102 protein-coding genes (1 of these 102 cut by a window edge) are annotated in these 115343 nt (G+C 40.9%); 48 read left to right on the top strand and 54 right to left on the bottom strand.

Going from position 1 to position 115343, the window contains the following annotated elements; translation table 11 throughout:
* Positions 1 to 97 precede the first annotated feature (97 nt).
* Positions 98 to 820 (top strand): serine O-acetyltransferase, encoded by a 723-nt coding sequence (cysE, locus tag AACU33_RS02995; RefSeq protein WP_096586975.1) that lies wholly within the window; start codon positions 98 to 100, stop codon positions 818 to 820.
* Positions 821 to 905: 85 nt separating this feature from the next.
* Here cysE and AACU33_RS02990 read toward each other — a convergent pair whose 3' ends face one another.
* The 5 genes from AACU33_RS02990 to ssuD form a co-directional block, all read right to left on the bottom strand.
* Positions 906 to 1919, bottom strand: a complete 1014-nt coding sequence (locus AACU33_RS02990) for a sulfate/molybdate ABC transporter ATP-binding protein (RefSeq protein ID WP_096586974.1) — start codon at positions 1917 to 1919, stop codon at positions 906 to 908.
* 342 nt (positions 1920 to 2261) lie between these two features.
* On the bottom strand, positions 2262 to 2888 hold the full coding sequence (locus AACU33_RS02985) for an NIL domain-containing protein (RefSeq protein WP_096586973.1): 627 nt from the start codon (positions 2886 to 2888) through the stop codon (positions 2262 to 2264).
* A gap of 27 nt (positions 2889 to 2915) precedes the next feature.
* Positions 2916 to 3182 (bottom strand): NIL domain-containing protein, encoded by a 267-nt coding sequence (locus tag AACU33_RS02980; RefSeq protein WP_096586972.1) that lies wholly within the window; start codon positions 3180 to 3182, stop codon positions 2916 to 2918.
* A gap of 201 nt (positions 3183 to 3383) precedes the next feature.
* Positions 3384 to 3950 (bottom strand): NADPH-dependent FMN reductase, encoded by a 567-nt coding sequence (ssuE, locus tag AACU33_RS02975; protein WP_096586971.1) that lies wholly within the window; start codon positions 3948 to 3950, stop codon positions 3384 to 3386.
* Between the two features lie 166 nt (positions 3951 to 4116).
* Complete coding sequence (gene ssuD / locus AACU33_RS02970; RefSeq protein WP_096586970.1) at positions 4117 to 5277, bottom strand: FMNH2-dependent alkanesulfonate monooxygenase; 1161 nt, start codon at positions 5275 to 5277, stop codon at positions 4117 to 4119.
* Positions 5278 to 5555: 278 nt separating this feature from the next.
* On the opposite strand from ssuD, the gene AACU33_RS02965 reads away from it, so the two are divergent.
* Positions 5556 to 6806 (top strand): tetratricopeptide repeat protein, encoded by a 1251-nt coding sequence (locus tag AACU33_RS02965; protein ID WP_096586969.1) that lies wholly within the window; start codon positions 5556 to 5558, stop codon positions 6804 to 6806.
* A 285-nt stretch (positions 6807 to 7091) separates the two neighbouring features.
* On the opposite strand, the gene AACU33_RS02960 is transcribed toward AACU33_RS02965, so the two are convergent.
* The 3 genes from AACU33_RS02960 to AACU33_RS02950 form a co-directional block, all read right to left on the bottom strand.
* Entirely contained in the window at positions 7092 to 7895 is an 804-nt protein-coding gene (locus tag AACU33_RS02960) for a phosphate/phosphite/phosphonate ABC transporter substrate-binding protein (protein WP_096586968.1), read from the bottom strand.
* A complete protein-coding gene (locus AACU33_RS02955) occupies positions 7882 to 8142 on the bottom strand; it encodes a hypothetical protein (protein WP_096586967.1) in 261 nt (86 codons plus the stop codon). The genes AACU33_RS02960 and AACU33_RS02955 overlap by 14 nt, the downstream gene beginning before the upstream one ends.
* Before the next feature lie 246 nt (positions 8143 to 8388).
* Positions 8389 to 9576 carry an acyl-CoA dehydrogenase family protein gene (locus AACU33_RS02950; RefSeq protein ID WP_096586966.1) on the bottom strand — a complete coding sequence of 396 codons (1188 nt, stop codon included), beginning with the start codon at positions 9574 to 9576 and terminating at the stop codon, positions 8389 to 8391.
* A 764-nt stretch (positions 9577 to 10340) separates the two neighbouring features.
* Between AACU33_RS02950 and AACU33_RS02945 the strand changes: the two genes are divergently transcribed.
* Together AACU33_RS02945 and AACU33_RS02940 are read left to right on the top strand one after the other, a co-directional pair.
* Positions 10341 to 10610, top strand: a complete 270-nt coding sequence (locus AACU33_RS02945) for a GlsB/YeaQ/YmgE family stress response membrane protein (protein ID WP_096586965.1) — start codon at positions 10341 to 10343, stop codon at positions 10608 to 10610.
* A gap of 437 nt (positions 10611 to 11047) precedes the next feature.
* Positions 11048 to 11854, top strand: a complete 807-nt coding sequence (locus AACU33_RS02940) for an aldo/keto reductase (RefSeq protein WP_096586964.1) — start codon at positions 11048 to 11050, stop codon at positions 11852 to 11854.
* Between the two features lie 18 nt (positions 11855 to 11872).
* Here AACU33_RS02940 and AACU33_RS02935 read toward each other — a convergent pair whose 3' ends face one another.
* Positions 11873 to 14149: an AAA family ATPase gene (locus tag AACU33_RS02935; protein WP_339375723.1), complete on the bottom strand. Its 2277-nt coding sequence runs from the start codon at positions 14147 to 14149 to the stop codon at positions 11873 to 11875.
* 39 nt (positions 14150 to 14188) lie between these two features.
* On the opposite strand from AACU33_RS02935, the gene AACU33_RS02930 reads away from it, so the two are divergent.
* Positions 14189 to 15670: a CoA-acylating methylmalonate-semialdehyde dehydrogenase gene (locus AACU33_RS02930; RefSeq protein WP_096586963.1), complete on the top strand. Its 1482-nt coding sequence runs from the start codon at positions 14189 to 14191 to the stop codon at positions 15668 to 15670.
* Positions 15671 to 15821: 151 nt separating this feature from the next.
* Here AACU33_RS02930 and AACU33_RS02925 read toward each other — a convergent pair whose 3' ends face one another.
* The 5 genes from AACU33_RS02925 to hisC all read right to left on the bottom strand — a co-directional run bounded on the left by AACU33_RS02925 (position 15822) and on the right by hisC (position 21150).
* On the bottom strand, positions 15822 to 16160 hold the full coding sequence (locus tag AACU33_RS02925; RefSeq protein WP_096586962.1) for an NIL domain-containing protein: 339 nt from the start codon (positions 16158 to 16160) through the stop codon (positions 15822 to 15824).
* A gap of 30 nt (positions 16161 to 16190) precedes the next feature.
* A complete protein-coding gene (locus AACU33_RS02920) occupies positions 16191 to 16844 on the bottom strand; it encodes an NIL domain-containing protein (RefSeq protein WP_096595105.1) in 654 nt (217 codons plus the stop codon).
* Between the two features lie 466 nt (positions 16845 to 17310).
* On the bottom strand, positions 17311 to 19203 hold the full coding sequence (locus tag AACU33_RS02915) for a WG repeat-containing protein (protein WP_096586961.1): 1893 nt from the start codon (positions 19201 to 19203) through the stop codon (positions 17311 to 17313).
* 3 nt (positions 19204 to 19206) lie between these two features.
* Complete coding sequence (locus tag AACU33_RS02910) at positions 19207 to 19992, bottom strand: S-layer homology domain-containing protein (RefSeq protein ID WP_096586960.1); 786 nt, start codon at positions 19990 to 19992, stop codon at positions 19207 to 19209.
* A 108-nt stretch (positions 19993 to 20100) separates the two neighbouring features.
* Positions 20101 to 21150: a histidinol-phosphate transaminase gene (hisC, locus tag AACU33_RS02905; protein WP_096586959.1), complete on the bottom strand. Its 1050-nt coding sequence runs from the start codon at positions 21148 to 21150 to the stop codon at positions 20101 to 20103.
* Between the two features lie 167 nt (positions 21151 to 21317).
* On the opposite strand from hisC, the gene AACU33_RS02900 reads away from it, so the two are divergent.
* On the top strand, positions 21318 to 22949 hold the full coding sequence (locus AACU33_RS02900) for a CocE/NonD family hydrolase (RefSeq protein WP_096586958.1): 1632 nt from the start codon (positions 21318 to 21320) through the stop codon (positions 22947 to 22949).
* 87 nt (positions 22950 to 23036) lie between these two features.
* The gene (locus tag AACU33_RS02895; RefSeq protein ID WP_096586957.1) at positions 23037 to 23522 is read left to right on the top strand and encodes a YcxB family protein; all 486 of its coding nucleotides are present in this window, start codon (positions 23037 to 23039) and stop codon (positions 23520 to 23522) included.
* A 120-nt stretch (positions 23523 to 23642) separates the two neighbouring features.
* Here AACU33_RS02895 and AACU33_RS02890 read toward each other — a convergent pair whose 3' ends face one another.
* Positions 23643 to 27089, bottom strand: a complete 3447-nt coding sequence (locus AACU33_RS02890) for a COR domain-containing protein (RefSeq protein WP_096586956.1) — start codon at positions 27087 to 27089, stop codon at positions 23643 to 23645.
* Between the two features lie 500 nt (positions 27090 to 27589).
* On the opposite strand from AACU33_RS02890, the gene AACU33_RS02885 reads away from it, so the two are divergent.
* Positions 27590 to 27883, top strand: coding sequence for a hypothetical protein (locus AACU33_RS02885; RefSeq protein WP_339375722.1), 294 nt, complete (start codon positions 27590 to 27592; stop codon positions 27881 to 27883).
* Positions 27884 to 27910: 27 nt separating this feature from the next.
* On the opposite strand, the gene AACU33_RS02880 is transcribed toward AACU33_RS02885, so the two are convergent.
* The 3 genes from AACU33_RS02880 to AACU33_RS02870 all read right to left on the bottom strand — a co-directional run bounded on the left by AACU33_RS02880 (position 27911) and on the right by AACU33_RS02870 (position 32584).
* Entirely contained in the window at positions 27911 to 29227 is a 1317-nt protein-coding gene (locus AACU33_RS02880; protein ID WP_096586954.1) for an agenet domain-containing protein, read from the bottom strand.
* A gap of 138 nt (positions 29228 to 29365) precedes the next feature.
* Complete coding sequence (locus tag AACU33_RS02875) at positions 29366 to 30721, bottom strand: serine/threonine-protein kinase (protein ID WP_096586953.1); 1356 nt, start codon at positions 30719 to 30721, stop codon at positions 29366 to 29368.
* A gap of 351 nt (positions 30722 to 31072) precedes the next feature.
* Entirely contained in the window at positions 31073 to 32584 is a 1512-nt protein-coding gene (locus AACU33_RS02870) for a phytoene desaturase family protein (RefSeq protein ID WP_096586952.1), read from the bottom strand.
* 133 nt (positions 32585 to 32717) lie between these two features.
* Between AACU33_RS02870 and AACU33_RS02865 the strand changes: the two genes are divergently transcribed.
* The 6 genes from AACU33_RS02865 (at position 32718) to AACU33_RS02840 (ending at position 40685) form a co-directional block, all read left to right on the top strand.
* Positions 32718 to 33503 (top strand): ABC transporter ATP-binding protein, encoded by a 786-nt coding sequence (locus AACU33_RS02865; RefSeq protein WP_096586951.1) that lies wholly within the window; start codon positions 32718 to 32720, stop codon positions 33501 to 33503.
* A gap of 16 nt (positions 33504 to 33519) precedes the next feature.
* Positions 33520 to 34956, top strand: a complete 1437-nt coding sequence (locus AACU33_RS02860) for an MlaD family protein (protein ID WP_096586950.1) — start codon at positions 33520 to 33522, stop codon at positions 34954 to 34956.
* 58 nt (positions 34957 to 35014) lie between these two features.
* On the top strand, positions 35015 to 36076 hold the full coding sequence (locus tag AACU33_RS02855; protein ID WP_096586949.1) for an aromatic ring-hydroxylating oxygenase subunit alpha: 1062 nt from the start codon (positions 35015 to 35017) through the stop codon (positions 36074 to 36076).
* 691 nt (positions 36077 to 36767) lie between these two features.
* A complete protein-coding gene (locus tag AACU33_RS02850) occupies positions 36768 to 38117 on the top strand; it encodes a P-loop NTPase fold protein (RefSeq protein WP_096586947.1) in 1350 nt (449 codons plus the stop codon).
* The gene (locus AACU33_RS02845) at positions 38068 to 40005 is read left to right on the top strand and encodes a tetratricopeptide repeat protein (RefSeq protein ID WP_096586946.1); all 1938 of its coding nucleotides are present in this window, start codon (positions 38068 to 38070) and stop codon (positions 40003 to 40005) included. Before AACU33_RS02850 ends, AACU33_RS02845 begins: the two co-directional genes overlap by 50 nt.
* Before the next feature lie 17 nt (positions 40006 to 40022).
* Positions 40023 to 40685, top strand: a complete 663-nt coding sequence (locus tag AACU33_RS02840; RefSeq protein WP_096586945.1) for a Uma2 family endonuclease — start codon at positions 40023 to 40025, stop codon at positions 40683 to 40685.
* 205 nt (positions 40686 to 40890) lie between these two features.
* On the opposite strand, the gene AACU33_RS02835 is transcribed toward AACU33_RS02840, so the two are convergent.
* Entirely contained in the window at positions 40891 to 41646 is a 756-nt protein-coding gene (locus AACU33_RS02835; RefSeq protein WP_096586944.1) for a lipoate--protein ligase family protein, read from the bottom strand.
* Between the two features lie 30 nt (positions 41647 to 41676).
* Entirely contained in the window at positions 41677 to 42156 is a 480-nt protein-coding gene (locus tag AACU33_RS02830) for a YbjN domain-containing protein (protein WP_096586943.1), read from the bottom strand.
* 144 nt (positions 42157 to 42300) lie between these two features.
* Between AACU33_RS02830 and AACU33_RS02825 the strand changes: the two genes are divergently transcribed.
* Together AACU33_RS02825 and AACU33_RS02820 are read left to right on the top strand one after the other, a co-directional pair.
* The gene (locus tag AACU33_RS02825; RefSeq protein WP_096586942.1) at positions 42301 to 43353 is read left to right on the top strand and encodes an aromatic ring-hydroxylating dioxygenase subunit alpha; all 1053 of its coding nucleotides are present in this window, start codon (positions 42301 to 42303) and stop codon (positions 43351 to 43353) included.
* Between the two features lie 125 nt (positions 43354 to 43478).
* Positions 43479 to 43850 (top strand): hypothetical protein, encoded by a 372-nt coding sequence (locus AACU33_RS02820; RefSeq protein ID WP_096586941.1) that lies wholly within the window; start codon positions 43479 to 43481, stop codon positions 43848 to 43850.
* A 162-nt stretch (positions 43851 to 44012) separates the two neighbouring features.
* On the opposite strand, the gene AACU33_RS02815 is transcribed toward AACU33_RS02820, so the two are convergent.
* The gene (locus AACU33_RS02815; RefSeq protein WP_339375721.1) at positions 44013 to 44222 is read right to left on the bottom strand and encodes a hypothetical protein; all 210 of its coding nucleotides are present in this window, start codon (positions 44220 to 44222) and stop codon (positions 44013 to 44015) included.
* A gap of 325 nt (positions 44223 to 44547) precedes the next feature.
* Here AACU33_RS02815 and AACU33_RS02810 point away from each other — a divergent pair, with 325 nt between their 5' ends.
* Positions 44548 to 44751, top strand: coding sequence for a hypothetical protein (locus tag AACU33_RS02810; RefSeq protein ID WP_096595104.1), 204 nt, complete (start codon positions 44548 to 44550; stop codon positions 44749 to 44751).
* A 120-nt stretch (positions 44752 to 44871) separates the two neighbouring features.
* On the opposite strand, the gene AACU33_RS02805 is transcribed toward AACU33_RS02810, so the two are convergent.
* From AACU33_RS02805 to hemE, 3 genes are all read right to left on the bottom strand, one after another.
* Positions 44872 to 46461 carry a B12-binding domain-containing radical SAM protein gene (locus AACU33_RS02805; protein ID WP_096586940.1) on the bottom strand — a complete coding sequence of 530 codons (1590 nt, stop codon included), beginning with the start codon at positions 46459 to 46461 and terminating at the stop codon, positions 44872 to 44874.
* A 174-nt stretch (positions 46462 to 46635) separates the two neighbouring features.
* The gene (locus tag AACU33_RS02800) at positions 46636 to 47619 is read right to left on the bottom strand and encodes an NAD-dependent epimerase/dehydratase family protein (RefSeq protein WP_096586939.1); all 984 of its coding nucleotides are present in this window, start codon (positions 47617 to 47619) and stop codon (positions 46636 to 46638) included.
* A 184-nt stretch (positions 47620 to 47803) separates the two neighbouring features.
* Positions 47804 to 48856, bottom strand: coding sequence for a uroporphyrinogen decarboxylase (gene hemE / locus AACU33_RS02795; protein WP_096586938.1), 1053 nt, complete (start codon positions 48854 to 48856; stop codon positions 47804 to 47806).
* A 112-nt stretch (positions 48857 to 48968) separates the two neighbouring features.
* Here hemE and AACU33_RS02790 point away from each other — a divergent pair, with 112 nt between their 5' ends.
* From AACU33_RS02790 to AACU33_RS02780, 3 genes are all read left to right on the top strand, one after another.
* On the top strand, positions 48969 to 49724 hold the full coding sequence (locus tag AACU33_RS02790) for a hypothetical protein (protein ID WP_096586937.1): 756 nt from the start codon (positions 48969 to 48971) through the stop codon (positions 49722 to 49724).
* A 37-nt stretch (positions 49725 to 49761) separates the two neighbouring features.
* The gene (locus AACU33_RS02785) at positions 49762 to 51825 is read left to right on the top strand and encodes a prolyl oligopeptidase family serine peptidase (RefSeq protein WP_096586936.1); all 2064 of its coding nucleotides are present in this window, start codon (positions 49762 to 49764) and stop codon (positions 51823 to 51825) included.
* A gap of 105 nt (positions 51826 to 51930) precedes the next feature.
* Positions 51931 to 53286, top strand: a complete 1356-nt coding sequence (locus AACU33_RS02780; protein WP_096586935.1) for a UDP-N-acetylmuramoyl-tripeptide--D-alanyl-D-alanine ligase — start codon at positions 51931 to 51933, stop codon at positions 53284 to 53286.
* Between the two features lie 103 nt (positions 53287 to 53389).
* On the opposite strand, the gene AACU33_RS02775 is transcribed toward AACU33_RS02780, so the two are convergent.
* Together AACU33_RS02775 and AACU33_RS02770 are read right to left on the bottom strand one after the other, a co-directional pair.
* Positions 53390 to 54034, bottom strand: coding sequence for a hypothetical protein (locus AACU33_RS02775; RefSeq protein ID WP_096586934.1), 645 nt, complete (start codon positions 54032 to 54034; stop codon positions 53390 to 53392).
* Between the two features lie 286 nt (positions 54035 to 54320).
* A complete protein-coding gene (locus AACU33_RS02770; protein ID WP_096586933.1) occupies positions 54321 to 54698 on the bottom strand; it encodes a hypothetical protein in 378 nt (125 codons plus the stop codon).
* Positions 54699 to 55177: 479 nt separating this feature from the next.
* On the opposite strand from AACU33_RS02770, the gene AACU33_RS02765 reads away from it, so the two are divergent.
* Positions 55178 to 57082, top strand: a complete 1905-nt coding sequence (locus AACU33_RS02765; protein WP_096586931.1) for a chloride channel protein — start codon at positions 55178 to 55180, stop codon at positions 57080 to 57082.
* Between the two features lie 98 nt (positions 57083 to 57180).
* Here the strand turns inward: AACU33_RS02765 and AACU33_RS02760 are convergent, their stop codons facing one another.
* Positions 57181 to 57594 (bottom strand): AbrB family transcriptional regulator, encoded by a 414-nt coding sequence (locus AACU33_RS02760; RefSeq protein ID WP_096586930.1) that lies wholly within the window; start codon positions 57592 to 57594, stop codon positions 57181 to 57183.
* 401 nt (positions 57595 to 57995) lie between these two features.
* Here AACU33_RS02760 and AACU33_RS02755 point away from each other — a divergent pair, with 401 nt between their 5' ends.
* From AACU33_RS02755 to AACU33_RS02740, 4 genes are all read left to right on the top strand, one after another.
* Entirely contained in the window at positions 57996 to 58439 is a 444-nt protein-coding gene (locus AACU33_RS02755) for an Rrf2 family transcriptional regulator (RefSeq protein WP_086760837.1), read from the top strand.
* A 47-nt stretch (positions 58440 to 58486) separates the two neighbouring features.
* Positions 58487 to 59455, top strand: coding sequence for an adenosylcobinamide-phosphate synthase CbiB (gene cbiB / locus AACU33_RS02750; RefSeq protein WP_096586929.1), 969 nt, complete (start codon positions 58487 to 58489; stop codon positions 59453 to 59455).
* Positions 59456 to 59572: 117 nt separating this feature from the next.
* Positions 59573 to 60115 (top strand): bifunctional pyr operon transcriptional regulator/uracil phosphoribosyltransferase PyrR, encoded by a 543-nt coding sequence (pyrR, locus tag AACU33_RS02745; protein WP_339375720.1) that lies wholly within the window; start codon positions 59573 to 59575, stop codon positions 60113 to 60115.
* Positions 60105 to 62876 (top strand): tetratricopeptide repeat protein, encoded by a 2772-nt coding sequence (locus AACU33_RS02740; RefSeq protein ID WP_339375719.1) that lies wholly within the window; start codon positions 60105 to 60107, stop codon positions 62874 to 62876. The genes pyrR and AACU33_RS02740 overlap by 11 nt, the downstream gene beginning before the upstream one ends.
* Here AACU33_RS02740 and AACU33_RS02735 read toward each other — a convergent pair.
* From AACU33_RS02735 to petB, 6 genes are all read right to left on the bottom strand, one after another.
* Positions 62862 to 63233, bottom strand: coding sequence for a hypothetical protein (locus tag AACU33_RS02735; RefSeq protein WP_096586928.1), 372 nt, complete (start codon positions 63231 to 63233; stop codon positions 62862 to 62864). The genes AACU33_RS02740 and AACU33_RS02735 overlap by 15 nt on opposite strands.
* A gap of 134 nt (positions 63234 to 63367) precedes the next feature.
* Entirely contained in the window at positions 63368 to 64519 is a 1152-nt protein-coding gene (locus AACU33_RS02730; RefSeq protein WP_096595101.1) for a glycosyltransferase, read from the bottom strand.
* The gene (locus tag AACU33_RS02725; protein WP_096595100.1) at positions 64512 to 65537 is read right to left on the bottom strand and encodes a GDP-mannose 4,6-dehydratase; all 1026 of its coding nucleotides are present in this window, start codon (positions 65535 to 65537) and stop codon (positions 64512 to 64514) included. The genes AACU33_RS02730 and AACU33_RS02725 overlap by 8 nt, the downstream gene beginning before the upstream one ends.
* Positions 65538 to 66265: 728 nt before the next feature.
* Positions 66266 to 66709, bottom strand: a complete 444-nt coding sequence (locus AACU33_RS02720) for an ATP-binding protein (RefSeq protein ID WP_096586927.1) — start codon at positions 66707 to 66709, stop codon at positions 66266 to 66268.
* Between the two features lie 379 nt (positions 66710 to 67088).
* Positions 67089 to 67571 carry a cytochrome b6-f complex subunit IV gene (gene petD, locus AACU33_RS02715; protein WP_045867443.1) on the bottom strand — a complete coding sequence of 161 codons (483 nt, stop codon included), beginning with the start codon at positions 67569 to 67571 and terminating at the stop codon, positions 67089 to 67091.
* Positions 67572 to 67785: 214 nt separating this feature from the next.
* Complete coding sequence (petB, locus tag AACU33_RS02710) at positions 67786 to 68433, bottom strand: cytochrome b6 (protein ID WP_045867444.1); 648 nt, start codon at positions 68431 to 68433, stop codon at positions 67786 to 67788.
* A gap of 369 nt (positions 68434 to 68802) precedes the next feature.
* Between petB and ctpA the strand changes: the two genes are divergently transcribed.
* Complete coding sequence (ctpA, locus tag AACU33_RS02705; RefSeq protein WP_096586926.1) at positions 68803 to 70059, top strand: carboxyl-terminal processing protease CtpA; 1257 nt, start codon at positions 68803 to 68805, stop codon at positions 70057 to 70059.
* A 9-nt stretch (positions 70060 to 70068) separates the two neighbouring features.
* On the opposite strand, the gene AACU33_RS02700 is transcribed toward ctpA, so the two are convergent.
* Positions 70069 to 70248, bottom strand: coding sequence for a hypothetical protein (locus tag AACU33_RS02700; RefSeq protein ID WP_339375718.1), 180 nt, complete (start codon positions 70246 to 70248; stop codon positions 70069 to 70071).
* 54 nt (positions 70249 to 70302) lie between these two features.
* On the opposite strand from AACU33_RS02700, the gene AACU33_RS02695 reads away from it, so the two are divergent.
* Positions 70303 to 70554: a hypothetical protein gene (locus tag AACU33_RS02695; protein ID WP_096586924.1), complete on the top strand. Its 252-nt coding sequence runs from the start codon at positions 70303 to 70305 to the stop codon at positions 70552 to 70554.
* Positions 70555 to 70591: 37 nt separating this feature from the next.
* Here AACU33_RS02695 and AACU33_RS02690 read toward each other — a convergent pair whose 3' ends face one another.
* Complete coding sequence (locus AACU33_RS02690; RefSeq protein ID WP_096586923.1) at positions 70592 to 71278, bottom strand: MBL fold metallo-hydrolase; 687 nt, start codon at positions 71276 to 71278, stop codon at positions 70592 to 70594.
* A 160-nt stretch (positions 71279 to 71438) separates the two neighbouring features.
* Between AACU33_RS02690 and AACU33_RS02685 the strand changes: the two genes are divergently transcribed.
* Entirely contained in the window at positions 71439 to 72917 is a 1479-nt protein-coding gene (locus AACU33_RS02685) for a site-2 protease family protein (RefSeq protein ID WP_096595099.1), read from the top strand.
* Positions 72918 to 73077: 160 nt separating this feature from the next.
* Here AACU33_RS02685 and crtO read toward each other — a convergent pair whose 3' ends face one another.
* The 3 genes from crtO to AACU33_RS02670 all read right to left on the bottom strand — a co-directional run bounded on the left by crtO (position 73078) and on the right by AACU33_RS02670 (position 77490).
* Entirely contained in the window at positions 73078 to 74772 is a 1695-nt protein-coding gene (gene crtO / locus AACU33_RS02680) for a beta-carotene ketolase CrtO (RefSeq protein WP_096586922.1), read from the bottom strand.
* A gap of 78 nt (positions 74773 to 74850) precedes the next feature.
* Positions 74851 to 75612 (bottom strand): LmeA family phospholipid-binding protein, encoded by a 762-nt coding sequence (locus AACU33_RS02675; RefSeq protein ID WP_096586921.1) that lies wholly within the window; start codon positions 75610 to 75612, stop codon positions 74851 to 74853.
* Between the two features lie 507 nt (positions 75613 to 76119).
* Positions 76120 to 77490, bottom strand: a complete 1371-nt coding sequence (locus AACU33_RS02670; protein ID WP_096586920.1) for a cytochrome P450 — start codon at positions 77488 to 77490, stop codon at positions 76120 to 76122.
* 197 nt (positions 77491 to 77687) lie between these two features.
* On the opposite strand from AACU33_RS02670, the gene AACU33_RS02665 reads away from it, so the two are divergent.
* On the top strand, positions 77688 to 79901 hold the full coding sequence (locus AACU33_RS02665) for a transketolase (RefSeq protein WP_096586919.1): 2214 nt from the start codon (positions 77688 to 77690) through the stop codon (positions 79899 to 79901).
* Positions 79902 to 80131: 230 nt separating this feature from the next.
* On the opposite strand, the gene AACU33_RS02660 is transcribed toward AACU33_RS02665, so the two are convergent.
* Together AACU33_RS02660 and AACU33_RS02655 are read right to left on the bottom strand one after the other, a co-directional pair.
* Positions 80132 to 81031, bottom strand: a complete 900-nt coding sequence (locus tag AACU33_RS02660; RefSeq protein ID WP_096586918.1) for a DUF4435 domain-containing protein — start codon at positions 81029 to 81031, stop codon at positions 80132 to 80134.
* The gene (locus tag AACU33_RS02655; protein WP_096586917.1) at positions 81032 to 82387 is read right to left on the bottom strand and encodes an AAA family ATPase; all 1356 of its coding nucleotides are present in this window, start codon (positions 82385 to 82387) and stop codon (positions 81032 to 81034) included. It abuts the gene before it with no gap.
* Positions 82388 to 82837: 450 nt separating this feature from the next.
* Between AACU33_RS02655 and AACU33_RS02650 the strand changes: the two genes are divergently transcribed.
* Positions 82838 to 83020 carry a type II toxin-antitoxin system RelE family toxin gene (locus AACU33_RS02650; RefSeq protein WP_339375717.1) on the top strand — a complete coding sequence of 61 codons (183 nt, stop codon included), beginning with the start codon at positions 82838 to 82840 and terminating at the stop codon, positions 83018 to 83020.
* A 24-nt stretch (positions 83021 to 83044) separates the two neighbouring features.
* Positions 83045 to 83170 (top strand): hypothetical protein, encoded by a 126-nt coding sequence (locus AACU33_RS02645; protein ID WP_339375716.1) that lies wholly within the window; start codon positions 83045 to 83047, stop codon positions 83168 to 83170.
* Between the two features lie 15 nt (positions 83171 to 83185).
* Here AACU33_RS02645 and AACU33_RS02640 read toward each other — a convergent pair whose 3' ends face one another.
* Positions 83186 to 83614, bottom strand: a complete 429-nt coding sequence (locus AACU33_RS02640; RefSeq protein ID WP_096586915.1) for a hypothetical protein — start codon at positions 83612 to 83614, stop codon at positions 83186 to 83188.
* A 61-nt stretch (positions 83615 to 83675) separates the two neighbouring features.
* Between AACU33_RS02640 and AACU33_RS02635 the strand changes: the two genes are divergently transcribed.
* From AACU33_RS02635 to mltA, 6 genes are all read left to right on the top strand, one after another.
* Positions 83676 to 84077: a hypothetical protein gene (locus AACU33_RS02635; protein ID WP_096586914.1), complete on the top strand. Its 402-nt coding sequence runs from the start codon at positions 83676 to 83678 to the stop codon at positions 84075 to 84077.
* Positions 84078 to 84175: 98 nt separating this feature from the next.
* Positions 84176 to 84568, top strand: coding sequence for a hypothetical protein (locus AACU33_RS02630; RefSeq protein WP_339375715.1), 393 nt, complete (start codon positions 84176 to 84178; stop codon positions 84566 to 84568).
* A gap of 423 nt (positions 84569 to 84991) precedes the next feature.
* Positions 84992 to 85582, top strand: a complete 591-nt coding sequence (locus AACU33_RS02625) for a LemA family protein (protein WP_096586913.1) — start codon at positions 84992 to 84994, stop codon at positions 85580 to 85582.
* A gap of 6 nt (positions 85583 to 85588) precedes the next feature.
* Positions 85589 to 87505 carry a M48 family metallopeptidase gene (locus AACU33_RS02620; RefSeq protein ID WP_096586912.1) on the top strand — a complete coding sequence of 639 codons (1917 nt, stop codon included), beginning with the start codon at positions 85589 to 85591 and terminating at the stop codon, positions 87503 to 87505.
* 291 nt (positions 87506 to 87796) lie between these two features.
* A complete protein-coding gene (locus AACU33_RS02615; RefSeq protein WP_096586911.1) occupies positions 87797 to 88051 on the top strand; it encodes a hypothetical protein in 255 nt (84 codons plus the stop codon).
* A 3-nt stretch (positions 88052 to 88054) separates the two neighbouring features.
* Positions 88055 to 89308, top strand: a complete 1254-nt coding sequence (gene mltA, locus AACU33_RS02610; protein WP_096595097.1) for a murein transglycosylase A — start codon at positions 88055 to 88057, stop codon at positions 89306 to 89308.
* A gap of 92 nt (positions 89309 to 89400) precedes the next feature.
* On the opposite strand, the gene AACU33_RS02605 is transcribed toward mltA, so the two are convergent.
* From AACU33_RS02605 to AACU33_RS02595, 3 genes are all read right to left on the bottom strand, one after another.
* Entirely contained in the window at positions 89401 to 90270 is an 870-nt protein-coding gene (locus AACU33_RS02605) for a DUF5895 domain-containing protein (RefSeq protein WP_096586910.1), read from the bottom strand.
* Between the two features lie 670 nt (positions 90271 to 90940).
* Entirely contained in the window at positions 90941 to 92020 is a 1080-nt protein-coding gene (locus tag AACU33_RS02600) for an ATP-dependent 6-phosphofructokinase (RefSeq protein ID WP_096586909.1), read from the bottom strand.
* A gap of 888 nt (positions 92021 to 92908) precedes the next feature.
* Positions 92909 to 93811 (bottom strand): DMT family transporter, encoded by a 903-nt coding sequence (locus AACU33_RS02595; RefSeq protein WP_339375714.1) that lies wholly within the window; start codon positions 93809 to 93811, stop codon positions 92909 to 92911.
* A gap of 257 nt (positions 93812 to 94068) precedes the next feature.
* Here AACU33_RS02595 and AACU33_RS02590 point away from each other — a divergent pair, with 257 nt between their 5' ends.
* Positions 94069 to 94416 carry a hypothetical protein gene (locus AACU33_RS02590; RefSeq protein ID WP_096586907.1) on the top strand — a complete coding sequence of 116 codons (348 nt, stop codon included), beginning with the start codon at positions 94069 to 94071 and terminating at the stop codon, positions 94414 to 94416.
* Positions 94417 to 94708: 292 nt separating this feature from the next.
* On the opposite strand, the gene AACU33_RS02585 is transcribed toward AACU33_RS02590, so the two are convergent.
* The 3 genes from AACU33_RS02585 to ptsP all read right to left on the bottom strand — a co-directional run bounded on the left by AACU33_RS02585 (position 94709) and on the right by ptsP (position 98803).
* Positions 94709 to 96088, bottom strand: a complete 1380-nt coding sequence (locus AACU33_RS02585; protein ID WP_096586906.1) for a sensor histidine kinase — start codon at positions 96086 to 96088, stop codon at positions 94709 to 94711.
* A gap of 15 nt (positions 96089 to 96103) precedes the next feature.
* On the bottom strand, positions 96104 to 96247 hold the full coding sequence (locus AACU33_RS02580) for a hypothetical protein (protein ID WP_339375713.1): 144 nt from the start codon (positions 96245 to 96247) through the stop codon (positions 96104 to 96106).
* Positions 96248 to 96319: 72 nt separating this feature from the next.
* Positions 96320 to 98803: a phosphoenolpyruvate--protein phosphotransferase gene (gene ptsP, locus AACU33_RS02575; RefSeq protein WP_096586905.1), complete on the bottom strand. Its 2484-nt coding sequence runs from the start codon at positions 98801 to 98803 to the stop codon at positions 96320 to 96322.
* A gap of 108 nt (positions 98804 to 98911) precedes the next feature.
* Between ptsP and AACU33_RS02570 the strand changes: the two genes are divergently transcribed.
* Together AACU33_RS02570 and mnmH are read left to right on the top strand one after the other, a co-directional pair.
* Positions 98912 to 99103 carry a hypothetical protein gene (locus tag AACU33_RS02570; RefSeq protein ID WP_096586904.1) on the top strand — a complete coding sequence of 64 codons (192 nt, stop codon included), beginning with the start codon at positions 98912 to 98914 and terminating at the stop codon, positions 99101 to 99103.
* Positions 99104 to 99498: 395 nt separating this feature from the next.
* Complete coding sequence (mnmH, locus tag AACU33_RS02565) at positions 99499 to 100572, top strand: tRNA 2-selenouridine(34) synthase MnmH (RefSeq protein WP_096586902.1); 1074 nt, start codon at positions 99499 to 99501, stop codon at positions 100570 to 100572.
* Between the two features lie 209 nt (positions 100573 to 100781).
* Here mnmH and AACU33_RS02560 read toward each other — a convergent pair whose 3' ends face one another.
* Positions 100782 to 101420 carry a histidine phosphatase family protein gene (locus AACU33_RS02560; protein WP_096586901.1) on the bottom strand — a complete coding sequence of 213 codons (639 nt, stop codon included), beginning with the start codon at positions 101418 to 101420 and terminating at the stop codon, positions 100782 to 100784.
* 226 nt (positions 101421 to 101646) lie between these two features.
* Between AACU33_RS02560 and nfi the strand changes: the two genes are divergently transcribed.
* The 8 genes from nfi (at position 101647) to AACU33_RS02520 (ending at position 109947) form a co-directional block, all read left to right on the top strand.
* Complete coding sequence (nfi, locus tag AACU33_RS02555) at positions 101647 to 102312, top strand: deoxyribonuclease V (protein WP_096586900.1); 666 nt, start codon at positions 101647 to 101649, stop codon at positions 102310 to 102312.
* 126 nt (positions 102313 to 102438) lie between these two features.
* Positions 102439 to 103035 (top strand): FHA domain-containing protein, encoded by a 597-nt coding sequence (locus AACU33_RS02550; protein ID WP_096586899.1) that lies wholly within the window; start codon positions 102439 to 102441, stop codon positions 103033 to 103035.
* Between the two features lie 65 nt (positions 103036 to 103100).
* Positions 103101 to 105059, top strand: coding sequence for an FHA domain-containing protein (locus tag AACU33_RS02545; RefSeq protein WP_096586898.1), 1959 nt, complete (start codon positions 103101 to 103103; stop codon positions 105057 to 105059).
* A 42-nt stretch (positions 105060 to 105101) separates the two neighbouring features.
* Complete coding sequence (locus AACU33_RS02540) at positions 105102 to 105989, top strand: CPBP family intramembrane glutamic endopeptidase (RefSeq protein WP_096586897.1); 888 nt, start codon at positions 105102 to 105104, stop codon at positions 105987 to 105989.
* 69 nt (positions 105990 to 106058) lie between these two features.
* Complete coding sequence (locus tag AACU33_RS02535; RefSeq protein ID WP_339375712.1) at positions 106059 to 106769, top strand: GDSL-type esterase/lipase family protein; 711 nt, start codon at positions 106059 to 106061, stop codon at positions 106767 to 106769.
* A 97-nt stretch (positions 106770 to 106866) separates the two neighbouring features.
* Positions 106867 to 107301: a hypothetical protein gene (locus AACU33_RS02530; protein ID WP_096586896.1), complete on the top strand. Its 435-nt coding sequence runs from the start codon at positions 106867 to 106869 to the stop codon at positions 107299 to 107301.
* Between the two features lie 494 nt (positions 107302 to 107795).
* Positions 107796 to 109520, top strand: coding sequence for an ABC1 kinase family protein (locus AACU33_RS02525; RefSeq protein WP_096586895.1), 1725 nt, complete (start codon positions 107796 to 107798; stop codon positions 109518 to 109520).
* Positions 109521 to 109572: 52 nt separating this feature from the next.
* A complete protein-coding gene (locus tag AACU33_RS02520; protein WP_096586894.1) occupies positions 109573 to 109947 on the top strand; it encodes a hypothetical protein in 375 nt (124 codons plus the stop codon).
* Between the two features lie 112 nt (positions 109948 to 110059).
* Here the strand turns inward: AACU33_RS02520 and AACU33_RS02515 are convergent, their stop codons facing one another.
* The 6 genes in view from AACU33_RS02515 to AACU33_RS02490 are tightly spaced (at most 20 nt apart) and all read right to left on the bottom strand, a layout consistent with a single transcriptional unit that may run on beyond the window.
* Complete coding sequence (locus AACU33_RS02515; RefSeq protein WP_096586893.1) at positions 110060 to 111100, bottom strand: Npun_R2821/Npun_R2822 family protein; 1041 nt, start codon at positions 111098 to 111100, stop codon at positions 110060 to 110062.
* Positions 111101 to 111116: 16 nt separating this feature from the next.
* A complete protein-coding gene (locus AACU33_RS02510; RefSeq protein ID WP_096586892.1) occupies positions 111117 to 112007 on the bottom strand; it encodes an Npun_R2821/Npun_R2822 family protein in 891 nt (296 codons plus the stop codon).
* A gap of 3 nt (positions 112008 to 112010) precedes the next feature.
* Positions 112011 to 112985 carry an Npun_R2821/Npun_R2822 family protein gene (locus AACU33_RS02505; RefSeq protein ID WP_096586891.1) on the bottom strand — a complete coding sequence of 325 codons (975 nt, stop codon included), beginning with the start codon at positions 112983 to 112985 and terminating at the stop codon, positions 112011 to 112013.
* A gap of 3 nt (positions 112986 to 112988) precedes the next feature.
* The gene (locus tag AACU33_RS02500; protein ID WP_096586890.1) at positions 112989 to 113948 is read right to left on the bottom strand and encodes a glycosyltransferase family 10 domain-containing protein; all 960 of its coding nucleotides are present in this window, start codon (positions 113946 to 113948) and stop codon (positions 112989 to 112991) included.
* 20 nt (positions 113949 to 113968) lie between these two features.
* Entirely contained in the window at positions 113969 to 115177 is a 1209-nt protein-coding gene (locus AACU33_RS02495) for a glycosyltransferase family 4 protein (RefSeq protein WP_096586889.1), read from the bottom strand.
* Between the two features lie 4 nt (positions 115178 to 115181).
* On the bottom strand, positions 115182 to 115343 hold the 3' portion of the coding sequence (locus tag AACU33_RS02490) for an ATP-binding cassette domain-containing protein (RefSeq protein ID WP_096586888.1). It continues 2091 nt past the right edge of the window; 162 of the gene's 2253 nt are visible here — the last part of the coding sequence; its start codon lies off the right edge, out of view; the stop codon is at positions 115182 to 115184.

Raw genomic sequence — 115343 nt, 5'->3', positions numbered from 1 at the left:
TTTAGGTAAACTTTGTTGGTTCAAGCCGAGCTAATTTCAGGTGGTAATAAATATCACCACATATTTAAACCACGTCTTCGTTTCTAAATGTAAAATTATGCTGCTAACTGACTTACGCACAATTTCTGAACGCGATCCCGCAGCCCGCAATTGGCTAGAGATTCTATTTTGTTATCCTGGCGTTCAAGCCTTGATGTTTCATCGCCTTACCCATTGGTTGTACAAAATTGGGATTCCCTTTGTGCCAAGATTTATTTCTACTATCAGTCGGTTTTTGACAGGAATTGAAATTCACCCAGGTGCAAAAATTGGTAAAGGCGTATTTATCGACCACGGTATGGGTGTAGTCATTGGCGAAACTGCGATCGTGGGCGATTATGCATTAATTTATCAAGGTGTCACCCTTGGCGGTACGGGAAAAGAAACTGGTAAACGCCATCCTACCTTGGGTGAAAATGTCGTTGTCGGAGCAGGTGCAAAAGTATTAGGTAACATTCAAATTGGTAATAATGTTCGTATTGGTGCAGGTTCAGTAGTTTTGCGCGATGTCCCTAGTAACACGACTGTGGTAGGAATTCCTGGGCGCTTGATTCGTGCAGAAAATACTGGTGTTTTGGAGCATGGAAAAATCCGAGATGTAGAAGCAGAGGCGATTCGCGCCCTCTTTGAACGTGTGAAAAATTTAGAACAGCAGGTAGAAAAGTTAGATGTCAATAACGTTTATCTATCCAACAACCTAGAGAACAAAGAACACCTTGACGAGGCTATAGCTGAGAGTGACTTAGTGATTGAAGAGTTTTTGGATGGCGCAGGAATTTAGGATATTTCGTAATTGCATCCACACTTAAACCTCCTCGTTCAACTCTTTAATGATGAGTGAGGAGGTCTAAACAAAATCACTATCTTCAGCTATTAGCAGTAGCAAACACCTTTGTTTGTTTTGGTTTGATGTGAACGCGTTGACCTTTTTCTAGCTGAAGTTGATAGAACTGTTCTCGGCTAAGATGAGCATTGAGTATTTCACCAGACCGCAATCCTAACTCCACACGAATTTCCCAACCGAGGTGAGAAATCCTCTCAACGATCGCAACAGTACTATTTTCCTCAGCATTCTTTCCAATCAAGATATCGTGGGGACGCAAAAACACTTTTTCATCAGGAGACAATGTAGTTTTGTGAGGAATGATATCGACATGGCTGGATAGAACATTTACAGGGCCAATAAAACTCATCACAAATGGTGTCGCTGGGTTATCGTAAATCTCCTCTGGTTTACCGACTTGTTCGACCCTTCCTTTATTCATCACCACAATTTCGTCAGCCACTTCCATTGCTTCTTCTTGGTCGTGGGTGACAAAGACAGTCGTAACATGAACCTCTGAATGCAGATTGCGTAACCACATCCGCAAATCCTTACGGACTTTAGCATCTAGTGCCCCAAAAGGCTCATCTAACAATAGGATTCGGGGCTGCACAGCTAAGGAGCGTGCTAATGCAACCCTTTGTCTTTGTCCACCAGATAGCTGAGAAGGATAGCGATCGCCAAATCCCTGCATCTGTACCAATTCCAACAGTTCATCAACCCTTTGGCGGATGCGGTGTTTAGGATGTTTACGCAAATCCATCGAGAAGGCAATATTCTCACGTACTGTTAGATGTTTAAACAGCGCGTAATGCTGAAAAACAAATCCAATATTGCGTTCTTGTACGCTACGGTGTGTAGCATTTTCGCCCACTAACCAAATTTGACCGCTATCGGGAGTTTCTAAACCAGCAATTATGCGTAGTAATGTGGATTTTCCGGAACCGGAAGGGCCTAATAAAGCCACCAGAGAATCTGTCTTTATATCTAAATTCACATTATCAACAGCATAAAAGCTTCCGTAGTGCTTGGAAACGTTTTCTATTAAGATCCCCATCGTTTTTGACTTCCAATTCGGTATATAGTTAATTAAACTACGTTTATTCTACTGATTTTTAGTATTTGATTAAATAATTAATATTTATGTATCCTATGTTACATATTACTGTGTTACTCAAAGATTAATTACCTTGCAAATTCAAGATTTATCGCTCAACATTACTAACTATCACCATTTATATTTGGCTTACCTACACCTTTGATATTTAAAATATTATGTATTTGAAACATAGAACCTGGTAATTCTCTGTCAAAACATTCTAGAGAATTAGTATTATTTATAGTTCTTATACAGTGAGATTAATAGTTAAGCAAAAAAATTAAATTATATCATCAACATTTAAATGATATAACCATTGAGAAAGGACGTGTCTAACCACAATGGTAACTGTAGTTTTTTTAAGTGATTAAAACTAGAAAAAAGTTGCTGGGGTTTACCCCAAATGTCTAAATCAAACCAGCCATCATCTTGCTGATTTGCTGGTAGCGATGCTGTAATAATATTGACCGTAATTCCATACTGAGAAACTAAGTCAAAGATAATTGGCTGGTTGTAGTAATCTTTCAAGACGCAAATTTGCAAGCGTAGTCGGCAAGATTGACCATTATAAATATCATAGGTTGGAGTATTTAAAGTGGGTGGTAAAGGTGCCAATTCTTTACTTACTTGCGGAAACATATGAAAACTAGAATTATGCTGCGCATCCCCAGAGATACTGAGATGCATTACATCTACTCCCAAATTCTGTAAATACAGCAAACCATCACAGATATGTTCAGAATTACCTTGAAGTTGCAAGTCAAACCAACCATAATTTTCTGTATCTGTCAGCATCGCCGCTGTGATATTGACTGTAACACCATAGCGCGACACCAAACGAGAAATTAAAGGTTGACTTTGGTAATGCTGAGGTATACGAATACGGCTATCAACGGGAGTGGTTTGAGGTAATTTCTTACGTGGCATAGGAATATGCAAGGGGTGAAAGTTTCATCACCAACTACTGACACTGTTTTCGTCCCAGATTTCTAGTTCAATTTCCTGAAGATGCTTGATAGCATTATCTATCTGTGCTGTTTTTCCTTGTAAATCGAGGTTAAACCAACCATCACCAACAGCGTTTGCGCCTAAAATCGCGGCTGTAATATTGATAGTGAGGCCATAATCTGAAACTAAGCGGGAAATCACAGGTTCTTGATGATAATTTCTGGGAATTCGCAGGCGAATTTGTTTGTGAACGATCTGATTTTTAGCAACCATATCCAAATTATCTATTTGTTAGAAATCAAATAATTACATATTCTTCTGAAAGAGGGTATAGGGGTATAAGGTTGTATATTAATTCTCCAAATATGGGTTTAGCCTATCACCCTAAATCATCTAAAAAAAGATAAAAAAATAGCAGATGGGGATAAACTTACCAACTGCTATTGAGGAAGGAGTAACAAGAACTCTGAGCAACTAACCAGCATGGGTCAATTCTTTAGCCAAATTCTGAGAATGATTCACTGCTAAAGCAAACTCTTTGAGGCTATCTTGCAACCTTTGGTCTATTTCTTCATCAAGTTGCACGCTACCATCAGGCTGAATTTGAATTTGCTTATCGACTGCGTAAACTGTACCCAATATATGACGTGCGCCTAGTTCGGATAATACAGGTTTTAAGGCATACTCTATTGATAATAAATGAGCAATCGTACCACCTACTGCTAGAGGTAGCACAACTTTTCCTGCTAAAGCTTTTTGGGGTAATAAATCTAAAAATGCTTTAAGTACACCTGTGTAAGCTGCTTTATAAATTGGAGTGGCAATAATTACACCGCTTGCTTTTTCTAGCAGTGCTTTTGGTTGTTCTAATGAGGCACTATTGTAACGTCCATAAGCTAAGTCTTCAGCAGGTATATCTCGGACTGAGATAATATTTGTATTTAATCCTTGCCGTGACAGATTTTGAACAGCGTATTCTACAAGGGCGTAGGTTCTAGAAGGATGAGTGGGACTGCCGGCGATCGCTAATATATTTGTCATGTTGAGTGAGACCTTTGAGGATTTTTAAATGCAGAGGTGTGAGGAGGGAGTAACCCGCAAACAGACATGAAAATATGATACCGTCTGGGGAGAGCATCAGGGGGATGAAGGAGTGTGGGGAGTTTGGGGAGACAATGACAAATGCCAAATGCCCAATACCCTATTTTTAATCTACAGTAGCGATCGTCTTTTCTTTGGTTGGTTGTCTGGGGAAGTCTTGATTAGCTACAACTTCACCAAAGGGACTCAGTAGTTGTGGTTCCACTGCTGGTTGATTTTGTAGCGGTAAACGAGGGAAGAGTAATTCTGCCACTCGATAGGCCTCTTCTAGGTGGGGATAACCAGAGAAGATAAAAGTGTCGATACCTAATTCTTGATATTCCAGCATTCTTTGAGCTACGGTATCAGGATCGCCTACTAAGGCAGTCCCCGCACCACCACGCACTAAGCCAATTCCTGCCCATAAATTCGGGCTAATTTCTAAAGCTTCTCGACTACCGTTGTGTAGTGTTGTCATCCGGCGTTGTCCTTCGGAATCCATGCGTGCGTAGGCTTGTTGGGCTTGAGCGATCGCATCTTCATCGACATAGCGGATCAAATCGTTGGCAGCATCCCATGCTTTACTTTCAGTCTCTCGGACAATTACGTGCAGGCGAATCCCAAAACGTAACGTTCTACCTTGGGCTTCTGCTAATTTACGTACAGAGGCAATCTTTTTGGCAACTTGTTCTGGTGTTTCGCCCCAAGTTAAATATACATCTACGTGTTTGGCAGCAATTTCTTGCGCGATAGGGGAAGAACCGCCAAACCACAGCGGCGGATGAGGCTTCTGAACTGTAGGAAATAACAGCTTACCACTTTGGATATTCAGATAATCTCCTTGGAATTCGGCAGTTTCTCCAGCGGCTATCTGTCGCCACACTGCTAAAAATTCGTCGGTTAATTTGTAGCGATCGTCATGAGAAAGATGCAATCCATCTCCTGCCAACTCTACCGGATCGCCCCCAGTAACGACGTTAATTAACAATCGTCCACCAGAAATGCGATCGAATGTAGCTGCCATTCGTGCTGCTACTCCCGGTGACATTATACCCGGACGTATGGCTACCAAAAACTTCATCTGCTTGGTGTGTGTCACCAAAGTTGATGCCAAAATCCAAGCATCTTCGCACGAACGGCCTGTAGGTAGTAATGCTCCTGTAAAACCCAAATGATCCACAGCTTGAGCAATCTGTCGCCAGTAATCAAAGTTGACTACGCGCCCACCTATAGCAGTACCAAGATAGCGCCCTTCACCGTGAGTCGGAATAAACCAAAGTAGCTGCATGATATCTATGTCAGAGCAAGATTTCCAGGTTCTTTTTTAACTACGGTAACTTGATAAAACTACCGCATTTTTAAGATAACTCTTAGACTATCGCACAGCTAGTTGGTTAAATCAATACCTTTTTGCCATAAAAATACGATTACCCTACCGACTTATAGTAGTTTATCCCTTGCAGTTTTCTATGGCGTATGACATACTGACGATCAAAGTACATTAATTCGACCGATTTATAGTAGTATAAAACATGCCAGCACCTCTTTGGGTGCAAGGAATTAATCATGCTTAAAGATGCACAAGGACTAGTAGTTACAACAGATTCAGTCAAAGCGATCGCCGCTATTAACTGTTTCATCGAGCAAATGCTTGGTTATGGCAAAGATGCAGAAACAGCGATTTTGCAAGCAATTGCCGCAGATCCTACTTGTGCATTAGCTCATGCTTATGCAGCCGCTTATTATCTCACCCAAGAAAACAGCAAAGCTTGGCAGCGAGCTTTACCATATCTGCAAACAGCACAACAGAATTTCGCCAAAATTACGGAAAGAGAAAAGTTATATGTGCAATCAATTTTAGCTTGGGCAAATCAAGAGATTGATATCGCGATCGCCTTGCATGAAGAGATTACCAATAAGTTTCCCCGCGATCTCATCTCTGTGCAGCAGGGACAGTATCACTATTTTTACACTGGTGAAAAAGAGAAATTGCTGCAAATAGCCCAGAAAGTGTTACCTAGCAATCCAGAGAATCATTATTTATACGGTATGGTGGCGTTTGGTTTAGAACAATGCCACCAACTCAAAGCAGCAGAAAGCATGGCACGTCAGGCGATCGCTTTAAATAGAAACGATCCTTGGGCGCATCATGCGATCGCTCATGTCATGGAAACTCAGGGAAGAGTCGATGAGGGGATAGCTTGGATGGAGAGTTTTGCAGACACCTGGGAAAACTGCAATTCCATGCTCTACACTCACAACTGGTGGCATATTGCACTGTATTATTTGCAGCAAGAAAACTACGAAAAAGTTCTTCAACTCTACGATACGCATATTTGGAAACGTGCCAACAAACAATCTCCCAAAGACCAAGTAGGAGCAATTTCACTATTATTAAGGCTAGAATTGCACGGTGTCGATGTAGGCAATCGTTGGCAAGGTATCAGCCCTTATCTTTACAGCCGGATTGACGAACACGCATTACCATTTCAAGACTTACATTATGTTTATGCTCTTGCCAAAGCTGGACATCATGACTGGGTAAACCAGATGCTTGTGAGTATGCAATATCACACTTTCAAAATCAATCCTTTTTTACGCCAGCGTTGGCTAGAAGTAGCAATACCTGCTGCTAGAGGCATGGTAGCTCATGCCAAAGGGGATTTTCACACAACTGTTGCAGAACTCAAATTTGTTTTACCACGCTTGCATGAAATTGGCGGGAGTCATGCACAACGAGTTTTATTTCGCCAAGTTTATCAAGATGCAGTGTTATCGGTGCAAAAGCAGAGTTGGGTTTATGGTGTTACTGCTTGATGTGAAAGTATAGATAACTTACGATTCACCAAGAACGAAAGATTTTTACCTGGTTAAACATCAAAATTGATAGCAATTTTAAAAAAGAATTTGAAAGATTGGTAGGGGCACAAAATTGTTGTGCCCTTACAAATAATTTATATGTTATCAACATTTTGTATCTTGCAGCATCGTCTTATTGCAAAAAATACAGCCTAAAAAACCGATTATTTTGTAAGGGAGTCACCCTAGTGCGTGGGGAGAGCATTGAGAGATATCCTATTCATAAATATGCTTGACTTTGTATCAAGACAAATTAACACAAGAGCGATCGCTGTAAATTTTATTCAATATATAATAATCTGCCAATTTTACGGTTGCAAAACGCCTAACTCCAAATTGCTTCATCACTTTTAGCATCTGCGTATCTGGTTGGAGTAACGCTAACTGCATTTGCTGAATTAAAGATATACCCAAATGCTGTGCTACTACTAACGGTGGCATTGGTGAAGGCCCTAATATTTCCACCACACGCAAATGTTGTGATAATTCGGGAAAATTTTTTAATTCTTGTTCTAATACCACACTGTCAATCGCTGCACAATCTGCCAATCCCTCAACTACCCAGCGAATTGAATGCTGATGAGAACCCGATTGTAGGGTTTTACCAAAGAAATTTTCTGGATATGTTTCTTGAGTTAATCTATGGCAGAGTAAATTGTAACCACTATTAGAACCAGGGTCGTTATAGCAAAATGTTTTTCCTGTTAAATCTGTAAACTTTTTGAGATTACTATTAGCATTAACAATTACATCTGCATAGTAAATAGGTTGGTTGCCATAACGAGATGATTGCATCACAGGAGCAACCAATGTCTGCAATTGATTTAAGACTATTTGACTATAGCGTATTAGCGGTAATCCACAAATAAAAGCTAGGTCTATCTGGTCTTGAAATAATAAAGGGTCTTCTAAAGGGTCATATTCACTTTGTTGCAATTGAAATTCTACATTTAAAACACGACTTAAATAAGTTGCGATCGCTTGATAAAATCCAAACCAATTGGGAGCTAGATAAGATACAACTCGCAACCTTTTATATATGCTCATTTTGTTCTATAACAGTGCGATGCTGGAAGGCTTGAATTAACTTTTTTCCAGACCAATGGATATATAAAAAGCCCAAACTGGCAAAGGTCAACAACATAATACCGAAAACTGTTGTATACGCTTTAGTATGCCACCGCAGGCGCTCAATCAAAGCCGTGCCGAGTTGTATTATCTTCCACAATAAATTATGATTTACTTTTTGGCTGTTTTGGATATCTTCAATATTGATATGTTGGGCTAATGCCATTTCTACCTTTACCTTCGATTTAGTAAATACCTTTAAGTCGATTGACTTACTGTAGATTATATTCCATATTGTCTGATTTCGTCAAAAATAAAAGCAGCTATAAGTATATAAAGTTCAAATCGGCATCAACTCAGAACCGCGATTCTTATTCATTAATTGCTAAGTGTCTAGTGACGATATTAAAGAAATAAGGTGGAATAAACCACCTTAAGCAACAGAATTCGAGGTTTACTGTGGCTGAAACTTTTAAGAATATTGCGTAACTAAAGGTAATTCATGATTAAGTACCCAATTCCCAATATCACGCAATTTATAATCTACAGGATCGTGGAGAGTGAAAGTACGTAAATCTCGCCAATAACGGTCAAATCCGTATTTACTCCCTGTAGAACGAGTTCCCATAACTTCAAAAATATCTGTGGTAATAGCCAAACCAACACGAGTAGCAAAAGCCTTGGCTGCAAAAACAGAAATTGCTACTTCTCCTCTTTCTTCAACAGTTAGATCGATTTCTTTGTCCCATGCTTGTTGTACTTGAGTAGCAGCTTTATCGGCTAAACTAATTGCAGCTTGCAATTCTGTCCACAAGTTGCCATAGTGATGCAAAATATATGGATCTTGACTAGCACTATCAACACCAGATGTAATCCAAGGTTTGGTTTGAGTAATAGTGTATTGTTTGGCAGATGCTAATGCTCCTTCTGCAATTCCCAAATAAACATATGTTTTCGTCAGTTGGGCGATGATTCCCAAAAATGTACTAAAAGCACCATTAGGAGGAGTAGGATATCCCAAAATTTCATCTTTTTTCACCACAACATCGTAAAAAGTGAATGTATCGCTATCTGTGCGTCTTTGCCCAATATTGTCCCAATCTTGGTTAGAAGCGATACCACCTCTATCTTTGGGAATTACGAATATGAAAGGTAGTTCTACACCGTCTTGAATGGCAGAGAAAACGCGGAAATCTGCAATGGCGACACCCGTACCAAAACTTTTGCTCCCATGAACGCGAAAATGTTCGCCCTCCGGGGTAATTTTTAACCTGGTATCTCTGGTGTTGATGGCATTTGCCCAAAATAAATTTTTCTCGGCAGTCTCCCGATAATATCTTTCTTTTTGCTCTGGTGTTCCCGACACATGAGCCAAGGTAGTTAAATTCAGATGGTTGCCATACAACTGTCCAATGGAACCGTCGGCTTTCGAGAGTTCTTGAACTATTTTTAAAGCTTCTACCCAAGTTGCACCTGTCCCACCATACTCTTTTGGTACAACCAAAGTTAGTAAGCCAGTTTCTCTCAGTCGTTGGATTTCTACATCTGGCAAGCCTGCTTTGTTATCTCTTTCAACTGCGGTGGCTGTCAGTTCCGTAGATAAAGAAGTAGCAACATTAATCCAGTATTTGGATTCTTCTTTAACTAATAGTTGCACCATTATCTATGATTCTCCTTCCGATGAGTATGGATGAGGAAATGGGAATTGGGAAACAACTTTGTGAAAGTTGAGATCAGTTGCGTCACGATGAGGTAAAGTTCCCCCAACCCCCAAGATTTAACCTTGGTATTGCTGAGTTTAAATATGTACTAGTCTCACAGAGAAATTACGTTGCGAAGCCGTTATTCACTTAGGGTTTTGGCAACATAATGACCTGATTGCTGGCAAATAAGATTAATTCAACTACAGGCCTTACACAACTGGCACATATATTTTCCGTGATGAGGGTCAAGAGTCAAAAGCCTAATTTTTGGCTCTCGATCGCCTCTACAGCAAAAAGATACCACTTGCGTCTGTCTTGACTAGTTAAATACAAACTACTATAAATCTATCGACTTACAGTAGCTTAATTATAGTATAGCAGTTTTGCATAGTTCGCTGTAAAAGGCAAGTATTTAGCGTTGCAGAATTGAAGTATGAATTCAAGCGATCGCGATCAAACTTATGCCAGCAAATACCTTGTTTTTAAAGAACTAGCCGATTTATGCCCCAATTTTGCCCGCTATTTTTATTTAGCTAAATTTTCTAACTTCAGATAGTGGAAGTAGGATTGACGGAAATCATATCCTATACGTAGCTAGAAGAACGCGCTTAATTCGTTGCTCAAGAGAAATAGTAATTTTTGTCTGATTACAAAAACAGGCAGAGTTACTAATTAGATGTTCAGTGTGTTTCAGGAAATATGTTGTTAATGGAGAAAATTTATGAATATTCTAGCTTGGATCGTTTTAGGACTAATTGCAGGTGCGATCGCAAAAATGATTTATCCCGGACATCAAGGGGGTAACATTTTAGGCACAATACTCCTGGGTATTATTGGTGCGTTCATAGGTGGAAGTGTATACACTTTGTTAACCACGGGAACGTTAGCCGTGACCTCAGCAGGATTTAGTATCGGCGGTATTATAGTCTCAATCATTGGTGCCATTATTGCTTTATGGCTTTACTACACCTTTACCCGCAGAGCCTACTAAATCAATAGCCTCTGTTGAGAAGTTGTGAAATATATGTCTTAAAGCAGAGAACAAGTAAAACTGCTACTTAGCAGAGGCTTTTGCAGAGCCACCCTATTGAATTAGTAACAGTTGTAAGACAAGCGATCGCTTAATTAGTAGCATGAAAGTTAATGAGAAATAAGTTGCGATCGCCAGTTATTAGGGAATGCCAAAATATTCTACCAGGCGCATCAGGAGAATGAGTTAAATAGTGCCAAGGGTAAAGACGTAGTTTTCAAAAGAGGAAGATTCAAAAATATGTATGGGTAATCTCCCCGCGAATCTTTCTATGTTGAGAGTATTGGCGAAACATTTGTAGTCAACGTCGTCATGTTGATGATGAATCAAATGACACTTTCTCACTTTTAGTTGCCACAAACTCTATAGTGGAATTAGGGAGTGGAGGAAGTTAACCTGTGGAACTAGTCACTCAGCAGGGGCGAAAAGCCAGCATTCTCGGTTTAGCAGCACAGCCGCAGCTAGATGTTAGCTCTATTTCAATAGCATTTGCGGCGGGAATTAATTACTTTTTCTTTTACAGCTTGGAGTATGAAAACTTCCTCAATGGACTAAAACCTCTCCTAGCAACAAACCGCGAGCAGATTTTAGTTGCTACTGGAAGCGAAAATCGAGATATCAATGCTTTACGCCGTTACCTTGACTCAGTGCGCCATCGGCTTGATGTTGATAGCGTAGATGTGTTTTTTGTGGAATATGTCTTTCCTGGCGATGATAGCAAACAAGTTCAGGCAGTGCTAGAGGAATTGCGATCGCAGCAAGAAAACGGACTGATACGCTATGTAGGAGTCACTACCCATAACCGACCGATTGCTTTAGACACGATCGAGCGCAACAAGTGTGACGTGTTAATGCATCGTTATAATATGGCACACCGCAAAGCTGAAGCGGATGTTTTACCGAGCTCTCACAAAACTGGTATTCCTGTAGTAGCATTCACGTGTACGCGTTGGGGTTCACTACTTACCAAGCATCCCAATTGGGAACTGCAACCACCCACAGCAGCAGACTGCTATCGTTATGTACTAAGTCATCCGGCGGTAACTCTGGCACTTACTGCCCCAAAAACTAAGCAGCAATTAGAAGAAAACCTCAGCGTTCTACAAACTCCGCCACTCTCTCCTGAAGAAGTAGCGAAGTGGCAAGAATATGGTGACTTAGTTTATGGCACTGGTCAAGATGCCTTTGATACTCAGTGGGCTTAACGAAGCGCAAGTCCTATTCTACCCAGCCTGTACAAATGCAATAGTGCTATTCCAAGTAACTGTTTGATTCAGCAAATACTGAGTGAATATTTCTTGTACAGCTCGTATTTCCTTGGCTGTCAAATTCCTCGCTAGACGGTCTGCATAAGTAGGGCGAGTTGGATTAGTAGCAAACAAGCGATTGATAAAAGCTTGGGTAATGTGCATCTGTGTGGAATTATGCTCAAGGGTCACTTCGACTACCAAAGATGCGATCGCAAAAGCTTGGCGCAAATCTTCAGCATCCCAGTTAAGCATTGGGTCTGTTTCTTCTGCATAAATAGCTTCTTCAGCCATGACTAACTTTTCATACAAATCCGAATCAAGCTGCTGGGATTCTAGTAACCGATAAAATCTTTGTGTATGACGCGGCACTGTCTCTGCTAGTACAATTACTCCCTGCGGTTGCAGTAAACTAGCCAAGATATTGGCGATCGCTACTTTATCTGGTTCAGAACGTAAGGCATTGCGTCCAATGATGCGGTCAAAGCGGATATCAGTGGTTTTTGTGGGTAACTCTGTTAATGTGGTTTGCAAAATTAGCGGACGCATTAATTCTGGCAGGGATGCGGCTTGTTCGGCTAAGGCATTAGCATCAGAATTAGTATGCACGCAAGCACAAACTCCACCTTCTGGGGCGTGGCGTATTGCTTCCCAGGTAAGTAAACCACTGCCAGCATTGATATCTAAAATGAGATGATGACGCTGCACTTGGGCGATATTAAAAATGCGATCGCGTACTTTTGCTAACTGTTCTCCTACTTGCGAAAGCGTGCGCTGCAACCATCGTTCTGAGTTGCGGTCTGTATTACCGTAGGTGAGGACTTCTTGCGGTGCAATACCTACACCTTCTACCGAAGCTGCTAGCTGCGCCTCGCGATGACGCGCCACGCGGGTAGCAATCTGTTGTTCGTAACCTTGGTCTGATGGTTGGTAAAAAACTTGTCCTTGCAAACTTAAAGGTAAGTATTGTTGCGCTACCCAATGATCGCGGTAAGCGTGAGGATAAAGATAACCAACTCCATGCCCAAAGCCTTTTTTATCACGGCTACCATCTTTGAGGTGTGTGGGAACTTCCGCTTCTCTTTCGCTTTCAACCGCAGCTAAGGCATCAAAAAACCCCATGATACTATTTGACTTTGGCGCATTTGCTAAATACAGGGTTGCCTGTGCTAAATGATAACGTCCTTCTGGCATCCCCACACGGTCGAAGGCTGCTGCACAAGCATTAATAATTACAACCGCTTGAGGGTCAGCTAGTCCCACATCTTCACTGGCTAAAATCAATAAACGGCGTAAAATAAAATGCGGGTCTTCGCCTGCATAAACCATTTTTGCCAGCCAATACAAAGCTGCATCTGGGTCAGAACCGCGGATACTTTTGATGAAGGCGCTGATTGTATCAAAGTGAGCATCGCCTTCTTTGTCGTATAAAACAGCACGCTGCTGAATTGATTCTTCTGCGACTGCTAGGGAAACGTGAATCACACCTGTGGTATCGGGTGGTGTTGTCTCTACCGCTAATTCCAAAGCATTGAGCAATGAACGCGCATCACCGTTAGCCACACTGACAAGATGAGCCAAGGCTTCTGGTGTAATTTGTACTTGCTTGTCACCATAACCGCGTTTTTTGTCTGTTAATGCTTGCTGGGCTATGTTGTACAAATCTTCATCGTTAAGTGGCTTGAGTTGGAAAATCCGCGATCGGCTGACTAAAGCTTTGTTAACTTCAAAATATGGATTTTCTGTGGTCGCGCCAATTAAAATTACCGTACCATTTTCCACCCAAGGCAATAGTGCATCTTGTTGGGACTTGTTAAAACGGTGGACTTCATCAACAAACAAAATTGTCCTTTGATTGTGGAACTTACGCCGTTCTTGGGCTTGGTCGATCGCGCCCCGAATCTCTTTGACTCCAGAAAGTACAGCATTAATCGCAATAAAATTAGCACGGGTAGTATTGGCAATCACCCGCGCTAAGGTGGTTTTACCCGTGCCTGGGGGGCCAAAGAAAATTAATGAGGATAGTTGATCTAAACTGATAGCACGCCGCAGCAGCCTTCCTGGCCCGAGAATGTGGTCTTGACCGATGAATTCATCAAGCATTCGCGGACGCATCCGTGCAGCCAAGGGTGCTTCTGTTTCTGTAATTTCCCTTAAATGCTGGTCAAATAAATCCATAAAATCTCGCTTCGGAGCAACCCAGTTCCCAGTTACATCAGCCACACCCAGAAGCATTACAGCTAAGATAGCCATATTGCTGCATCTATATTCTACAAATCTCAACTTGCCTTCATGAGTACAATCCCAACCTTACCCAACTACATCAACGGTCAGTGGTGTGCATCTACTAGCGCTACAGACTACTTAGATGTCATCAATCCTGCAACCGCAGAAATACTGGCGCAAGTACCTGTATCGCCTGCATCTGAGGTGAATAAAGCAGTTGCAGCAGCAGTGGCTGCTTTTGCAACATGGCGACGTACCCCAGCAACGGAAAGAGTGCAGTATTTATTTAAACTGAAAAATTTGTTGGAAGAACATTATGAGGATTTGGCGCAGACTATTACTATAGAATGCGGTAAGACTTGGGCTGAGTCTAAGGGTGAGATGCGTCGGGCGATTGAAAATGTAGAAGTCGCCTGTGGAATTCCGATGATGATGCAAGGGACGAATCTGGAAGATATTGCCACAGGTATTGATGAAATGATGATTCGCCAACCCTTAGGAGTGGCAGCGGTAATTTGTCCTTTTAACTTTCCGGGAATGATTCCATTTTGGTTTTTACCTTATGCGATCGCAACTGGCAATACTTATATTGTCAAGCCTTCAGAAAAGGTGCCGCTGACAATGCAAAGAATCTTCCACTTGCTACACAAAACTGGTTTACCTAAAGGGGTAATAAATTTGGTGAATGGTGCGAAGGAAACTGTCGATGCAATTTTAGATCATCCCCAAATTCGAGCAATTAGTTTTGTTGGTTCCACACCAGTAGCTAAATATATATATAGTCGAGGTGCAGCTAATGGTAAACGAATGCAATGCCAAGGTGGTGCGAAAAATCCCTTGATTGTTTTACCAGATGCAGACATGGAAATGACCACACGCATTGCGGCTGATAGCGCTTTTGGTTGTGCGGGACAGCGTTGTTTAGCTGCATCTATTGCCGTCACGGTTGCAGATGCACGTTACTCTTTTACAGAAGCCATAGCCGAAACTGCAAAAAACCGCGTGGTAGGTAATGGTTTAGACCAAAGTGTGGAAATGGGGCCTGTAATTGATAGTCGCAGTCAAAACCGGATTGAGGGATTAATTCAGCAAGGTGTAGAAGAAGGGGCAAATCTGTTAGTTGATGGGCGAAAACCAAAGATTTCTGGTTACGAACAAGGTTATTTTATTCGTCCCACAATTCTAGAGAACGTCAATCCAGCAGGTGAAATCGCCCGTACCGAGATTTTTGGCCCGGTACTGAGCTTAGTACATTTAGATACTATTGATGATGCGATCGCCTTAGTTAATAGCGGTCAATATGGCAATATGGCTTGTCTATTTACTAGCAGTGGCGCAGCAGCACGTAAATTCCGCTACGAAGCCGAAGCAGGTAATATTGGAATTAACATTGGCGTTGCTGCACCGATGGCATTTTTCCCCTTTAGTGGTTGGAAAGAAAGCTTTTTTGGCGATTTGCACGGACAAAGCAATCACGCTGTTGAATTTTTTACCCAAACTAAAGTAGTAATCGAACGCTGGCCTAGTAATTGGTCGCGTCAATTTTAATTGGTTATGGGGCATTGGGCACGGGGCATTGGAAGAGAGACAAATGGCTTTCTTAAAATCAGACAGTCTCAAGGAAAAAATTAGCTGCAATGTGCTAAAAATTGTTTCTTTCTCTGTTCCCTATTCCCTATTTTCAATATATATATGACAATTAATAAGACCAGCTATCACTAGCAGCATTTGGCTTACCTACAATTTTGAGATTGAGAGATTCTAGATAAGCTAAACCATTACTAATTTGTGAGACACTACCTCGAATTTCCAGGTCTAAACGCCCTACTTCACCTATTTTGACTCCTAGCATTGCTCCAGTAATATTAACAACTAATCCAAAATTAGTAATTAATTCAGAAATCACTGGCTGTTGTTGATAGCTACTAGGAATATACAAGCATAAACGAATCTGAGTAATTTGGCTTTTTTCATGCGCTGATGGAACAAAAGAGACTCTAGTAGGTGTTTTAAGTTGAATTTTATTAAGTGTTGTCATTGCCTTATAACTCAGTAATTCAAAAAAAATTTACTCCAAAAATTTATGCCCCACCGTACTTGACCAATCAGGCCAAATCGGTATTCCCAGTTTATTTAAGTAACTCAAACTATAGTAAAGTTGCTTTTTTCTACCCCACAAATCCAAGTCAAACCAGCCGTCATCCTGCATATCAGCTTTGAGAAAGCCACTAATGATATTGACTGTTAATCCATAGCGAGAAACTAATTGAGAAATTATCGGTGTCTGATAATAATGTTTTAAGATGCACAGTTGTAGACGTAGCCGATTAGTTTGATCTTGAGAAATTCTGGCTTTGAATTCTTTTTTCCATTGAGTTTTTAGCGTTTCAGATTGGTTGGTAATTATTTGTTTTAGTGGATTTGGAAATGGCTGCGATTGCTGCTTAAATTGAATTTGGTTAGCGATCGCTAGTTGTACTAAATTTACTCCCAATTCTTGCAAGTAAGATAGGCTACTAGTTAGTTGCTGAGGATTTCCCGAAAGTTCTAAATCAAACCAGCCATCAGTTTCGCTACCCGATACTAGCGATGCGGCTGTGATATTTACGGTTAAACCATAGCGAGATACTAGCCGCGAAATTACAGGTTGTCTGTGATACTTCTGAGGTACTGTAATCCGGCTGTGAATTGGGGATGATTTTTGAGCTTTATCGGGAGACATTGGATTAATCCCCCATTGCAATTGGGTAAATAGAAGATTTGCAGCCAAAAGAACTTAGTTCTCCCAAGTTTGCACGACTGGATATGAGTCTCATATAGATTCTCCTCTTCTAGGCTAACGCTAAACTACGATAAGTCTATCAAGTTTTAGTATTAAATGCATATGTAAAGGAGAATGTCACAAAAAGCACAAAAAAACAACCAGTATATTTAACAATCTTTTTAAAAGCGTATTAGACACGTAGAGGCGGAGCGATCGCGAAACTGTGTATTAGCCTGGTTTGTAGTTGTGCTACTGTCCAAGAAGCTGCTTTGCGTCTATAGCGCTAAAGCGCAACTACGAGCCAAATACAAAGATTTTACTTTTAGTTATATAGTTTGGTTTTTTCTCACCGACTTATGCAGAGTTTCACCTTCTTAATTTTGAATTTTGAATTGGTAGGACAGCTTTTACGAAAAATGCATATTTATGGTTTGCGTATGTATCCCCATTTACCGCCAACAAAATCTGCTGTCCCTTGTTCCTTATCTTGTTTTAATTCTCCACCAACGTTAACTAATGCTACGCCTTCAGCAAAAGGTTTTGCAAAATCGAATTCTCTGGGAATGATAAACTCACCAAACTGATTAATATACCCCCATTTACCGCCCATTTTAACTGGGGCTAATCCTTCTGAAAAAATATCAGCTTCGTAAAATTGCGGTTCTATAACTACTGCTCCGGTTTTATTTATATAACCTAATTTATTGCCAATTTTAACTAATGCTAAACCTTCAGAAAAACTAGTAGCATCATCTAACTGAAGTTGAATGATAATGTTACCTAATTTATCAATATATCCCCACTTATTAGCTATTTTTACGGCTGCTAGGTCTTCAGTGAATGGTTTAGAATCGTCAAATTTGGGAGGAATTATAGTTTGACCTTTATTATCAATATATCCCCATTGGTTAGCTATTTTTACGGCTGCCAGTCCTTCAGAGAATGATTGCGCATAATCAAATTGTGGCTTAATTACCAAGTTGGCAGTTGTATCGATATAGCCATATTTATTATTCAAGTTTACTAGGGCTATTCCTTGCGAAAAAGGTTTAGCATTGTCAAACTGAAGGCGACCAATTTGTTTACCTGTTTTATCAATATAACCGTATTTATAGCCCATCTTGACGACTGCCATACCTTCAGAAAATGGTTCAACCCAATCAAATTGTACCTTGAGGTTATTTGCTTGAGATGTATTAAGGTAAGTATAATTACTATTGATACGTCGATGGGTAAAGCTATTATTTTTAATTTCCTTTATGTCAAGTTTTCCCACACTTTGAGCATAAAATTCAGATTTTAGAATATTCGCTAAAAGCTTATTCTCTTCTAGCAAAGCTTCATAGAAAAAGAATACTTCACCTTGAATACCAACAGAACGATCATAGTTGAGTGCTTGGCGCAAATGTTCGGCATCAATCCGATAGGTATTTTGTTTTAAAAGAACGCTAGGAATTAGGAGGGGCAATTGTTGTTTGGTAAATTGATTAGCTACTAATCTATCTATATCTCTTTTATAAAGTTCAAATTCTCGCCAATATAACTGCGGATGAATTAAATCGACTAACCCAAGGTTAACCCAATTTTGAGAATCTTGGAGGTAGTTTTCATAACTCCAAGGATAAGCACTCGGAGCCATTGAGATAATTAATTCCGGATTAATACTAATTACTTCACGATAGACGCGGGTGAGAAAATTGGAAAGCATATCAGCTCGCCAGCGTAACCATTGTGGATCTTTAGGATTTGCTGGTGGTAGTTGATTAAATTCTTGGCGATAGCGTTCCACAGTTTTTGGATCGTAACCACCTTCACTGGGTAAAGCCGGAAAGCGATCGTCTCCTTGAATACCATCAACTTGATAGTTTTTAACTACTTCTAAAAATAAACTTAATAAAAAATTTTGTACTTCGCTATCAAAAGCATTTAGCCAATCAAAACCATTTTTAGTCAGTAAATTACCAGCATAGTCGCGCGCCGCCCATTCTGGTTTTTTGGCGAGGATTGTACCACCATTTTTTTGATAGGAACTAGCAAAACCATATTCAAACCAAGGGATAACGGCAAGATTAACTCGTTTGGCTTCAACAATTAATTCGGCTAAAGGATCTCTACCTTGAAATTGTGGATTTATTTCAACACCAAAGTTTTCCCGCATAACTCGACTGGGATAAATAGTGAAGCCGTTATTCCAGACAACAGGAAATACTACGTTAAATCCAGTGTCTGCGAGAAAGTTCATCGCCTCGGCAATATTTCGCTGGGAATTAAAGACTTTGCTAGCTGTTGTAGTCAGCCAAATACCACGAATTTCCATGAATCAGGTTTTGCTTGATTTATTGACATTGTCTCTGACTAATGCCAATCCTTCGGCAAAAGGATGAACTTCTTCATATTGTGGTGGAATCACAAATTTTCCGGTTTTGTCGATGTATCCCCATTTATTAGCAATTTGCACTCGTGCTAATCCTTCTACAAAATTATCGGCTGCATCAAATTGTGCTGGAATCGCAAATAATTCTGCACCGGGAATATATTTAAAAGGTACGGTAGGAATTTCTAGAACTCGACAAATAAATGCTGCTATTTCGCCTCTAGTAACATTTTGATTGGGTTGCAAGCGTTTGATGTTTGGGTAGTTAACAACAATGCGCTTTTCTGTAGCAGCTGCGATCGCACGTGTCGCATAACCGGGAATTTGCCCAAAATCATCATAATATTTTTTCACAGTATTTATCGGGTCTGCTGTCACCCCATAATTTAATCCTGATGCTAAAGCCGTTAAAGCTTGCACGCGCAGAATTAATTCATTGGGTTTGAACATCCGATTGGGATATCCAGACAGATAATTTGTTTGATAGGCTTCAGCAATCGCCTTAGCCGCCCAATGATTAGCTGGTACATCTATAAAATCAATCGCCGGACGAGATGGTGACTGTTTTGGTAAACCATTAGAAATAATCGCCGCAAATTCAGCACGAGTCACAGGTGCAGCAGGCCGAAAAGTCCCGTCTGGATAACCTTTTAATATACTCCTTTGGGCAGCAGCAATAATAGATGTTTTTGCCCAATGGTTTTGAATATCGGAAAAGATGTCATTTGTCATTGGTCATTTGTCATGTAAGAATTTGAATGCGGAAAAATCCCGCAACCAATGTTTGAAAACCTTTGTGTCTTTGTGTCTTTGTGGTTTCAATTTTTCCCACAAAGTATTTTACATTAGAGAACTCAACATCTTTATTAAAGTATGATTCTGCTCATCAGTGCCAACAGTAATGCGTAATTTATCCTCTAATCCTGGCTGCTTAAAGTAGCGGATTAAAATTTTCTGTTCTTTGAGTTTTTGATAGAGATATTCTGCATTGCCTTGGGGAGGTTGGGCTAATAAAAAATTAGTTTGAGAATCCCAAACCCGAAAACCTAATTGTTTTAAGTCAGATGCTAGCTGAGTTCTGGATGCTTTAATCTTGGCTACACAAGCGTTTTTATAAGCTTGATCGGCGATCGCAGCTGTTGCAACTGCACAGGCGATCGCATCTATGTTATAGCTATCTTTCACCTTAAACAACCCATCCAATAACAGGGGATTTGCTATCCCAAACCCTAATCGCAATCCTGCTAAGGAGTAACCTTTGGAAAGCGTGCGGATAATTATGACGTTCTCGTATTCCTGCACTAAATCCAAAGCATTTTCGTCGGCAAAATCTACGTATGCTTCATCAATGACTAATACCCCAGATAACTGACTGGCTAATTTCCGCAGATCCTCATTTGGGACTACATGACCTGAGGGGCTATTGGGAGAAGCAATAAATGTTACCGACCCATCAGCAGCAATTAGTTCTGGTAAGGGTAAGCTGAAATCTTCGCGGTAGGGAATTTCTAAAATATCTGCCGCCTGCATCTCGGTTAATGTGCGATACAACACATAAGTAGGCACGGGATAAACTACCTTGCGTCCCGGTTCAGTACAAGCACGAATGACGATGCTTAAGATTTCGTCACTGCCATTTCCGACAATAATCCAATCACTAGGAACACCTAAAACTTTACTTGCAGCTTGCCGAAATTCGCCACCAAATGGTTCTGGATAGCGTCGCAACCATTCACCATCAATATTTCGCAGTACTTCTAATGCCGCAGGTGAGGGAGGATAGGCGTTTTCATTGCTGTTGAGTTTGATAACTGGTGTTCCCCGTGGCGGCTGTTCGCCGGGGACATAGCTAGCCATTGCATTAACATTAGAACGGAAATAATTGGTCATGGGGATGGGGCAGGGAATCAACCTACAATTTCTGAAGATATCGTTTTTTGCAGTGTAATAAGTATATCTTCGTTAAAAAAATGGGCGATCGCATTTGCTGTTCTCTAGGAATGGGCTAACGTGATTTTGAAGGTGCGATTGCAATTATCTGTATCCATATCATACTCATGCTCAAAGTTCTTCCCAAACAAACAGCTTCTATGCAGACCCGTGATGGAGTGCGCTTAGATGCAGATATCTATCGTCCCGATGCTGAAGGTGAGTTTCCAGTATTATTAATGCGACAACCTTATGGTAGAGCGATCGCATCTACAGTTGTCTATGCTCATCCTACCTGGTATGCAGCCCAAGGTTACATCGTCGTGATTCAAGATGTCCGGGGGAGAGGCAGTTCTGAGGGAGAATTTAAATTATTTGCTCATGAAATTGCCGATGGCGAAGATACAGTAAATTGGGCAGCAAATCTGACTCAGAGTAATGGCAAGGTGGGGATGTATGGCTTTTCTTATCAAGGCATGACTCAACTATATGCCGCCGCGAATAAACCAGCCGCCTTAACCACAATTTGTCCGGCAATGATTGGCTATGATTTGTATGCGGATTGGGCTTATGAAGGTAGTGCATTCTGTTTTCAAACTAATCTGGCGTGGGCAATTCAATTAGCAACTGAAACCGCCCGGTTGCGACAAGATACATTAGCCTACAAATCATTATTTTCCGCTTCTCGCAAGCTACCTTTAACTAATCCTGAAATACTCAAAAATCTAGCTCCTGAATCTTTTTATCACGATTGGTTGGCTAATTCCCAACCAGATGCCGCATATTGGCAAGAACTTTCGCCCAAAAGCCACTTACAAACTGTCGATTTACCTATGTTCCACATTGGGGGATGGTTTGATACTTATCTGCGGGGTACTCTGCATTTATATAAAGATATGGCAGCCCGTAGCAACACACCTCAACATTTATTAGTGGGGCCTTGGGCACATTTACCTTGGGGTCGTAAAGTTGGTGATGCTGACTTCGGCCCAAAAGCCGCTAGTCCTGTAGATAGGATGCAAATTCGCTGGTTTGACCAGTTTCTTAAAGATGTAGATACAGGTTTACTGCAAGAACAGCCAGTCTGCTTGTTTGAGATGGGGAGTAATATTTGGCGCACCTTCCCCAGCTTACCAACATCAACTCAACAATCTTATTATTTGGCAACTACTGGATTGGCTAGCATCCGCGAAGATTCGGGAACGCTTAGTACTCAGCAATCAAAAACCAGCACTAGTGATGTATTAGTTCACGACCCTTGGCGACCAGTTCCAGCTTTGGGCGGTCATGCTGCAATTCCGGCAGGAGTGTTTGAGCGATCGCATTTAGATGTACGCTCAGATATATTAACTTACACCAGCCAACCCTTAACCGCAGACTTGCATTTAGCAGGGGATGTAATAGTAGAAGTCTTTTGCAGTGCCGACCAACCGAGTTATGATTTGTGCGCTGTGCTGTCGGAAGTTCATCCTGACGGGCAAGTGTATAATTTGACCCAAGGTTATGTGCATTGTCCAGAAGGGACGAATTCTGCACCAATAACCATTCAATTACAAGCGACTTGTGCAAAGATTCCTCAAGGTCACGCCTTACGTCTGAGTTTGAGTGCAGCCTGTTTTCCAGCCTACCCAATGAACTCTGGAACTGGTGCAGTTATTAATAGCGAAGGTTTACTGAATGCTCAGATTATTACTTTAACAGTAAATTGTGGAGGAGAGGCGAATTCTCAAATTTTATTACCTGTAAATAAGTCGGCGTAATTAGTATTTGTAGGGTGGGCATTGCCCACCGTATCATAGCTTTGCTGGACAATGCTCATCCTACTTTCTAACAACTTATAAATCATTATGCTGATTAGAACTAAGCAATTTCAAATATCTCCCAAAGAATTAAGAGCAATTATTGCTGTTGATTATTATAAACGTATGAGATTAACATTAATAATCTTTTCCGTTTTGACGGTAATCAGTATTATTATTTCTATCATCAAAAAAGAATTTAGTTGGTGGTTGCTGTATTGCTTGGGTTTCATTGCCTATATTCTTTCTGTACCGCTTTGGTTGCGTTTGCAAGGGCGAACTTCTGAGTTAAGCTTCCAAAGTAGATATTGTGAAATGGATGAAAACTTCTTTGCAATATTTTTTGAAGATGGGAGTATTAGCAAGCTTAGATATGAGCATTTTATGACAGTTGTCAAAAAGGGTGAGTATTATTTTTTATATATGACAAAAGTTCAATTTCATTACTTACCAGTTGCGGCTTTTGAGTCTGAGAAAGATATGCACAGATTTGATTTATTTTTAGAAGGCAAGCAACTAATTAAATTGTGGTGAATACAGCACAAAAGCAGTGATTCTTTTTGGCTTGAAAGAGGCAATAGTCATTTGTAATTTCTCCTATGCCCCTCTGCTCCCTCTGCCGCTTTAACGATCAGTCTTTAACTTGACACGATATCACAGTCCACTCAAAATTATTCCATCCTTAGCACGCATATAAAGCACTGGTGTGGCAAAGTCAGGCTTATCTAAGCCAACTTCCATCGAAATTGCGTTGCGAGTGGTTTGGATGACTGCATCTACAGGCCAGCCTAGGGCGAGAGTGCGGTAAAATTCATCAGCAAATAGCTTGGCGGTGGTGTCGAGGATTTCATATTGCATAGCGACTACTGCGGGGATTCCTCGGCGTACTAGGTTAGGTGCTATACCTGCAAAGGCTTGGTTGGAAGACACCGCCGCACCTTGACAGGAATTTAGCACGGCTAACCCTAGGTTACGGTTGCCTAAGAAGAAATTGGCAAAAGCCTCATCATCTAATAATTTGTATTTGCCATCTGTATCTACCAGAGCAATACAGCCTTTGTTGTTCTGGAATTTACCGTGACCAATGAAGTGGAAAACATTGTAAGGCTTTTCTCGCAGCTTTTGATTGATATTGCGGATGGTAGCTTCTGGTAGCACATCTAACTCAATTGTGCCTGCATCTATGTGTTTTTTCAGGGCGTCATGGATGAGGCGTTCTTCTTCAGCAACATCTAATTGAGGTAAGTTAGTTGGGCTGGAGATGACTAGCAGAACTTTAAGCGGTAAGCTTGCGGCTTTGAGGTCGCGCTTTTGTAGGGGAACGTCAACATAACGCGAGAGTACGGTTTGGGTGTTGTTTGCGAGGAAAGTGTTAGTAGCCTCATCATAGAGAAATTCCCAAGGGAGGGCGGCTAGTTCGGGGGAATCAAACACTAGGCGCAGGCGCACTTCGTAGTCATTCGCTTGTGCGCCTGCGATTGTAGCCCGTAATTGACCGCGAATATCTATAGGGAAAAGTGCTTGGTAAAGTTCGCCACCTAAGGCTTTGAGCAAATCGGCATCTGTTTGGCGAGACTCAATCAGTTTTAAAGACAGCTTAATTCTGTTCATTTCCAATCGCAATTCGCCCCACTCTTCGCCCTGTTCTGAAGAAGCGCGAATTTTGCGGTCTGCTGTCACTAATATTTGAAAATCGTGGTAGTTCATGATGGCTTGATTTTTGAATGATTCATCTCTCGCCTTAGATAATTCCTCTTGTAGTGGTGCCATTTGGGGATTAAGTTCCTGTTCTGCTTCTAAGCGTGGCAAATTTACATCATCAATTAGCCTGCGGACATCTACCATTTGACGACTTTTTCTACATTGAATCTGGTAATCATCAGCGTTTAAGAACTCATGTAGTTCATCTAAAGGATAAGTATAGGGAGTTTCGTTTACCTCACATTTTTTGCAGTTACAGGGAACAAGAGTGTCATACTGCAAACGCTCAAAAGACTTGTGAATTTTTTCGAGTTCGTGCGTGATGACTGCCAGCAATTCTTTCTTGCGATTTCCTATTACACGGATTTTGATTTCTTTTTGATTGTAGTGTTCAATCACTTCTGCACGAGTTTGGTCTTTGTTAAGAACAATGCCACTTCTCCAAACGAGGTTTTGCCGTTCAATCCAAGGGTGTGTCTCAACCATGAAGCGTGTGAGAATACCTTTTGGCATAAACTCATATTTATAGCGCAAAATGAGATTATTAGATTTCTCCCAAGTGTACTCAGGTTGGTTGATATCGAGCAGTTGCGGGGCAATATAGCTACCAGACAGATTAGGAATTGGGTAGCAAAGTTTGAACCGCATCATGAGTTGCAAGAGTTCATCTTGCATATTACTATATTTGCTGTTTTTCCAGATATCTTTGAGATTGTCTCGGGTAAAACAGCCCAAGTTGTTCTTGACGATTTCGTTATCTAAAACTTTGTAGACGGCAGTAGTTCCCCATTCTGGTTTAAGAATGACATAGTGTTTAAGTATAGAATCGTCTTGAAAGTGCAGGCAAACACCGAGGTCGTGCAGATAGCGACTGAGCCGCAGCATCTCTTTACGGTCAGTTAAGTTATTGACTCGGCAAAGGTTGCAGTATTCTTCAAAGCTGATGTAGTTGCCGGAGTAATTTTCTAAAGCAGAACGAACTCTGACCCAGAGTTTTGGCAGAGATGTGCCGACGTGGGCAAGTTTGCTAATGTAGTCTTGAATAGTTTGTTTAATATCTGCTAGACCTCGATTGGTTGCTAAGTTCGTTGCCAGAAGTTCTTTTAAATTGGTGAATTCTCCACGCAACTGGCGCTCATTAACTTCGCATTGACGGTCTTGTTTTTCGTTTTTAATAATAAGAACTGGACTATTTGCACTCAAGAGTTCAACGACCTTAAGCCACCAGTAAAAATCGGTGTTCTCTTTGCGAGTATCAGCAACTAAGCCATAGAGAGAACGTTCAGTAAGGAAAAACTGGTGAGTTTGGTGGTAGATTTCTTGTCCGCCGAAATCCCAGATGTTAACGCGAAAGTCTTTGCCATTTGGCTGGGTGAAGTGCCACCGGATTACCTCAATGCCTTCAGTTGATTTTTCATTGGGCTGGAGTTTGTAGCTTTCATCTTTAATTTTCTTAGCTAAAGAAGTTTTACCAACTCCTCCTTCGCCAACAATTAAGAATTTAGCTTCGTAGACTGGTTCAGTTTCATTAGGATCTTGCACTTGGAAATAGAAATCGAGGATTTCATTCACATCACCAGGATCTTGCGACCACTTCTCCCCTCCTAAAATCTCAGGTGGAATAGGGACTGGATTTTTACGAATATCCAGCTTGTTGAGATTTGGTAATTGCCTGATTTCACCTGGTAGGCTACTGAGTTGATTGCTCCAGAGGAAGAGCGATTGCAAGTTCATCAATTGTCCAATTTCGCTTGGCAGACTGCTGAGTTGATTAAAGCTGAGGTCAAGTGATTGCAAGTTCACCAGTTGGGCAATTTCTCCTGGTAAGCTACTGAGTTGATTACTCCTGAGGTCAAGCGATCGCAAGTTGACCAATTGGACAATTTCGCTTGGCAGACTGCTGAGTTGATTAAAGCTGAGGTCAAGTGATTGCAAGTTCACCAATTGGACAATTTCGCCTGGCAGACTGCTGAGTTGATTGAAGCTGAGGTCAAGCGATTGCAAGTTCACCAGTTGGACAATTCCATCTGGCAGATTGTTGAGTTGATTATTCCTGAGGTCGAGTGATTGCAAGTTTACCAGTTTTTCAATTTCGCCTGGTAGACTGCTGAGTTGATTACTGCTGAGGTCGAGCAATTGTAAGTTAATCAGTTGGATAATTTCGCCTGGCAGACTGCTGAGTTGATTGCTCCAGAGGAAGAGCGATTGCAAATTGATCAGTTGAACAATTTCGTCTGGCAGATTGGTGAGTTGATTATTTCTGAGGTCGAGCGATTGCAAGTTCACCAGTTTTCCAATTTCAGGTGGTAAAACCGTTAACCTGTGATCAGAAAGGTCAAGTTTTGTTTCACCATCTATTGCTGCTTTTTCAATTACCTGTAGCAGTTCTTCCTCGGTCATGAGCAATTACTGAACTAATATTTACTACTCTAAAGGTATTCTCAATCGCAGCCATTCAGTATAAAGGAGGAAGCGATCGCACATGATTCACATTATAATGTGCGCTTTTAAAGAATACGGGGAAAGGGATAAGCGATAAGATAAAAACTTTGTTTTATTTGTAGCGGGTAGTACACCGCCTGTTAGTTACACTTTAGGAACATCACGCTTGTTGTTATGAACATTGTTATTATTACTATGAACATTAGGCTTGTCGTTATGAACGTCGCGATTTTATGAAAAATATTCAGCTTTACACAGGGTAGTCAAAAAATATTTAATTTTTGTGATCGCTTTTCTTTACTCCAATCACAAATAACGCGATCGCTTGGTTAAACTCTGCTAACGCACTTTCCCAAATCTAAAGTAAGAGTGCGTAGGCGTAGCCCGTCGTAGACATCGCCTTCGCTGTAGCTTGGATTAAGTTAGAGAAACTTATCACCTAATACCTCAACACGACTGTGAAGTACCCCAACATGACTGTGAAGTACCTCAACACGACTGTGAAGTACCTCAACATGATTGTGAAGTACCTCGACACGACTGTGAAGTACCTCAACACGACTGTGAAGTACCTCAACACGGCTGTGAAGTACCCCAACACGACTGTGAAGTACCTCAACACGGCTGTGAAGTACCTCAACACAACTGTGAAGTACCTCAACACAACTTGGAAGTACTTCAACATGATTCTGACTAACATAATTTGCGTAAACAAAAAGATCCCCGACTTTTTCAAAAAGCCAGAGATCTAAAAAACCGCCTATTTTCTGAATTACAAATTACCTAATTTCTTCCAAATCCACCCACTCATCATAAGAAGAGTCGTAATCTAGGTAATGCACATAGTATTGCTGACCTTGAATTTTCTGAATACTTGCAGAATACCAATCTTCGTTATCTTCATCCCAAACTTTGACTTTTTGATTGACTGCAAATCCATTGTTATCAGATGCGCCATGTTCGCGAATGCGAATTTCATCTTCGCCTACCCATTCGTTGTAGGATGAACCGTAGCCAAGGTAATGCACGAAGAATTGGTCATTTTCAACTTTCTCAATTGTGGCTTGATACCAATCTTCTTCTTCACCATCCCATACTTCTACAGTTTTGCTGACTGCATATTGGCTAGTATCAGACTTCGCCGCAGCTGATGACGATGAAGTAGCTTGGAGTGACTGTGGCGCATCTTGGGGAAGTTCGGCTTTAACCAAAGAATGCGATCGCAAAATGACGGCGCGAGCTACGGTTTGAATTCCTGTATGCTCGTAGTAATTGGTGGTTTGATCCAAGAATGCGGCAACGAAATCTAAGTTATCATCGGCAATCTGGATAAAACTACCTAAATGGCTGGAAAGAGACTGCGGTGTGACGCCTGTTCTAGCTACTAAGTTATTCATCCAGCCTTGCACCGAGTTGAAAGCTTGAGTGATAAACCCAAATTTCTCGCTGGGGTTATTACCTGGTAAAGCGCTGTTAACTGCTAAGAAGACGGGATTTTGCGCTACTGCGCTGCTAGCATCAGCACCACTAATAATACTGTGAATCTTGCTGAGGAAATCTGGCCCTAAAGGTAGCAATCCATCGAGACAAACTAAAGCTACCATCCGCATTAAGGATGCATTTTTGTAGTTTTCTGCTAAAGAAGCAGCAAATGCTTGGGGATTGGGGCTAGGAATACCATTTAATTTAGAGAAGGCGATAATTTCAACTGCTATTTTTAGAACTAAATCTATAGTTTGAGTGACATCTGCTTTGGGAGTGATATTACTTAAAAAAGAGAGAAAGCCTATTTTTTCACCTACTTTATTAGCTAAAGCTGCTGTAGCCATAGCTGTGTCGGCTTTATCGATGGTTTGATAAAGTTTAATGGCAGTTTGGTAGCCATTTTGCGGATCTTGATAGAGAGAGACAGCGCGATCGCGAATTCGCTGAATTACTTTGGCATCAGTTTCACCAGTAATTTCACGGATGCTATTGTCAAAGCCTACGACGTTTGTCCACTCTCCTGGGGCGACGTAATCGAGAGCCTTTAAGACTTTGATAGTAATATTATCATTGGGTAATTCGTCAACCAACTGAATAATTGACTTATCCATAAATCAATCCTCGCAACTCAAAGGTATAGTAATAAATTATACGCAATGATTTTGAGATGTCGAATACTGAGGAAAAGGTACAAGCTGAGACTTGTTACCCTTCCCTGCTGGCTCAATGTATCAAGTAGTAAAACAGTATTATTGCGGATGAGGACGGACACACCTTAATGAGTTATGGTCATTGTAGTCATGATGACTAGCTTTGTCCTTGTCTGGATATTTCCATCTACAATAAGCATCTAAGTCCATACCTACGCGCTTTGTGGCGTTGCGATCGCTGGCTGGAACTTCAAACTGATAACCACTGCGTTTTGATTTAATTTTATATAAACAAACCCAGCGAAACACAGGCCAAACATCTGTGAATTCATCCTCATAATGCGGCCCTAGTTTTTGAATGTTGATTATACCAATTTGTTTGATTTCGGGGATATCTTGATAAATGATATTACTCTGACAAACATCTCGCATATTAATTGCGACTTCATTGTCATTTTGGTATATTCTATCTCTAAACAACTTTTGCATAATTTGAAATGCATAAAAGCCATTAAAAATTAAAGATAAACATAAAGCTAGATTTGCAATTGCCGGATATCTTGATGTGTATTGTGTAGCAGAAATATAACTAGCAAATTGGCTTGGTGGTTTAGTAGATGTTACTTCAATTGCTTTATTTAAAGCTGTCAAAGCTTCTGTAGCTGACTCATAACGGTTCTGATAATTACGACAAACCATTTTGTCTACAACTGAAGCTAAAGCATTGCTAATCTGCGGTGCGTGTTTGCGCCAGATAATTTCTCCAGAAGAGTCTTTTTCTAGATTCCTGGGAAGTAAACCAGTTAATGCTTGAACTCCCACTATCCCAACAGCATAAATATCGCTAGATAATTTAGGACTACCTTGTTCTTGTTCCACAGGTGTATAACCAGGAGTACCTACATTATGCGTGAGGCTAGGGGGATTGTTGGCGTTAACTTCTATAGTGCTAATTTCCTTAACAGCACCAAAATCAATTAAGACAATTTTTTCATCGGAGTATCGCCGAATCAAATTTGAGGGTTTAATATCTCGATGAATTACATTTTCTTGATGTACAACTTCTAAGACTTTGAGAATATCCTGTAATAGAGCAATTACTTTTTCTTCCCTTAATGGTTGATCTGGAATAATTTCCGATCTCAGATCTTTACCATCTATGAATTCTTGAACTAAATAAAATTCTTCATTTTCTTCAAAGTAAGCGAAGAGTTCGGGAATTCGATCGTCTTTTGCTCCCAGGCGTTCTAAAACTTTTGCTTCTCTTTGAAATAATTTTCTCGCCAAAGGCAAATTTTCCGGGTCATTTCTGCGCAAACTTAGTTGTTTAACTACAACATTGGAATGGCTGGGCTTGTCTATATCCACAGCTAAATAAGTAATACCAAATCCTCCACTTCCCAGCCGTTCTTGAATTCGGTAATGTCCTCTGATGATTGTTCCGTTCTGAATCATATAGCGCTTCTATTTGATTTGTGAACTTACTTGTAGAGGTTGGGAATAGAGAATAGGTGACACAGAAATAAGTCAGCTTTAAGCAGGGTGGGCAATGCCCACTCTACTACTAATTTTGAATTTTTATAAAATCCCTGTTGGGAATTATAGCGAAAGAAACACACACTTAACTGAAACTCATGGTTAAGCGATCGCCTTCTATAGAAATCCGATTTGATTATTGAAAAATCTGCGTATATTTAAAACCCTAATCTGGTGGGCGATGCCCCACCCTACGTTTATTTCTAAATCTTATACCAAGCTCATGGGTAAGCGATCGCCTTTTAAATTATATGATTTTGGATTAAAGAATCATCTCAAATTCTTTAACAAAGCTTCTGTCTGCTGCAACTTAACTAAAGTATTGGCACATAAAATCCCAGACGCAGCTACCGCAGGGACACCAATTCCTGGCATAGTACTATCACCAACGCGATATAAACCTTGTATGGGTGTGTGTGTACTGGGAAACATTCCCTTATCTGCTGCAATAGCCGGGCCGTAGGTTCCTTGATACCTGCGCAAATAATGAGCATGAGTTAAGGGTGTACCAATTAGTTCTATAACCGCACGCTCCTTGATATCGGGGATAATCTTCTCTAAGGCGCGATATAAGGTTTGGGCTTTCTGCTGTTTCTTTTCTGCATACTCTTCATTCCTTTCCCATCCGGTGTAGGGTTCGAGGGTGTAAGCATGAACTACATGATGTCCTTGGGGCGCAAGGCTTGCATCCCATACACTAGGAATTGAAATCATGCAGGTATTTCCGGGTGTGGTGATCTCTTGCTGCGAATCGTGGACTACTACATGATGACCTGTTAAATTTTCCAAACCATCGGCGCGGATACCTAAATGTAAATGCATGAAACTTGCAACGGCTGGAGTTTCTAAGGCTTCTTGGTGGTAAGTTACAGGTAAATCTTGGGGACGTAATAATTTATTGTAGGTATCCCAGATACTCGCATTGGAAATCACAATCGGCGCGTGGAGAATTTCGCCGTTTTGTAACTTCACGCCTACAACTTTACCCGATTCTACTAAGATTTGCTCGACGTGACATCCTAAACGCAACTTTCCACCCCAGCGTTCTAAACCCCTAACTAAAGCTTGAACAATTGCGCAACTCCCGCCTACAGGATACTCAACACCAGCACGGGAACGTTCGCCTAACATAAAAGCGACTTCGGGTGCAATTGTCCCGTGTGCTTTTAAACCTGAAAGCAAAAAGCATTCTAAATCGATGAGTCGCCGCACCCAAGGATCTTGTATTGTTGCATCCATGACATTACCAACTGAACTCTGCACTAGCGGTAAGTAGGGCAACATTTTCACTAAAGAAGGTAGATAATTTTTAAATAATGTTAAAATTACCTGCCAATCTGCTCGCAACGCTAGGGTAGGAATATCCCGCATCACTTCATACAACCCTAATAAACGTTCTGTAAAGCGTTGCAGTTCTTTAGCACCTTGAGGCGTAATTCTCTCCACCTCATGGCGATAACGCTCTGCATCCCTGTAGACTGCAATAGTGCCTTCAGGAAAATGGTAGTGTCCTAAAGGATCGTAAGGTATAACTTGAATGGATTCACCAAGAGCATCCAGAACTTGTTTTACCGGATTCAAGCTTTGGGCGTCTGCCAGACCACAGTAGAAAGAAGGGCCAGAATCAAATTCAAATCCTCTGCGTCGAAAACTATGAGCAGCACCCCCAGGAATGGTATGGCTTTCACATACAATTACTTGCTTGCCATAATAAGCAAGTAATCCCGCAGCACACAACCCACCGATACCGCTACCAATGACTATGACATCACTATTTTGCATTTTTGTCCTTTGTCCTTTGTCCTTTGTCTAAAATCAATTACGTTTGTCCTTTGTTATTTGTCCTTTGTCTAAAACCAATGACCAATGACTAATGACCAATGACTAATGACCAATGACCAATGACTAATAACCCATGACAAATGAACCATTAATTGAATTAAAAGGCGTGTCTAAGTCCTTTGGTAGCAATAAGGTTTTAGATAATATAGATTTGACCATTTATCGGGGAGAAGCACTAGGAATTATAGGCCCTTCCGGGACTGGTAAATCGACAATTTTGCGTGTGATTGCGGGATTGCTGCTTCCTGATGAAGGAGAAATTTATTTAAGAGGGGTGAAGCGAAACGGTTTAATTGAAGATGCGGCTGATAATGTTGGGATTGGGATGGTGTTTCAGCAGGCGGCGTTATTCGATTCGTTAACAGTAGAAGAGAATGTGGGGTTTTTACTGTATCAAAACTCCAAGATAGCGCGATCGCGCATTCGCGACATGGTAAATAACAAATTAGAGATGGTAGGCTTACCGGGAATCGGAGATTTATATCCATCCGAACTTTCCGGTGGGATGCGCAAACGCGTAAGTTTTGCTCGCGCCATCATGTCTAACCCCGAAAACGATCGTGAAGGGCCAGAACTTTTACTGTACGACGAACCAACCGCTGGACTCGATCCGATTGCATCAACAGTCATCGAAGATTTAATTCGCCATTTGCAACGCTCACAGGGCGTTTGCAGTACCTATGCTATTGTGACTCATCAAGACAGTACAATTCGTCGTACCGCGGATAGAGTTATATTTCTGTATCAAGGTAGAGTGCAGTGGCAGGGTACAGTGAGTGAAATAGATAGCACCGACCATCCATTGATTAGACAATTCATGAGTGGAAGTGTGCAAGGGCCGATTCAGGTCGTCGGGTAATGGATGGAGGAATCATATGCGATCGCGTACAGTCAGAGAAGGTTCTGTTGGGCTATTAGTCCTTATGGGGCTGGGAGTCTTTGGACTAATCGTTGTGTGGTTGAATCGAGTAAGTGCTAGTCGCAGTTCATACAAAGCTATTGTGGAATTTGCTAACGCTGGCGGGATGCAGAAAGGTTCAACAGTCCGCTACCGGGGCGTGAAAGTAGGCAATATTTCCGCTATTCGACCAATGGCAAATAACATTGAAGTGGAAATAGAAATTGTCCAACCCGATTTAATCATTCCTAAGGATGTGGTGGTAGAAGCCAATCAAAGTGGATTGATTAGCGAAAGTATTATCGATATCACACCCAAATCTTCTATACCTGCTGGGGCTGTCACCGCTAAACCCCTAGATAAAAATTGCGATCGCAATTTAATTATTTGTAATGGCGCTCATTTACCAGGTCAAGTTGGTATCAGTATCGACCAACTGATTCGCAGCACAACTGAGTTGGCGACTGTATACAATGACCCAAAATTTTATCGGAATGTTAACAGATTACTCGAATCCTCTACAGCCGCAGCAACTAGTCTGACTTCTCTGAGTCGAGATCTCCAGACTTTATCGAGAAATGCTCAAGGTCAACTCGGCACGTTTTCTGCGACAGCTACTTCCGTACAACGAGCTACAAATCAACTGACGACATCTTCTAGTCGCACAGTAAATGAACTAGGTTCCGCAGCAAGACAATTTAGTCTCACAGCCACTCAAGCCAGTCAGTTGTTAACTAACCTCAATAACTTAGTCACAACCAATCGTTCGTCATTGGTTACTGCGTTGAACAATCTCACCGAAACCAGCAACCAATTACGCACAACATTCACTAACTTATCGCCTGCTGTGAATCGCTTAACCCAAGGAGAAATCATCAAAAATTTAGAAACTCTCTCAGCGAATGCAGCCCAAGCATCAACCAATTTACGCAATGCGACAAATTCTTTAAACGACCCGAAAAATGCAGTCTTACTGCAACAAACTTTAGATTCAGCCAGAGCTACATTTGAAAACACGCAAAAAATTACCGCCGATTTAGATGAACTAACAGGCGACCCGAAATTCCGCAGCAATTTGCGTCAATTGGTCAATGGTTTGAGTAATTTGGTATCCTCTACACAAGAAACAGAGCAGCAAGCAAAGATTGCAGTTACCTTAGATGCTCTCAAAGCATCGATTAATAAACCAAATGCAGTAGTTTCCACCCCAACGCCAAAGCAGCAGACGGTAACGATTAATCCCTTACCGAATGCTTTGAAAAATCTGGATAAAAACCCCCAGCCAACTTTCACCTTATCCACCCCAGAACCATCTTCTGAAGAGTTATTAAAGCGACTACGGCAGTATAGTAAAGAACGAACGCAAGAGAAAATAGCAGAGAATGAGGAAAAGAAGGACAAAGTTACGCCCTAACACGGAGACGCGAAGAATTACTATTAACTGTGGACTCTTGACTATTGACTCTTGACCAATGACAAATGACAATTTTTTCTTGCGTAATGTTTGGTATTATGCTCTGCCAAGCGATCGCCTAAAACCCGGTAAGATGGTTTCCCGTGTTTTCTTGGGCGAACCGATAGTTCTGTGTCGTAGCCGAGAGGGTAAAGTATTTGCCTTAAAGGATCTTTGTCCGCATCGGGCTGTGCCTTTAAGTTGCGGTCGATTTGATGGGCAGGAAGTAGAATGCTGTTACCACGGTTGGCGCTTTAACCATGCAGGACGTTGCACTGCAATACCTTCTCTAGTAGAAGGGCACGATGTAGATTTAAATCGCTACAATGTAGAATCCTACGAGATTCGCGAAAAGCAAGGTAATATCTGGATATTCATGCCAGAAACGGGTAAATCTAAGTCTCCTGCCTCAACAAGAGAAATTCCCGAAATTCCAGAGATTCCTGGCTTTGGCGATCGCCCGCCGCAGTTAGTAGAAGTGATGCGGTTTCCCTGTTTTATCGATCATGCAGTCTTAGGTTTGATGGACCCCGCCCATTCACCTTACGTTCATCGAGTATGGTGGTGGCGTTCTGGAAAACTCCACGACGAAATCAAGCAATTTGACGCTTCACCTTACGGGTTTACCATGCGTAAACACCAATTACCAGCCAATACAGGTAAAGCTTATCGCTTCATTGGCGGCGGAATCCCCGAAACAGAGATTACTTTTCAAATACCCGGAGTCAGGGTAGAAACCACAACAACCGCCAAGCATCAAGTTACCAATCTGACAGCAATTACACCAATTTCGGAAACAGAAAGCGAAGTTAATTTCGCCTTTTATTGGACAGTACCTTGGGCGGGATTCGCCAAGCCGTTGATTCGTGTATTAACACGGGCTTTTCTAGGACAAGACCGCACAGTAGTTGAAAAGCAGCAGATTGGGCTGAAGTACGATCCAGTGCTGCGGCTGATTAAGGATTCAGATGTGCAAGCGCAATGGTATTACCAGTTAAAGCGGGAATATGCACGTGCGATCGCTGAAGGTCGTCCATTTGTTAACCCGGTGAAGAGTCAAGTATTGCACTGGCGCGCTTGATATTAAGATTCCCTATTGCAATCTACTAGCGAATGGTAGGTAGTACCGTTACTACAATTTGACTGCATTACCCTGCATTGTTAATGCACTGGTCTGTTATGCCAATGCATCGGCTTGTTATGCCAAAACATCGGGCTGTTATATTAAAACGTTGGCTTGTTATGCCAAAACATCGGGCTGTTATATTAAAACGTTGGCTTGTTATGCCAAAACATCGGGCTGTTATATTAAAACGTTGGCTTGTTATGCCAATGCATCGGGCTGTTATATTAAAACGTCGGCTTGTTATGCCAATGCATCGGGCTGTTATATTAAAACGTCAGCTTGCAAAATTAACCTGATGACTGTAATCGGCGGTGTAAGTAGTCGGACAGAATTAATTACATAATGTCATTGCGAATGGAGCGAAGCGAAATGAAGCAATCGCAAAGGCTGGGATTGCTACTCTTCGAGAACGCTTTCAGCGAACGCTTCGCTCGCAATGACTGTAAATATTTTTGTCCAACTACTTATTAGGCGTTTCCCCATAATGCACCTACTATAACTGGGAACTACACCCTGACGTACTAAGCCTGACCTTTGTTGAGGAATAAGAGCGATCGCCTAAAATTTTGTTATAGACAAGTTGTATGGCAGTCGCAAATCATTTGTGAGACACTACAATTGTCAAATCACAAATGACAAATGACAAATGACTATAAATTATCAACGTGCTAATACTCTTAAAACAGCCTTTCAAGTGTGTACGTTAGAACCCTTAGAAGGTGAAGACATCGAAAAATATTATGTTGATTTATCAGCAGTACGTAAAACTTCAGCCGTTGATAGCGTTAGTACTATTTTAGATTTTCAAGAACCAGCAGATTTTAGCACTATTTTATTTACTGGTCATCGTGGTTGTGGTAAAAGCACCGAGTTAAAACGCATTCAAAAGCTCTGGGAAGAAAACTATCACGTAATTTATCTAGAAGTAAATGAAGAAACAGATATTAACGACGCTAGTTATACAGATTTATATTTAATCGTCATCAAGCAAGTAGAGTTTGAGCTAAGAAAATTAGATTTAAAATTTGACGAAAAACTCTTACATAACTTTGAAGAATGGTTTAAAGACATTACCAAAGAAACCGAAGAAACTGTCGAGAAATCAGTCAGCATCGAGGGAGAAGCGACACTGCAACCAGAAGCACCATTTATTGCAAAATTAATGGTCAAGTTACTGGCGCAAATTAAAGGGTCTGATAAACAAAAAACTACAATTCGCCAAACTTTAGAAAAAGACTTGTCTCGTCTAAAGGCAGATATTAATTTATTGCTAGGTGATGCTTACGTTAAACTCAGAAAAAAATACCCAGATTATAAGGGCTTACTAATTATATTTGACAACCTAGATCGCGTTCCGCCTGCGGTTGCTAACCATTTATTTTTTGACTATGCGGCTCAATTGCAAGAATTGCACTGCACTATTATTTATACAGTCCCTATTTCTATTCTGTGTTCGCCTAAAAATCCCTTAGCTTTGTTTGATGGTAATCCCCATATCGTGCCAATGGTAAATATTTATGAATTAGAAAAGGATACTTGCCATTTAAATTGCAATCAAGCAGGACTAGACGCAACAGCGAGTTTAATTGAAAAGCGCGTAGATGTTGATGCTGTCTTTGAATCTCGCCAAGAATTGCTAGAATTAGCCAAAGCTAGTGGTGGTCACGTGCGTCAATTAATGCAAATGATGCGAACCGCTTGTCAAACTGCTAGTACACGCAAGCATCCCAAAATCACGGCTGAAGATGTCACTTATGCGATTAAGCAGCAACAATTTAGTTTTGAAAGGTTTATACCGGAAGAACATTATCATTATTTAGCCCAGGTGTGTATCACCAAAGATGTTAGTAAAGATGATATTGGTCAGTTAATGTTATTTAATACTTCAGTTTTAGAATACAACGGCAATAAACGGTGGAATTATCCTAATCCAGTGGTGAAGCAAAATGAATTCTTCCAAAAAGCACTTGAATCAGCACTCGCAGGAAAGTCATAACGCCGAACTTGGGCAGTTTATTACACTGAATCAAGATGTATTTGCTGAATTACTGACTTTTATCGACTTTGCCGAAAAATTCACGCTGGGTTTTGTAGAAGTTAATTTCCCTCCAGATGCAGACTTATTAATTGCAGCTTTGCAAACTCACCCAGAATGCGAACAGATTCAGTTTTATATTCTCAATTTTCCTGATGAAAACTTGCGGTTTCTTCGGGATGGGATTGTGAAAGAATTAGCGAATATTCAAGTAGATGCAAACAAAAAATTAGTGTTGATTGTGCGGGGGCTAGAGAAATCTATTGGCGTTTTTGGCGAGTATCCCCCAGTATTACAAGATTTGAATTTTGTTCGCGATGCTTATAAAAGAACTGTTCCTTATCCAATATTATTTATTCTGCCAGACTATGCCATTACCCGCCTAGCTAAATTCGCACCAGATTTTTGGGCTTGGAGTTCGGGAATATTTAGGTTTAAAACGCCAGAGAATACTAAAGAACAGGCGTTAAACCAAGCTCAAAATACAGAGAGAATTGTCGATAGATTACCACCACCAGAAAAGCAAGAACGCATTGATGTATTAAACCGTCTGTTGATGGAATATAAACCTACTGGGTATCATGTACCTGATGGCAATATCCGTAGGTATAGTAATGTTTTACATCAATTAGGATTGGCTTATATCAGTCACAACAAACCAGAAAAAGCCAGGGAATATTTAGCAGAAGCCGAAAAAATTGCTGAGAGTTTTGAAGATAGTAGCTTTCAGATAAAAGTTCTTAATTCGTTAGGAAAGACTTATTCTCAGCAAAGACAATTTGAGACAGCAATTACTTATTATCAACAAGCATTAAATATTGCCCAAAAGCTAGAAAATAAGCGTGAGGAAGCTAGGGCTTTGTTTTACTTGGGTAATGCTTACTTAGAATTGAGACAATTTGCACAGGCTAATGAATTTTATCAGCAGTGTTTAGAAATATATCAAGAGCTAGGCGATCGCTATTCCCAAGCTGGTACCTACCACCAGTTGGGAAGAGTTGCTCAAGATTTGCGGGAATTTGAGGAGGCGCGGCGCAATTATCAACAAGCTTTGGCTATCTTTATTGAATATGACAATCGCTATTCCCAAGCCAAAACCTACCACCAGTTGGGAATAGTCGCCCAAAATTTGTGGGAATTTGAGGAGGCGCGGCGCAATTATCAACAAGCTTTGGCTATCTATATTGAATATGGCGATCGCTATTCCCAAGCTAGCACCTACCACGGGTTGGGAATGGTAGCTGAGGATTTGCGGGAGTTTGAGGAAGCGCGGCGCAATTATCAACAAGCTTTGGCGATCAAAATTGAATATGGCGATCGCTATTCAAGCGCCCGCACCTACCACCAGTTGGGAATAGTTGCCGGAAATTTACATGAATATGAGGAAGCACGGCGGAATTTCCAACAGGCTTTGGCTATTTTGATCGAATATGGTGATCGCTATTTAAGCGCCAGCACGTACCACAACCTGGGAATAGTTGCTCAAGGTTTGCGAGAATATGAGGAGGCGCGGCGCAATTATCAACAAGCTTTGGCTATCAAAATCGAATATAGCGATCGCTATTCCCAAGCCAGCACCTACCACCAGTTGGGAAGAGTTGCCCAAGAATTGCGGGAATTTGAGGAGGCGCGGTGCAATTATCAACAAGCTTTGGCTATCAAAATCGAATATGGCGATCGCTATGAGCAAGCACTTACTTACCACTGTTTAGGAACACTTGCAGAAGCGGAGGAAAACTTCCCAGAGGCGAGGGCGAATTTGCAGACAGCGTTAGAGATATATATTGAGTATAAAGATGAATATTGGGCAGCAGTGGCGCGGGAGATTTTAGACAGATTACCAGAGTGATGTGGAAGGAGATGTAAATGGTTACTACCAATCAAGCGATAAACAGCACTCCTACAGAAAAACCACTTGCAGAAAAGCGTGTCACGCTTCATAACATTAGTTGGCAGGCTTACGAGCAAATTCTCGATGCTTTGGGCGATAACCGAGCAGCCCGACTCACATACTACCAGGGTATGTTAGAGATTATGACCCCTTTAGAAGAACATGAAAGTGGTAGCGAACATATTGGGATGTTGATTCACCTTTTAACAGAAGAACTTAATCTCAATATCAAAAGTATGGCTTCTACTACACTGAAAATACCAGAGTCAAAAGTGGGTGCAGAACCGGATAAATGTTACTACATTCAAAATGAGCCTGCTGTGAGAGGTAAAACAGTAGATTTAGCAGTAGATCCACCTCCAGATTTGATTTTAGAAGTAGATATAACTCATACAGATATCAATAAAAAACAACTTTATCAGGAAATGAAAGTTCCCGAATTTTGGCGCTATAACGGGACAAATTTAACTATTTATCTGTTGCAGAATGGTGAATATCAAGAATCAGCAACTAGTGCAACATTTCCTATATTAACTAAAGCAATGGTTTACGATTTTTTAGCACAATGCAAAACTCAAGGAGAAACCCAAACTAAGCGAGCTTTCCGTGCAATGCTGCAAGAACAAATCCAGCAGTAATATCATGTCCGTTTTAGCACTTGTCATTGCGACCGTTCGCTGAAAGCGTTCCCGTTCGCCGTCAGGCGTTCTCGAAGAGTAGGGTAGGGAAGCAATCCCCAACCCTTGCGATTGCTTCGCTCCACTTCGTTCCACTCGCAATGACATATTAAGGGTAATTTGCCAGACATCATATAATTTATGCGATTGCCTGGATTTTGAATTACTACTTAGATTGAGCCAAAATCTCTTCCCACTCAGATGAAGACAGAGGTTTTACAACTAACTCCATCTCAAAACAATAACTAGCAGCCGCCATCAAAGCTGTCATAATTATCTCTACACTTAAACCTTGAGGTAGTTGTACCTTTGTCCAAGCTTCTCCACCAAACACCTGGGTAAATAATTCAGCATCTTGGTTTAACCGCATCGAACCATGTTGCAAAATTGCCCCAGCACGTCGCAGTTGGGCGCTACCAATTAGTTTTGCTCCATCAGCTAAAACTAAATCTGCACCTGTTGCAGTACCAAAACAATTAGGGTTATGAATATAGCCGCGTCCCGCAGTACCGTATTGCAATTCCACGCCAAGCGATCGCCAGCCTTGAATCAAAAACTCACAAATTTTTTGGTAAGCTTGGAGGCGATGTCTAGCGACAAGCCGCTTTGCGTCTACGCCATGCAATCCAGATGTAACGACAGCGTAAGTTAAATCGCTTTGGTGTAATACTGCTCTTCCACCAGTAGGACGCCTGACTATATCCAGTTTTTCACCTTGCCAAATCAAATTTGACCAAAATTCTGGATATTGGTGTTGATGATAACCGAGAGAAATAGCGGCTGGCGACCAAGTGTAAAACCGCAGCGTTGGCGGATGATTTCCTGACTGGTGCTGTGCTAGCAACCAGCGGTCAATCGCCATCTGCACGTTACCAGCAGCTTCTAGCAAAGGAATTAGTCGCCAAACCTGCTTGCTATGCATCCGATATAGCAAACTCCAAACTTAAATTCTTCAAGCTGTACCAAACTCAGATTGTAAAGCTTCGTCGTTATTATCCGCGATCGTCGCCACGATGGTAATTAATCGGGAGACTTCGCCAGGAGATAATTCAGCTAAGGTGCGTGTAGAAATGACTACAACTTGGTTTTCAATAATCCCAAACCGAGCTTCGAGAGTACTGGTACAGTTCATCTCCAATAAACGTCGCATTAGTTTGGGTTCATCTTTAGCAGGTAATTTCAGCACCACAGACCAAACTGTGATGGTATCTTCATCACTTTTACCACTGAGTTGGACAAATACTTCGACGCTGCCATATTTAAACTTCCAGAGATAATTACCTTCTGGAGTGTGGCTAACCATTGCACTGTCATCTTGTTCTAGACTATCGATGACATTTTCAATCACTTCCACATGGTTGATGCTGGCGGTTTCCACGAGTAGTTCCTCGACGAGTGGGTTGCTGGGTAGAGTTTCTTGGTAGTTTGTCATACAGATTTTTTGCTGAATATGGTTACTGATTTATCTACACATACTTTATAGCTTGTAGAAGCAGTTAGTTTTAGCTTCTAAAGTGATAGTCTGGTTTTCAACGCAGACAATTGACTTAAGACGCCTACAAGAATACGCGATTCTATGTCTTCTATTTCCCAAACCGTGCAAAGTCGTAATATTCGTGAGTTGGGTATTAACCCCAATCGCTGGTATGTAGTTGCTCGTAGTAGTGAAGTAACAAATAAGCCTGTAGGTGTGGTACTTTGGCAGCAGGCGATCGCTCTTTATCGAGATAGTACAGGCACAATCCACGCTTTAGAAGACCGTTGTCCCCACCGTCAAGTTAAACTCAGTCACGGCCAAGTCGTCGGTAATGATTTGGAATGTGCTTATCACGGTTGGCGCTTCGATGCATCTGGTGAATGTACAGCCGTTCCCTACCTAGCAAAAAATCAGAAACTACCCAGTTGTAAAATTAAAACCTACCCAGTCAAAGAACAAGACGGTTTTATCTGGCTATTTCCTGGAGATGAATCGCCAGCTGTAGAACCCCTTGGTTTGCCAGAGTGGGAACATCTCAATTACATTGCCACAGTTTCAATTATTAATTGTCAGGCTCATTATTCCTATTTAATTGAAAACCTGATGGATATGTATCACGGACATTTACATCAGGATTTGCAAGCTTGGGCAGAAGCATCTCTACAAGATATCGATGAAGATGCAAATCGCGTCGATGCCCATTACACAGCCCAAAGTTATTATAAAATCGATAAAATTTGGTCGATATCCCAGTTATTTTTTCCGGCTTTGCGGCGGTTGCATCCCGAACCTTTAGATGTAAGTTATATTTATCCCCATTGGACATCAACCTTAGGACAAGATTTTAAAATTTACTGTCTGCTTTGTCCCATCAATGAAACCCAGACAAAAGCTTATTTAGTACATTTCACATCATTAAATTCATTTTGGCGGTTGCACAAATTACCTGTTTGGTTTCGCCGCTTTGTCAAAAATAGTTTATTTGGTGCAGCACAGAAACTACTTGATGGGTTAGTTGTGCAAGATGTGCAAATGATTGAAGAAGAACAACAGGCTTATTTACAAAATCCAGATACGCGCAATTATGAATTAAATCGAGCTTTAGTAAGCGTGCAAAAGCTGATGAGAAGCCAGGTTGAGAGGATAGATTAATCTGGAAAATCAAGCATGAGGCAGAGATTAGAATGCAAGAAGCTCTCTGCCTTTCTCGATCAAATCAAGTTTGGCAACTAGCGAGAAGAACGATACACTAAGGAAAATTTCTTGAGGAAGCGTTGATGGCACGGTCAACCGAGGTGAAAACTAACGAAGCGTCTGCACAGGAATCGCCGACAGAACAAGACACGACGACAGTAACAGATGCTTCTGAAACAGTCGAGGCAGCTCAGGATATTGATGAGATCTTAAACTCACTCAAAAGCTTACTGAGTGCCTTAGAAAAATTACAAAAAGCCCGACAGGAAGTAGGTGAGATCAAACCTTTGATTGGGCGAATGCTTGATGGGGAAGTAATTGCTGGTGAAGAACTTGAACAGATCAAGACTGGTGTCAGCGGTCTTTTTCGCCTAGTTCGTGCTTATAGCGACCATCAAACAGCACTGGCTAAAGCACAATCGGCTAGAGACTTTTTGGATCGAGTGCTGAAATAGCAAGCTAGTACCGCTACGCGGAAGTCAAAAGTCAAATGTCAAAAGTCAAAAGAATTATATTCCGGGCTTTTGCAGTGTTTTGAATAGGTAGTTTATTTCCGCCAAGTTGTACTAGTTTAAGATGCGGAACTGTCCCTTAAGTCGATGGCTGCGCACTACTTTCTAGGCTGCTAACGACGCCAATCTCGCCTCCATGTGTAGTAATAATTTGCCGACACATATAAAGTCCTCAGCCGAGACTGAGAGATTGGCGCTGATGGGTAAATTCTCATAAACTCGTCGTACATCCCATACAGCTTGCTCAAGCCCAGGTTTCCAATGCAGAATGGCTAGCGCACGCCTCACATGCGATCGCAGTCCCCTGTTCTTCATCTGCTTAGATGACGCAACTAAGTAAATCTATTGAGAACTTCGAGCAAACATATGAAAGTATAGTGCTTTGAGAATCTGTACAAGGCACTTTTTTACCCAACACTATCTCAAGCTCAAGGTGCCAAACAGTAGCTCTAATAACCAAAATGGCTATTATTAAGGGTTTCCGTATAGCTACTCATGTCAAGCTTTGTCAAAAATTGTTAATTTAACAAGAGTTATACCAATTCAAAATCCAAATTTCAAAATTAATGGGCTACATCTGTGGCTGGATTTTGACGAATTGGTGTTATTTATATTGATCGACAAAGTTTTACTAAAGAATATGCTAACTACTGCCACCTCAAGCCAAATGGAGTTGGAAAAACTCTTAGAGCATATATTTTCTATTCGTCGAATTACGCGTCAAGATCAGCATCTGTTGATGTCAACACTGCTATCTAAAGCAGATTTGAACGAACAAGAAAGGTTGCAAATCAGCCGAGTTTTTGATGCTTTGCAGAGAGGATTGATTAAAGTAGTCGATTAAAAATTTATTGCGATCGCACTGTTAACACACGTTATCAATATTAGATATTTATTCTTTGGTATTTGTTGAACTAGCTATCAATGGTAATGGGTAATCCTGAAAATTACCCATTCCGAATAATTAACTAACTACGGCTTCTGCTTTTTCTTCCACCGTTGGCACATAAGGTTTTTCTACACCTTGAGCAAGATATTCTGCTAACTGACTTTCTATTTGATCGCGCACAATTTGACGATACTCTAGAAAATGTTCGTTATGGGCACAAGCAGAGAGGTAATGCTCGGCAACTCCAGGGTTACGCTTGATAATGCTAAATAAGTGATGCCAGAATTTCCAGCGAGTTTCGCGTTTAATACCTTGTCGCCAAATGACAATTAATAGTGCTTTAATTACTATCAACTCTGGCCATTTAAACGGCGCTTTCCAACTTGGCGCACCCATCATTAAAAAGCAGCGGTAGGTACGATCCAAATACTTCACAGGATCGTATAAAGCACAAAATGCTTCAATATATTCTCTGGCAATATCTTCCAAGGGGCGGGTAGGAATAAAGTTCATCAATGTTGTCTGGTTGATGTTGCCATCTTTGTTTTCCCGCAATCTGCCTTCTTTCTTCAGACGATGCCACAATGCTGTGTTGGGTAGCGCTTGTAACATAGCAAAGGTGGTAGAAGGAATTGCTGCTTGTTCGGCAAAACGGACAATGCGATCGCCTGCACCTGCTTTTTCGCCATCAAACCCGATAATAAATCCAGCCATTGGCCGCAATCCGGCTTTAATGATGCTTTGCACAGCGTCGGTAAGGGAACTGCGGGTATTTTGAAATTTCTTCGTCAGTTGCAAGCTATCTTCATCTGGGGTTTCAATCCCCAAAAATACCGCCGCAAAACCAGATTCCACCATCAATTCCATCAATTCTGGATCTTGTGCTAAATCCACAGAAGCTTCGGTATCAAAGCGGAAGGGATATTGATGTTCTTGCATCCACACTTTTAACTCTTTCAGCAACAATTTCACATTGCGTTTGTTGCCAATAAAGTTGTCATCGACCATGAACACGCCCCGCCGCCAACCCAACTCATAAAGATAATCCAACTCTGCTAATAATTGGGCTGGGGTTTTGGTGCGCGGTTTGCGACCGTAGAGAACAATAATGTCACAGAATTCGCATTGGAAAGGACAACCCCGCGAAAACTGCACGGACATCATATCGTAAGCATCAAATTCTAATAAATCAAAGCGGGGTACTGGTGTACTGGTCACATCTGGTTTTTCACTCGTGCGGAAAATCCCAGAGGTTTCACCCCGTTGAATCGCCTCGACGAACATCGGTAAGGTGATTTCCCCTTCATCCAGAATCAGAAAATCTGCGCCGACGTTTTGCACTTCATGGGGTGTAGAGGTGGAGTAGGGGCCGCCCACAGCGACTAACTTACCACGGCGTTTTGCTTCTTGGATTTGGTCTAGTAAGTCCTGTTTCTGGACAATCATGGCAGAGAAAATGACAACATCAGCCCAAGCCCACTCGGCTTCCGTAACTGGGCGAATATTGCGATCGACGAGTTTATATTCCCATTCTTGAGGGAGAATTGCCGCCACTGTTACTAAACCCAAAGGTGGTAACAAAACCTTGCGATCGACTAACGCCAAAATCTTCTCGTATGACCAAAAGGTTTTTGGAAATATTGGATACACCAGTAGGACTCGCATACAGTATCAATCCTCACACTTTGATTGTTATCCCACTTTAACGAAAATTAAGACTTATTGACTTTTTATCTTAGCGGGTTCATCTGTTTACTAAACTTTTTTCTCACCTATAGCTATGCGGAAATTTCTTTACGTGGCAAGATCTTGGGGTAGAAATTTAGCATTGCTAAACCCCTACATTGGTTTACTTTTCACGCCGCTAATTTTTAAAACATCGCTTATACTTGCACAGTAATTTGGTAATTCAAAACTGGCGGGGTTAATGGCGTTGTCGTAACTAAAATGTCGATAGTTCATGCAGAATCTATCCCAAGCCGCCATCTGAATTCGGAACACAGCAATAATCAAGTTGGCTAATGTTATAGATAATGGAATGCGAAAGTAAATCTTTTTACCTAGATAGGCGCAGAGTTGTTCTACGGCTTGGTTAACAGTTAATTTCTCTTGACCTAAAACAAACTTACGTGGTTCCTGTCCAGTGGGGGGATTTTCAATTAAATATTTGACTGTGGTGGCAATATCTCTTGCGTGGATAAAGTGGAAACTGCCATCAGCTTGCAAAAAGCGAATTAAATTAATATATTTTGTAACTTCAGGGATACCAGATGTTACAGCAGAATAGGGCTTGTTAGCATCGCCGCCTAAAACTATAGTGGGAAAAACTGTGGTAATTTTAGGTGCGTAGGACGCAGTACTTGCCGTAGGCATCGCTAATTTTGATATTTGCTGTAAGCACTCATATTTAGAACTGACGTAATCTGTACCAATTTCTCCAGCTTCTTTGAGTGGTTGATTGTGGCGATCCAAAACGCTAGCAGTAGAAAAATAAATTACTTGTTCGCATTTTTCTGGGTCTAGCAGCTTCAGCAATTCTAGAGTTTTGTTGACGTTAATATTAAATGTTTGCTCCCCACCCCAAGCTGTTGCTGTTAGTACCGCAACATCAATTGTTGATAGCAAATCAGCGAACTTTCCAATTTCTTGCATATCACCTTGCAATACGGTGATACCTGAACGCGCCTGAATGTTAACTTGGAGTTTACTGGGGTTTCTAACTAGTAGATACAGTTCGTAATCTGTTTCTTGAATTAAGGCTTCACTGAGATAGTGACCTATACAGCCACTTGCACCAGTCACTAAAATCCTTTTCTGACTCATAGAGAGTTTTAAATTTTATTTAATTTATTTAGTTGCGTGGAATGAATTTTTAGTTCCCAATGTAGTCTCAACATCAGAATATAAATTTTCTTCGTGTTTTAGTGTCTCTTTGGTAAGAAATCATTTTTAACCACCAAAACACCAAAACACGAAGAAGAAAAATGTACAACGGATTGACAATCGCCTAAACTAGTGCATTAAGTTGCTTTGCTGTTTCAAAGAAGAAAGCAACATTTTCTTCTGGAGTTTCTGGTAGCACACCATGACCGAGATTGAGAATATGACCCCAATTTCCAGCTTTGCGAACGGTATCGAGAATGCGATCGCGGATAAACGCTTTGGAACCAAATAGCACGCCTGGGTCGAGATTACCCTGAACTTTCACGTGCTTGCCCAATCTTGCACGTGCGTCTGCCATGTCTACAGCCCAGTCTACAGTCACAACATCAGCACCAGATTTTGCCATTCTCTCCAACACGCCTGCACTACCGCTAACGAGCAAAATTAAAGGTGTGTCGGGATGGGTTTGCTTGACTTGCTCAAAAACCCGTTTTTGATAGGGAAGCGCAAAGGTGTCATAATCTTGAGGACTCAATTGACCTGCCCAAGAATCGAACATTTGCACAACTTGAGCACCACAGTCAATTTGGTAGCGTGCGTAAACGGCGATCGCATCTGCTAGTTTTTCTAGAAATTGATGCAGAATTGTCGGGTCAGAAAACGCCATATTCTTGATGATGGAATAGGTTTTAGAACCTTTTCCTTCAACTGCGTAAGCAGCTAATGTCCAAGGCGCACCGACAAAGCCTAATACCGTTGATTGATTCCCTACCTCTTGACGCAACGCCTGCAATATGGTTTTGATAAACGGCAGGGATGCTTCAGGCTCGAAGGGACGCAGGTTATCTACTTGTTCTTGAGTGCGAATGGGCGAGTGAATAATTGGCCCTTTACCTTCCGCAATGTCCATGTCAATGCCCAAACCAGGCAATGGCGTTACAATGTCGGAAAATAAAATTACCCCGTCTGGTTGAAAGGCTCTCCAAGGCTGTAGGGAAACCTCTATCGCTACTTCGGGAATTTCTGAGCGATCGCGGAAAGAAGGATACTTCTCCCTTAAATCTCGATATGCTTTCATATACCTTCCCGCTTGTCGCATCATCCATACAGGGGGACGGTCTACTACTTCACCGCGAGCTGCCATGAGGAGTCTAGGAGCTGTTGAGGAAACACCCATTTAACACTTCATCCTAAGTCACTTTTTTATGCCACTGTTTAGCTTATCATTCTGAGATTACGCTTTTTCAGGAGTCTGCTCTCACTCTCGTCTCTGCTTAACTTAACTTCATATGCAAGCTGATTCCAACAGTTCTTCTCATGTTGCATCGACTCAGAACGCTTCTAAAATCAGAAAGTTTTTGATCCCGCGTTCTCAAACCAGAAGTTTCCTGACCAAATTTACCTTCATGACCTGTTTGGGATGGGTGGTAGGTGGCCTTGTCAGTATAGCTTTGGAAAATCTGCTCGCTAGCCTTTCACCTGGTTTTTTTCCAGATTCCCAAATGTGGAATAGTTTTGCTAGCTATCTCAGCAGCATTGTCTTTGCTGTGATTTTCGCCGCCGATCAGGCGTTAGTTGTGCGCCCATATCTACCTGCTAGGTGGTGGTTGCTAGCTACTAGCGTTGGTTGGTTAATTGCTAACAGCGTTTCTACAGCCTGGATTAACTACATATCTTCGATTGCTGCATCCTTTAATGAAACTTTATCTCCTGAAGCAATGGTGATTTTGGGTGGCTTGTCTACTATTTCCTATATTATTTCCGGAATTTGGCTCGGACTTTGCCAATGGCTGGTGTTACGACGCTACACAGTCAATGCTTGGTGGTGGAATTTTCTCCCAGCAATTTGCTTCTTCTTCATCAGTACTTTAATTTGGCTGCTTTCTCTGTTGCAAAATTTTATTCCCGAAGCCAACCGGACTTCGATATTGTATTGGAATGGGCAAGGATTTACAGCTTTTATTCTGGGATTTATCCCAGCAATTGGCTTGTGTGCTTTAAAGAAAAAACAACACCCCAAAACTGTAATTCCTGGCTCATCTTAAGCTTACTAGGCAGCTAACTGCTGCTGATTATTTAATGATGAATAAGGATCGTCTTTTACAAAATCTAACTAAACCACCCGTTGCCGACAAACACCCACAGGTTTTAGAGTTACATGGCGATCGCCGTATCGACAACTACTTTTGGCTACGCGATATTGATAACCTTCAAGTTACTGCATATTTAGAAGCTGAAAATACTTATACCGCAGCGATGATGTCACATACTCAAGCGCTGCAAACAAAACTCTATAATGAAATGCTGGCACGGATTAAAGAAACCGACTTATCAGTGCCATTCCGCAAAGATGACTACTACTATTATTTACGTACTGAAGAAGGCAAAGATTATCCCATTCATTGCCGTAAGAAAGATAGCTTAGAAGCACCAGAAGAAGTGCTTTTAGATGAAAATGAACTTGCTAACGGGCACGAATTTTTTAGCTTAGGAGTATTTGATGTTAGCCCCAATCATCAAATCTTAGCTTACTCAGTCGATACTAGTGGTTCTGAACAATACACGCTGTTTTTCTTAGACTTAACTACCTTTCAATTATCGGAAGAAAGTATCCCCGATACTTATTTTTCTGTCGCTTGGGCTAACGATAACAAAACTATATTTTATACTAAAATTGATGATGCCAATCGTCCTTATCAACTATTTCGTCATACTTTAGGAACTTCTGTCGATGAAGATGTTCTAATTTATGAAGAACTAGATGATATTTACCATTTATATGTTGATAAAACTCGTAGTGAAGAATATCTTCTGATGCTTTTAAGAAGCAGCATCACTACAGAAGTTCGCTATTTAGATGCGAATACTCCTGAGGGCGATTGGAAATTAATTCACCCCCGCACTACAGGCTTGGAATATGAAGTCGATCATCACAGCGATTACTTCTACATTGTGACTAATGATGAGGCTACCAACTTTAAACTAGTTCAAACCTTGGTAGCTTATCCAAGTAAAGAAAACTGGCAAACTGTAATTCCGCATCAAGAAGATGTGTTGCTATTAGGAATTAGTCTGTTTGCTCAACATTTAGTGATTTATGAAAGAAAAGGTGGCTTAGAAACTGCTAGAGTCCAAAACCTAGCAACAGGCGAGGAAAGTAATATAAATTTTCCAGAGCCTACCTATGAATTTTATGAAGGTAATAACCCAGAGTTTAATACTAACATTCTACGTTTCCACTACACTTCTTTTATTACGCCGCCATCAGTTTTCGATTACAACATGGAAACTAACCAGCGTGAGTTAAAAAAAGAAACAGAAGTGCTTGGTGGCTACGATAGAACTCAGTATCAAAGTGAGTGGCTGATGGCTACCGCCGAAGATGGGACAAAAATTCCCATCTCGATTGTTTACAAAAGGGGAATTAAAAAAGATAGTCAAAATCCTTTATTACTTACAGGTTACGGGGCTTACGGTTCTTCCTACCCAGCCACATTTTCTTCAAATCGCCTGACTTTGTTAGACAGAGGATTTGTGTTTGCTATTGCTCATATTCGTGGTGGGGAAGAAATGGGGCGAAAATGGTACGAACAAGGCAAATTTTTACAGAAAAAGAACACCTTTACAGATTTTATCGCGTGTAGTGAATATTTAATCGCTGAAAAATGGACGGCAAGCGATCGCCTAGTAATTACAGGCGGGAGTGCAGGTGGCTTATTAATGGGAGCAGTAATTAATCTGCGTCCGGAATTATTCAAAGCAGTAGTCGCCCACGTTCCCTTTGTAGACGTAGTCACTACTATCTTGGATACCTCATTGCCCCTATCAGCAATGGAATGGGAAGAATGGGGTAATCCCAACGATCCAGTTTATTACGAATACATGAAGTCTTACTCGCCCTACGATAACGTCGAGGCGAAAACTTATCCAGATATGTTAATTACTGCTGGCTTGAATGATTCTCGCGTCAAATATTGGGAACCAGCAAAGTGGACAGCTAAACTGCGAGAACTGAAAACCGATAACAACATTCTGCTGTTAAAAACCAATATGGGTGCAGGACATAGCGGTGCATCTGGACGTTACGAAAGCTTGCGAGAATTGGCTTTTGAATATGCCTTTATTCTCGATAGATTAGGTTTTTGATCGTCGCGATCGCTCCCCAGAATGGAATAATACTTTGGGATTTAAATTTCAATGGTTTGCCACTAGAATTTCAATAATTTATTTTTTGGAAAAATTTCCACTCTTATGCCTTGTTCTGCCACCTTAAATCAACTGGTTGAAATTCTTTTAGCCCAGCCTGTAAACTTATCAGCAGCCGCTTTAGCACAATTAAGTAGCGGTATCCAAACAGACACCCGGATTCTGAAGCCAGGTGAAGTGTTTGTGGCTTTGCGAGGTGAAAAGTTTGATGGACATGAGTTTGTCGAAACAGCGATCGCAAAAGGTGCTTTAGCTGCAATTGTTGATTTTGACTACGAAAATCCTGGTTTTCCTGTTTTACAAGTCAAAAATACCCTAGAAGCCTATCAAAAAATTGCCCGTTGGTGGCGCGATCGCTTTCATATTCCAGTCATCGGGGTAACTGGTTCTGTGGGTAAAACCACAACTAAAGAACTAATTGCCGCAGTTTTGGCAACTCAAGGACGAGTTCACAAGACATACGGCAATTACAATAACGAAATTGGCGTGCCGAAAACTCTCCTAGAACTCAGTCCAGAACACGATTACGCTGTGATTGAAATGGCTATGCGAGGTAAGGGACAGATTGCCGAACTTACGCACATCGCTAATCCGACAATCGGAGTAATTACCAATGTCGGGACGGCACATATTGAGTTACTCGGTTCCGAAGCGGCGATCGCCCAAGCTAAATGTGAGTTATTAGCCGAAATGCCCAAGGATAGCGTCGCTATTCTCAACCACGATAATTCTTTGTTAACTTCTACTGCTGCCCAATTTTGGCAAGGGCAAACGATTACTTACGGCTTGTCTGGCGGTGATATCCAAGGGCAGCTAATTGATAATGAAAAGATAACAGTGGCAGGAATGCAGCTACCTTTACCCTTACCTGGCCGTCACAATGCCACGAATTTCTTAGCAGCTTTGGCGGTAGCGAAGGTAGTGGGAATTGATTGGGCATCTTTGCAAGCTGGTGTAAATGTCGATATGCCCACAGGGCGATCGCAACGCTTTGCTTTACCCAATGATGTGGTAATCTTAGATGAGACTTACAATGCCGCACCGGAAGCTATGTTAGCTGCATTGCAATTATTAGCCGATACGCCAGGAAAACGCAAAATTGCGGTGTTAGGTGCAATGAAAGAATTAGGAGAGCGATCGCCGCAGTTGCACCAGCGAGTTGGAGAAACCGTGCAAAAGTTGAAATTAGACGGGTTGTTAGTCTTGGTAGATGGAACTGATGCCGAAGCGATCGCCAAAAGCGCTGAGGGTATTCCATCCGAGTGCTTTGCCACCCATGCAGAATTAGCAGCAAGATTAAAGACATTTGTTCGAGAAGGCGATCGTTTATTATTTAAAGCTGCCCATTCTGTAGGATTAGATCGAGTTGTCACTCAATTGCGTACGGAATTTGCTAATTGAAATTGGTAGTAATCGAATAATGGGTAATAGGTAATGAAAAACTGCTAATGGCTAAAGGTGCAAATTAGTCATTAGCTTTTTACTACTCAAAGCGTGGCAGTAATTAAAACAATTGAATAAAATTATACCTGGAATTTCCACTACAACCATTGATATGACTGTACCACTTGAGCAAAATAGTATTGCTATGCATGAGAATATTTCCCCAATACTCTACTGTTCCAATATCACAAGATGATGAAAATATAATATTTTCAGAGTCAACTATGTAAGTTCCTATAGAAAAAGTTTTCTTGTTATTTTCTTTAAAAAACCAACTTGTGATTTGTTCAGCATTGCCAGTTGAAGATACAGTTATTACTGTTCCATCTGAGTAAAACCTGATATAGCGGTAAACACCATTTTGTACATCTTCTTGATAAATACCATCGAAACGCAGGAAATAATATTGTGAAATAAATCTATGCAATACGTTCTTTAGTTTTACTTCTTCTTTAGTTTTTAGAAGTGTATAAGCCTCTTCTTTTACTCGGTCTTCTGGGTCATTTAACGCCTCTATAATCAGATTTAAACCTCTATCTTCATACTTTAGCGCTTTGGTTAAAGCTGCAATTCGATGCTCAATATTATTAGTTGCTAATTGTTGTTTTACCCCCTCTATTCCTCCCAGCACTGCTGCAAATAGAGGAATTGGTTGATTTCCTAAAACAGCATCATATTCTCTAGGGTTATTTGAATTATTTGACATTAAAATCTAGCAATGCAAATTATGAATTAGGTTAATATTCCCTATTCTAGCTTCAGCAGTAATAATATGTATCATATATAACACTTCTATTTTAGCGGCACCTGCTAGTTGCTGAGTTCCTTGCATTACGTAATATCACAGCCTTATCAGGATTTTTTTGCCACTCTTTTGACAAAATTAAACCGCATACTTCCGAGTTAGGATAGTATACGGTAAGTTTAATCTTATACTCGATCGAATAATAATCGAAAGTATATTATAATATAATCTTTAACAGGAAATATACTTACTGAGTTCTTTTATCTATTCTCTCTGTTGGAGGATTTATTTGCTGTTCGGAGCTTGTGTTTTGCTGAGTTAGTGCGATCGTACTCAAGAGCATCACACTTCCCACAGCCAAGGCTACCACAGGACGCTTCAGAAAAACAAAATCTCGTATAATCCTAGCTAAAGGACTGCTTTGACGACGTAGTGCCGAAGAAACCATCATCTGTTTGAGAGTAAATGGATCGCGGACGTAATGACCGCTTTGACACACTACAAGTTTTTCTTGGCAATAGGGACAACTAAACAAGCCAATGCACGTCTTCAGTGGTTTTGGCGTCGCATTTTTCTGGCAAATTGGGCAAGTAACATAATGATTATCAAAGGTGTGTGTATTCATCTACCTTATCCGCCTAGTCTCTTGGCTCGCTCTCTAAACAATATCTATAGTAAATTCCACTTAACACTTCATAGACTCACCTTTGTGGTCTATGGTTTTTAATTATACATACAGTCTGCTTTTGAATAACGTTAGTTTAATGACCGCAACACGAGTATAGCTAGATTCAGGGCAGAATGACTTGTTGTTACTGTTGGCATTTGGTGCAACCACCCAGCCTACATTTACCGTACTGTCTCTACAGCGTTGGAGTTCATACTGACTTGCACCTTACCACTGCTTGTTGACTATCAACTATAAATAATTCTCTCCCATTTAACCACTCTCCCGATGAAAATTATGCCCAGTAGAATTTTTTTTTACTAAAACTTTGTAAATTAGCCCGATTCAACATACTTGTCTGGTTGCTAAATAATGGCTCACAATGAGAAGTAACAGATAAAAATTTAAATTTTTTCTTACATTTACCTCGCCTCTCAATGACTCTCTTGCCTCCCACGGAACTGAGGAAGGTGACGGAACCACCTGCTTTTCCTTCTCTTTCCACTCGTTTAGCCCGCTTAATTAACCGTTTTCAACCATCTCTAGAAACCGTTGTGCTGCTTTTAGCCATATTAATTGGCGGCGGTACGGGTATGGGTGTAGTTACCTTTCATTATTTGATCCAGCTGATTCACGACCTCATGCTGGAAGACTTAATGGGCATTATTGGTGCTTGGGGCGCGTGGACTTTAGCCTGCGTTCCCACTCTTGGCGGCTTAATTGTCGGCTTGATGCGCTGGCGCACGCAAGACTTTGGCCCGGGACTTTCATCTTTAATTGCTGCTTCTCAGGGAAAAGAAATCAAACAGCCACTACGCCCTGTCACTAAAATGTTGGCAGCATCAGTGTCCTTGGGAAGTGGTGCTTCTTTGGGGCCAGAAGGGCCAAGTGTGGAAATTGGTGCCAATTTTGGGATGTTATTGTCTTTGGTGCTGCAAGTATCTCAAGAGCAACAGCGTTTGCTTTTGGGTGCTGGTGCAGCGGCGGGATTAGCAGCAGGTTTTAATGCACCGATTGCTGGAGTGTTTTTTGCTCTAGAGGTTGTGATGGGAGCTACTTCTTTTGCTACTTCTGCTGTGAGTGTGGTGCTGTTAGCAGCAGTGGTAGCAGCTTTAATTGCGCAAATTGGTTTGGGGGCACAACCTGCTTTTGCTTTACCTTTGTATCAAGTCCGCAGTCCTTTAGAATTGCCAATTTATCTCGGATTGGGTTTAGGAGCAAGTTTAGTTTCTCTAGCTTATAAAGAATCAATTCGGTTAGCCAAAGCCTGCTTTGCTGGACAAGTTCCCATTTTGGGATTTTTGGGAAAAATTCCTAGACATATCCATCCAATTATTGGTGGCGTCATTGTTGGTGTAGTAGCTCTGTATTACCCACAAATTTTGGGCATTGGTTATGGCACTGTACAAGCTATGCTGCAAGATGTGGAGTTTTCTCTGCCTCTGCTAATTGTACTATTGGTAGTAAAGTTGTTGACGACAGCAATTAGCACTGGTAGCGGTTTTGTCGGCGGTTTGTTTGCACCAGCGATGTTTTTAGGTGCTTCTTTTGGCTCGGCTTACGCAAAAATTGTGGCTTTAATTGCACCAGCAATTGGCGCACAGATGGCTGCTCCCCCAGCTTACGCAATGGTAGGAATGGCAGCAGTTTTAGCGGCTAGCGTCAGAGCGCCGTTAACGTCAATATTAATGTTGTTTGAATTAACGCGTGACTACCGCATTGTTTTACCTTTAATGGCGGCAGTGGGTTTGAGTGTTTGGTTGATCGAGCGAATCAAGCCGAATTCTAATTCTAATTCTAATTTGCAACAGATTGGACTTTCGGAATTGAAAGATGAAAAGACAGAGATGTTGCAGGAAATTTTAGTAGAAGATGCAATGCTAACATGTCCGAAAAAATTGTCAACAACCCTGGGGATATTAGACGCAGCTAAGGAAATGATCCGCGATCGCTGTCATAGTGCTTTAGTAATTAATGAAGCCGAGAAATTAGTAGGGATTATCTCTTTAGAAGATATCAACCGTTCGCTTCGCCTGGGACAAAACTATCAAAATTTGCCCGCAGAAATCCAGAGTAATTTATCCAATCAAACTCTTCTAGATATTTGTACCACTGAAGTTCTTTATGCTTGGAGAGATGAACCTTTATCTGAAGCTTTAGACCGCATGGCGCTTCGGGGTTTGCATCAGTTACCAGTGGTAGCACGAGACAACCACGAGCACATTTTAGGTCTGCTAGAGAAGGAGCAAATTGCATTAACGTGTAGTTTAGCAGTCACGCATCAAGCAATTCACCAATATTTATCTGCCCGACCCTTAACAGATGCGATCGCTAAACATTGAGTCAACAGTCAATGTTCAATAGTCAACGATCGATGGTCAATAGTCATTATTTGGACTGTTGACTCTGGACTGTTGACTTTGGACTGTTGACTATATTATTAAGCAGTGGCTTCTATAGCTTCAGCGTCTTCTCTATCTTCTGGATCTACCTGCCTGAGACGAATGTGCTTTTTACCTAAAGTGATGAGAAACTCATCTCCTGGTTTAAGGTTCATCTGTTTTGTATAAGCCGAACCTATGAGCAAGTTGCCATTAGATTGCACGCTAATTCTATAGCTTGCACTACGTCCACCACGCCCATTAGCACTAGGTGAGCTATCCAATTGAATGCCTTCAGCATCAATTAGGGCGTTTAAGAACTTCATCATATTGACGCGCTCTATACCATTTTTGGTAACGGTATAGTAACCGCACTTCTTGGCTTTCTCTTCTTTACTCTCGTTCTCTAGCTCTTTAACTTTTTTGAGCAGATCTTCACCGACTAGGGGTTCAATTTTTTTCTGTTTAGCCATCAACTTAGGTCGAAAACGAATGTTTCAAGTCTTTGAATCGATTTTATTTTAGCTGACATTGAGCTAGTAGGAACAGAATCCTTTAGTTTTTATTTCAGCCTTGCCAAGTATATTACATTCATAAGCAGAATTGTTACTTGATTTCCAATATTACCAAGAGAATCTATTTTGTAGAATGCTGGCAATAGTGATAAATATATATATGTTGTGAATTACTGCTAGACTATACTTGTTTAAGTTTTCTAAAGTAGCGCTAAAAAGTTTGTCTAACTGCCGATCTGGATAATTGGGGTACAGAATGATAAGCAAAACTGATCCCTAGTCAAGCACCAAAGTCTAAATTACAAATTTTTTTGATCGTTGACTATTGACTATTGACTCAAAAACAAAGCTGCTCAGTAATGAAACTAACAACGAGAGGACACTACAGTGTTAAAGCTTTGCTTGATTTAAGTTTACAGCCAGAGTACGGCCCTGTATCTGTGAGAGCAATTGCCAATCGTCAAGATATTCCTGCTCCTTACCTAGAAAAATTATTAATAGAAATGCGTCGTGCTGGGTTAGTGAAATCAATTCGCGGCAGCGTTGGCGGATATCAATTGGCAAGAGAACCTGTAAAAATCTCTATAGGACAAATTTTAGAGTCAGTAGGTGAAACAATTACTTATTTGCCCCACCACACCCCAACATCAGCACAAGCTGAAGATTGGGTAACATTTACGCTTTGGCAGAGACTAAACCAAAAGCTAAAAGAAGCTATATATAGTATTACTCTGGCAGATCTCTATTACGATGCTCGGAGTTGGCAAGCTTCACTGGGAGAAGAAGCTAATTTTGTTGTCTAGTCATTTGATTATTACTCACTAATCAATGCTAGTCATAGAAAAGACAAATGACATCAGTTGTTGTTTTGATAGTTGCTGCACTTTTAGATTACTTGATTGGCGATCCTTGGGGTTGGCCGCATCCAGTTAAATTTATGGGATGGGCAATTTCCCACTTCACCAAACTGACCCTAAAATATTGTCATAATTCTCTCACCCAAAGAATAGCTGGAATTGTCTTAGGTATCGTCTTAGTGATTGGTAGCGGAGTTATTAGTTGGGTAATAATTCAAAGTGCTAAATGGCTGCATCCACTATTGGCAATTGCCCTAGAAAGTATTCTCTTAGCTAGTTGTTTTGCTGGCAGAAGTTTAAGAACAGCAGCAGTTACTGTATTAAAACCTTTAACAGCAGGAAATTTGGCAGAGGCTCGCGATACTTTAAGTAATTATGTTGGTCGAGATACCAAAAACCTTTCCGAAGCAGAAATTTTGCGAGCGATTTTAGAAACAGTAACTGAGAATGCTACTGATGGGGTAATGGCTCCGCTGTTTTATGCAATTGTGGGAGGATTAATTCCATTTGTGGGAGTTGTGCCGTTAGCTTTAGCATATAAAGCTAGTAGTACTCTTGATTCAATGGTGGGCTATCGGGAAGCACCTTATACTTATTTGGGATGGTTTAGTGCGCGTTTAGAAGATTACCTGACGTGGCTTCCTTGTCGGTTAACAGTAATAACGTTGGCGTTGTTATCAGGTAAACCCCTGTATGTTTGGCGTATTTGTAGCCGAGATGCTGTAGCCGACCCAAGTCCTAATTCTGGCTGGAGTGAGTGCGCCTATGCTGCTATCTTGGGCGTGCAGATGGGAGGTACAAATTGGTATCGTGGCGTAGCCAAAAATAAACCACTGCTAGGAAATGATATTTATCCCATCACCCAAAAGAGCATTACATCTGCTTTGCAATTAACTAGATATTCTTTTTTACTTTGGTTAGGGGTAGCGATCGCTATATTCTTAATTCCCCTAAACAGGTAATCATAAATATAGGGCATTGAGTATGGGGCATTTCTTCCCGCACTCCCTTCCCTACCTCCCTCATTTCCCAGTTGCCTCTCATGTCTGGTATCATGCATTACTCAGGGGTATCGGTCTATGGCTATGTCTGTCAAAGTAGTTGAAATTCTCTCATCGGAAGAACTCCGTCGGACTGTAACTCGTCTGGCTTCTCAAATTGTGGAGAGGACACGCGATCTATCTCAACTGGTTTTACTTGGTATTTATACTAGAGGCGTGCTATTAGCTGAATTATTGGCACGTCAGATTGAGACATTAGAAGGAGTCTCTGTAGAGGTGGGGGCATTGGATATTACATTTTATCGAGACGACCTCGATCAAATTGGATTGCGGACTCCAGCCAAAACCGATATCCCTTTTGACCTTACAGGTAAAACGGTTGTTCTTGTAGATGATGTCATTTTCAAAGGCAGAACAATTCGCGCTGCTTTGAATGCAGTTAACGAGTACGGTAGACCAGAGGTGATTCGTTTAGCAGTTTTGGTAGATAGAGGACATCGAGAGTTACCAATTCATCCAGATTTTATTGGTAAACAATTGCCCACAGCCAAAGAGGAGATTGTCAAAGTTTACTTACAAGATTGGGATGGAAAAGATGCAGTGGAGTTGATTGCAAATTAGTCATTTGTCAGCTTTTCCCCATTGGATTACCCAGAACCAAATGGAGGAATTAAACATTCTGGAGCCAATGCTCAACTTTTATGTAGACCACAAGGAATTTATCGACAATCTGCTTTCAGGTGGGTTGCCGACTATTTTACCTGCTATTGTTAGTTTCTTTTGGTGGTTGATCTGGCGACAACGCCAACGGCGCATTCCCCCAGAAATTTTTGCTTTTGAGGTAATTAAGCCTCACAGTCCAGACTTGATGCAGCAAATTTTGGGCGGTGATGAGAAAGACCCATTGGCAGACCAAAATATAACTTACCAAAAGCGGGTGACTCATCGCAGCATCAGCCAAGAATTACAGCAGCTGCTAGAACAATACCGTTGGGTGTTAATTGTGGGACGTAATGGACTGGGAAAAACACGGGAAGCGGCTGAAGTAGCGAAGAATCTTAATCAAACAGGCTGGACGGTACTTTATCTCAAGCCGAATGAATGGTTGGATGTACCTGCACGGTTGCCAAAAGTAATTGGAGGCGATCGCAAGTTACTATTTTTCTTAGATGACCTCAATCAAAAAATGCACCGCAGCCACGAGGAAATCTCTCCAGAAGCGGAAAAAAGTTTGGTGGAACGCTTTACAGTTCCTTTACAACAAAGGCTGCTCGATACGTTAACTAAATACGAGTCTTTCTGCGGTAAAGCAGAAATTCGTGTGATTGCTACAGCACGTAATGAAAAGCTACCAGACTTTCCTGGCGAAGTTAATGCTTGGGATAAACTGCAATGGGAGAAATATCCTAAATTGTGGCAGCAATTTCAAATTTATGAATTGCCAGAACCAGAAGATCGGGCAATAGTTGGGGTGTTAGAAGCAACTGTTCCCAAAACCAAAATTTCTACTCAGCCAGAACAGTATCCTGAATTGGCGAGGCGCAATGACGCCACGTTCAGAAATGTAGTAGAAAATCTCCAACGTCTGCGCAACGATGGCTTACCCTTAAACTCCAACACGTACCGGGAGAGTTTAGGGAAGACTTGGGAAAACCGCTATCAAGAGTCAGTACAGCGATACCCTGCAAGCCAGTATATCTACGATGCGGTGGATTTATTGCAGCAATTCAACATCCCCCTGGAACGTTTCATCGTCGAGGCGACAGCCCAAATGTTAGCAGGTGGGAATTTTTGGCAAAGGCTGTGGTATCGTTGCCAAATTAACGTTGCTCTGAACTTTCTTATTCATGCTGAACGCATTCTGACACCTAGGGATGGGCAAATAGAGGGCAAGGGTAAACACGTAGAAGCCAAAGAATATTTGTTGCCCTTTGCTAAGGTAATCTTAAAACTAGCGGATCGACACCCCAAACAAATGCAGCGCTTACTACTCAATTTTGGTGTAGAGATGGCGGTAGCAAATTACGATCGGGAAGCTATTGCTTGCTGGGATAAAACAATCAAAATTCAACCCAATTATTACCCAGCTTGGGGTAATCGGGGTATCGCACTCAGTAAGCTAGGACGTTTTGCAGAGGCGATCGCATCTTATGACAAGGTGTTAGAAATTAAACCGGATGATTACTTAGGTTGGTATTACCGAGGTAACGTCCTAGATGAAGATGGACAACACGAACAAGCGATCGCATCTTACGACAAAGCACTGGCTCTCAAACCAGACCTACATCAAGCTTGGAATAATCGAGGAATTGCGCTGCGAAATTTAGGACGACATCAAGAGGCGTTGTCATCTTACAATCAAGCACTGGCAATTATCCCCAACTTGCATCAAGGTTGGGTTAACCGAGGCAATGCTCTGCGGAATTTAGGGGAATTTGCAGAGGCGGTAGAATCCTATAATAAAGCACTCGCTATTCAACCCCAGGATAGTTACAACTGGTACAGTCGCGGTAATTGCCTCAAGAACTTGGGTAAATTAGAAGCTGCGATCGCATCTTATGACAAAGCACTCGCTATTCAACCTGATGATGAAGTTTGGTATAACCGGGGTCATGCCCTTGGCGATCTAGGAAGGTATGAGGATGCTGTAATATCCTATGACCAAGCACTTGCGCTCAAACCGGATAAACACGAAGCTTGGTACAATCGCGGTAATATACTATTGCATTTAGAACGCTTTGAAGATGCGGTAAAATCCTACGATCTAGCATTGGCAATCAAACCAAATAAGGACGAAGCTTGGAATAATCGGGGTAATGCCCTGTTTAACTTGGGAAGGTATGAAGATGCGATAAAATCTTACGACCAAGCTTTATTAATTCAATCAGACAAACCTAAAGCTTGGAAAAATCGCGGCAATGCCTTATTTAATTTGGGAAGATATGAAGAGGCAATAAAATCTTACGACCAAGCTTTATTAATTCAGCCAGACAAACACGAAGCTTGGTACAACCGAGGTAATGCTTTACGTAACTTAGGCAAATATTTAGAAGCGATCGCATCCTACGACCAAGCGCTATTAATTAAACCAGACAAACACGAAGCCTGGAATAACCGAGGATTAGCACTGACGTACTTACACCGATACCATGATGCGATCGCATCCTACGACCAAGCGCTATTAATTAAACCAGACAAACACGAAGCCTATTACAACAAAGCTTGTTGTTATGGCTTACTAGGAAACGCAGATTTAGCAATTGAAAACTTACAAAAAGTTATCAAACTTCATCCTGATGAATGTCGCGAGATGGCAAAAACTGACTCTGATTTCGACCCAATTAGAGAAGATCAACGCTTTTTGGCATTAATCTTCCAGTGATTTTGTAGGCACTTCAACTGCTGTGACATCAATTGTGCCATCTGGGGTAAAGCGCCGAAAATGACGACTTTGGACTAACAGCTGCTCCCCACAATTAGGACATTGTAACTGGCTGTTATTTAAACCTGTAAATTCATATTGGCATACAGGACAGCGATCGACCACCAAATTACTTTGCAGCCACCAGCGAAACCCAAAGAACGCCACTACGGGTGCCAATAGCAACAATCCAAAAATAAACAGTAATGAATTAACTAACCAACCCAAGCCTAAAGATGCCAGCAACCAAAAAACTGCTAACAAGGTGAGCCAAGGGCGAAGATTTTCAAGATACGACGGAAAAGATTTAAGGCTCATTTTTTAAATGTCATCTTGCTCTCTTTCTAGGATAGCGAGTTTGGGGAAGAGTCAATAAGGGGGATGAGGGAGTGTGGGGAGTGTGGGAAGACGAGGGGGACAAGGAGGACAAATGACAAATGACTATTGACTCTTCAAAGCAACTCTTGCAGGCGTTTTTGCAAAGCATCCATGCCGAAAAGTGCGATCGCTTGTTCTCTTAGCCAATGCCCATCACAACGTTGGTCAACTCCTGTGAGAATTTCTATACAAGCTGCTGCTACACCATTGGGATCGCGGTGAGGAACTCGCCATCCTAAGTTACCATCTTGCAAGGGGTCTGCTGAACCATCATCATCGCCAGATAGGACTGGTATCCCACAAGCCATTGCTTCTAAATAGACAATACCAAAGCCTTCTTGGGAAGGCATAATGTAGGCATCAGCAAGGCGGTAATGCGGTATTAATTCCTCTGTGGGTACGAACCCAGCAAAAATTACGCGATCGCTCACACCTAAATCTTTGGCAAGTTGAGCTAATCGCGGTTGGTCATCACCACGACCAATGACTAAGTATTTTAGGTCAGGAAAAACTTGAATAATTTGCGGTAATGCTCGAATTGTGACATCCACACCTTTGTAAATATCCCCTGACCATAACCGCGCTACAGTCATCAAAACTCTGGCATTGGTTAAGCCGTACTTGGCTATTAGTTCTGGCTGCTTTGGACCAGGAGTAAATTTGTCTCCATCAATGGCACAAGGCAATATTTTTACTCGATCGGCGTTGATAAAATTAGCCGCACAGCTGCGATCGCGACTGTAGCGGCTAATTGTCCAAATCCCTGATGCCGATGTGAGTGCCTGACGTTCTCTGATGTTCAGCGGTTCCCATACTTCTTTACCGTAAGTTAAGACTGTATAAGGAATCCCTAATGGCTGGCAAAGAGTTTGTATCAGGCTTGCTAAGTTGATGTGACCGCAAAAAACGTGTTGAGGACGTTGTAGCAGCAAACACTTAAGCAACGCCAATGTCATTTTCAATCGACCAATCTGGGGAGATTGAGTTTTAAATCCATAAAATTTTAAATTTTCTGAGTTCCAGGGATGTGAAGAGTTGGGGCTATCTCGCAGTACAAATACTTCTGCTTTATAGCCTAAACTCAATTTTTGATAGGCACGAAAAATATCTTTAACATAAGACTGAATCCCACCTTCGTGTATAAAAATCTCTAAGAACACAAATACATGGTTAGTTGTGCGATTAAATTTATTAGCTCGACTGAGATTTTCGCCCACTTTACTGATTAGCGTTGTTGTGTTGTACAGATACGCGCTGAGAGTTTGTGGCGGGAGCGATCGCACCGCTTTGCAACCGTTCCAAATCTGCTTGAACCATTTTTTCTAAAATTTCTTCAAAGCTGACTTGGGTTTCCCAGCCAAGATTGGTTTTGGCTTTGCTGGGGTTAGCAACCAGTTGAAAATGTTCATCTGGTCGGAGCAAATTGGTATTTATCGTTACATAATGCTGCCAATCTAGTCCTACACACTCAAAGGCTGTAGATACCAGATCGCGAACACTGTGTAATTTACCCGTGCCAATTACGTATTCCTCCGGCTCATCTATTTGTAACATAAGCCACATAGCTTCAACATAATCTCCAGCAAAACCCCAATCGCGTTTAGCGTCTAAGTTACCCATTTCTAGAGTGTCGGCTAAACCCAATTTAATTGAGGCGGCGGCTAAAGAAACTTTGCGCGTCACAAACTGAGGCGATCGCAAAGGAGATTCATGGTTATACAAAATTCCACTACAGGCAAATAAACCATAGCGCTGTCGGTGATGTACCATTGTCCAGTGGGCGTGTAACTTAGCTGCTGCGTAGGGATTTTTGGGACGGAAAGGTGTGTCTTCATCTTGAGGAGAACAAAAGACATCACCAAACATTTCGGAACTGCTGGCTTGATAAAACCGCGTCGATAAACCAACCTGTCTGATTGCTTCCAACATCCTAGTAGCAGTCCCAGTTATCAGATCTAGGGTTCCTAAAGGATCGTTCCAAGAATCAGGTACAAAACTTGGCGCAGCTAGATTATAAATTTCTTCAGGACGTAGCTGTTCAATCGCAGTTAACAGCGCCACTCTATCTCGCAAATCAACCGTATAGATTTCCACCAGATTTGCTAAAGATCCGAGTTTTGCCAAATTGGGTTGTCGATGTGGCGGTACTAATCCAACAACTCGATAACCACGAGCAAGCAGCAAATGGCTAAGATAGTAACCATCTTGTCCAGTAATTCCTGTAATAAGGGCTGTCTTAGTCATCATTTTCTCCCCTTTTCCGCTATCTCTGGCAGCACTAAATAACGCTTGTTGGAGAGCAAAAAATTTGCTAGGAGTAATCAAGCATTTGAGGAGCAGTGTTTTTAACTACTCAAAAGCCTGAAATTGGGTTGTAATCAGTCTGAGTAAATTTAAAGTAGAGGACAGGAAATTATAGAAAAACGCCCCATTTTCCCCTTGTCTTCCCATCTCGGAAACTGATGAATAACCATTGATAAGCTGTTCCGCATTTAACTTGCATAATTAGGGCGGGCAATATACCCACCTCACAAGAGATTGATAAAATTTTGATATGCAAATTAAATGTGTTTTAGCTTATAGATGTCTTAAAAACACCGCAAACTTCCAACATCGCTGCCAAATCCTAACAAAGCAGCAACTAAATCTCGAATGCTAGTTTTACTAAATTAAGTATGTTTTTTTATACCAAAAAGACTAAAATTTTGGAATTATAAATTAGGTAATTATTACAAGAAAAATAAGTAACTTTATCAAAACAAAATAAATTAGAAATAATTAGCAGTATGAATACGTGATAGTGCTGATGAAGCAAACCCGACAAACAAAATTAGAAGCTGTTAGCAGCTTCCTATGGAATTTATTTTTATCTCCCGTTAACTACACATAGAGCATGAAAATTAATTCCCTATTCCCTATTTTCAAATTAAGAGAAGAATTCTCAGTATCATTCATCTTGAGATATCCTTCTCCTAATTCTGTTTCTCTACGGCATATTTAACAATCAGCAAACAATTTCTACCATCCGAACCACGTTCGTAGACAACACGATCGGCCAAACGTCTAAGTAGAAACCATCCATAGCCTCCTACTTGAAGAGTACCGGGTTTTGGCTCGGCGATCGCATCGGGATTAAAAGGTTGTCCATAATCCCAAATTCTCATCTCCAGTCTATCAATCCACAAGCAAACCTCAATCTCTATAGTGGTTTCTGGTGGTAAAGCTGAATGAGCATGACGAACTGCGTTAGTAAAGCCTTCCGCTAATGCTAAGTTGAGCCGATAGAGTTGGGTTTGTGACCAGCCAAGTTGAGACAAATTTTGCCGACAAAATTGCTCAAACCATTGTTGCACTTGGTTAAGGAGCTTAAGATCGCTCTTCACCGTCAGATGGTCGTGCTGCACTATGCTAAGCATTGACCTTGACTTGAATATTGAGTAAGTGATGAGTCTGTGACAAATATATGTATTGTTGGTAAAAGTACAGCACAACGGAATTAAAACAATTATTCAAAATAAAAGCTGACGCCGTATTCATTTTGAATTTTGAATTCCGCGCAGCGGTACTAGGGGGTTTTTAGATTTTGGAAGAGCTTGTGAATCCAAAACTAAATATCCAAAATGCAACCTGGATCGTAAAAAATTGACGCCTGTTGATTTTTTTCACAACACATATTACCAGAAGTATGAGTGATGGCTTTCACCTAATTCACCCAAAGAGTGAGCCTTCAACCATCATAAATTCGGTATATGCTATTGAAAATTACAGGCGTCAAAGTGCGGTTTTGTGACTAATTTAGAACAGTCCCAAAGTCAAAGATTTGTCCAATGGTAAGGCAGCACCAATACCTAGCCACAGGGTCACAAGTGTCCCAAATAGGAACACTGTGGTTGCAACGGGACGACGGAAGGGGTTTTGGAACTTATTGACGCTCTCGATAAAAGGAACGAGAATCAGTCCCAGTGGTACTGAAGCCATCGCTAAAACTCCTAAGAGTTTGTTAGGAAGCGATCGCAAAATTTGGAATACTGGGTATAAGTACCACTCTGGCAAAATTTCCAACGGCGTAGCAAAAGGATTAGCTGGTTCGCCGTTCATTGCTGGGTCTAGCACTGCTAGAGCCACAATGCAAGCGAACGATCCCATAATGACGATGGGAAATACATAAAGTAGGTCGTTTGGCCAAGCTGGTTCGCCATAGTAGTTATGACCCATACCTTTGGCCAGTTTGGCTCTGAGAATCGGATCGCTCAGATCGGGTTTTTTCTGTGTTGACATTTTTAAATATGCTCTCTTGCTTAAGTTGAGTTAAAGCATTTGTGAAAGCCAGCAGCTATCGGGCAACCCTAACTAGCGGCTAGCCGCTAGCTGGGTTTTTACAGCTTGTCAGCTTGAGATATCAAGTTTTTGTTTCTCTTCTTGTTCATCAGTTTAAAACAAACAACTCTATCTTGAAACTGACTGAGCTTGAGTGTTGGCGTTTCGGCTCAAATTACAAAGGCCCAGAAATGCCTTGTTTGCGAATCATCAAGAAGTGGAACAGCATGAAGACCGCAATCAACCACGGCAGAACAAAAGTGTGGGCGCTGTAGTAGCGGGTTAGGGTCGCTTGACCGACGCTAGAACCACCACGCAGCAGGTCGGAGATCAAAACACCAACCACGGGAATTGCTTCTGGAACGCCGCTAACGATTTTCACAGCCCAGTAACCAACTTGATCCCAAGGTAGTGAGTAACCTGTCACGCCAAAGGAAACGGTGATTACAGCCAGGATAACGCCACTTACCCAAGTCAATTCGCGGGGCTTTTTGAAACCACCTGTCAGGTAAACGCGAAAGACGTGCAAAATCATCATCAGCACCATCATGCTGGCAGACCAGCGGTGGATGGAGCGAATTAGCCAGCCGAAGTTTACTTCTGTCATGATGTACTGCACTGAGGAGTAAGCTTCAGCAACAGTTGGCTTGTAGTAGAACGTCATAGCAAATCCAGTCGCAAACTGGATCAGGAAGCAAACCAGGGTAATACCACCCAAGCAGTAAAAGATGTTGACGTGGGGAGGAACGTACTTGCTAGTAACATCATCAGCGAGTGCTTGAATTTCCAAGCGCTCCTCAAACCAGTCGTAAACGTTGGCCATACAATATCAAGTTCCTAAAAATCAGTTGCGGTTGATCGATACTCCCAATGAACAATTTTGGGATTTTAGCAAAGAGGATTTTGTTCGTTTGCTTTTAAGGCTTCAGAGTGATAAGACTTTTAATAAACTTAACACTCTGTAAACATTTTATGTATTGCGTTTTTTGGGCAAACCAACATGAAGAATGGTGGTCACAAAGTAGATCTTATCGTTTGTTGCGTGTGATGCAAGGGAATTAGCTGACTTAACAACTTGATTAAGACCAATGCACCACTTCTATAAAAAAAGTAACATAGTCGAGAGATAGATTTCATCAAAAACAAAGCAACTGGGCAGTTCTAGGCAATTTGGGTTGAGGTGGAATTCAAGATGGGCTTGTTCATGAACAAAAAGGTTTTTCGGCTGGGATTTTCATTGCTAATGGGAGTTTGGCTGGCACTGGGTACAATTATTCAACCAGCGGCGGCTTTGACAGATGAGCAAAAACTGATATCGGAAGTTTGGCGAATTGTCAATCGAACTTATCTAGATGAAACATTTAATCATCAAAACTGGGCAACGGTGCGGCAAAAGGCTTTGGAGAAGCCAATCAAAAACCAGGAAGCCGCTTATGCAGCAATTCAGAATATGCTCAAAAGCTTGGACGACCCTTTTACCCGTTTTTTAGACCCAGAACAGTACCGCAGTTTACAGGTAAATACTTCTGGCGAACTGACAGGGGTAGGTTTACAAATTGCTCTTGACCCGGAAACTGGAAAGTTGGAAGTAGTAGCACCCATAGCAGGTTCACCAGCAGAGAAAGCCGGAATTAGACCGCGCGATCGCATTGTCAAAATTGAAGGTGTCTCTACAGAAAATCTCACCTTAGACGAAGCTGCTGCGAAAATGCGCGGTCCAATTGGCAGTCTAGTGACGCTGTTAATCGCAAGAGATGGCGAGGCAGAAAAGGAATTGCGGGTGATGCGCGATCGCATTGCTTTAAACCCTGTCGTTGCAGAAATGCGCGTTACCTCACAAGGTACGCCCATTGGCTATCTGCGCCTGAATCAGTTTAATGCCAACGCCTCAATGGAAGTGGCACACGCCATTACTAGTTTAGAAAAAAAAGGTGCGGCTGCTTATATTTTAGATTTGCGCAATAATCCTGGGGGGCTACTGCAAGCCGGAATTGAAATCGCTCGGTTGTGGTTAGACTCTGGCACGATAGTATACACTGTCAATCGCCAAGGCATTCAAGGCAGTTTTGAGGCATTTGGCCCAGCACTGACTTCAGATCCATTAGTAATTTTGGTAAACCAAGGAACCGCTAGTGCCAGCGAAATTCTTGCCGGAGCATTACAAGATAATGGTCGTGCCCAACTAGTAGGCGAAACCACTTTTGGTAAAGGCTTGATTCAATCCTTGTTTGAATTATCAGATGGTTCTGGCTTGGCAGTAACAATTGCTAAATATGAAACACCTCAACATCGAGATATTAACAAGCTAGGTATAAAACCAGACAAAGTAATTTCTCAAGAAGCAATTACCCGCGAACAAATTGGCACAGAAGCAGATCAACAATATCAAGCAGCTGTGGAATTGTTGACAAAAAATTCTGTAGTGGTGGGATTGGGAAATAGGGCATAGGGCATAGAACTAAGGTCTAGATTTTATGTAGCAGTAAAGACGAGTCATGACTGAAGATAACGAGCTAGAGAGGCGATCGGGGGAGGATTGGGACTGGCGAACGGAAACTAGGGATTGGTCAGCCGCTGCATCAGAGCTTGCTTGCTTTTCTCTCGCTAGGATGAAGGACAAGGACTTAATCGAAATCATGGACACTAAGCGAGGCTTACTTAGGTATATATGTATATTTAGGTACAAAAAACTATGACAGAAGCACAATTAACAGCTACTCAGATACCTGTCAATGAACTAATAGGTATGCTGGCAGCTATTGGTAACAAAGACTACGCTCAATTTCAAGAGCTAGAGCAAGCTTTTGTTTCCCAACATGGCGAGGAAGTTTGGGAGCAAGTTTTTAACTTTCGCGTTTTACCTGCACTAGACAAGCCTGCTAATCAATGGCTATTAATGCAATGGATGAGTCACGGTATCAACAGTATAAAAACAGTGGCTTAGGACAGTGAAACCACTGCTTACTCACACCCTTCGTCCTTTAGAAAAGTGCTTGCATCTGACGCAAAGCGTGTAAATCTAGAGAGGCGAGATGCTGATATGCTTGAGCGATCGCACCTTTGCCTCTTAGATAACCTGTATTTGCACCAGGACAAATATACTGAAGTGTTTCTGGTGTAAAGCGTTCTAATAGGTATTTAATACTGTTAATTTGTCGCGGCCAGTGAAAGGTTTTGGCTGTGCGTAAGGGAAGGGGTTCGCCCTGTTGGTTGGGAACTAAATGGCGTCCTGAAAATAGCACGCCTCCAAGTTGGCTGTAGTATAGGCAAGACGAGCCAGGAGAATGTCCTGGCGTCCAAATGATTTGTATTTCTGAATCTAAAGTGAGTTCTTGGATAAAGGTAGTTACAGTTAATCCTGGTAATAAATAAGCTTCTTGCTCTTGAATTACCACCTTGCAATCCAAAGATTCCTGAAGTTCTGCTGTTTTGCCAATAGCACCGCGATGGGTGAGAAATAGCCAGCGCACACCGCCATGCGATCGCAAAAAATCGAGATTTGTCTGCTCTAAAGCAGGGCAGTCGATGAGGATATTGCTTTCTTTTCTTACAATAAAATAAGAGGTTCCCCCTAATGTGTCCCGATTGGGCGGAAAAGCATAAATGCTGTCTAGCACACCCCTTGGTGGCTTAACTGTATGACTTGGCTGTTGGGGTAAGGGGCACATGAAAAAATACCGAAACTGAGGAGTTGTCAACAATTGGGTTACACAGTTCAAAGGCTGTTAACCGTTGTGGAAAAAATTGGGGTTTTATAGTCTGGCTGGTAGTGAAAGCTGTGGTGCTGACTCTACGAGTGGGACGTTTTTTCAAATTACCGAAGAACAAATGACATTTTGGTTTCTCCTCCTACTGGGACTAGCTACTTATCTCATGGTGCAGCGTGTAGTTGCACATAGCACTCAGACACCTGTCTGGTTGTTGTGGCTGGTTTTAATGACACCAGCATTTTTATTGACCGGATGGACGTTATTGTATGGGGCGAAACAACCACCGCCTTCATCGCTGATCCTTTGGTCATCGATCGTCTGCATTCTGTTATACTGGCTGTTATTTCAATGGGGACGGCGAACACCCACAGATAAACAGACTGAACCTCAAGCTATTGAATCACAATCGGTTATTCATCCTACCGCAGAACCAGTAAAAGTGCGTCCCATTGAGCCAACGGAAGAAACCCAACTGCGAAATTGTTTTCCCTGGTCTACATACTACATTCAAAACATTGAGTATCGGCCCCAGGCGGTAATTTGTCGCGGTCAGTTAAGAACTGCACCAAATAAGGCATACCAGCAAATTAAGTCGAATATCGAAGCGCAATTTGGCGATCGCTTTTTGCTGATATTTCAAGAAGGTGTTAACAGTAAACCTTTCTTTGTGCTTGTTCCCAATCCTCAAGCTGCAAAACAGGTAAATCCCAGTTACCGAGAACAGTTAACGCGCCCAGGATTAGCACTGTTGCTTTTGGTAGCTACTTTGGTAACTACTACTTTAGTGGGAACTAAACTTGCTGGTGTGGATCTTAACGTCATAAAATCTCAACCAAGTGTTTTGCTCCAGGGATTGCCTTACGCTTTAGGACTGATGACCATTTTAGGTATCCACGAACTTGGTCATTATTTAACAGCTAAGTACTACAACATTCGCGCCACACTGCCTTATTTTATCCCCGTGCCGTTTTTCTTAGGAACATTTGGGGCATTTATTCAGATGCGTAGTCCCATCCCTAACCGCAAAGCTTTATTTGATGTGAGTATTGCCGGGCCAATCGCAGGTTTTATTGTTACTTTACCCTTATTAATTTGGGGTTTAGCTCACTCTGATGTCGTTGCTTTGAATGCAAAAACCGGGCCATTAAACCCCGATGCTCTTAATCCCAAATATTCGATTTTGCTAGCACTTCTCTCAAAATTAGCACTGGGGAATTCGTTAACCTCAACATCAGCTATTGACTTACATCCAGTTGCCGTTGCAGGTTTTTTGGGGCTAATTGTGACGGCATTGAATTTAATGCCTGTGGGACAATTAGACGGCGGTCATATTGTCCACGCTATCTTTGGGCAAAGAACTGCGATCGCAATTGGACAAATGGCACGCTTGTTGCTGCTATTACTTTCTTTTATTCAGGTAGAATATTTCGTTTGGGCAATCATCTTATTACTCATACCCTTGGTTGATGAACCTGCTCTCAATGATGTGACAGAACTCGATAATAAACGCGATATTTTGGGTTTATTATCAATGACTTTGTTAGTGATGATTGTACTGCCACTTCCCCAGGCGATCGCTAATCTATTGCAGATTTAGGTAATGAGTATCGCCTAGCTGCTCTGCTCCCAAATCAACATATAAATATTTTTTACCCCACTCAAGCCATCTTTGAGTAGGGCATTTTTAACACAGTTGTGATAAATATTGCGAAAAGGCATACATATTTTTCTTACCGATTAATAGTATGCCTTGAAATCTAAATCATTCCAAACACCGAACCGACAGTAGACTTAATTGAATCTCTAGCATCTTTCAAAGTCTGGGCGATCGGATGTTTTGTCTGCAAGAATACCCGCGCACAATTGCGTCCTGGCATACCAGAGATTGAACCACCTGGATGTGTTCCGGCACCAGTTAAAAATAGATTATCAATTGGTGTTTTGTAGTTCGCTATTTCTGGTAGAGGGCGGAAAAATACCATCTGATCTAAGGACATATCAACGTGGTAATAATTCCCTTTGTAAGCACCTAATCTTTCGCCCAATTCTGCTGGACTTTCGACACGACGAGCGATAGTTGCATTTTTTACATTTGGTGCATAGGTCGCTAACTTATCAACTACCCTATCTGCAACTTGATTTTTGAGTTCATCTGTCCAACCAGTACCTTTTAAACCTGTGCCTTCTGCACCTGCAATTTGGTAAGGAGCAAAAAATTCAATCCATACAGTGTGTTTGCCTGGTGGTGCTAAGGTTGGGTCTAAAGCACTGGGCATTACTACATACATTGATGGGTCAGAATCAGGAATTTCTCCTAAAGTACATTTACTATGAGCTTGTTCAACGTGAGTAACTGAATCAGCAATCAAGATAGACCCAATTAGGTATTCATCTTTATGTGCATGGTATGGAAAATGCAGCGGTTCGTTTAAAGCCAAATCTATTTTGAGAATAGTTTCGTTATTATTAACGATCCGGCGTTCTAATCTTTCCCACAAATCTGGATCGACTGCATCAATATCGCTTTTATCAGTCATTTGTAAGAATAACCGTTTGGCATCGATATTAGAAATAACGCCGTATTTAGCTCGATATTCTTGACCGCCAGCAACTCTAACACCTACGGCTTTTTTATCATCAATCAACACTTTTTCTACATGTTGATCTGTGAGAATTACGCCACCTTTACTTGTGACTAAATTCACCAAAGCTTTTACAAGTGCGCCAGTTCCACCGCGCGGTCTCGCCATCCCAGGATTGTGCCGCATTGCCATCATAATTGCACCAATGGCAACGGTTTTTTGTGATGGTGGTGCGCCGAGTTCTGCTGCTAGTCTTGCTAGGGGTGCTTTGAGAAATTCTTCATCAAACCACTCATTAAGTAAATCTTCAGCGCTGGTTAACATCGTGCGAATAAAGTCCAGCGTTTTATTGGGGGAACCAATAACTGAAAATAAATCTTTAAGTTTTGTAATGTCGTAGTTACCAAGAATATCAATAATTGACTTTGGTGGAGCATTAAACATAGGAATCATTGCTCCTAATGCTCGTTGCCAGTAGTCGGTAAATTCTGCATACTTTTTAGCATCGCGTTCGTTATAACGAGCAATTTCTGCACAAGTTTTTTCTAGAGATTTATGCGCTAAAAAATACTTACCATCGGGATGAGGACAGAAAACTACTGGATCGCACTCTAGATATTCTAAGCCGTATTTTTCTAGTTCTAATTCTTCAACAACTGGCCCTAGATGAATAAATTCATGGTCAATAGCACATAAATTAAATTTAAATCCAGGTGCTTCTTGAGGTAAACATTCTTCGGTTGTTGCTGCGCCACCTGGAACAGAACGCTTTTCTAATAATAGGACGCTATAGCCAGCTTTTAACAAATACGCAGCACAAACTAGACCGTTATGTCCTGCGCCAATAATTACAACATCGTACTCTTGCATATTCGTATTTGGAAGTGAATTAGCTTGCTAATATTACAAAGAAGGAAAGTGAGTTACTAGAGTTTAGTAGCAATCATTTTATTTATTCAGAGGCATATTTTCCATTGATGGTATTTGCTTCACATACGCTTCTACCAAAAGAATAAGATTGCTTTGTGTTACTTGCATATCTTTAATGCGTAGAATCATCTTTTCCCACACAAAATAGGAAGTTTTTTGCAATTCTTTAAGCTTCTGCATTAAAGCTGTAATTAAAGGAATAGAGAGTCCTTCTCCTTGAGTACAGTGGAAACTTTCTAATAACAATGGCTGCGAATTAATAGGTGGACTCACTCTTGCATTAAAACCTAAAATGCGGCTGTTCCCCTTTTCTTCTATCGCAACTTTGCCGCTGAATTCTATTTTACCGTTATCAGGTAGATATATTTGGATATTTTGTGGCAGAAAATTGGCAATTTCGCCATCTATATTTAATTCCCAATTTTGGAAATAGCTTTGCATCACATCGGAGGACAGTGCATGATTAATATCTGTCTCTGTCATGACAATGCGAGCGATCGCATTTACTGGCTCATTCAGTTCAATTTGACCAAAAATAGCACTTAAAGGATTGATAGCAACACTATCTGTTTTGACTTTTATTTCCTGTACTCGGATATCTTTTTGTAGAACCACACCTTGGCCGCTTAGGGAAATCTCTTCTACTTGTCCCTGAGCTATTTTCAAGATGTCAGTTCGCACATCTACGTCTATTTGTTCTACTTCATCCAGTTGGTTGGATAGGGTATTTTCTGCTACCTGTGATATTATCTGCTCTTCCAACCTGTGCTGATCTGGCATGAGTCTCTATGCTCCTAGTATCCTCTTACCTAATCAATTTAGTATTTAGAGGCTCAGGAGTGTATCTGTATTAAGATATATATACCTTGGCTGATGTAATTATAAATGGAAATTACTAAGTAAAAGCCAATCAATAATATAGAACTCATATTTAATTTCTGAAATACAGTGAGCCTACCAAAATCTGTATAGGGTGGGCAATACCCACCCTACACTTAATATTAAAATGTAGGGAATTTTTTCAATGATTAAACCAGAGCGCTATACAAATTTTTAATCAATTTGATGTACGCAATCTATTACAATTACTGATACCAATTTAAAAAAGAATGCGACAGATGTTAGGGTCTCGGCACTGCCGTGACCTCTAGAATATTACTGATGTGTCGCAAACATTATTTGATTTGGTATGAAAGTTTTTCCTAATTTTAATAAATATCAAAATCCATCAAAATATATAGATAAGGGCTGATAAATACTTTTAGCAAATATCAACCCTCTCAAGAGTTAGAGAGAACTAGATTCTAGAGTACGAGAAGGTATCTGATGCTGATGTTTCACGACCATTTGAATACTCCGATTTGGCCCTGTCACCAAACCACGACGTTTTGGTCGTACATCACTACCATCAACTAACGCTAATTCCCAACTAGAAAGGATTTTAGCTAATATTACTTTCATTTCAAATTGAGCAAATGCCATACCAATACAGCGTCTTGCACCACCACCGAAAGGCAAAAACTCATAGGGAGAAAATTGGCGTTCTAAAAAGCGTTCTGGTTTAAATTGCTGATGTTGTGGATATAAATCTTCGCGCTGGTGGGTGAGATAGATGGAACCAAGTACGACTGTGCCTGGTTCAAGTTCATGACCGCACAAAGATACAGGTGTTCTGACTACTCGCGGGAAAGTCAGCATTCCTACTGGGTAAATTCGCAAAGCTTCAGAGTAGACAGCATTCAGATATGGTGATTTAAAAATGCTGCTGGGGTCTGGGTTATCACCTAAGTTATCTAATTCTTGTAGTAGCTTTTGTTGGACTGAAGGTGATTTATGAATCCAGTATAATGCCCAAGTAAGAGCTGTGGCTGTAGTTTCATGCCCTGCTGTTAACAGGGTCATCAGTTCATCACGTAACTCTTCATCGGTCATGGCTTCACCTGCTTCATCACGCGCCGCCATAAGTAAGCTAAGGATATCTGTGCGCGATGGGTCTGGACGATCTCGACGTTCCTGAATCTCTTCGTTGAGGAGTTGGTGAACTCGCTGGCGACGACGCAGAAACCTTCCCCAAGAACTTTTTGGGCCTAAATCTAAGCGTAGAGCTGGAAAATAAAGTTCGATCACTCTTAAGGGGGAGGTTTCATTAAGCATTGCGGCCAAAAGTTGTTCTAACTCTTGGGCGCGCGGCCCTTCATATAATCCAAATACAGCTTGCATAATCACCCGCATGGTAATGATTTGCATCGCAGACCGGACACAGAAGGGTTTATCTATCTGCCATTGACTAATGACTTGCTCTGTAACTTTATTAATTACCTCGCCGTAGGTACGCATTCGATCGCCGTGAAAAGGTGGCATTAATAATTGACGTTGATGGCGATGTACTTCACCACTAACTGTAATCACAGAATTTTTGCCTAGCATTGGTTCAAATACAGTGTTCCAGTCACTAGGAGCTTCAAATTCTTTGGTATCGCTAGTTAATATTTGCTGTAGCGCTTGGGGATTGCTGACGAAAACTATAGGTGCATTCAATTGCATGGTGAAGATATCACCATAGCGCTTGGCACAATCTTCCATAAACGGCATGGGTCGGAAGATCCATTGAAGCATTTGGACAAACGCTGGGGATTTAGGGCCATTTGGCAGTGTCATAGGCTTAATTTATTGGGTTAACTCTGTTTTGCCTACGAAGTTGAGGGAAGAAAATTAAATTTTTTTGAATTCATATTGAAGCTTCTTATCTTTAAGTTGCGAAACTGCAATAAACTGTTACAACCGCCAGGTTGTAAAATTTTTGTTAATTTGGACGAGCATCTATAGTTTCTCCTCATCCTCTTAAGGTATTCAGCATGACAGCAATCACCCCCAAGGCATCTTCAGCGCTTCCCAATTTTTGTGAAGGAATTCAATATTTTGGTCAAGCGCTACCTGATTTTGAAACTCATGGTGCAACCCCTGCGATAGAAGCGGGCAAAGTAGCGATCGCAGATCCTACCGATGCAGCAGCCGTATATCAAACTTTACTTGCTGCCGATGCGCTACGTTACCTGACGCTACAAATCACAGGTAGTAAAGCTTCTGGACACCCTGGTGGATTTGCTAGCCAAGCAGAAGCTTATGCGGCTCTGGTCATGTTAGGGTACAAAAACATTATTACGGAAGTCGGTCATCACGCCCCGGGATTTTATAGTGCCATGTTCCTCGATCGCTCTTTAGAGGATATGGGCATTTTTACAGTCCAACAATTGCGCGATCGCTTCCGCGAAAAGCATGGACTCTTAGGCCATCTCTCCGGTTACATACCCGGTATTCTCGCACCTGCTGGCCCATTGGGACAAGGACAGCACTTTGCCATGTCAGCCGCACTACTGCACAAAGATAAGCTTTTCCCCTTCACCGTTGGCGATGGTGGGCTAGGTGAACCATATATCATGAGTTCAATGGCTCACTTTCACACAGCTTATCCCAGTACCACCAACTTCTTACCTGTGCTGGTGTGGAATGGTTACAGCCAAGAACATCACAGTATGGTTTCCCTAAAAACCAACGAACAGATGACAGCATACTGGCATGGTAACGGTTTTGCGGAAGTTGTGTTAGTGGATGCCAAAGAATTTGACGATCGAGACCAAGCTGGCGATTATGTAGATAGTACCGCCTTTTCCTTCGAGCAGCGTCTAGCCTTCACCAAAGCCGTACTTTTGGGTGTAGATAAAGCAGCGCGTTCTGCTTTAAGTGGAAAACTTACCGTCTTCATCATTAAACAACTCAAAGGTGCCGGAGTTCACGCCAGAGGTGCAAAATCTCACAACCTTTATCCTAAAGATACGCTGGATGCTCCCCATATTGTCAGCGCTTTAAAAGAACGTGCTTTACCTGCTGAAGCTTGGGAATTAGTGCGGACAAACGCCGAACGCGCTGGTGGTGGCCCCGCTGCTAAAACAGCGGTGACAGAATTTGAATTACCATTACCAGACTTAGGTGAATTACCTTTAGAAGAATATGCAGTAGGTGGTGAACCCAAAGTTTCCACAACAGCAATGGGAAGATTAGTCGGAATTGTCGGGAAAAAAGATCCGAATTTCCTAGTTACGAACGCCGACGGTAACGAAGCATCTGGAATTGCCAATATTAACCAAGCACTGAAGATTATTCACCCCACAACCGATGATTTATATAACCAAGCACCAAACGGACAAGTTTATGAACCATTAAGTGAAGATGCTTGTGCTGGTTTAGCTGCTGGTTTGTCATTAATGGGTGCAAGAACTTTGTGGTGTTCCTACGAATCTTTTGCCATCAACGGATTACCAATTTGGCAAACCGTAACTCAAGCAATGGCAGAATTGCGCCGTCAAACTCCCTCAACAATTACATTATTTACTGCTGGTGCATTAGAGCAAGGACGTAACGGTTGGACACACCAACGTCCAGAAATTGAAGCTTACTTTGCTTCCTTGATGCGCAATGGTAATGTGTTCCCATTATTCCCCCCCGATGCTAATAGCATTCAAGCTTGTTATGACTGGGCATTGAAAACAAAAAATAAAGGAATCGTGATTACTGCAAGTAAATCACCCTTACCAATTCGCACCACATTAGAACAAACTCGCCAAGGTTTACGCGATGGTGGAGTAGTATTGCATGAAGTTCCTGGCGATAAACAAGTTGTATTTGCTGTCATCGGTGATATGACATTAATGCCAGTATTTGAAGCAGCAGTCTTTTTAGAAAATGAAGGTATTGGTGCCAAGATAGTTTCTGTTATTAATCCCCGCCGTTTGTATCGTCCTGATGATACAGCTTGGGAAACTTGTTCCGAACCCGATGGTGGTTTTCTAAATGATGCAAAATTTGCGGAATTATTTGATGGTGATGCGTTAATTGCTGTTACTGGTGGTGCAGCAGCGATGCTAGAACCAATTATGTTGCGGAGTAATTCTAAGCGCGATACTTTTGCATGGAAGCGTGGGGAAACTACAGCCAGTGCTGGTGAGTTGATGGCGTTTAATGGGTTAACTGCGGAGGCGTTGACGAAAAGAGCGATTGAATTAGTGCATTAAGCATTATAAAAGTTCATATTTTAGCCGCAGATATACGCTATAGTAGTAACTTTTATAGCATATGTCTGCATTTTTTTATCAAACTCTAAAAGAGAATTATACCATTAAAAAATAATCGCGACACATATATTCACAAAACCCACTATATAGAAGGCGATTTATAATACAAAATTTAAAATCCAATATGATATTCTTTTGATAAGCAAAACCAAAAAATAGTAAAAATTTGATTAAATCTTCAAATGTTCTAAGTAATCTACAAGACAATCTGGTGTCTCAGCATAATGTGATAAATCAGAAATTATCGTTTTTCTCCTAATATTTAAAGAGACATTTATTTTTTTTGTAAAATACTTTGGATTTCCATTATTGGCTTCAGTAACTAATTTTTGAAGAAAAATGTATAAAAAATCAATCTCAAACTTACCCCTAAAACTTTTTTGATATTCTTGGGAAAATAGCTCATGTTTCTTTAACTCAAATTCTTCGTTTGAAATAACAATTGCATTAGGAAATATATTATATAAATTAGTATCTATATAGTTCTTTCTAATGTTGTCTAATCCTATAATTACAAAATCTAAAGCATCAAATTTTGATAAATTAAGCTCTACTCTTTTCTCACGCTGACATGCTATCCAAATATTTAAAAATTCGACTGCATCATGAAATTCTTGTTGAAGTTTTATGTAAAGGTTTTTACAATTATTGAAATCAATATCTGATTCAGCAAGCTTAAACTCATTACTCAATATCTCACAGAAGGTTTGAATAGAGGTATATAAATTTTCAATTGAGTAACAAGGAGTTTCATATACTCCTGTTATTTGTGTATTTTTTATTGACACATCAAAGTCTTTGTCAATAAAGTATGCTGCTCTAACTCTAGAATAACGTTTACGAGTTGAGAGCATCCTATAAATTTCTAACACTCCTTCTTTACCACCACAACTGAAATAAAAGTGTTTTATAGGTCTAGCTATAGTTGTGATTCTGATTCCATAATACTTACTGTCTTCACCTTCAAAGAAACAATAGAGAGCAGATTCATATTGCTTGTATTGTCGCGTGAATTCCATAAATACGGCTGCGGGTCTACGCCGTGACTCCCTCAGTTTATCTACTGACATTTATTTTTCGGTTACAAAATCATCTAAATCTATTGCATTTGAATCTAATTCATTATCGAAAATAAATGGTGAGTGTGTAACAGCCAAAAGTAGCCGACACTTACCAGATTTCAGAATATCAGGAAGTAAAAGCTTTTGCCATTCAAGAGAAAGGGAAAGTTCCGGTTCATCAAACAAGATTATGTATTCATCATCTGATTCTAAATAAATTTTAGAAAACAAGGATATAATTTGTTTCTCTCCTGAGGATAAATTTCTAATATCTATTGGTTTATTATTTCTTTTTTGAATTATAGAAATCTCCACACTTGTTTCATCATAGACAATCTGTTTTTTGTTTAAATAGTTGTTACATACTTCTGCAAATTGCTTAATGGAATTGTCCTTTTCTTTTTGTTGTTCATAAAGACCAACAAGCTTAGACAAAAAATAAACTAATTGATCATACTTAGCCGAATTAACTTCTCCTGAGTTAACTAGTTCCTCTATTTTCTTTTTATCAGTTTCCGATATATTATCTCCTACCCTACTTAAAACTATATTTAAAGTTTCAGGTTGAATACTATCTCTCATTTCTTGTGTAGGTGTTATACCTTCCACAAATTGAGTTAACATTTCGCCAGTAACTTTTGAAAATAAATCTAAAGTCGCGTTTTTAATTGTAGTTTTGATTTCATCAAACTTGGCAATTACATCATTCATTCCAAACTGAATTAATCGATCATCATTATCTCCAAAACGTAGTCCTTCATAGCCTAAATTTTTTAAATCTTCTTCAATTCTTCTATAAGTTGGAAAATATAATATAGATTCATTAAGATTAGCTTTAATAGTATTTCTAATTTTTTCTAATTTTTTCTCACGCTCACGTTCATATTCATTGTTATATCCATGAAATATTTCTGCAACTAACTCATCAAAAGCTCGAGATGGTATAAATGGTTTTAGATCTGCAATTCTATTGCGAATAATTTTGAATGGTACACCACGCCTGATATCTCTTAAAAATATCTCTATTTCACTTGAAGGTAAGTACTGATGTAGCTTAGATATGAGGTCAAAATTAATCATTTCTCCCTTATAATAAGTAATTAAATCGCTTTTTTTAATTTCAATATTTACTCCAGATGTAAATCCAAGAACTATGGATTCAAAATCTATAGTATTGAGTCTACTAAATTTACATGATATTGAATAATACAAAGCATTTAAAATAGTAGTTTTTCCAGAACCATTTTCTGCAATCATAATCACAGCTTCTCTGTCAAAAGGAATCTTGACATCTTTGAAACCAAACAACCCATTGATTGAGAAAGACTTTAACTGACTGAGGTTAGGAAGTTCAGTGAGTAACATATTTATTAGGTTTCATGATTATTATGTTTAAATTTTAGGCGAGCTTTCTCAGTTTGCATATACTTTGTGTTAAATTTCCTCTATTTATGAAGTCAGTTAAAATTAAAAACTATTTTATAATACTTAAAATTAAACCTGTTCTGCTGTTTATGAGTTTGCTTGTGTTGTTGTGCTATATAACCTTTTATACTATCAGTTTTGTAAACTAGCTTAGTATTTGCGTAGGTTAGCTTGAGGAGGGAAATCCAGCTATAATCAGGAACACAATAACTTACCTTCCAGGAAAATATAGAAAATTTTAAATTATTTTTACATTCTGTAGATAATTGCTATTATACTGTACGAATCATGACGCGATACTTAAGAAGATGAATTGAGAAAGTGGGCTAGCCATACTAAAAATTAATATGTATTCTAAAAACTTTAATTATAGAAGCTGAGATTTTAACTGTGAACAAGATTAATTGGCTGGCTGAAAATTTCGATAAAATTACACCGCAACCCCTTACGACTGACTTATCTGGTTTTTATAAACTGAGAATTGGAGATTATAGAGTTATTTACGAGTTTGACTCTGAGAAAAAAACTATTTTTATTGATCGAGTTGGACATCGAAGAGAAATTTACAACTGAATTGTGTACTGTATTTTGAGCCAAATGCCAAATATTAAAATATTGACGTGCGACCAAAAAACATCACTGCATCGGGTTTGGTTAGTATTGTTTGGTAGTTATTCGATGAATAAAGCGATCGCACTCTACCTCAATGCGATCGCTTTATGATGTAGAAATTCAATACTAATGCTTGACTCGCCCGTTAGTTGGCTCCGGTAAAATTGCAGTTGGGATGGGTGGAGTAGCGGGAACTTCTACAACTGGAGAAACTTGCGTAGTCATTTTGTTAGTACCCCGCTTGCGATTAGAACCACCTGCTTTAGAATACTCCATGCTGTTTCTACCGTAGACAGTTGCAACTCCACTCAGCATTCGTTCTGAAAGTTCCGCAAGCGCTTTGTCCATCTGGGCGACTGTCTTACGCGATTCTTCAAGATTAGACAAAAGGGTATTATGGGCTTCCACAACAGCACGGGTATTATCAATTAGGCGAGTATAGGCTTCAATAGTTAATCCGTGTCCTAAATCCAGACTCTCATCAATGGATTTTAGCAAGGCAAGACGACGTTGGGCTTTTTCTACAGCAGCAGAACCGCGAGTTGTTACAGTCATGAGAGATACTCTTTGTTTGAATAATTCTCTTTCAAGATAGTGGAGTACCTTTATAACTGAGATGAGTAGTTTTGTTGATTTAGTTACTCACATTATTGAGACTATATCTGTGTTTTTACTCGTCTGTCTGTGTCTGTTAATTGTTTCCAGATCAACGCAATTAGCAATTGTAGTATCCGAAATCGCAATTGTAGTCTCGAAAATGGCAATTGTAGTCTCGAAAATGGCAATTGTAGTATCTGAAATAGCAATTGTAGTCTCGAAAATGGCAATTGTCGCCTCCGAAATGGCAATTGTCGCCTCCGAGATAGCAATTGTAGTCTCCGAAACGGTAATTGTCGCCTCTGAAACGGCAATTGTCGCCTCCGAAAGGGCAATTATGGATTTGGATGATATACGCAATCAGCCTTACAGAGAATCGCACTGCAATTTTCCGAAATTGGCAACCCAAGTATGTGAGTAATTACATTTGCTTCTGGTAGCTGTAACTTCATTTCCTCAGCATTCAGTTCCAGTAAAATCTAAGCGGAAAGGCTATGCGATAAATTCTTTTAACAACACATGGCAGAAAAAAAATTAGCCGCTTTAATAGCGAAAACAGTTAAAAAAGTTCTTAAAAAAGAAATAGGAAAGCTCAAAAAAGATAATTTAGCGATTGTATCAAGTCAGGACAATAATACATTAGACCGTTTTGTAGCCAATGTTAATAATTGGGAGAATCAAGACAGTACAGAAGAAATTATTGATGATATATATACTAATGATTACGTTAATTTACCTGCCAAAGAAGATGCAGAACTTGAGCGCAAGTTGCGAGAACTAAAGTTTAAGCAGGAACTTAGAAAGGATTGGATATTATTCCTTTTAAAGGATGTAATAGTATATTCTGCCACTGTTATTTTTATATTTTCTGTTGCTGGCTTTTATCTATTCACACTGATTAGTAGGTATTAAGTGATGTGAATATTGTCCTAATAAAAAAATTCTATTTGATTTGCAAAATAAATCTTGATTAACGAACCGCAAAGGCACAAAGAACACGAAGAAGAGAAAAGAACAATCTGGCACAAAAGATTAGAAAAAGGTGCTACGGCAACTTCAAGGGCGATGCCTACGGTAACGTCAAGGACGAGCGCAACTACATTTGTTTCATAAGGAACATTTATTTCAGTAAATCTTCGTAACTAATATTACAGGCGACGAAGCAAACTTGCGGAAAGTAGACTCTTGTTTAGATCTAGAAAAGTTTTTCTGGATATAACGGCTACTTTGATGGGTAACTCTGCAAATAAGTATCATACTTGCTTTGCTTAATAACCATTTTCCTGTCAGGGTGTTGAATTTTCCCATTCGCAAGTTTGATGGAACTTTAGAAATATGATCGGGCTTTTAATATTTTTAGTCGTTGTCATTGCCACTGTAGCTGTCATTATCATTAATTGCTACAACGATTTAGTTAAGTTTCGCAATCGCTACAAGAATGCTTACGCTCAAATTGATGTGCAATTACAGCGCCGCTATGACTTAATTCCGAATTTGGTGGAAACTGCTAAAGGTTACATGAAACATGAGCGAGAAACCCTCGAAGCAGTGATTGCAGCTCGGAATTCTGCGGTTAATGCTAGCAGTCGCGCTGTACAAAATCCCGGCGACCCTCAAGCGATGCAACAATTGGGTAATGCGGAAGCGGCGCTAACGGGTGCGTTAAGCCGTTTGATGGTACTTTCGGAAGCTTACCCAGAACTGAAAGCCGATCGCGCGATGACTCAGGTGATGGAGGAACTATCTTCTACAGAAAACCGGATTGCTTTTGCACGTCAGGCTTTTAATGACGCCGTGACACTCTACAACACCAAAAGCGAATCTTTCCCCAGCAACTTAATCGCCAGTGGTTTTAACTTTACTAGTGCGGAGTTGCTACAAGAAGCCACACCAGAAATGAAAACTGCTCCCCGCGTTTCTTTTTAGGTGTCTATGAATTTCTTTGAACATCAGGATAAAGCACGCCAAAACACGCAGCAGTTAATCGGGTTATTTGCGCTGTCGATCGCAGTTATGGTTGTAGCAATTTATATTGCTGCGTTATTTCTGTTCCGCCTAGCACCGCGGACTTGGTGGAATCCAGGGTTATTTCTTTCTGTTGCTGGTGTCACCACAATTGCGATCGCTCTCGCCAGCGTGTATAAAATTTTATATCTGCGTCAGGGCGGCAGTATCATTGCTCAGGAGTTGGGAGGAAGGCTGCTGCTGCCGGAAATGGCGGACGAACAAGGGCGACAACTATTAAATATTGTCGAGGAAATGGCGATCGCTTCTGGTATTTCTGTGCCCGAAGTCTATCTCCTAGAATCAGAACAAGGTATTAATGCCTTCGCTGCCGGATTTTCCCCTAACGATGCGGTAATTGGAGTTACTCGTGGCAGTTTGCAACACCTCAGCCGGGATGAATTACAAGGAGTAATCGGTCATGAATTCAGCCACATTCTCAATGGAGATATGCGGCTGAATTTGCGTTTGATGGGTTTGCTACACGGCATTTTGTTTATTTACTTAGCCGGGGAATTGCTGTGGCGCTGGCGGGTTCGCAGTAGCTCTGAAGATAAGGGTTTGCCATTATGGGCGTTTGGTTTAGCGTTAATGGCAATTGGTGGTATCGGATTACTCTGCGGTCGCTTGATTAAAGCCGCAGTCTCTCGCCAAAGAGAATTTCTTGCTGATGCTTCGGCAGTACAATTTACTCGCAACCCTGATGGCATGACTGGAGTACTAAAAAAACTCCAACAAATGGATTCACGCCTGATTACACCAGGTGCAGAAGCCGCCAGCCATATGTTCTTTGGCAATGCGCTTAAGCCTTCCTTTTGGGAAGATATGTTTGCTACTCACCCACCTCTTGCAGAACGTATCCGTCGCGTTGGCGGTTTGAATGCACGCGATTTAGCGGCTATGCCATCTCCTATGCGCCGTCCCAGCCATTCGCAAGATGGGTTAACAATGGGTTTTGCGGGTGGTGGAAATAGTACAGCAGTGACGCCAGAACAGATAGTTAACCAAGTAGGAAGCGTTGCACCAGAGCATTTTGCTCATGCTCAAGCATTACTAGCACAGTTACCAGAAAGCTTACGGTTGGGAGTAAGGGAACAGCAAAGTGCAACGGCGATCGCTTTTGCGCTAGCTTTAGATACAGAAAATCCCCAGGTACGAGAACGCCAAATAACTTGGTTAACCCAAGTGCAGCCGCCTGAGTTGGTAGAGAAAACCCTAGAATTTAGTCGCGAAATTAGCCAACTAGATCCCAGCCTGCGCTTACCCCTCGTAGATTTGACAATACCGGCATTGCGGCAAACTTCCGCTAAAGAATGCCAAAGGTTGTGCAAATGCGTCCAAGGTTTAGTCACAGCTAGAGGAAGTTTATCGTTGTGGGATTTTGTATTGCAGTTAGTACTGTGGTATCGACTCCAGCCTTGTATCAATCCCGCCTCAACTACAACTGTAGAATTCACTTCGATAGAACAGATTTGGTCAGATTGCATATTAGTACTGTCAGCACTAGCACGAGTGGGACAATCGCAACCGGATGAAATCGCTTATGCATTTCGTTCTGGTGTTTTTCGCCTTCCGGGAGCCGGACAGCAAGAAAAACCAGATGCACCTGTTGCTTGTAACTTTGCCGATATCAAGAAAAGTATTGAACGCCTCCGCCTTGCTAGTCCTAAACTTAAGCAAGCTCTGGTTGATGCCTGCGCTCACACTGTACTTTTAGATAATAAAGTTACACCATCAGAGGCAGATTTGCTGAGAGCGATCGCGATGACTCTAGACTGTCCCATACCTCCATTTTTAAACTCTCAACGAGGTTTTCCCAAACCCAAACAATCTTCTGCAAAGTAAAGTTCATGCCATGATTGATACCCGTACACATTAAGTCCGCAACGGCGGACTTTTTATTTTGCAATTGTTTGAGTTTTGATTTTTGCAAAAACAGAGAATTTGCTGGGAACTGTATCCGGGTAAGCTTCCGTCATAGGCGGAAGTACAAGTTAATCGTGAGGAGTGGTGAGTCATGAGCGATCAACTCAAAACTCCCTAAAATATCTGTGCCTGCTCCCGTATACTTCCCCTTCTCATTCTGGTATAAGGTGGTTAACAATGGGTTGAATGTTTTTGAAATAATTCAACTTTATGCCTAGAACTCCGAATGAATACGCAGTACACCTGCTACTAGAAAGTGGTCATCGCGAAGAAGTACGTTTTCCTACTATTCAAGAGTTTCAGAAGTGGTATAGCGGCGAACTTGTGCCGAAGTCTGCTTCTAATGACTTTATTAGCGTGCCGATCAAGAATATTCAAGGTGAGTATATGGTAGTACGCCCATCTCGCATTGTCGCAATCCGGGTAGAACCAATTTTTAGCTCTAGTGTTGAAAGATACGATTAAATGATGAGAAAAACCCTTGCCTTGCTTTCCTTAAGTCTAGGAATTGCCTTTGTAAATACACTCTGGTCAGCTGTTGCTCAGGTTCCTGATTTACCACCCCCAGTACAGACTAATCCTGGGATACCTATACTAGTACCGCCAAGCACTCCTGAGGTACAGCCACCTCTCAAACTTACTGACTTAGGAAACTGTACCCCTAGCTATGCTTGTTTGGGTTGGGATGAGCAAATTTGGGGTAGCAAGGGTAAACGCGGCGATCGCCAAGCGCTTTTAGCAGCAATCGATAACAGTCTACGTTACTTGCAAAAGGATAAGGCGATCGCAGCTTATCAAAATTATCCAATTAAGGAAATTACATTAGATCGGGTACGTCGGAGTTTAGTACGCTTCCGTCAGTTGGTTGTCAAATCTAAATCCCCAGCTCAACTACAAGCTGCTGTCCGCCAAGAGTTTGAGTTTTACCAATCTGTAGGTAACGACGGCAACGGTACTGTGAAGTTTACCTCTTACTACGAGCCTGTTTATACTGCTAGCCGTGTAAAAACTTCAGTATACAAGTATCCCCTGTATCGCCTACCACCGAATTTTGACCAATGGGCTAAACCCCATCCCAAACGCATTGATTTAGAAGGTCAAGATGGTTTACTGGGCGATAAAAGCCAGTTGCACGGGTTAGAGATGTTGTGGTTCCGCGATCGCCTAGACGCATACATGATTCATATCCAAGGTTCTGCCCAAATTCAGTTAACTGATGGTAAAAAAACCTCTGTTGGTTATGCAGGTGGTACTGATTATCCTTGGACAAGTATCGGCAAAGAACTGGCGAAAGATGGCAAACTCCCACTAGAAGGATTAACACTACCAAAGTTAGTCAGTTACTTTAGACAATCTCCGCAAGAGTTAAATAATTATTTACCGCGTTGGGAGCGCTTCGTCTTCTTCAAGGAAACCAGCGCTACCCCAGCTACAGGTAGTATTAATGTGCCAGTAACACCAGAGCGTTCTATCGCCACCGATAAGTCTATTATGCCTCCAGGCGCTCTGGCCTTAATTTATACTGCTATTCCCTATCCCAATACAGCTGGTAACTTAGAGTTTCGCAATGTGAGCCGCTTTGTGCTAGATCAAGACACAGGTAGCGCTATTAAAGGGCCGGGAAGAGTAGATTATTTTATGGGAACAGGAAAATTAGCAGGCGATCGCGCTGGTATTACAGGCGGTAACGGTTCCTTATATTATTTACTGCTCAAAGAATAGATATTGGGCATAGGGCGAACAAGGAGTTTAGGAAGTGTAGGAAGATGGGGAGGACTAAGTGTAGTTTCTTTCTCCCCACACTCCCTCATTCCCTAATAAGGTGGATAACCAAAATCATCTTCATCAGCATAAATATAAGAACTGGAAACACCTGCCAAATCTACTTTAGGTGTTTCTATTTTCACAGTTTCCTTACCAAAGTCTTTGTAATCTTCAAAAGTCTTGCAGATTATTGCCGATTCAGGCGAATCGGAAGCTATTAAATATTGTGTTAACGTCCCAATTGTTGGATGTTTAAAATCTACAGTAGAAGCAACTAAAACTGTATTTGGTTCAATACCTCTTTCTTCACACTCAATAATTGGAGAAAAAATTCCGTGGGCGTGAAATAGCGGGCCTTTAGGTGCCAGAGGTTGCTTTCTGTATCCGGCATAAGCCTTTTCTAATTCAGCAACGAAACCACTCACAACTTTACCTTGTTGATATTCGCAATAGGTTTTACTGAAACTTGCCCCAGCTGCACCATTTAAAGTTAATTGTAGTGGTGTTTCATGTAAAAACTTTTTGTTTTCTCCAACTAAAAAAATTAAATAGCGAGTAAAAGTTTTAAATTTAAGTTTATCTGCTAAAAAAGCATCGTAATTTTCTTTAAGCGTACCCAATTTTAGACCAGTTTCCCTGTCTTTCACTGATAACGGGCCGCGACGCACTATTACTAAGTGCGGAGTAGTACTAATAAATACAGTTTCAACACCGGAGCTAAACTCATGCTCCACCTGTTCCCAATTCTCATCTGGCTGAAAGCCTACAGCTTGTGCATTATCCAGCTTCACAGCCAAACCATAAGACTGGATACCATCTGTGCCATACCGAGGATTAATCATCTGACACCAAGGGATGACTTGAGAAGGGGGTGCATTAAATTTTTCGTCCTCAAAGTCGAATTTAGCAGATGCTTTCATCGTTTTTGGCTATCGAAGTGTTTTGCTAAATAAGTGTATCAGTTGTTCTTTGTTATTGGTCATTGGTCATTGGTCATTTGTCATTTCTTCCCCTGCTTCCTTGTCTCCCCAAAGTTCTGAGCGCCGGAAGCCGGCGCTCAGACTTCTCTCCTTTTCTCCTTGCACCCTATTGTCTCTTCAGCTTCCTCATTCATATTCTCTCAACCAGTAATACTTTTGTACCACTCATCTAGTATATCGGGTAAATTATTTTTTGGATGGGTGTAAAAGCGATCGCTTCTAGCTGGCATATCTACAGATATACTTCGTTCTGGCTAATCTTGTTCATATTGGACAATATTTTAGTTTGTAATATAGTCTGTTTAGCAGATGTTTGCACTGAGAAATGGTTATATATTTATAGCATTCAATTCAGAGCTATTACTTGACTAATCAAAGGAGCATTATTATATGCTGAGTGCCATCATATTTTTTGCTAGTTACGCTGCTATTACTACAATCTTTGTCTCTACTGTTGAATAAACAACAAAGTCCAGTCACCGAACTGCAAAGATGCAAATAGTGGGAAGTCAGAAGCCAGAAAAATTGAAAATTTGATAAACCTATCAAAACCGATTTTGATAGGTTTATAGTAAGGACTTGAGTCCTGAATCAGAATTTATTTTCCTTGTTAATCGCCCAAATAAATACCCAAACCACGAGCAGTTTTTACTAAGGTATCTTCTGGGTTAACAGCTCTATATTGAGCGATCGCTTCTGCAATTGGTACGCTGATAACTTGGCGATTTTGCCAGGTTGTCATGTAGTCATATTTTTCTTCATCGATGAGATTTACTGCTGCCACACCAAAAGCAGCTGCTACTAATCGATCTAGTGGTGAAGCGGTTCCGCCACGTTGGATGTGTCCTAATACTGTAACTCTGGTTTCTGCACCAATGCGATCGCTAATTTGATCGGCTAAATATTGTCCAATCCCACCATATCGAGATTCACCAAAACGATTTGTGAGAGTGACACTTTCACCTTCTTGAGTACGAACAGCTTCCGAAACAATAATTAAACAATAGTTTTTACCTTGCTCTTGGCGCTGTTTAATTTGGTAGCAAATATGTTCCATATTGTAGAGAATTTCTGGAATTAAAATCACATCTGCACCTCCAGCAATTCCCGCAGCTAGAGCAATGTGTCCTGCATCACGCCCCATCACTTCTAAAATCATGACTCGACTGTGAGAAGCCGCAGTAAAATGCAACCTATCGAGTGCTTCTGTAGCGATATTGACTGCTGTATCAAAACCGATGGCGTGTTCAGTTATGCCAATATCATTATCAATTGTTTTGGGAATAGCTACTAAATTAATCCCGCCTTGTTGTGCTAATCGCCGGAGAATTGCCAAGCTACCATCGCCACCAATCCCAATCAAAGCATCTAAACCAAGTTGATGATAGCCTGCAATAATTTCGTGAGAGCGATCGCATAAACTACCATCAGCCATAGGAAAAGCAAAAGGATTGCCTTTGTTGGTAGTTCCTAACATTGTCCCACCAGAAGTTAACAATGGGTCAACTTGGTCAATTTCCAATTTAGTAAATTGCGGTGGACGCGCCATTAATCCGACAGTGGCTTGACGAATTCCCAGTACTTCCCAACCTTTCCCACAAGCACAATGAACAACAGATCTGATTGCTGCATTCAAACCAGAGCAATCTCCTCCACTAGTCAGAATACCAATTCGCTTACCTTCTCCCATGTATAACTCCTATTTGATTGTTGAAAAAAACTGCGTACACGCCTACCTCCCTTCTTTCCTTTTTTTCCTGTGGTCTGTTTCTGCGAGTAAGTTCGCAAATCAAATAGGATGGTGAAATCTATTTATTAACAGATGACAGCAATTTTTAGGTAAATTAACTACATCTTTTTTTATCTCATGTATGGGTGCAAAAATATCCAAAAAAATGCAATATTCTGTTTTAAATAAATGAAAATAACTATTAAATTTAGTAAAGAAATTAGTCAAAAAATTTAAGTAGTTTTATATAGCCTTTGAAGCTATAAGCTCCATCTAGTAAAGCTTTGAGATTAATGAAGAGTTTAGTTAATACAGAAAACTTAATATTGATTTAAGTGCGAGGCTCATACTTAAAAGCGATCGCATCTATATCAAATTTGGAGTTTACGGTCATATTTTTAGATAATAAATCTGCTTTGCTGTAACCGATCGCTGCAATTCTTAGCAGCAGTTCAGTTTATTAGCTATATCTCATTGCTTCATCCTCTGCCATAGGAAAGCAATACTGGACGATTAGATGCGATCGCCTTCTTCTCTAAATTTTGATAAGTTATGCTTATGAATTTGATAAATCTTTTGCTTGTCAAGTAGTCTTGACAAGCTGTAACATTATTGTTAAATTTATTTACATAAGTTAATAAATAACAAATAAGCTATGCACACAACCGTTTATGTGCATTTGCTATATGACTTGTTATGACTCTAGGTTTACTTACCTTGGGTGTTAACTAAAATTTTTAGACTTCGGTATCGGTATCTCTCATCGTCATTTGGTTTTCTCCCCCTCACCTCAGCCGTCAAGCTGGGGTTTTTTTTGTGATTGATTGCGGGCAATACTGAAGATGGGAATTACTTAAGGTAAAATAACAATCCAATCCCAGCGATCGCGATTGCGACACCTGCGATCGCTCTGACGCTCACCTTTTCACCCATACCAATAGCGATAGGGATGACAAACAATGGACTAGTCTGCAACAAAGTGGAGGCTATTCCTACAGATGTGAATTTAATTGCTGTTTGCTGTAACCAAATTCCTAAGAAGGTTCCGCAAAAAGCAGCGAAGAAACTAGCTAAAATTACTCGCCTAGATTGCCAATAAGGATAAGTAAATCTCATCTCCTTGGGATAGGAAAACCACGACCACACTAAAATTGTTAGCACCCCCGCGCTTAATCGCAACAAAGCCGCCCACAAAGGGGACATACTCCCATTTGCAAATGCTGCACGGGAAAAGATAGAACCTGCGCTATTTGTAATTGCAGCTAACAAACCAAAGCCGATACCCTGCCATAGGTGCGTTGAGTCAACCTCGCTTGTACCCGGAACTCGTTCTGTCACCACCCAAGCGACTCCCAAAATCGTCAGCAAAATTCCACACCAAGCACTGATATTGAGCGTTTCTTGTAGAAATATTGTCGCGGCGATCGCTGTTATCGGTGGAGAAAGAGTTCCCAAAAGTAAAACCCGTCGCGCCCCTAAGTAATTGATCGCAGCCAGGAAAGCTGTATCGCCCCAACCAATACCTATCGCACCGCTGAGAAACAGTAAGCATACAGGCAAAACAGCAAGCTGCGGTAATAATTCGCCAGTCACCAAAATCGTCAGCAGCAAAAGCGCGATCGCAATTATCCCTTTAATCAAGTTCAGCTGTATCGGTGGGATACGTTGCCCTAGAAGACCATACACCACTGAAGCTACAGCCCATAAACCAGCAGCAGCTAAAGCCGCCACTTCACCTTTCCCATCCGTCAATGAGATAATTAAAAAATTATTAAAAATAATCTGCACCCATGAAATTATGCCTGAAACTCTTTAATAATACATCAATTACTTTCCTAAAAATTAGCACTCAAAGGTCGCAAGTGCTAATTTGTTACTGAAGTTTAATACTTATGACATAAGCGAAAATTCTACTTTTTGGTGATGACATTTAAATAAAAACGAATGCATAATTATTGGTATCAAAACTAAAAATTTTATATAATTGATTAATAAGTTGGAGGTCTGGAATGAAATACACTTTTGACCTTGTAGGAGTATCTCCAGTTTTACAGTTTTTTAATCATCAACAACAAAGCCTCAATAAAAAGCAGTATAAAGGTGTAGAATACTTGGGAACGCATATTTGTACTTTAGATGCGTTCTTAGAATCTGTAGAAACAGTACCAGGAAAATGGGATTGGAACCTAGATCAAGTAGTAGACACTATCATTCAATTTTGGTTACATAATTCTGAAAGCATTGATTATTGGAAAAGGCGTTTAAGTGACGCCGGAAGAGAAAATTTATTAGTAGCTAGGGTTGCAGATTTCACAGCTTTGCAGGCTGAGTTTGAATCCCTACTAAGTGAGAATTAATAAAAGATACAACTGCAATTTGATTTGCAGTTGATAAATTGAATTTCTTGATTGCCTGCGGCTAACAACCGGGAAACCCATGCACCGAAGTGGCTCATCCCAATTCACGAAAACCTTGATTCAGATAGATTTTCGTAGGCTTTAACATTGCTCAATCTCCACCCATGTATTGATATCATTATTCAGGTGAAATAGGCTCGCCGCGTCCTATTCTCTTTCATGGATGGCGATGAAAGTTTTTCCATCATGATTTCATTGTCTAATTCAACGCGCAGCGAAAAATATTGTTTTTTTATTGCTGAATCGGAATTTCAATGACAAACTCTGTTCCTTCCCCAACTATTGAGCAACACTCTAGCTTACCACGGTGTTTCTCGGTAACGATCTGATAACTGATAGACATTCCCATACCTGTGCCCTTACCTACTGGCTTAGTTGTGAAAAAAGGATTGAAAACCTTTTTTTGAACATCCTCTGGCATACCACCACCGTTATCAGCGATCGCAATTTTCACCCACCCCTCAGCAACTAATGAGGTGCTAATAGTAATTGTTGGCAATGGCGCATCTTTGCTTTCTATTCTCTGTTCCAACACATCAATAGCATTTGCCAGAATATTCATAAACACTTGATTTAGCTGTCCGGGATAGCATTCTATTAACGGTAATGTGCCGTAATTTTTAACGACTTGAATAGCGGGACGTTCGGATTTTTCTTTGAGACGATATTGCAGAATCATCAAAGTACTATCAATGCCTTCATGAATATCCACTGCTTTGAAATCAGCTTCATCCATGCGTGAGAAATTGCGTAGCGATAACACAATCTGACGGATGCGTTGAGTTCCCACTTTCATCGAACTCAAGATTTTGGGTAAATCATCTTTTATATACTCCAAGTCAATTTCTGCATCCAAATCGGAAATTTCAGTCTCCAAAGACTGTTGTGGATACAAGTGAATGATGTGCAACAAGTCTTGAATATGGGCTTCTAAATGGCTGAGATTACCGTGAATAAAATTGACGGGATTGTTAATTTCATGAGCAACCCCCGCAACCAATTGACCCAAAGAAGACATTTTTTCTGCTTGGAGCATTTGTGCTTGTGTACGTTTGAGTTCTTGCAGAGTTTGTTCTAAATCTTTTGTTTGGTGTCTAAGTTGGGCTTCAATTTGCTGGCGATCGCTAATATCCCTTGCTACACAAACAACCGTGTTCTCACTCATAGGAGCAACAGTTGCTTCAAACCAAATCTCGCGATCGCCTACGGGCAAGCTATATTCTAATTTCTCTATCTGCCGTGTTTTCAGTACCTTGTGAACGCCATCAAGGAAATAATCAGCAAAAGCCGCAGGTAAAACCTCATGCATGGTTTTACCCAGTAGTTCCACAGGAGGTTTGTAAAGCGAAGGTGCGCTGCTAGGAGCAATTTTTAAGTATCTTCCCTCGAAATCGAGGATCAGAATCACATCTTGTATAGCATTGAAGATGGCTAATAATTCTGCCTGAGAAGCTTTCAGGACAACTTCAGTTTGTTTGTGTTCGCTAATTTCCTGTTCCAGCTTGGCAATTGTAGTATTCAACTCAGCGATCGATGCTGCTATTTGTTGCTTTAAGGAAGCGTTTTCCTGACGGAGAAGGGCTATTTCCTGTTCGAGTATTTCAGTAGACATGATTTTTTCTCCTGTTTACCGAAATACTCGAATAGCGATCGCAAGTTTTCTATTGCAGTGTATTAAACCACGATGTTTTTCCACGCTCATCTGACAAGTAATCTGGAGAAACTTGTGATATCCAGTCAAAACTGCTGTTGTATCCACAGAAAGAACCATTCCTACATACCTCAGCAGATAAATTTCATGCTGGAAATGACCAAGTTTAGTATTCCCAAAGCAGAGTTGGAATTATGCAGTGAGTTGTCTGACCTGTTCGGCAGAATCTAGTTGTAATGCAGAAGCCGCGATCGCCTGACAATCTCCTATACTTAATTTGGCGATCGCTTGTTTTAATATCGGTATAGCTTGGGGATTGACGCTCAATTCATCCAATCCTAAACCTAATAAAATCGCCGTAGCTGCGGGATCTGCTGCCAATTCGCCACACAATCCTACCCAAATTCCTGCTGCATGACCGGCTTGAACTGTTTGCTGTACCATTCGCAACACCGCCGGATGCAGTGCGTCGGTTAAATTGGCGACTCTAGGGTTGTTGCGATCGCCTGCCATGACATACTGGCTAAGGTCGTTTGTGCCGATACTAAAAAAGTCTACCTCTGTTGCTAGTCGATCGGCGATCGCTACGGCTGCGGGTACTTCTACCATAATCCCGACTTCTAGCTTGGCATCAAAAGAGATATCAGCTTGCCTAAGTTCTCGTTGTACTTCATTTAATATTGCCTTAGCTGCCCTCACCTCAGTAACGGTGGCAATCATCGGCAACATAATCTTAATATTGTGTCCGCTACTAGCTCTTAAAATTGCCCGTAACTGTGTTTTAAATAAATCTGGATGTTCCAAACAAAAGCGAATTCCGCGACAGCCAAGGAAAGGGTTAGTTTCTGGAACTCCTGACTTGATGTAAGGCAGCGGCTTATCTCCACCGACATCTAAAGTCCGGATAATTAATGGCTGTCGATCTAAAACTTGTGCGATCGCCTGGTATACTGCTAATTGCTCCTCTTCCGTCGGAGCACTTGTCTTACCTAAATAAAGGAACTCTGTACGCAGTAGTCCTACTCCTTCTGCACCACTAGCTAAAGCCAATTGAACGTCAGCTATGCTACCGATATTGGCAAACACATTTACTTGCCGACCATCACGGGTAATTGCTGGTTGATGTGCTTTGGCTAGTGCTTCCTGTTGAGTAGTATGCCATGCTTCTCTTTTGGCTTCCAAGACACTTAAAATATCTGCTTCTGGTTCTACCCAAGCTTTACCACTCTCACCATCAAGTGCCATAATTGTGCCATCTTCGAGATACAAGATCCCTGCATCTACACCCAAGACGGCGGGAATGCCTAAGGTGCGGGCAATAATTGCACTGTGAGATGTAGCACTACCAAAGGTCGTACAAATACCTAACACCTTGCTGGGATCTAACCCAATAGTATCCGAGGGAGTTAAATCGCTGGCCACTAAAATTGCTGGTTCAGCTATTTCTAAGGAATTTGCTGATGTCCCCGTTAGCAAGCGTAGCACTCGTTGTCCGACATCCACAACATCCTCGACTCGTTCTTGCAAGTAAGCATCTTCTAATTTGTGGTAACTAGAAGCTACCTCATCTACTACTGCTTGCCAAGCGACTTCTGCATTCAGATGCTGTTCGTAAATCCGCTGACGAACTGCTTCTAGTAGTACAGGATCTTCTAGAAATAGTAAATGGGCTACAAAAATTGCGGCTTCTGTATCGCCAATTTGCACTGAGGCTTGGGAAAATAATGCTTGAATTTGCTGTTTAGCAGTGTCAATCGCTGTTTGTAAACGTTGCCACTCAGAATCAATATTTTCTACGTGGTATTCTGTAGGTGTAACCGCAGTCGGTTGATAATGAACCACAGGTGCGATCGCCACTCCTGGGGAGGCCGCAATTCCTGAAAGTTCGCCAGGAGTAGTTGGGCTAACTTCAGTTGCGGTGGCTTTTGGCAATTCTAAACTAGAATCATCTTCACCAAAGTTATTGACAATTAAAGCTTCCAACGCCGCCAACGCCGCATCTGCATCAACACCAGTCGCAGTAATAATTAACTCGTGTCCTTGACGTACCCCTAAAGTGGCGACTTGGTTAATACTATCGCCCCGGACTTTGTTTGTACCCTTAGTAATATTTTGTACTAATATCTGGGATTGAAATTTAGCGGCAGTGGTGACAAATTGAGCCGCCGGGCGGGCGTGTAAGCCTAAGCGATTGCTGACAGTCAGCCGAATTTCTTTGGTTGGTAATTCAGTATGAGTTGAGGGAATAACTAAGGATGAACTACTGTCTACCCCTAGTAAAGTAGCTTTTGCAACTAACGCCGACCTGGCTTCCGCCATCACTTGCTGAATATTATGACCTGCGGCGGCGGCAACAACAGCTGCGATCGCACCTTCCACCAGAGGTGCTTCACATAAATGAACTTTTTCCCGTTGTTCTGGCGAAAGAAACTCTAAGGACATTTCTGCACTCATCACAGCACTACCCAGATCCATTAACACCAGGACACCATCATCATTAAAGATAGAAGCGATCGCTTGATAAACCTGCATCGGATCTGTACCTAGTGGATTTTCAGGATCTTCAATCCCGGCTGCAACAGCCAAGGAGACTTTACCCTGAACCATTTGCGCTGCAAGTTCCTGTACGCCAAGCGCTAGTTTTTTACTGTGAGAAACAATAACAATTCCAATCACGGCAGTACCATCAACTCTGTTGAAAGGCCATTGCTGAGATATTTAATATTTCATTCTTTCATTTTGTACCACTAAAAACAGTAATGATTTCAAAATTGCAAGTTTGCTATGGCTAAGTCGGATTCTGTTATCAATGAGACAGTTACAGGATTTCTTCAAGATACGAAGAAAAATTGGTCTAACCCCTGTCACGGCGATCGCCCAAATACCGATACAATGACGAAAATTCCGCAAGCTGTTTGGATACTGTTGATAGATTTTGATCGGCGATCGCAACTTATACTCCACCAAGCGCCATGAAAATTCAGCTTTCACTACCGATTTTTGTTTTATTTTTGATAATTTATTCAGCTTATCAATATGACTGCTGATGTTTACTTTCAACAATCTCTGCTTCCTGTTAACTGCCCAGACTAATTTCACTGAGCAAATAGGAGTGCTATATTTGTCCTGGTTCTGGGATAGCCTGTTTCTTGACTGGCAAGTTGAGATTTTTTTAGTCAATCCCTCATCTGCAAGTAGCTTCAAACAAATGCAAAATTCCCCAGCATCATACCCTGGTAGCTGGGATGAATCTAAATAAAATCTAAAATTGTCTGACTGTTTACATAGATTAATTTAAATTCACCTAATTACAAATTTCGCTACTCAAGTTATGGAAGTGTCAAAATTAAGCAAGTGAGAATGTTAAGGCTATGTCACCCTTAGTTATATATACTCGGCAACCCTGGACTGAAAATTATAGTGAAATCATTGATGTGCGTTCGCCTAGCGAATTTATAGAAGACCACATTCCTGGTGCAATTAATTTACCAGTCTTAAATGATGCCGAACGCGCTGAAGTGGGAACAATTTATAAACAAGTTTGCCCCTTCACTGCAAAAAAAATTGGTGCTGCTTTAGTATCTAGAAATATCTATCAGCATCTCAGTCAACATTTTGCTGCTAAAGAGAAAGACTACCGTCCTTTAATTTATTGCTGGCGGGGTGGGCAGCGTTCGGGTAGCATGGCTTTGGTGCTAACGCAAATTGGTTGGCGCGTTAGCGTGATTGATGGCGGATACAAAACTTACCGTGCTTATGTACGCCAACAACTAGAACATCTGCCAAAAAAATTTACTTATCAGATTTTGTGCGGTTTAAGTGGTAGCGGTAAGACTTACATTTTAGATAAGATGAGTCAGCGAAACGCTCAAGTTTTAGACTTAGAAAATTTAGCTAATCATCGCGGTTCTCTCTTGGGTGGAGAATTGCAAGGAAAACTTGCTTACCAACCCTCACAAAAATACTTTGAAACTCTTTTATTACAAAAACTGCAAAGTTTCGATCCGCATCAGCCAGTGTGGATCGAATCAGAAAGTAATAAAATTGGGAAAGTTTATTTGCCTCAGTCTCTATGGAATAAAATGAGGCAAGCCAATTGTATAGAGATTGAACTACCAACAGCAGCTAGAGTCAAGTTTCTCTTACAAGAATATACTCATCTAGTAAATCATCCTGAGATTTTAAAACAAAAGCTGGAGAAACTTAAATATCGCTGTGGTTGGGAGAAATTGAGCCAATGGTATCAGCTAATTGATATCGGTAATTGGGAAATATTGGTGCAAGACTTATTGCACTCCTATTACGACCCCATCTATAAACGTTCAATTAAGAGTAATTTTAATAAAGCTGAAAAACTTCTACAGATTTCAGACTTATCTGATAGTAGTATTGATGCTTTGCTAGATACTTTATTGCCGAATTATATATTCTCTAAAATGAGCTAAGATAATGGATGTATAGGTTTATATAACAACCATCAATTGCTGATATTTAGCAACGTCAAACACTAATTTTTCCTATTTACACTATCAATAGACCAAAAAATTTGGCGATCGCTCTGAGCTTTATCTTGTCCTTAGATTTCTTGCCCAGATTTTGTTGCAGCGAACGCAGATATTATGTCAACAGTTTCTTGAAAAACTATTAACAACTATTATGTTCCCGGACGAGAGCGAATACGATCGGGGATATGATGGCGATCGCCTAATATTTCTAACAAAGGGCCATTAACGTCAAATTTAACCATACTTACCGACGCGACCAAAATATTCACCCGATAGCGATAGCGTCCCAAATCAATTCCCAGTAGACTGCAAAGCATAATCCGAATCGTGGCTTTATGGGAAACTACTAAAACATTACCTTGGGGATGTTTGTCTTGAATTTCAGCAATTACAGGCATGGAACGGTTAGCAATATCTACCGCTGTTTCTCCACCTAGTGGTGCATTCCAAGCAGGTTCTGTCAACCATTTCACATAATTTTGGGCGTAATTCTCTTGGGCAAACGATTTACTCTTAGTTTCCCATTCGCCATAACTACCTTCTCTCAGCCCGTCACGCAACTGCATATCCATACCAATAGCATCACAAAAGGGCTTGGCAGTTGCAATTGTGCGCTTCATTGGGCTAGCATAAACCGCTTCCCATTTCAATTTTTGATAAACATCGGCAAAACTCTCTGCCATCTGCATCCCTTCAGCGGTCAACTCCGCATCAGTTTCACCGCAAAAATTACCACTTTGACTAAAAGTAGTTTCTCCATGTCGCAGTAAATATAAATTGAGTGTCATAGCTTGTATCGCGATTGGGATCGAGGAGTTTGTGCAAAAATAAACTACCATCAATTTCGCAATCTTTTATGTGCCACCAGGACAAAGTAATCAAATAAAATTGTAGCGCTCTAACTTTAGCAAAAGATTACAAAAAAATAAATTAATTGGCAACAATATATACACTATTGCTAATAGAGATTTCGGGCAATAGAACCTTTGAATTTTATTAAGTTCAAGCCTAAATATGAAGATTTATCAAGAACATACATGGCCTCATAACCTAGAAGAAGCGATCGCTATCCAAGAGAAATTGCGCGATCGGATAATTACAGAAGATCGATTCCCAGAACCTGTCCAATATGTAGCAGGGGTGGACATGGGCTTTGAAGCTGATGGTACGATTAGCCGTGCCGCAGTTGCCGTGTTGAGTTTCCCCCACTTGCAAGTCGTTGAGACTACCCTAGCGCGCCGCCCTACGACATTTCCTTATATTCCAGGCTTCCTTTCATTTCGGGAAATCCCAGCTGTACTTGATGCTCTAGAAAAAGTAAAAATCATGCCAAACCTAATTCTGTGTGATGGTCAAGGCATCGCCCATCCCCGCAGACTTGGCATAGCTAGCCATTTAGGATTGCTGATAGATCTACCCACCATCGGCGTGGCAAAATCCTTACTAATTGGCAAGTACGAAGAAGTGCCAGAAACAAAAGGCAGCTGGCAACCGCTAATACATAAGGGAGAAACGATTGGCGCAGTTTTACGCACGCGCACAGGAGTCAAGCCTTTATATATTTCCAGCGGTCATCGAGTTAGTTTACCGACAGCAATTGACTACGTAATGCGTTGCACAACTAAATATCGGCTGCCAGAAACTACACGCATTGCGGATAAGTTAGCATCTTCGAGATAAAGTCGAGATGAGATATATTGTTTTATTTGAAGTTTTTTCTAAATACTTGCTTGCCCCTGCCCAGTCGTGTTAGGAATCGCACAGAAAGGAGTTGAAGTAACCAAATAAAAGTTACAAGTTAGAACGATGAATGCACTAACTTTACAGTGGCACGATGCAGGTCAAGAGAAAACACAGAACATTTACGAACAACAACCAAGCAAAAATCCTGGTACTGTCCGCATCGGTCGAGATCCACTCCGGTGCGACATTGTTGTAACTAACCCTACTGTATCTGGTCTGCACGTAGAAATCTTTTTTCACCCCCAGCAGCAAAACTTTTACATTAGAAACCTGCGATCGCAAAACCCGCCTTTAGTAGATAGACAACAACTAGTTCAAGGCGAACTGCCTCTAAGAGAGGGCAGCGTTATTCAATTAGGACAAATGGAAGTCAAAGTCACAGCCATTTCCATTAACAGTATTCCGCCAACAATTTTGACACCTCCAACCCCAGCGATCGCAAGTACCCATCCCACCAGACCACCAATCAACCAGCAACCACAGGTACAAATTAGACATCACCAACATTCACCAACACCCCCCGTACCACCAGGCGTTTATGGCTTAGAGTGTCCCAAATGTCATAAAGTCTCCCCCTCTGAGAATCTGCAAGTTGGCTGTCCTTGGTGTGGAACATCCTTAGCCGCCGCAGTTAGCGTATTAGTTGCACCGAATCATTGAAGGGATGAGTGAGGGAGTGTGGGGAGTGTGGGGACAAATGACCAATGACAAATGACCAATGACAAATGACAAACTTACATATTCAATTAAGTTGGGACGATCCAGCTACAGGAGAACGAAGAGAACCTAGATTAAGTGTACCGATCGCTTTTGGTCGCGAATTTGCACGCTTACCAACCGAACTCAGAGGAGAGCGTGTATCACGGATGCTGCTGAATAGTAATGAAGTTTCTCGCTACCATGCCCTACTTGACTGGGAACAAAATCAACTGGTATTGACAGATCAAGGCAGTGTCAATGGTGTATTTGTCAACGGTCAACGACAAACACGCAGCGTTGTGGCTAACGGTGACACGGTACAAATTGGCCCCTACACGATCGCGGTGACTTTTAGTATCAATGCACCTGTACCAGTTACTAGCCCCCCTTCAGCTATTCAGTTTAATCCGAATACCAATCTCCCAGACCCCAGTTTGCCTGCTGCACCAGTTGTCACGCCAGTTGGTAGCAACTTTCCGCCACCAGCATTTCAAGCACAGCAGGTAGTTGTACAAGCACTTCACGCTACAGGCTTACCTGTAGATGAATGCGATTATCTTGCAGTTGGGGCTGGGCTGGGTAGCTTTATCTGGACTGATTTATTGCGACTTAGCGGTGTCCGTGCTGATAAAATTGTCGCTTTGGGATTAGAAGCTGAACCTTATGCCCGTTACAAGCGCCTGTGTTTAAATTCTCAAATTCCTTTATATGAAAGATTAAGGTCTAATTCAGACTCCTGTCCTGATAACATTTGGGGCTGGCCTAGCTATGCTTTAAGAGAAGCTTGGCATGATTTTACCCAAGGTAAGCCTAACTCAGCATTTAGATATTTATGGCAGGTGTTTGCTGAACCAACATTTGTGGAAACCTATACTCCGCGTGCGGGTAACGTCTTTAATTCCATTGACAGGGAAGCAAAGCGCATTGGCTGGCAACAAATTTATAGCTATGGGCGAGTTAGGGCAATTCGCAAAACTGAAGATGGGAGATATTGCGTAGCCTATTCTCGCGGCCCGAGAAATTATGCTTTTCTAGTAACACGTTATTTACATTTAGCAACAGGCTATCCAGCGATTCAATTTTTACCAGATTTACAAGCTTATAGAGAAAAATATCAAGACTTTAAAGCTGTTGTGAATGCTTATGAGGAACACGATGGTGTTTATCAGCAGCTAGAGCAACAGGGTGGTACGGTGTTACTGCGGGGGCGGGGAATTGTGGCTTCGCGGATTGTGCAGCGAATTTATGAAGCGCGCAAGAAAAACCGGAATATTACAGTTTTGCACTTAATGCGATCGCCTAAACCCCAAGGCAACAAATTCCAAAAAGCCCAACGTGCAGTGAAAAATCATTATGAATTTCAGCCCTTTAACTGGCCGAAAGCTTGTTGGGGTGGTGAATTGCGTGTCATGCTAGAAAAAGCTAGTCCTGATGAACGTAAAAGCCTTCTAGCAGATTGGGGTGGCACTACCACAGCAGATCGTTATGATTGGCAGAAAATTACAGAACAAGGGTTAAGTGAAGGTTGGTATCAAATTACCTTTGGGGAAGTTTTAGGTGTGGAACAAGGTAGCCAAAACCGCACTATTACCCATATCCGTGAAAAGGGCTTGGGAGAAATGAAACTTGAGGCTGACTTTATTATTGATGCCACTGGTTTGGATGCCAAAGTCCAAACTAATCCTTTATTAGATGACCTGGTAAAACATTACAATCTGCCGCTAAATCACCTAGGGCGGTTAGTTGTCGCCAACAACTTTGAGTTAGTAGAAATGCGTAACACGAAAGGTCAAATGTACGCCGCAGGCGCAATTACCCTTGGCGGGCCTTATGCAGCAGTTGATAGCTTCTTAGGCTTGCAGTATGCCGCATTAGTTGCCGTTGATGGACTCGCTGCTGCCCGTGCCCCTGGAGTGAAGCGGTTGAACGCCTTAAGTTCTTTTAGCCAGTGGTTGAAGTGGGTATTTAATCAGTCTCCCACTTAGGTGATAGCTAACAAAACTATAGGCGATCGCCACAATTGATTTATGACACCTGAGAATTCTCCTAATCCATTCCTCAAGCTCAAAGTTCGTAATTTATTTTTGCGGGGTTTACTATTAACGATTGGTCTTGGTGTTGCTCTAGGGATGGTTCAAGGATTCACTGGTGTAAAATTCAATACGCAAGTTGTTACTTTAGTCCTCTACGTTTTAATTTTCGGATTTCTGTGCCTTTGGGAACTAACAGACTTTCATCGCTTTGGCATCGATCTCAAATATGTAGTCGGACGAGTACCAAACAGGCATAAATGGCTGCCGATGGTCGGTTTAGTCTTATTAATTATTCTGTTTTCTCTCAGTGCTTACTTGGTGTCTTTTTATTTACTCTCCCTAGCAGCGCCTACTTTTGTAGAAAATGTTATGCGCCAAGTTGCTACTAAACCATCGCCTGGGACTACTTTACCAATATCTTATAACTTGCTGACGGGTATAGTATACATAGTCATTGCGCCAATTACTGAGGAATTTCTATTTAGAGGAATAATCTTACAGCGCTGGGCTTGCAAATGGGGCATTCAAACTGCTGTGGTGGTTTCTGGATTATTGTTTGGAATATTACACGCAAATGTTTTGGGATTGACCCTTTTTGGAATTACTATGGGGGTTTTATATATCAAAACCCGCACGCTGATTGTACCGATCGCCTGCCATGCCTTCAACAATTCACTAGCCGTAGGCATGAGTTTATTATCAGGGGCTTCCAAGACTACTTCCACCGCTAACCTTTTAGAGCAATTACGTTCTAGCTGGTGGCTTGGTGTTGTACTCATGCTGATTTCACTGCCTTTACTAGTGCGATTTCTCTATCGCAATTGGCCGCCAAGAGATACTCTAGTTCCTTACTTTATCAACTTTTCCCAAAGTAGAGAGTAGAAATATACTTTGTAATGGTGTAGAAATGTATAGAATCTTGTCAAGATATAAAATATAGTCTTTTTTAAGATGCAAACATTCGAGCGACCTTCCTCAATGCAGCTGTCTATAGCTCCAAACCATTGTCAGCCTTTGAAGATTATCGCACTGGGGGATAGCTTAGTATATGGATTTGGCGATCCGGATAAAGGAGGCTGGGTTGAACAACTACGGCGACAGTGGATGTTACCCGATAGTACTGGCCATGTTCTTTATAACCTGGGAGTACGAGGCGATCGCACTCAACAAGTCGCCCAAAGGCTAGAAGTAGAATTTCGCCACCGAGGTGAACTGCGAAATCGCGTCCCCGACTTAATTATTTTGTCAGTAGGGGTAAATGATTCAGCGCGGTTATCTCGTCCCAATGGAAGAAATTACACAGATTTCACTTTATTTGAATCAGAAATAGCCGAACTACTAGAACAAGCGCAACAACTCTGTCCTGTAGTATTTGTTGGCATGGTTCCAGTTGATGAAGCCAAAATGCCATTTCTAGATTGCTTCTACTATAATCATGCCGATCAGTACCGCTACAAAGAAGCAACTAGAATTGCCTGTAATAAACGCCGAATTCCCTATCTCGATATTTTCGACCAATGGATAGAACGTGGCGAACTTTGGCGGCGCAAACATATCAGTGATGATGGACTTCACCCTAATACACTAGGTTATCAAGCTTTGTTAGAAGATGTAATCAACTGGGAAGCACTGGCAAACTATCATTCTCCCCTAGCAATTTAAACAAAATTTTCCATTTTTACGAAAAGCTCCACAATCTTGTGGAGTTTTTTAATATGAGTATGATGAAATTCTATTCAACTTATTACTCAGTACAGTTATGACTCCAACTTTATTTGGTCGATGGCAAACTCGATTATTACTACTAGCAACTGTAGGTGTATTAGTCACATTACCTTTTGCAGTCGGTTTAATTGGCCCCGGCCCTAATTCAGTTTATTTCTGGATACTTGCCTATGTCGCCATCTTCGGCTTAGGTTGGGATGTACTTTATAACTATCTACAAAAATTGCGTTGGGATAGAGACTGGCCCGCAGCATATCAACTCTTCGCCGGAATTTGGGAATTTATATTTGTCTTCTGTGGCGTCAAACTGTTTGGCTTCTTACCAATACCTATACCCAAAGAAGAACTACCACCACAAATTTTTCTCCTGCATTACAGCGTAGTTTGGCTAGCAGTATTCATTACCTCCCAAAGCCTCATGCGCATCATCTTTATTCGTTGGCGTTTCCGGGGCGGGGAGTGGCTTTAGGCGTTTGTCTTGAGAAGTAGACGAAGGGCTAAGGGAGAAGAGAGTGTAGGGAGTGTGGGGAGAAAGGAGACAAGTGAGATCAGCGCTGCGGGAGGGTTTCCCTACGTAGGCGACTGGCGTTAGCGACGAAGGAGCATCACCCGTTCAACGAAGTCGTTCCCGTTCCCTCGAAGAGGGTTCCCGCAGGGTAGGGTAGGGGAGAAATAACCAATGACAAATGACAAATGTGCCATACCTAATTGTATTTAATATTACACTAACACCCAAAATCCTTATACAGAAGGAATATTTGTAGTTTTCTAAAGTATAATTAAGAAAAAGATAACAAAAACTCAGCAGTAAAGTAGGCTGATATTGCCGTAAAACTATCCAGAAATGGGTAAAGCTTTATTGTGTTTTATAAAAACTCTCGGTATCTTTGACTTGCATGAGCAAGTACTGTTAGAAACCAACAAAAAAGTGTAAATTTTCCAGTTGAAGAGGCAAATAAAAGCGTGGGTCAGTATCAATCTGCTCAGCTAAGGCGCTACAATCCAGACACGATCGCTCGTTACTACCGTTACCGTCCCTGGCTAATATGGGGACGATTACTGAGAATTATCTGGTCGTTTGCTGGATTTATTATTAGTCTGAAGTGGGATGAATGGCAAAATCAAGTAGAGCAGAACAAGAGAAAACGCGCCACTCAATTACGAGAACTGCTCACTGGCCTTGGCCCTACTTTTATTAAAGTAGGTCAAGCCCTATCGACCAGACCCGATCTGATACGTAAAGATTTCTTAGAAGAATTGGTCAAGTTACAAGACCAATTACCAGCTTTCGATAATGCACTAGCCTATCAAATTATCGAGACTGAACTCGATCGCTCAGTTAACGAGGTCTTTGCCGAACTTTCGCCCAAACCCGTAGCTGCTGCTAGCTTGGGTCAAGTGTATCGCGGTCGCTTGATGACTGGCGAAGAAGTAGCAGTGAAAGTACAACGCCCTAACTTACGGCCAATTTTGACACTTGACCTGTATCTCATGCGTTGGGCTGCAAGTTGGTTAGCGCCTTGGCTACCTCTTAATCTCGGTCACGACCTCACTTTAATTGTGGACGAGTTTGGCACGAAATTATTTGAGGAAATTGACTATATTAATGAAGGTCGCAACGCAGAAAAATTTGCGCACAACTTTCGCGACGATCCTAGTGTCAAAGTCCCTAGTATTTATTGGCGCTATACCAATAGCCGCGTTCTCACTCTGGAATGGATTAACGGCTTTAAGCTCACAGATACAAAAAGTATCCGCGCCGTCGGTTTAGATCCAGAAGAAATCATCAAAATCGGTGTCACCTCAGGTTTACAACAGCTATTAGAACACGGTTTCTTTCATGCTGACCCCCATCCAGGAAACTTGTTTGCCATGCCCGATGGTCGGATGGCTTACATAGATTTCGGGATGATGGATCAACTAGAGGAAACTACTAAAGAAACTTTAGTTGATGCTTTGGTGCATCTAGTAAATAAAGACTACTCCGACTTAGCTACAGACTTTGTCAAGTTGGGCTTTCTCACACCAGAGACAAATATTTGTCCGATTGTCCCTGCATTAGAGTCAGTCTTGGGTAACGCTATCGGCAAAAACGTTGGAGATTTTAACTTCAAAACGATTACAGATGAATTTTCGGAACTGATGTATGAATATCCTTTCCGAGTTCCAGCGAAGTTTGCTTTGATTATTCGTTCCCTAGTCACCCAAGAAGGTATTGCTCTGAGCCTCAATCCGAATTTCAAAATTGTTGAGGTTGGTTATCCCTATATCGCACGACGATTGCTGACAGGCGAATCTCCGGAATTACGGCGGCGGTTACTCAATGTGCTGTTTAAAGATGGTAAATTCCAGTGGCAGCGGTTAGAGAATTTAATTGCGATTGCGCGTACTGATGGTAGCTTTGATGTCTTACCTACAGCCCAAATGGGATTGCAATTTCTACTTTCTGAAGAAGGAAAGTTTCTTCGCAATCAGTTGGTGCTAGCTCTCACTGAAGACGACCGTCTGCATACAGAAGAAGTTCAACGCCTGTGGAATCTAGTAAAAGATGACTTACAGCCGAATCGTTTATTCAATGTTGCGATCGGTTTTTTAACAGAGTTATCTAGAGAAGGCGTAGCAACCATTCTTCCAAAAGCGACATCCTTTATGACTTTTGGTGAGAATGGGGCACAAGCTAAAAACTAACAAGTAAAAACGCTCAGTTACTTTTAAATTTCTTCAGCAATTAGGAGTGTTCATGTACTATTATCCCCTGCATCCACCATACTTCCTGTTACTTTTTGGTTTATTAATTGCATTAACTTCTGGCATAGCCTTATCTGGTACTTTAAAAGTAATTGTGCAAAAATGGCCAAGCGATCGCGCAGAGAATGTTAAACCGCGTTCCTCATTAAAACAACTCGTTGTGCCATTTCTCGGTATCACTGGTGGTATTTGCCTATTTCTCTATTCAGGTTTTGAGATATTTGGCTTTCCCACTCTCCTTGCTTTAGGAGTAGGTTTGCCACTTGGTTTACTTACTTGTTTGTTACTGTGGGTACAATTAGGAAGTATGCTGGAATTTGCAGAGCGTCGAGGTATGCAATCTCTAGATTTAGATTCTCTGTCTTAATGCTAGTAAAATCGGTGATTCTGCCTTATCCCTCTGACAGAAATTTCAATTAAGATAAAAAAGCCACAGATAAATTGATGTTTATCTGTGGCTTAATATTTAAAATACCAACTTATGCAATAGGTCTAGTAATTTTATCTTTAAAATTACGATAATTAAGCTTCATATTGCTAACTTTTTGATTCCAAAAATTCTGAGTATTATTTTGCCATTGAGTGAGTATATTTGGCCGCTTAAAGCTTTGAGGTCTTGCTTCTGGAGTTTTTAGATATCGATAATGCAAAAACACATCTCGATAAGGAATATCTACATCTTCACTAGCGCAAAGTTTAGTAAATTTGGATGAGCCTATACTCATATAGTGTAGATATGTCAATCTTCTTCCTTGGTCATAAAGAACATTATCAACTACATCAAATTTAGAACTCCAGTGATTTCCAGTTACTGTATCGGCATTATGATAAGCAAAGTTATAGTATGAAATGCCGCTTCTCAATACCATATAGTTAAATAATGATTGATCTGGTGCTATAAAAGCCATAACATCAGCTTCACCAGACTGTAATTTATCTAGGAGGCTGGCTAAGGTTTCTGGCGAAAAGATGTGTTTTTTAGTAGCAAACCAACCTGCACAAAATATATGAGATTGTAAGTCTTCTACTGGAAAAATTTGCTTCATTAAATCGACAGAACCATCAAAAATATAATTTAAGTCAGACTTATATTGAAAATCATTTGTGACCCAATCATAGTTATCTAACTTTTCATATATATAATCTACAGACCCCATTAAAAGAGTATCTGCATCAAAATAAATAAATTTATCAAACGGGCCATCCAAAACACAAAATTTTCGGTGCATCGGTAGCTCATAGAGTTCAGAAAAACCCCACTGACGCCAAGTTTTTTGTGCTCTGGGATAGTTTTTCCAAACTTGGGTAGCAAAGTTATCCCAGTAATTGATAGATGTATAGTCTTCAAATAAAGTGACATTATCCCTAGTTGCAATCTCTGCTTTAACCTTATCTAACTGCTCATTATAGGGAATGATACAAACCGGAATTTTTTTGCCAGCGTTAGCTTCTATACTGTTAAGTAAAGCAACTAGTTGGTCGTAGACCACATCATTAGCTAAAGTGTAAATACCATCCATAAAAATACTCCTAATATCAAGTATGGGTAGTAACAAAGGGGAATAAACGACGAGTTAATTTTGGAATCAAACCAAATTTACCCTCATGAAGATAGCGATAGTGTTTCCACAATTCCCAATAAGGGCTATTGCTTGTCATCTTGATTCCAGCCCAATGCAGATATTTCAATCTTTGTCCTCGGTCATAAAGGACGTAGTCTTGCTGTTGGAATTTTCGCGAACCAGCCCAACTTCCAGGCCCTCCCCCAGGAATTTTGACAAGATTACCGCGTTTGGCAATTAATTTGAGAATGAGATAATTCAGAATAGGTTGGTCTGTAACACCTTCCGAAAAATCAAAATATTCGCGATGCGCAGCACATTCACGCAAAGTTTCATCCATTTGTGGCTCGGTAATAGCACCTTTTCTCGAAGCCCAAAAACCACTATTAAAAACGTCTTCTAATTGGTTATCGGAAAAAATTTGCTGCTCTTTTACTAATGGAGAAAAGATATTACGCAGCTTGTCATTAGCATGATGATAATCACAACAAAAGAAATCAACTTCAGAAAGTTTATCTAAATTATCAGCAATTTTTTCAAAAACAACAATGTCAGTATCAATATAAATGAATTCGTCCAAAGGACCAAACCATGCTACTAACTTACGCATTTTGTTTGGTAAGGCGAGGAAATCTCTATCAAAAATTTCGCCTATGCGTTTAGTAAATTTCTCAATCAATTCTAGATCTGGGAAAATTTGCACATTATGTAATGTGCTAAGTTGCTCGGCAACTTTGTGATAGTTTTCATTAAAAGGTATGAGATAAACTAAAACTTCCCGATCGTAATAGCGAATGCTATTTAGTAAAGCAATAGCATTATCCATTACCTTATCGTTAGCAACTATATAAATTCCCCGACTCATAAATTATCCTTGGTGAATTAACTTGAATTTTCTTAAGGCTCTGGTAAGTAAATTGGGAGGTGGAGCATCATAAGGTTTGGGTTTATTGTGAAATACCGGACGCTTATCTGGTTCGTGTAAGTAGCGGTAATAAAGAAATAATTCTCGATAGGGAAACTCAATATTTTCTCCCGCACATACTGCTTGATTGATGTAAGGAGGAACACCAATGTAATGTAAATAGGTTAGCCGATTACCCTTGTCATATAAAATTTTGTCCTTTTCTTCAAAATGCTTAGAAGTGACAGTACAGCCTGTAACTTGGTTAGCAGGTAAGTGATGGGCAAAGTTATAAACGGATATACAAGACCTCATAAACATATAGTTAAGAACTGGTTGATCGCCTGTAGGATAGAGTATGTCTCTTTCTCCTGAACGAAGATAAGATATTAATTCTGCGATTTTTTCTTCATTAAATAGTCCTTGTTTAGAAGCATAAAACCCAGAACAAAATATTTCGTTTAACAAGCGATGTTTATCAAATACCTTGAATAATTGATCGGAGTTAATGTTATAGACTTTATCTGGATATTTAAACTGAAAGTCATAAACGACGCAATCATATTCATCTAGCTTTTGAAACACAAAATCTAGTGAATTCATCACTAGAGTGTCAGCATCTAAATAAACAAATTTGTCAAATGGCCCATCAAAAGCACAAAATCTCCGATGACCGCCATAAATTCTATATTTTTTGCGATTCATGCTAGCAGGACTAGCCTCTAGCATAAATTCATCCCAGCGTCGAATTGATTTTTGATTATCGTAAATAAATACATTAGGACGATTAGCTATGGCGTCAGAAATTCGTTGTGTTTGCTCATCAAAAGGATAGATACAAACAGGAATATCCGAACCTATAATTGCATCTATACTGTTAAGTAAAGCTAGCAATTGATCGAAAACATAATCATTACCAAGGGTACAAATACCATTCATATTTTATGCGTATTTAACAACAAAATTTGATAACCAGTTTAGTAGATTGAGCTTATGTAAAATGATTTGACGTGCTTCTGCGATCGCATCTTTAGCTGCATACCAAGCATCAGGCGTAGCAGTCACTTCTTGAATGTAAGCAATACCTTTATCATCCAAACTAGGCAATCTTAAGAAACTACCTGGTGGTAATAATTTATCAGCAGCTGGCCCCCCATAGTAGATTGGCAAGCACCAAGCAAGTAAACTATCCCAAAGCTTCTCACTTACATACCAATTATTATCAGTATAGTTCTCAATTGCTAAGTTGTAATAGTATGGTGCCATGCCATACCATTTATTACTCAGTTCTCCCGATATTTTCGCCCATGCTGGTAAGTTACGTCCGTACAAATCAAACTTAATTTCATTTAATTGTAAAGAACGCAAAAATTCTAAACGCTGGCGATGATTAGCTGTGCGGTTAATTCCAGAAGTAATCCAACTACATGCAGCAATTTTTTCCGGACATGGCATTTCATTTAAATCCTGAAAAGAATTTGAATGATACCAAATAGCGGGCATATAGTCAGGATGAGGAGCAAAGTCATCAGGCCCAGAAACGTAGCCACAATAATTTTGAGCTTGTTGATAATTATAATTATTGATTTCTACAATTTCATCTAAGGGCGGTTCTCTCAGCAAATAAATAATTTTCTCTTTGTTCACACCACGGAGACGAGAATTATAGTCTAATGTCGGTTGTTGCTGACTTTTGCGAAATTTGTCTAACCAAGATGGCTGGGGTGATTTCTGAATAAAATCAAACTGATACATTAATAAAAAGTCTGGGTTCGGCGCTGTTGCGCGCATTTGGATATTGCCCCAAGTACCAAATGGATTTGATGTTTGTTGCCACAGCCAATCGGCTCTAGTTTCTAAACCTCGATAGCTGCTAATCATACCTATAGTTTGAGTATTCATATTAATTATTTAAAAACAATTTAAGTAATAACTAGAGGAAGTAGAGATCGATCGACGTAACTCAAAATTTTTGCGGCTCGATTTTCCCAAGAAAACTGCTGAACAAAATCGATACTATTTGAATAACCATCTACTTTTCTCGGATGAGTTTCTAAAACTTGTTGCAAACATTCAGCAAATTTTGGCGGATTATCTGGTTCACACCAAGCAGCTACAGCTTGGGTATTCTTAAACTCAATTAATGAAGGAATCTCTGTAGCTACAATAGGAGTTCCAGAGGCGAAATAGTCAAATAATTTTAACGGAGATGTGAAAGTTGCCGCTTCTCCCAAACAATGGGGATGAGCTAAAATATCGGCTGCTTGCAGCAAAGAAGCTAATTCATGATGTAAGATATACCCTAAAAATTTAATGTTGGGAACTTCTTTGTTTTTTGCTAATTGTTCGTATTTTTCGACTTCATTTGGCTTACCACCCGCACAGACAAATTGCACATTTGGCAGATAGCTAGCTACATCAATTAGCATATCAATACCTTTAAATTGCTGTAGCGCTCCCGCATACACTACTAAATAAGAATGTTTTTGTACGAGTTTATTGCGCCATTCTGCTGCTTTTTCTGGTTGTCTCTGCATAAATAAGCGATTAAAACCATTGTGTAGCCTGATGACTTTTTCTGCTGGCATACCATTTTTAATCATGGATTCGCGAATTGGCTCTACAACCGTCACCGCAATTTGAAACAGAGGATTATTAACTATTTCTGGTTCAAATAACTTATTTTCATGGTGATGATGTTCATAAATTGCAGGAATGCCGTTTTTAATAGCAGCCTTGACAAAATTCCAGTTACGGCTATGTACAAGTTGAGTAGTTGGAAGTATATGAAATGGTAGATAATACTTACAAGCAATGGTGTTAGAGTTGGCGAATTTACTTCTTAATTTATCAATTGGCCAAGGCATTGGTAAGGGAGCAACTTTTAACTTGTCATGGAGATTGTAATATTTAACAAGTTCGGTTGGTATTTTTCGTGGTTTAAAAGGACAAATTAAATTAGTTAGTTTAATAGTTGTTGTTTGTTTATTAGGATATACTAAAACTGTTGAGTATCCTAAGTTGGCGGCAGCATTAGCTGCATTAGTAGATTGAACTAAATGAGCTTCAGGCTGAGGTAATTCTTCACCGATGAAAAAAACATAATGCTTTTTAAGCTTAGAAATTTTCATATTTTTAAGCAATAATGCTATCTTCAATTTTTTCTAAATTATCTACAAGAAAAATAGCAGATTTATAAGATTCTAAAATTAATTGTTTTTGCTCTTGTTCTGGAGAAATTAACTCATCAGCTAGAGAACGAAGAGAGTCAATGATTGAATTGAGACAACTGCGAAA

This window comes from Calothrix sp. NIES-2098 (assembly GCF_963875125.1).
Classification (GTDB): domain Bacteria; phylum Cyanobacteriota; class Cyanobacteriia; order Cyanobacteriales; family Nostocaceae; genus Aulosira.
This window is presented reverse-complemented; position numbering and strand designations above follow the sequence as displayed.

Coding starts and splice junctions, on each gene's coding strand:
- cysE (WP_096586975.1), top strand. CDS start 98: ATGCTGCTAACTGACTTACGCACAATTTCTGAACGCGATCCCGCAGCC.
- AACU33_RS02990 (WP_096586974.1), bottom strand. CDS start 1,919: ATGGGGATCTTAATAGAAAACGTTTCCAAGCACTACGGAAGCTTTTAT.
- AACU33_RS02985 (WP_096586973.1), bottom strand. CDS start 2,888: ATGCCACGTAAGAAATTACCTCAAACCACTCCCGTTGATAGCCGTATT.
- AACU33_RS02980 (WP_096586972.1), bottom strand. CDS start 3,182: ATGGTTGCTAAAAATCAGATCGTTCACAAACAAATTCGCCTGCGAATT.
- ssuE (WP_096586971.1), bottom strand. CDS start 3,950: ATGACAAATATATTAGCGATCGCCGGCAGTCCCACTCATCCTTCTAGA.
- ssuD (WP_096586970.1), bottom strand. CDS start 5,277: ATGCAGCTACTTTGGTTTATTCCGACTCACGGTGAAGGGCGCTATCTT.
- AACU33_RS02965 (WP_096586969.1), top strand. CDS start 5,556: ATGCTTAAAGATGCACAAGGACTAGTAGTTACAACAGATTCAGTCAAA.
- AACU33_RS02960 (WP_096586968.1), bottom strand. CDS start 7,895: ATGAGCATATATAAAAGGTTGCGAGTTGTATCTTATCTAGCTCCCAAT.
- AACU33_RS02955 (WP_096586967.1), bottom strand. CDS start 8,142: ATGGCATTAGCCCAACATATCAATATTGAAGATATCCAAAACAGCCAA.
- AACU33_RS02950 (WP_096586966.1), bottom strand. CDS start 9,576: ATGGTGCAACTATTAGTTAAAGAAGAATCCAAATACTGGATTAATGTT.
- AACU33_RS02945 (WP_096586965.1), top strand. CDS start 10,341: ATGAATATTCTAGCTTGGATCGTTTTAGGACTAATTGCAGGTGCGATC.
- AACU33_RS02935 (WP_339375723.1), bottom strand. CDS start 14,149: ATGGCTATCTTAGCTGTAATGCTTCTGGGTGTGGCTGATGTAACTGGG.
- AACU33_RS02930 (WP_096586963.1), top strand. CDS start 14,189: ATGAGTACAATCCCAACCTTACCCAACTACATCAACGGTCAGTGGTGT.
- AACU33_RS02925 (WP_096586962.1), bottom strand. CDS start 16,160: ATGACAACACTTAATAAAATTCAACTTAAAACACCTACTAGAGTCTCT.
- AACU33_RS02920 (WP_096595105.1), bottom strand. CDS start 16,844: ATGTCTCCCGATAAAGCTCAAAAATCATCCCCAATTCACAGCCGGATT.
- AACU33_RS02915 (WP_096586961.1), bottom strand. CDS start 19,203: ATGGAAATTCGTGGTATTTGGCTGACTACAACAGCTAGCAAAGTCTTT.
- AACU33_RS02910 (WP_096586960.1), bottom strand. CDS start 19,992: ATGACAAATGACATCTTTTCCGATATTCAAAACCATTGGGCAAAAACA.
- hisC (WP_096586959.1), bottom strand. CDS start 21,150: ATGACCAATTATTTCCGTTCTAATGTTAATGCAATGGCTAGCTATGTC.
- AACU33_RS02900 (WP_096586958.1), top strand. CDS start 21,318: ATGCTCAAAGTTCTTCCCAAACAAACAGCTTCTATGCAGACCCGTGAT.
- AACU33_RS02895 (WP_096586957.1), top strand. CDS start 23,037: ATGCTGATTAGAACTAAGCAATTTCAAATATCTCCCAAAGAATTAAGA.
- AACU33_RS02890 (WP_096586956.1), bottom strand. CDS start 27,089: ATGACCGAGGAAGAACTGCTACAGGTAATTGAAAAAGCAGCAATAGAT.
- AACU33_RS02880 (WP_096586954.1), bottom strand. CDS start 29,227: ATGGATAAGTCAATTATTCAGTTGGTTGACGAATTACCCAATGATAAT.
- AACU33_RS02875 (WP_096586953.1), bottom strand. CDS start 30,721: ATGATTCAGAACGGAACAATCATCAGAGGACATTACCGAATTCAAGAA.
- AACU33_RS02870 (WP_096586952.1), bottom strand. CDS start 32,584: ATGCAAAATAGTGATGTCATAGTCATTGGTAGCGGTATCGGTGGGTTG.
- AACU33_RS02865 (WP_096586951.1), top strand. CDS start 32,718: ATGACAAATGAACCATTAATTGAATTAAAAGGCGTGTCTAAGTCCTTT.
- AACU33_RS02860 (WP_096586950.1), top strand. CDS start 33,520: ATGCGATCGCGTACAGTCAGAGAAGGTTCTGTTGGGCTATTAGTCCTT.
- AACU33_RS02855 (WP_096586949.1), top strand. CDS start 35,015: ATGACAAATGACAATTTTTTCTTGCGTAATGTTTGGTATTATGCTCTG.
- AACU33_RS02850 (WP_096586947.1), top strand. CDS start 36,768: ATGACTATAAATTATCAACGTGCTAATACTCTTAAAACAGCCTTTCAA.
- AACU33_RS02845 (WP_096586946.1), top strand. CDS start 38,068: ATGAATTCTTCCAAAAAGCACTTGAATCAGCACTCGCAGGAAAGTCAT.
- AACU33_RS02840 (WP_096586945.1), top strand. CDS start 40,023: ATGGTTACTACCAATCAAGCGATAAACAGCACTCCTACAGAAAAACCA.
- AACU33_RS02835 (WP_096586944.1), bottom strand. CDS start 41,646: ATGCATAGCAAGCAGGTTTGGCGACTAATTCCTTTGCTAGAAGCTGCT.
- AACU33_RS02830 (WP_096586943.1), bottom strand. CDS start 42,156: ATGACAAACTACCAAGAAACTCTACCCAGCAACCCACTCGTCGAGGAA.
- AACU33_RS02825 (WP_096586942.1), top strand. CDS start 42,301: ATGTCTTCTATTTCCCAAACCGTGCAAAGTCGTAATATTCGTGAGTTG.
- AACU33_RS02820 (WP_096586941.1), top strand. CDS start 43,479: ATGGCACGGTCAACCGAGGTGAAAACTAACGAAGCGTCTGCACAGGAA.
- AACU33_RS02815 (WP_339375721.1), bottom strand. CDS start 44,222: ATGAAGAACAGGGGACTGCGATCGCATGTGAGGCGTGCGCTAGCCATT.
- AACU33_RS02810 (WP_096595104.1), top strand. CDS start 44,548: ATGCTAACTACTGCCACCTCAAGCCAAATGGAGTTGGAAAAACTCTTA.
- AACU33_RS02805 (WP_096586940.1), bottom strand. CDS start 46,461: ATGCGAGTCCTACTGGTGTATCCAATATTTCCAAAAACCTTTTGGTCA.
- AACU33_RS02800 (WP_096586939.1), bottom strand. CDS start 47,619: ATGAGTCAGAAAAGGATTTTAGTGACTGGTGCAAGTGGCTGTATAGGT.
- hemE (WP_096586938.1), bottom strand. CDS start 48,856: ATGGGTGTTTCCTCAACAGCTCCTAGACTCCTCATGGCAGCTCGCGGT.
- AACU33_RS02790 (WP_096586937.1), top strand. CDS start 48,969: ATGCAAGCTGATTCCAACAGTTCTTCTCATGTTGCATCGACTCAGAAC.
- AACU33_RS02785 (WP_096586936.1), top strand. CDS start 49,762: ATGAATAAGGATCGTCTTTTACAAAATCTAACTAAACCACCCGTTGCC.
- AACU33_RS02780 (WP_096586935.1), top strand. CDS start 51,931: ATGCCTTGTTCTGCCACCTTAAATCAACTGGTTGAAATTCTTTTAGCC.
- AACU33_RS02775 (WP_096586934.1), bottom strand. CDS start 54,034: ATGTCAAATAATTCAAATAACCCTAGAGAATATGATGCTGTTTTAGGA.
- AACU33_RS02770 (WP_096586933.1), bottom strand. CDS start 54,698: ATGAATACACACACCTTTGATAATCATTATGTTACTTGCCCAATTTGC.
- AACU33_RS02765 (WP_096586931.1), top strand. CDS start 55,178: ATGACTCTCTTGCCTCCCACGGAACTGAGGAAGGTGACGGAACCACCT.
- AACU33_RS02760 (WP_096586930.1), bottom strand. CDS start 57,594: ATGGCTAAACAGAAAAAAATTGAACCCCTAGTCGGTGAAGATCTGCTC.
- AACU33_RS02755 (WP_086760837.1), top strand. CDS start 57,996: ATGAAACTAACAACGAGAGGACACTACAGTGTTAAAGCTTTGCTTGAT.
- cbiB (WP_096586929.1), top strand. CDS start 58,487: ATGACATCAGTTGTTGTTTTGATAGTTGCTGCACTTTTAGATTACTTG.
- pyrR (WP_339375720.1), top strand. CDS start 59,573: ATGGCTATGTCTGTCAAAGTAGTTGAAATTCTCTCATCGGAAGAACTC.
- AACU33_RS02735 (WP_096586928.1), bottom strand. CDS start 63,233: ATGAGCCTTAAATCTTTTCCGTCGTATCTTGAAAATCTTCGCCCTTGG.
- AACU33_RS02725 (WP_096595100.1), bottom strand. CDS start 65,537: ATGACTAAGACAGCCCTTATTACAGGAATTACTGGACAAGATGGTTAC.
- AACU33_RS02720 (WP_096586927.1), bottom strand. CDS start 66,709: ATGCTTAGCATAGTGCAGCACGACCATCTGACGGTGAAGAGCGATCTT.
- petD (WP_045867443.1), bottom strand. CDS start 67,571: ATGTCAACACAGAAAAAACCCGATCTGAGCGATCCGATTCTCAGAGCC.
- petB (WP_045867444.1), bottom strand. CDS start 68,433: ATGGCCAACGTTTACGACTGGTTTGAGGAGCGCTTGGAAATTCAAGCA.
- ctpA (WP_096586926.1), top strand. CDS start 68,803: ATGGGCTTGTTCATGAACAAAAAGGTTTTTCGGCTGGGATTTTCATTG.
- AACU33_RS02700 (WP_339375718.1), bottom strand. CDS start 70,248: ATGATTTCGATTAAGTCCTTGTCCTTCATCCTAGCGAGAGAAAAGCAA.
- AACU33_RS02695 (WP_096586924.1), top strand. CDS start 70,303: ATGACAGAAGCACAATTAACAGCTACTCAGATACCTGTCAATGAACTA.
- AACU33_RS02690 (WP_096586923.1), bottom strand. CDS start 71,278: ATGTGCCCCTTACCCCAACAGCCAAGTCATACAGTTAAGCCACCAAGG.
- AACU33_RS02685 (WP_096595099.1), top strand. CDS start 71,439: ATGACATTTTGGTTTCTCCTCCTACTGGGACTAGCTACTTATCTCATG.
- crtO (WP_096586922.1), bottom strand. CDS start 74,772: ATGCAAGAGTACGATGTTGTAATTATTGGCGCAGGACATAACGGTCTA.
- AACU33_RS02675 (WP_096586921.1), bottom strand. CDS start 75,612: ATGCCAGATCAGCACAGGTTGGAAGAGCAGATAATATCACAGGTAGCA.
- AACU33_RS02670 (WP_096586920.1), bottom strand. CDS start 77,490: ATGACACTGCCAAATGGCCCTAAATCCCCAGCGTTTGTCCAAATGCTT.
- AACU33_RS02665 (WP_096586919.1), top strand. CDS start 77,688: ATGACAGCAATCACCCCCAAGGCATCTTCAGCGCTTCCCAATTTTTGT.
- AACU33_RS02660 (WP_096586918.1), bottom strand. CDS start 81,031: ATGTCAGTAGATAAACTGAGGGAGTCACGGCGTAGACCCGCAGCCGTA.
- AACU33_RS02655 (WP_096586917.1), bottom strand. CDS start 82,387: ATGTTACTCACTGAACTTCCTAACCTCAGTCAGTTAAAGTCTTTCTCA.
- AACU33_RS02645 (WP_339375716.1), top strand. CDS start 83,045: ATGCCAAATATTAAAATATTGACGTGCGACCAAAAAACATCACTGCAT.
- AACU33_RS02640 (WP_096586915.1), bottom strand. CDS start 83,614: ATGACTGTAACAACTCGCGGTTCTGCTGCTGTAGAAAAAGCCCAACGT.
- AACU33_RS02635 (WP_096586914.1), top strand. CDS start 83,676: ATGAGTAGTTTTGTTGATTTAGTTACTCACATTATTGAGACTATATCT.
- AACU33_RS02630 (WP_339375715.1), top strand. CDS start 84,176: ATGGCAGAAAAAAAATTAGCCGCTTTAATAGCGAAAACAGTTAAAAAA.
- AACU33_RS02625 (WP_096586913.1), top strand. CDS start 84,992: ATGATCGGGCTTTTAATATTTTTAGTCGTTGTCATTGCCACTGTAGCT.
- AACU33_RS02620 (WP_096586912.1), top strand. CDS start 85,589: ATGAATTTCTTTGAACATCAGGATAAAGCACGCCAAAACACGCAGCAG.
- AACU33_RS02615 (WP_096586911.1), top strand. CDS start 87,797: ATGCCTAGAACTCCGAATGAATACGCAGTACACCTGCTACTAGAAAGT.
- mltA (WP_096595097.1), top strand. CDS start 88,055: ATGAGAAAAACCCTTGCCTTGCTTTCCTTAAGTCTAGGAATTGCCTTT.
- AACU33_RS02605 (WP_096586910.1), bottom strand. CDS start 90,270: ATGAAAGCATCTGCTAAATTCGACTTTGAGGACGAAAAATTTAATGCA.
- AACU33_RS02600 (WP_096586909.1), bottom strand. CDS start 92,020: ATGGGAGAAGGTAAGCGAATTGGTATTCTGACTAGTGGAGGAGATTGC.
- AACU33_RS02590 (WP_096586907.1), top strand. CDS start 94,069: ATGAAATACACTTTTGACCTTGTAGGAGTATCTCCAGTTTTACAGTTT.
- AACU33_RS02585 (WP_096586906.1), bottom strand. CDS start 96,088: ATGTCTACTGAAATACTCGAACAGGAAATAGCCCTTCTCCGTCAGGAA.
- AACU33_RS02580 (WP_339375713.1), bottom strand. CDS start 96,247: ATGGTTCTTTCTGTGGATACAACAGCAGTTTTGACTGGATATCACAAG.
- AACU33_RS02570 (WP_096586904.1), top strand. CDS start 98,912: ATGGCTAAGTCGGATTCTGTTATCAATGAGACAGTTACAGGATTTCTT.
- mnmH (WP_096586902.1), top strand. CDS start 99,499: ATGTCACCCTTAGTTATATATACTCGGCAACCCTGGACTGAAAATTAT.
- AACU33_RS02560 (WP_096586901.1), bottom strand. CDS start 101,420: ATGACACTCAATTTATATTTACTGCGACATGGAGAAACTACTTTTAGT.
- nfi (WP_096586900.1), top strand. CDS start 101,647: ATGAAGATTTATCAAGAACATACATGGCCTCATAACCTAGAAGAAGCG.
- AACU33_RS02550 (WP_096586899.1), top strand. CDS start 102,439: ATGAATGCACTAACTTTACAGTGGCACGATGCAGGTCAAGAGAAAACA.
- AACU33_RS02545 (WP_096586898.1), top strand. CDS start 103,101: ATGACAAACTTACATATTCAATTAAGTTGGGACGATCCAGCTACAGGA.
- AACU33_RS02540 (WP_096586897.1), top strand. CDS start 105,102: ATGACACCTGAGAATTCTCCTAATCCATTCCTCAAGCTCAAAGTTCGT.
- AACU33_RS02535 (WP_339375712.1), top strand. CDS start 106,059: ATGCAAACATTCGAGCGACCTTCCTCAATGCAGCTGTCTATAGCTCCA.
- AACU33_RS02530 (WP_096586896.1), top strand. CDS start 106,867: ATGACTCCAACTTTATTTGGTCGATGGCAAACTCGATTATTACTACTA.
- AACU33_RS02520 (WP_096586894.1), top strand. CDS start 109,573: ATGTACTATTATCCCCTGCATCCACCATACTTCCTGTTACTTTTTGGT.
- AACU33_RS02515 (WP_096586893.1), bottom strand. CDS start 111,100: ATGGATGGTATTTACACTTTAGCTAATGATGTGGTCTACGACCAACTA.
- AACU33_RS02510 (WP_096586892.1), bottom strand. CDS start 112,007: ATGAGTCGGGGAATTTATATAGTTGCTAACGATAAGGTAATGGATAAT.
- AACU33_RS02505 (WP_096586891.1), bottom strand. CDS start 112,985: ATGAATGGTATTTGTACCCTTGGTAATGATTATGTTTTCGATCAATTG.
- AACU33_RS02500 (WP_096586890.1), bottom strand. CDS start 113,948: ATGAATACTCAAACTATAGGTATGATTAGCAGCTATCGAGGTTTAGAA.
- AACU33_RS02495 (WP_096586889.1), bottom strand. CDS start 115,177: ATGAAAATTTCTAAGCTTAAAAAGCATTATGTTTTTTTCATCGGTGAA.